The organism is Streptomyces sp. SCA2-17, assembly GCF_044336695.1.
The window spans coordinates 2,735,389-2,850,731 of record NZ_CP117521.1 but is presented as its reverse complement, the minus strand read 5'-3'; the positions used below and the strand labels follow the sequence as shown (position 1 = coordinate 2,850,731).

100 protein-coding genes and 5 rRNA genes (2 of these 105 only partly in view) are annotated in these 115,343 nt (G+C 70.2%); 70 read left to right on the top strand and 35 right to left on the bottom strand.

The genetic code is table 11. The features are described from left to right. From PS271_RS12700 to PS271_RS12685, 4 genes are all read left to right on the top strand, one after another. Positions 1–2,000, top strand: a 23S ribosomal RNA gene (locus tag PS271_RS12700); it begins 1,121 nt to the left of the window's first position. A gap of 75 nt (positions 2,001–2,075) precedes the next feature. Next, positions 2,076–2,192: ribosomal RNA gene (gene rrf / locus PS271_RS12695) — 5S ribosomal RNA — on the top strand. A 93-nt stretch (positions 2,193–2,285) separates the two neighbouring features. Then, positions 2,286–3,161: a sigma-70 family RNA polymerase sigma factor gene (locus PS271_RS12690; protein ID WP_398382027.1), complete on the top strand. Its 876-nt coding sequence runs from the start codon at positions 2,286–2,288 to the stop codon at positions 3,159–3,161. Positions 3,162–3,228: 67 nt separating this feature from the next. Next, complete coding sequence (locus PS271_RS12685; protein ID WP_398382026.1) at positions 3,229–4,302, top strand: NAD(P)/FAD-dependent oxidoreductase; 1,074 nt, start codon at positions 3,229–3,231, stop codon at positions 4,300–4,302. Here the strand turns inward: PS271_RS12685 and PS271_RS12680 are convergent. Then, positions 4,232–5,869 (bottom strand): SulP family inorganic anion transporter, encoded by a 1,638-nt coding sequence (locus PS271_RS12680; RefSeq protein ID WP_398382025.1) that lies wholly within the window; start codon positions 5,867–5,869, stop codon positions 4,232–4,234. The genes PS271_RS12685 and PS271_RS12680 overlap by 71 nt on opposite strands. A 480-nt stretch (positions 5,870–6,349) precedes the next feature. Here PS271_RS12680 and proC point away from each other — a divergent pair, with 480 nt between their 5' ends. Continuing rightward, the gene (gene proC, locus PS271_RS12675; protein WP_356290283.1) at positions 6,350–7,159 is read left to right on the top strand and encodes a pyrroline-5-carboxylate reductase; all 810 of its coding nucleotides are present in this window, start codon (positions 6,350–6,352) and stop codon (positions 7,157–7,159) included. A gap of 76 nt (positions 7,160–7,235) precedes the next feature. On the opposite strand, the gene PS271_RS12670 is transcribed toward proC, so the two are convergent. After that, complete coding sequence (locus PS271_RS12670; RefSeq protein WP_398382024.1) at positions 7,236–7,835, bottom strand: isochorismatase family protein; 600 nt, start codon at positions 7,833–7,835, stop codon at positions 7,236–7,238. 105 nt (positions 7,836–7,940) lie between these two features. On the opposite strand from PS271_RS12670, the gene PS271_RS12665 reads away from it, so the two are divergent. Continuing rightward, positions 7,941–8,963: a GlxA family transcriptional regulator gene (locus tag PS271_RS12665; RefSeq protein ID WP_398382023.1), complete on the top strand. Its 1,023-nt coding sequence runs from the start codon at positions 7,941–7,943 to the stop codon at positions 8,961–8,963. A gap of 39 nt (positions 8,964–9,002) precedes the next feature. Here the strand turns inward: PS271_RS12665 and trpS are convergent, their stop codons facing one another. Further along, positions 9,003–10,001, bottom strand: coding sequence for a tryptophan--tRNA ligase (gene trpS / locus PS271_RS12660; protein WP_398382022.1), 999 nt, complete (start codon positions 9,999–10,001; stop codon positions 9,003–9,005). Positions 10,002–10,757: 756 nt separating this feature from the next. On the opposite strand from trpS, the gene PS271_RS12655 reads away from it, so the two are divergent. From PS271_RS12655 to PS271_RS12615, 9 genes are all read left to right on the top strand, one after another. After that, positions 10,758–12,281 (top strand): 16S ribosomal RNA (locus tag PS271_RS12655). 277 nt (positions 12,282–12,558) lie between these two features. Further along, positions 12,559–15,679: ribosomal RNA gene (locus PS271_RS12650) — 23S ribosomal RNA — on the top strand. 86 nt (positions 15,680–15,765) lie between these two features. Beyond that, positions 15,766–15,882, top strand: a 5S ribosomal RNA gene (gene rrf / locus PS271_RS12645). The 16S, 23S and 5S rRNA genes sit together here, the layout of an rRNA operon. A gap of 85 nt (positions 15,883–15,967) precedes the next feature. Further along, complete coding sequence (locus tag PS271_RS12640; protein WP_398382021.1) at positions 15,968–17,146, top strand: acetoin utilization protein AcuC; 1,179 nt, start codon at positions 15,968–15,970, stop codon at positions 17,144–17,146. A 152-nt stretch (positions 17,147–17,298) separates the two neighbouring features. Continuing rightward, entirely contained in the window at positions 17,299–18,174 is an 876-nt protein-coding gene (locus PS271_RS12635) for a phosphatase (protein ID WP_398386824.1), read from the top strand. Positions 18,175–18,302: 128 nt separating this feature from the next. Next, positions 18,303–18,512 carry a helix-turn-helix domain-containing protein gene (locus tag PS271_RS12630; protein ID WP_123975194.1) on the top strand — a complete coding sequence of 70 codons (210 nt, stop codon included), beginning with the start codon at positions 18,303–18,305 and terminating at the stop codon, positions 18,510–18,512. Between the two features lie 110 nt (positions 18,513–18,622). After that, positions 18,623–18,721, top strand: a complete 99-nt coding sequence (locus PS271_RS12625; protein ID WP_003948845.1) for a 30S ribosomal protein bS22 — start codon at positions 18,623–18,625, stop codon at positions 18,719–18,721. A 273-nt stretch (positions 18,722–18,994) separates the two neighbouring features. Beyond that, positions 18,995–20,041 (top strand): NAD-dependent epimerase/dehydratase family protein, encoded by a 1,047-nt coding sequence (locus tag PS271_RS12620; protein ID WP_398382020.1) that lies wholly within the window; start codon positions 18,995–18,997, stop codon positions 20,039–20,041. A 14-nt stretch (positions 20,042–20,055) separates the two neighbouring features. Next, positions 20,056–21,117 (top strand): lysophospholipid acyltransferase family protein, encoded by a 1,062-nt coding sequence (locus PS271_RS12615; protein ID WP_398382019.1) that lies wholly within the window; start codon positions 20,056–20,058, stop codon positions 21,115–21,117. A gap of 66 nt (positions 21,118–21,183) precedes the next feature. On the opposite strand, the gene PS271_RS12610 is transcribed toward PS271_RS12615, so the two are convergent. The 4 genes from PS271_RS12610 to PS271_RS12595 form a co-directional block, all read right to left on the bottom strand. Then, on the bottom strand, positions 21,184–22,389 hold the full coding sequence (locus tag PS271_RS12610) for a DUF5667 domain-containing protein (protein WP_398382018.1): 1,206 nt from the start codon (positions 22,387–22,389) through the stop codon (positions 21,184–21,186). A 205-nt stretch (positions 22,390–22,594) separates the two neighbouring features. Continuing rightward, positions 22,595–23,431, bottom strand: a complete 837-nt coding sequence (locus PS271_RS12605; RefSeq protein ID WP_030368542.1) for an ECF subfamily RNA polymerase sigma factor, BldN family — start codon at positions 23,429–23,431, stop codon at positions 22,595–22,597. Positions 23,432–23,897: 466 nt separating this feature from the next. After that, positions 23,898–24,845 carry an HAD family hydrolase gene (locus PS271_RS12600; protein ID WP_398382017.1) on the bottom strand — a complete coding sequence of 316 codons (948 nt, stop codon included), beginning with the start codon at positions 24,843–24,845 and terminating at the stop codon, positions 23,898–23,900. 119 nt (positions 24,846–24,964) lie between these two features. Next, positions 24,965–25,252, bottom strand: a complete 288-nt coding sequence (locus PS271_RS12595) for a glutaredoxin family protein (RefSeq protein ID WP_398382016.1) — start codon at positions 25,250–25,252, stop codon at positions 24,965–24,967. Positions 25,253–25,686: 434 nt separating this feature from the next. Here PS271_RS12595 and PS271_RS12590 point away from each other — a divergent pair, with 434 nt between their 5' ends. The 6 genes from PS271_RS12590 to PS271_RS12565 all read left to right on the top strand — a co-directional run bounded on the left by PS271_RS12590 (position 25,687) and on the right by PS271_RS12565 (position 32,127). Beyond that, positions 25,687–26,481, top strand: a complete 795-nt coding sequence (locus tag PS271_RS12590) for a redox-sensing transcriptional repressor Rex (protein ID WP_398382015.1) — start codon at positions 25,687–25,689, stop codon at positions 26,479–26,481. Continuing rightward, on the top strand, positions 26,478–27,950 hold the full coding sequence (locus PS271_RS12585) for a glutamyl-tRNA reductase (RefSeq protein ID WP_398382014.1): 1,473 nt from the start codon (positions 26,478–26,480) through the stop codon (positions 27,948–27,950). Before PS271_RS12590 ends, PS271_RS12585 begins: the two co-directional genes overlap by 4 nt. Continuing rightward, positions 27,947–28,915 (top strand): hydroxymethylbilane synthase, encoded by a 969-nt coding sequence (gene hemC / locus PS271_RS12580; RefSeq protein WP_398382013.1) that lies wholly within the window; start codon positions 27,947–27,949, stop codon positions 28,913–28,915. The genes PS271_RS12585 and hemC overlap by 4 nt, the downstream gene beginning before the upstream one ends. Beyond that, entirely contained in the window at positions 28,912–30,561 is a 1,650-nt protein-coding gene (locus PS271_RS12575; RefSeq protein ID WP_398382012.1) for a bifunctional uroporphyrinogen-III C-methyltransferase/uroporphyrinogen-III synthase, read from the top strand. Before hemC ends, PS271_RS12575 begins: the two co-directional genes overlap by 4 nt. Next, positions 30,558–31,550, top strand: a complete 993-nt coding sequence (gene hemB / locus PS271_RS12570; RefSeq protein WP_398382011.1) for a porphobilinogen synthase — start codon at positions 30,558–30,560, stop codon at positions 31,548–31,550. The genes PS271_RS12575 and hemB overlap by 4 nt, the downstream gene beginning before the upstream one ends. A 112-nt stretch (positions 31,551–31,662) precedes the next feature. Then, positions 31,663–32,127 (top strand): ATP-binding protein, encoded by a 465-nt coding sequence (locus PS271_RS12565; protein ID WP_398382010.1) that lies wholly within the window; start codon positions 31,663–31,665, stop codon positions 32,125–32,127. Positions 32,128–32,149: 22 nt separating this feature from the next. Here the strand turns inward: PS271_RS12565 and argS are convergent, their stop codons facing one another. Next, positions 32,150–33,910 (bottom strand): arginine--tRNA ligase, encoded by a 1,761-nt coding sequence (gene argS / locus PS271_RS12560; protein WP_398382009.1) that lies wholly within the window; start codon positions 33,908–33,910, stop codon positions 32,150–32,152. Positions 33,911–34,071: 161 nt separating this feature from the next. On the opposite strand from argS, the gene lysS reads away from it, so the two are divergent. Next, positions 34,072–35,817 carry a lysine--tRNA ligase gene (gene lysS / locus PS271_RS12555; protein WP_398382008.1) on the top strand — a complete coding sequence of 582 codons (1,746 nt, stop codon included), beginning with the start codon at positions 34,072–34,074 and terminating at the stop codon, positions 35,815–35,817. A gap of 84 nt (positions 35,818–35,901) precedes the next feature. On the opposite strand, the gene PS271_RS12550 is transcribed toward lysS, so the two are convergent. Together PS271_RS12550 and PS271_RS12545 are read right to left on the bottom strand one after the other, a co-directional pair. After that, complete coding sequence (locus tag PS271_RS12550; protein ID WP_398382007.1) at positions 35,902–36,618, bottom strand: hypothetical protein; 717 nt, start codon at positions 36,616–36,618, stop codon at positions 35,902–35,904. A 175-nt stretch (positions 36,619–36,793) separates the two neighbouring features. After that, positions 36,794–37,666: a hypothetical protein gene (locus PS271_RS12545; RefSeq protein WP_398382006.1), complete on the bottom strand. Its 873-nt coding sequence runs from the start codon at positions 37,664–37,666 to the stop codon at positions 36,794–36,796. 187 nt (positions 37,667–37,853) lie between these two features. On the opposite strand from PS271_RS12545, the gene PS271_RS12540 reads away from it, so the two are divergent. Beyond that, the gene (locus tag PS271_RS12540; RefSeq protein WP_398382005.1) at positions 37,854–39,047 is read left to right on the top strand and encodes an RtcB family protein; all 1,194 of its coding nucleotides are present in this window, start codon (positions 37,854–37,856) and stop codon (positions 39,045–39,047) included. A 27-nt stretch (positions 39,048–39,074) separates the two neighbouring features. Here PS271_RS12540 and PS271_RS12535 read toward each other — a convergent pair whose 3' ends face one another. The 4 genes from PS271_RS12535 to PS271_RS12520 form a co-directional block, all read right to left on the bottom strand. Further along, entirely contained in the window at positions 39,075–39,470 is a 396-nt protein-coding gene (locus PS271_RS12535) for a VOC family protein (protein ID WP_398382004.1), read from the bottom strand. A gap of 144 nt (positions 39,471–39,614) precedes the next feature. Then, positions 39,615–40,358 (bottom strand): SDR family NAD(P)-dependent oxidoreductase, encoded by a 744-nt coding sequence (locus PS271_RS12530; protein WP_398382003.1) that lies wholly within the window; start codon positions 40,356–40,358, stop codon positions 39,615–39,617. A gap of 64 nt (positions 40,359–40,422) precedes the next feature. Next, positions 40,423–40,764 carry a YnfA family protein gene (locus PS271_RS12525; protein WP_398382002.1) on the bottom strand — a complete coding sequence of 114 codons (342 nt, stop codon included), beginning with the start codon at positions 40,762–40,764 and terminating at the stop codon, positions 40,423–40,425. A gap of 73 nt (positions 40,765–40,837) precedes the next feature. Next, positions 40,838–41,461 carry a hypothetical protein gene (locus tag PS271_RS12520; protein ID WP_398382001.1) on the bottom strand — a complete coding sequence of 208 codons (624 nt, stop codon included), beginning with the start codon at positions 41,459–41,461 and terminating at the stop codon, positions 40,838–40,840. Between the two features lie 199 nt (positions 41,462–41,660). Between PS271_RS12520 and PS271_RS12515 the strand changes: the two genes are divergently transcribed. Continuing rightward, positions 41,661–43,457, top strand: a complete 1,797-nt coding sequence (locus PS271_RS12515) for a recombinase family protein (RefSeq protein ID WP_398382000.1) — start codon at positions 41,661–41,663, stop codon at positions 43,455–43,457. A 44-nt stretch (positions 43,458–43,501) separates the two neighbouring features. On the opposite strand, the gene PS271_RS12510 is transcribed toward PS271_RS12515, so the two are convergent. The 5 genes from PS271_RS12510 to PS271_RS12490 all read right to left on the bottom strand — a co-directional run bounded on the left by PS271_RS12510 (position 43,502) and on the right by PS271_RS12490 (position 47,905). Then, complete coding sequence (locus tag PS271_RS12510) at positions 43,502–44,119, bottom strand: recombination directionality factor (RefSeq protein ID WP_398381999.1); 618 nt, start codon at positions 44,117–44,119, stop codon at positions 43,502–43,504. Beyond that, positions 44,116–45,486, bottom strand: coding sequence for a replication initiator (locus tag PS271_RS12505; protein WP_398386823.1), 1,371 nt, complete (start codon positions 45,484–45,486; stop codon positions 44,116–44,118). The genes PS271_RS12510 and PS271_RS12505 overlap by 4 nt, the downstream gene beginning before the upstream one ends. A gap of 556 nt (positions 45,487–46,042) precedes the next feature. Beyond that, positions 46,043–46,243 (bottom strand): hypothetical protein, encoded by a 201-nt coding sequence (locus tag PS271_RS12500; RefSeq protein WP_398381998.1) that lies wholly within the window; start codon positions 46,241–46,243, stop codon positions 46,043–46,045. Then, the gene (locus PS271_RS12495) at positions 46,230–47,540 is read right to left on the bottom strand and encodes an FtsK/SpoIIIE domain-containing protein (RefSeq protein ID WP_398381997.1); all 1,311 of its coding nucleotides are present in this window, start codon (positions 47,538–47,540) and stop codon (positions 46,230–46,232) included. The genes PS271_RS12500 and PS271_RS12495 overlap by 14 nt, the downstream gene beginning before the upstream one ends. Next, positions 47,540–47,905 (bottom strand): SCO3933 family regulatory protein, encoded by a 366-nt coding sequence (locus PS271_RS12490; protein WP_398381996.1) that lies wholly within the window; start codon positions 47,903–47,905, stop codon positions 47,540–47,542. Before PS271_RS12490 ends, PS271_RS12495 begins: the two co-directional genes overlap by 1 nt. A 173-nt stretch (positions 47,906–48,078) precedes the next feature. Here PS271_RS12490 and PS271_RS12485 point away from each other — a divergent pair, with 173 nt between their 5' ends. Beyond that, positions 48,079–48,855 carry a GntR family transcriptional regulator gene (locus tag PS271_RS12485; protein WP_398381995.1) on the top strand — a complete coding sequence of 259 codons (777 nt, stop codon included), beginning with the start codon at positions 48,079–48,081 and terminating at the stop codon, positions 48,853–48,855. A gap of 881 nt (positions 48,856–49,736) precedes the next feature. On the opposite strand, the gene PS271_RS12480 is transcribed toward PS271_RS12485, so the two are convergent. From PS271_RS12480 to PS271_RS12465, 4 genes are all read right to left on the bottom strand, one after another. Then, positions 49,737–50,006, bottom strand: coding sequence for a hypothetical protein (locus PS271_RS12480; RefSeq protein ID WP_367140511.1), 270 nt, complete (start codon positions 50,004–50,006; stop codon positions 49,737–49,739). 860 nt (positions 50,007–50,866) lie between these two features. Then, positions 50,867–51,061 carry a hypothetical protein gene (locus PS271_RS12475; RefSeq protein ID WP_398381994.1) on the bottom strand — a complete coding sequence of 65 codons (195 nt, stop codon included), beginning with the start codon at positions 51,059–51,061 and terminating at the stop codon, positions 50,867–50,869. A gap of 8 nt (positions 51,062–51,069) precedes the next feature. After that, positions 51,070–51,495, bottom strand: a complete 426-nt coding sequence (locus tag PS271_RS12470) for an ATP-binding protein (RefSeq protein ID WP_398381993.1) — start codon at positions 51,493–51,495, stop codon at positions 51,070–51,072. A gap of 255 nt (positions 51,496–51,750) precedes the next feature. After that, a complete protein-coding gene (locus PS271_RS12465) occupies positions 51,751–52,968 on the bottom strand; it encodes a helix-turn-helix domain-containing protein (protein ID WP_398381992.1) in 1,218 nt (405 codons plus the stop codon). A 115-nt stretch (positions 52,969–53,083) separates the two neighbouring features. On the opposite strand from PS271_RS12465, the gene PS271_RS12460 reads away from it, so the two are divergent. Continuing rightward, a complete protein-coding gene (locus tag PS271_RS12460) occupies positions 53,084–53,554 on the top strand; it encodes an NUDIX domain-containing protein (protein WP_398381991.1) in 471 nt (156 codons plus the stop codon). A gap of 22 nt (positions 53,555–53,576) precedes the next feature. On the opposite strand, the gene PS271_RS12455 is transcribed toward PS271_RS12460, so the two are convergent. Continuing rightward, complete coding sequence (locus PS271_RS12455; protein WP_398381990.1) at positions 53,577–54,140, bottom strand: hypothetical protein; 564 nt, start codon at positions 54,138–54,140, stop codon at positions 53,577–53,579. A gap of 377 nt (positions 54,141–54,517) precedes the next feature. Here PS271_RS12455 and hemL point away from each other — a divergent pair, with 377 nt between their 5' ends. The 8 genes from hemL (at position 54,518) to PS271_RS12415 (ending at position 63,037) form a co-directional block, all read left to right on the top strand. After that, on the top strand, positions 54,518–55,867 hold the full coding sequence (hemL, locus tag PS271_RS12450; RefSeq protein WP_398381989.1) for a glutamate-1-semialdehyde 2,1-aminomutase: 1,350 nt from the start codon (positions 54,518–54,520) through the stop codon (positions 55,865–55,867). A 53-nt stretch (positions 55,868–55,920) separates the two neighbouring features. Next, entirely contained in the window at positions 55,921–56,568 is a 648-nt protein-coding gene (locus PS271_RS12445) for a histidine phosphatase family protein (protein WP_398386821.1), read from the top strand. 179 nt (positions 56,569–56,747) lie between these two features. Next, positions 56,748–57,962 (top strand): polysaccharide deacetylase family protein, encoded by a 1,215-nt coding sequence (locus PS271_RS12440; protein WP_398381988.1) that lies wholly within the window; start codon positions 56,748–56,750, stop codon positions 57,960–57,962. Between the two features lie 97 nt (positions 57,963–58,059). Further along, on the top strand, positions 58,060–58,683 hold the full coding sequence (locus PS271_RS12435) for a TlpA family protein disulfide reductase (protein WP_398381987.1): 624 nt from the start codon (positions 58,060–58,062) through the stop codon (positions 58,681–58,683). A gap of 49 nt (positions 58,684–58,732) precedes the next feature. After that, entirely contained in the window at positions 58,733–59,470 is a 738-nt protein-coding gene (locus tag PS271_RS12430; RefSeq protein WP_398386820.1) for a cytochrome c biogenesis CcdA family protein, read from the top strand. A 5-nt stretch (positions 59,471–59,475) separates the two neighbouring features. Further along, the gene (gene resB / locus PS271_RS12425) at positions 59,476–61,251 is read left to right on the top strand and encodes a cytochrome c biogenesis protein ResB (protein ID WP_398381986.1); all 1,776 of its coding nucleotides are present in this window, start codon (positions 59,476–59,478) and stop codon (positions 61,249–61,251) included. Further along, on the top strand, positions 61,251–62,405 hold the full coding sequence (gene ccsB, locus PS271_RS12420; protein ID WP_398386819.1) for a c-type cytochrome biogenesis protein CcsB: 1,155 nt from the start codon (positions 61,251–61,253) through the stop codon (positions 62,403–62,405). Before resB ends, ccsB begins: the two co-directional genes overlap by 1 nt. An 80-nt stretch (positions 62,406–62,485) precedes the next feature. Then, positions 62,486–63,037 (top strand): SRPBCC domain-containing protein, encoded by a 552-nt coding sequence (locus PS271_RS12415; RefSeq protein ID WP_398381985.1) that lies wholly within the window; start codon positions 62,486–62,488, stop codon positions 63,035–63,037. Between the two features lie 6 nt (positions 63,038–63,043). Here PS271_RS12415 and PS271_RS12410 read toward each other — a convergent pair whose 3' ends face one another. Both PS271_RS12410 and PS271_RS12405 read right to left on the bottom strand, forming a co-directional pair. After that, a complete protein-coding gene (locus PS271_RS12410) occupies positions 63,044–64,471 on the bottom strand; it encodes a phosphocholine-specific phospholipase C (protein ID WP_398381984.1) in 1,428 nt (475 codons plus the stop codon). A 306-nt stretch (positions 64,472–64,777) separates the two neighbouring features. Then, positions 64,778–65,071: a PLD nuclease N-terminal domain-containing protein gene (locus PS271_RS12405; protein WP_398381983.1), complete on the bottom strand. Its 294-nt coding sequence runs from the start codon at positions 65,069–65,071 to the stop codon at positions 64,778–64,780. Between the two features lie 87 nt (positions 65,072–65,158). On the opposite strand from PS271_RS12405, the gene PS271_RS12400 reads away from it, so the two are divergent. From PS271_RS12400 to PS271_RS12390, 3 genes are read left to right on the top strand one after another with little or no spacing between them, the layout of a single operon-like run. Beyond that, entirely contained in the window at positions 65,159–66,610 is a 1,452-nt protein-coding gene (locus PS271_RS12400) for a menaquinone biosynthesis decarboxylase (protein WP_398381982.1), read from the top strand. Next, entirely contained in the window at positions 66,607–67,524 is a 918-nt protein-coding gene (gene mqnP / locus PS271_RS12395) for a menaquinone biosynthesis prenyltransferase MqnP (RefSeq protein WP_398381981.1), read from the top strand. Before PS271_RS12400 ends, mqnP begins: the two co-directional genes overlap by 4 nt. A 50-nt stretch (positions 67,525–67,574) precedes the next feature. Continuing rightward, on the top strand, positions 67,575–68,270 hold the full coding sequence (locus PS271_RS12390; RefSeq protein ID WP_398381980.1) for a UbiX family flavin prenyltransferase: 696 nt from the start codon (positions 67,575–67,577) through the stop codon (positions 68,268–68,270). Here the strand turns inward: PS271_RS12390 and PS271_RS12385 are convergent. Continuing rightward, a complete protein-coding gene (locus PS271_RS12385; protein WP_398387137.1) occupies positions 68,267–68,413 on the bottom strand; it encodes a hypothetical protein in 147 nt (48 codons plus the stop codon). The genes PS271_RS12390 and PS271_RS12385 overlap by 4 nt on opposite strands. A gap of 131 nt (positions 68,414–68,544) precedes the next feature. On the opposite strand from PS271_RS12385, the gene PS271_RS12380 reads away from it, so the two are divergent. The 6 genes from PS271_RS12380 (at position 68,545) to PS271_RS12355 (ending at position 75,218) form a co-directional block, all read left to right on the top strand. Then, positions 68,545–69,000 carry an Lrp/AsnC family transcriptional regulator gene (locus tag PS271_RS12380; RefSeq protein ID WP_120756482.1) on the top strand — a complete coding sequence of 152 codons (456 nt, stop codon included), beginning with the start codon at positions 68,545–68,547 and terminating at the stop codon, positions 68,998–69,000. Between the two features lie 51 nt (positions 69,001–69,051). Beyond that, the gene (gene mqnE, locus PS271_RS12375; RefSeq protein WP_398381979.1) at positions 69,052–70,215 is read left to right on the top strand and encodes an aminofutalosine synthase MqnE; all 1,164 of its coding nucleotides are present in this window, start codon (positions 69,052–69,054) and stop codon (positions 70,213–70,215) included. An 80-nt stretch (positions 70,216–70,295) separates the two neighbouring features. Beyond that, complete coding sequence (locus tag PS271_RS12370; RefSeq protein WP_120756805.1) at positions 70,296–70,583, top strand: DUF4229 domain-containing protein; 288 nt, start codon at positions 70,296–70,298, stop codon at positions 70,581–70,583. Positions 70,584–70,952: 369 nt separating this feature from the next. Next, the gene (locus tag PS271_RS12365; protein WP_398381978.1) at positions 70,953–72,284 is read left to right on the top strand and encodes a dicarboxylate/amino acid:cation symporter; all 1,332 of its coding nucleotides are present in this window, start codon (positions 70,953–70,955) and stop codon (positions 72,282–72,284) included. Between the two features lie 184 nt (positions 72,285–72,468). Beyond that, the gene (locus PS271_RS12360) at positions 72,469–73,134 is read left to right on the top strand and encodes a TetR/AcrR family transcriptional regulator (protein WP_398381977.1); all 666 of its coding nucleotides are present in this window, start codon (positions 72,469–72,471) and stop codon (positions 73,132–73,134) included. Between the two features lie 200 nt (positions 73,135–73,334). Beyond that, complete coding sequence (locus tag PS271_RS12355; RefSeq protein WP_398381976.1) at positions 73,335–75,218, top strand: AMP-dependent synthetase/ligase; 1,884 nt, start codon at positions 73,335–73,337, stop codon at positions 75,216–75,218. A gap of 55 nt (positions 75,219–75,273) precedes the next feature. Here the strand turns inward: PS271_RS12355 and PS271_RS12350 are convergent, their stop codons facing one another. Then, positions 75,274–76,491 carry a lipase family protein gene (locus PS271_RS12350; RefSeq protein ID WP_398381975.1) on the bottom strand — a complete coding sequence of 406 codons (1,218 nt, stop codon included), beginning with the start codon at positions 76,489–76,491 and terminating at the stop codon, positions 75,274–75,276. Between the two features lie 269 nt (positions 76,492–76,760). Beyond that, positions 76,761–76,964, bottom strand: a complete 204-nt coding sequence (locus tag PS271_RS12345; protein ID WP_030667277.1) for a cold-shock protein — start codon at positions 76,962–76,964, stop codon at positions 76,761–76,763. 284 nt (positions 76,965–77,248) lie between these two features. On the opposite strand from PS271_RS12345, the gene PS271_RS12340 reads away from it, so the two are divergent. Next, on the top strand, positions 77,249–78,139 hold the full coding sequence (locus PS271_RS12340; RefSeq protein WP_398381974.1) for a menaquinone biosynthetic enzyme MqnA/MqnD family protein: 891 nt from the start codon (positions 77,249–77,251) through the stop codon (positions 78,137–78,139). Positions 78,140–78,230: 91 nt separating this feature from the next. Here the strand turns inward: PS271_RS12340 and PS271_RS12335 are convergent, their stop codons facing one another. Further along, complete coding sequence (locus PS271_RS12335) at positions 78,231–79,262, bottom strand: alpha/beta hydrolase (protein ID WP_398386817.1); 1,032 nt, start codon at positions 79,260–79,262, stop codon at positions 78,231–78,233. Positions 79,263–79,511: 249 nt separating this feature from the next. Here PS271_RS12335 and PS271_RS12330 point away from each other — a divergent pair, with 249 nt between their 5' ends. From PS271_RS12330 to PS271_RS12305, 6 genes are all read left to right on the top strand, one after another. Next, positions 79,512–81,065, top strand: a complete 1,554-nt coding sequence (locus PS271_RS12330; protein ID WP_398381973.1) for a serine/threonine-protein kinase — start codon at positions 79,512–79,514, stop codon at positions 81,063–81,065. A 79-nt stretch (positions 81,066–81,144) separates the two neighbouring features. Beyond that, the gene (mqnC, locus tag PS271_RS12325; protein ID WP_194960101.1) at positions 81,145–82,329 is read left to right on the top strand and encodes a cyclic dehypoxanthinyl futalosine synthase; all 1,185 of its coding nucleotides are present in this window, start codon (positions 81,145–81,147) and stop codon (positions 82,327–82,329) included. 7 nt (positions 82,330–82,336) lie between these two features. Beyond that, positions 82,337–82,990 (top strand): amidohydrolase family protein, encoded by a 654-nt coding sequence (locus PS271_RS12320; protein ID WP_398381972.1) that lies wholly within the window; start codon positions 82,337–82,339, stop codon positions 82,988–82,990. 335 nt (positions 82,991–83,325) lie between these two features. Continuing rightward, on the top strand, positions 83,326–84,024 hold the full coding sequence (locus PS271_RS12315) for a demethylmenaquinone methyltransferase (protein WP_398381971.1): 699 nt from the start codon (positions 83,326–83,328) through the stop codon (positions 84,022–84,024). Between the two features lie 179 nt (positions 84,025–84,203). Continuing rightward, entirely contained in the window at positions 84,204–85,088 is an 885-nt protein-coding gene (locus PS271_RS12310) for a serine/threonine kinase C-terminal domain-containing protein (RefSeq protein ID WP_398381970.1), read from the top strand. Between the two features lie 95 nt (positions 85,089–85,183). After that, positions 85,184–86,461, top strand: coding sequence for a geranylgeranyl reductase family protein (locus PS271_RS12305; RefSeq protein ID WP_398381969.1), 1,278 nt, complete (start codon positions 85,184–85,186; stop codon positions 86,459–86,461). A gap of 55 nt (positions 86,462–86,516) precedes the next feature. Here PS271_RS12305 and PS271_RS12300 read toward each other — a convergent pair whose 3' ends face one another. Both PS271_RS12300 and PS271_RS12295 read right to left on the bottom strand, forming a co-directional pair. Next, positions 86,517–87,554 (bottom strand): winged helix-turn-helix domain-containing protein, encoded by a 1,038-nt coding sequence (locus tag PS271_RS12300; RefSeq protein WP_398381968.1) that lies wholly within the window; start codon positions 87,552–87,554, stop codon positions 86,517–86,519. A gap of 400 nt (positions 87,555–87,954) precedes the next feature. Then, complete coding sequence (locus tag PS271_RS12295; RefSeq protein ID WP_398381967.1) at positions 87,955–88,797, bottom strand: C40 family peptidase; 843 nt, start codon at positions 88,795–88,797, stop codon at positions 87,955–87,957. Between the two features lie 717 nt (positions 88,798–89,514). Here PS271_RS12295 and PS271_RS12290 point away from each other — a divergent pair. The 14 genes from PS271_RS12290 to nuoN all read left to right on the top strand — a co-directional run bounded on the left by PS271_RS12290 (position 89,515) and on the right by nuoN (position 105,643). Beyond that, positions 89,515–89,874: an NADH-quinone oxidoreductase subunit A gene (locus PS271_RS12290; protein ID WP_030368484.1), complete on the top strand. Its 360-nt coding sequence runs from the start codon at positions 89,515–89,517 to the stop codon at positions 89,872–89,874. A 10-nt stretch (positions 89,875–89,884) separates the two neighbouring features. Continuing rightward, the gene (locus PS271_RS12285) at positions 89,885–90,439 is read left to right on the top strand and encodes a NuoB/complex I 20 kDa subunit family protein (RefSeq protein ID WP_398381966.1); all 555 of its coding nucleotides are present in this window, start codon (positions 89,885–89,887) and stop codon (positions 90,437–90,439) included. After that, positions 90,436–91,197: an NADH-quinone oxidoreductase subunit C gene (locus PS271_RS12280; protein ID WP_398381965.1), complete on the top strand. Its 762-nt coding sequence runs from the start codon at positions 90,436–90,438 to the stop codon at positions 91,195–91,197. The genes PS271_RS12285 and PS271_RS12280 overlap by 4 nt, the downstream gene beginning before the upstream one ends. Then, the gene (locus PS271_RS12275) at positions 91,197–92,519 is read left to right on the top strand and encodes an NADH-quinone oxidoreductase subunit D (protein ID WP_398381964.1); all 1,323 of its coding nucleotides are present in this window, start codon (positions 91,197–91,199) and stop codon (positions 92,517–92,519) included. Before PS271_RS12280 ends, PS271_RS12275 begins: the two co-directional genes overlap by 1 nt. A gap of 112 nt (positions 92,520–92,631) precedes the next feature. Next, on the top strand, positions 92,632–93,453 hold the full coding sequence (nuoE, locus tag PS271_RS12270; protein ID WP_398386815.1) for an NADH-quinone oxidoreductase subunit NuoE: 822 nt from the start codon (positions 92,632–92,634) through the stop codon (positions 93,451–93,453). Then, complete coding sequence (nuoF, locus tag PS271_RS12265) at positions 93,450–94,811, top strand: NADH-quinone oxidoreductase subunit NuoF (protein ID WP_356281229.1); 1,362 nt, start codon at positions 93,450–93,452, stop codon at positions 94,809–94,811. The genes nuoE and nuoF overlap by 4 nt, the downstream gene beginning before the upstream one ends. Then, positions 94,808–97,318, top strand: a complete 2,511-nt coding sequence (locus PS271_RS12260; protein ID WP_398381963.1) for an NADH-quinone oxidoreductase subunit G — start codon at positions 94,808–94,810, stop codon at positions 97,316–97,318. Before nuoF ends, PS271_RS12260 begins: the two co-directional genes overlap by 4 nt. After that, positions 97,315–98,682: an NADH-quinone oxidoreductase subunit NuoH gene (gene nuoH / locus PS271_RS12255; RefSeq protein WP_398381962.1), complete on the top strand. Its 1,368-nt coding sequence runs from the start codon at positions 97,315–97,317 to the stop codon at positions 98,680–98,682. The genes PS271_RS12260 and nuoH overlap by 4 nt, the downstream gene beginning before the upstream one ends. A 5-nt stretch (positions 98,683–98,687) precedes the next feature. Next, positions 98,688–99,296, top strand: coding sequence for an NADH-quinone oxidoreductase subunit NuoI (gene nuoI, locus PS271_RS12250; protein ID WP_398381961.1), 609 nt, complete (start codon positions 98,688–98,690; stop codon positions 99,294–99,296). After that, a complete protein-coding gene (locus PS271_RS12245; protein ID WP_398381960.1) occupies positions 99,293–100,141 on the top strand; it encodes an NADH-quinone oxidoreductase subunit J in 849 nt (282 codons plus the stop codon). The genes nuoI and PS271_RS12245 overlap by 4 nt, the downstream gene beginning before the upstream one ends. Beyond that, positions 100,138–100,437, top strand: coding sequence for an NADH-quinone oxidoreductase subunit NuoK (gene nuoK / locus PS271_RS12240; RefSeq protein ID WP_030368474.1), 300 nt, complete (start codon positions 100,138–100,140; stop codon positions 100,435–100,437). The genes PS271_RS12245 and nuoK overlap by 4 nt, the downstream gene beginning before the upstream one ends. A 12-nt stretch (positions 100,438–100,449) precedes the next feature. After that, positions 100,450–102,390, top strand: a complete 1,941-nt coding sequence (gene nuoL / locus PS271_RS12235) for an NADH-quinone oxidoreductase subunit L (RefSeq protein WP_398381959.1) — start codon at positions 100,450–100,452, stop codon at positions 102,388–102,390. Between the two features lie 2 nt (positions 102,391–102,392). After that, positions 102,393–103,994 carry an NADH-quinone oxidoreductase subunit M gene (locus tag PS271_RS12230; protein WP_398381958.1) on the top strand — a complete coding sequence of 534 codons (1,602 nt, stop codon included), beginning with the start codon at positions 102,393–102,395 and terminating at the stop codon, positions 103,992–103,994. Beyond that, positions 103,991–105,643: an NADH-quinone oxidoreductase subunit NuoN gene (gene nuoN, locus PS271_RS12225; protein WP_398381957.1), complete on the top strand. Its 1,653-nt coding sequence runs from the start codon at positions 103,991–103,993 to the stop codon at positions 105,641–105,643. The genes PS271_RS12230 and nuoN overlap by 4 nt, the downstream gene beginning before the upstream one ends. A 51-nt stretch (positions 105,644–105,694) precedes the next feature. Here nuoN and PS271_RS12220 read toward each other — a convergent pair whose 3' ends face one another. From PS271_RS12220 to fahA, 3 genes are all read right to left on the bottom strand, one after another. Continuing rightward, a complete protein-coding gene (locus PS271_RS12220) occupies positions 105,695–106,213 on the bottom strand; it encodes a hypothetical protein (protein WP_398381956.1) in 519 nt (172 codons plus the stop codon). 66 nt (positions 106,214–106,279) lie between these two features. Continuing rightward, positions 106,280–106,948: a GOLPH3/VPS74 family protein gene (locus tag PS271_RS12215; RefSeq protein ID WP_398381955.1), complete on the bottom strand. Its 669-nt coding sequence runs from the start codon at positions 106,946–106,948 to the stop codon at positions 106,280–106,282. Then, positions 106,945–108,141, bottom strand: a complete 1,197-nt coding sequence (gene fahA, locus PS271_RS12210) for a fumarylacetoacetase (RefSeq protein WP_398381954.1) — start codon at positions 108,139–108,141, stop codon at positions 106,945–106,947. The genes PS271_RS12215 and fahA overlap by 4 nt, the downstream gene beginning before the upstream one ends. A gap of 358 nt (positions 108,142–108,499) precedes the next feature. Between fahA and PS271_RS12205 the strand changes: the two genes are divergently transcribed. From PS271_RS12205 to PS271_RS12180, 6 genes are all read left to right on the top strand, one after another. Then, complete coding sequence (locus PS271_RS12205; protein WP_120756517.1) at positions 108,500–109,762, top strand: carboxylate--amine ligase; 1,263 nt, start codon at positions 108,500–108,502, stop codon at positions 109,760–109,762. Between the two features lie 135 nt (positions 109,763–109,897). After that, the gene (locus PS271_RS12200) at positions 109,898–111,100 is read left to right on the top strand and encodes an FAD-dependent oxidoreductase (protein ID WP_398381953.1); all 1,203 of its coding nucleotides are present in this window, start codon (positions 109,898–109,900) and stop codon (positions 111,098–111,100) included. 466 nt (positions 111,101–111,566) lie between these two features. Continuing rightward, positions 111,567–112,577: a polyprenyl synthetase family protein gene (locus PS271_RS12195; protein WP_398381952.1), complete on the top strand. Its 1,011-nt coding sequence runs from the start codon at positions 111,567–111,569 to the stop codon at positions 112,575–112,577. A gap of 319 nt (positions 112,578–112,896) precedes the next feature. After that, entirely contained in the window at positions 112,897–114,153 is a 1,257-nt protein-coding gene (locus PS271_RS12190; protein ID WP_398381951.1) for a LolA family protein, read from the top strand. 49 nt (positions 114,154–114,202) lie between these two features. Continuing rightward, a complete protein-coding gene (locus tag PS271_RS12185; protein WP_398381950.1) occupies positions 114,203–115,162 on the top strand; it encodes an ABC transporter ATP-binding protein in 960 nt (319 codons plus the stop codon). Then, on the top strand, positions 115,149–115,343 hold the beginning of the coding sequence (locus PS271_RS12180) for an ABC transporter permease (protein ID WP_398381949.1). 690 nt of this gene lie beyond the right edge of the window; 195 of the gene's 885 nt are visible here — the first part of the coding sequence; its start codon is at positions 115,149–115,151; the stop codon falls past the right edge of the window. The genes PS271_RS12185 and PS271_RS12180 overlap by 14 nt, the downstream gene beginning before the upstream one ends.

Here is a 115,343-nt window from a genome sequence, read left to right as displayed (position 1 = left end):
AAGTGGGAAAGGATGTGGAGTCGCAGAGACAACCAGGAGGTTGGCTTAGAAGCAGCCACCCTTGAAAGAGTGCGTAATAGCTCACTGGTCAAGTGATTCCGCGCCGACAATGTAGCGGGGCTCAAGCGTACCGCCGAAGTCGTGTCATTGCAGCAATACTCCCAACGGAGGCTGTGATGGGTAGGGGAGCGTCGTGTGCCGGGTGAAGCAGCCGCGGAAGCGAGTTGTGGACGGTTCACGAGTGAGAATGCAGGCATGAGTAGCGATACACACGTGGGAAACGTGTGCGCCGATTGACTAAGGGTTCCTGGGTCAAGCTGATCTGCCCAGGGTAAGTCGGGACCTAAGGCGAGGCCGACAGGCGTAGTCGATGGACAACCGGTTGATATTCCGGTACCCGCTTTGAAACGCCCAATATCGAATCCATTAATGCTAAGGCCGTGAAGCCGCCCTGGACCCTTCGGGGAAAGGGGAGTGGTGGAGCCGCTGACCCAAGGTGGTAGTAGGTAAGCGATGGGGTGACGCAGGAAGGTAGTCCAGCCCGGGCGGTGGTAGTCCCGGGGTAAGGGTGTAGGGCGCTGTCCAGGCAAATCCGGACAGCATGAAGCCTGAGACCTGATGCCGAGCCGATTGTGGTGAAGTGGATGATCCTATGCTGTCGAGAAAAGCCTCTAGCGAGTTTCATGGCGGCCCGTACCCTAAACCGACTCAGGTGGTCAGGTAGAGAATACCGAGGCGTTCGGGTGAACTATGGTTAAGGAACTCGGCAAAATGCCCCCGTAACTTCGGGAGAAGGGGGGCCACAACCGGTGATGGAATTTACTTCCTGAGCTGGGGGTGGCCGCAGAGACCAGCGAGAAGCGACTGTTTACTAAAAACACAGGTCCGTGCGAAGCCGTAAGGCGATGTATACGGACTGACGCCTGCCCGGTGCTGGAACGTTAAGGGGACCGGTTAGCTTGGATTCGTTCAGGCGAAGCTGAGAACTTAAGCGCCAGTAAACGGCGGTGGTAACTATAACCATCCTAAGGTAGCGAAATTCCTTGTCGGGTAAGTTCCGACCTGCACGAATGGCGTAACGACTTCTCGACTGTCTCAACCATAGGCCCGGTGAAATTGCACTACGAGTAAAGATGCTCGTTTCGCGCAGCAGGACGGAAAGACCCCGGGACCTTTACTATAGCTTGATATTGGTGTTCGGTTCGGCTTGTGTAGGATAGGTGGGAGACTGTGAAGTCATGGCGCCAGCCATGGTGGAGTCGTCGTTGAAATACCACTCTGGTCGTGCTGGATGTCTAACCTGGGTCCGTGATCCGGATCAGGGACAGTGTCTGGTGGGTAGTTTAACTGGGGCGGTTGCCTCCTAAAGAGTAACGGAGGCGCCCAAAGGTTCCCTCAGCCTGGTTGGCAATCAGGTGTTGAGTGTAAGTGCACAAGGGAGCTTGACTGTGAGACCGACGGGTCGAGCAGGGACGAAAGTCGGGACTAGTGATCCGGCGGTGGCTTGTGGAAGCGCCGTCGCTCAACGGATAAAAGGTACCCCGGGGATAACAGGCTGATCTTCCCCAAGAGTCCATATCGACGGGATGGTTTGGCACCTCGATGTCGGCTCGTCGCATCCTGGGGCTGGAGTCGGTCCCAAGGGTTGGGCTGTTCGCCCATTAAAGCGGTACGCGAGCTGGGTTTAGAACGTCGTGAGACAGTTCGGTCCCTATCCGCTGTGCGCGTAGGAGTCTTGAGAAGGGCTGTCCCTAGTACGAGAGGACCGGGACGGACGAACCTCTGGTGTGCCAGTTGTCCTGCCAAGGGCATGGCTGGTTGGCTACGTTCGGGAGGGATAACCGCTGAAAGCATCTAAGCGGGAAGCCTGCTTCGAGATGAGGACTCCCACCCACTTGATGGGGTAAGGCTCCCAGTAGACGACTGGGTTGATAGGCCAGGTGTGGAAGACCGGTAACGGTTGGAGCTGACTGGTACTAATAGGCCGAGGGCTTGTCCTCAGTTGCTCGCGTCCACTGTGTTAGTTCTGAAGTAACGACCTGTGAAAACAGCCGGGTTGGTTAACTTCATAGTGTTTCGGTGGTCATAGCGTTAGGGAAACGCCCGGTTACATTCCGAACCCGGAAGCTAAGCCTTTCAGCGCCGATGGTACTGCATGGGGGACCGTGTGGGAGAGTAGGACGCCGCCGAACAATTTTTAGAGAAAGCCCTGGTGGGAACCTTAGAGTTCCTGCCAGGGCTTTTTCGCGTTTTCCAGCACCCTCACGAGAGGAGCCGGTGGTCCCATGGCACCCCTGGCTGATTTCGAGAAACACCGCCCGCAACTCTGGGCCGTCGCCTACCGCATCACCGGCTCGGTCGCCGATGCAGAAGACGCGGTGCAAGAGACCTGGCTGCGCTGGCAGCTCCTCCCCGATGACGAAGCCGGCAATCCCGCCGCCTATCTGACGACCGTCGTCAGCCGCATCTGCCTCGACCAGCTCGGCTCCGCCCGCTCCCGCCGCGAAACCTATGTCGGCCCCTGGCTGCCCGAACCGGTCGTCGGGGCGTTTCCCGGTCCCGAGGACCGGGTCACCCTGGACGAATCCGTCGGCATCGCGCTGCTGACCGTGCTGGAGAAGCTCGCGCCGGCCGAGCGGACGGCGTTCATCCTGCACGACGTGTTCTCTGTTCCGTTCACCGAAATCGCCGAAGTCGTCGGCCGCACCCCGACCTCCGTACGGCAGCTGGCGTCCCGCGCACGGAAGCGCGTGCGTGCCGAGTCCCCGCGCTGTTCCGTCGACCGCGCCGAGCACCGCCGCGCAGTCGACGCTTTTCTCGCCGCCGTGATGAACGGCGACTTCAAGAGTCTCCTGTCCGTCCTGGACCCCGATGTCGTCTGGCGCTCGGACGGTGGCGGGAAGGTCTCGGCCGCCCGTCGCCCCGTGTGCGGAAGCGAGAACGTCGCCCGTTTCGCCCAGGGAATCAGCCGTGGCTTCGACCCGCTGTCGATGCGTGTGGTGGTCCGGGACGTCAACGGCGCACCCGGCATCGTCTCCGTCGACCCGGGCCGGGGCCGGGTGCTGGTCATCGCGTTCACTGTGCACGAGGGCCGGATCACGGAGGTCTATGCCGTCGCCAACCCGGACAAGCTCCGCCACCTCGATCCGCACGACCTCTGACGCCGACCGCCCACCAGCCGTTCGCCGGCGGCTGTCACACTTCGGCCCGCTGTTTCGTCTGTTGGGTATGACGCACCGACCTGACATCGTCGTCCTAGGCGCCGGCTACGCCGGTCTCACCGCTGCCCTGCGGGTGGCGCGGAATCCCCGCCTCACCGTCACTCTCATCGACCCCAGCGACCGCTTCACCGAGCGTGTCCGCCTGCACCAACTCACCACGGGGCGGCCCGAAGTGAGCGTCACTCACCCCCTGTCCGCACTCCTCCGGGGCACACGGATCCGGCACATCGCCGCCCGCGCCGTCGACCTGGACCGCGCGGGCCGGCAGCTCCGCACGGACGACGGCCGGACCGTCTCCTACGACCGGCTCGTGTACGCACTCGGCAGCGTGACGGATACCCGCGCCGCGCACGACCCGGCGGAGCGGGCCTACACCGCCGAGTCGGCGGCCGAGCTGGGCAAGCAGCTGCTCGACGGGCCGGGCCGGCTCGCCGTCGTCGGCGGCGGGCTCACCGGAGTCGAACTCGCCGCCGAGATCGCCGAATCGCACCCCGAGTGGGAGGTCCGTCTCCTCACCGCCGGCGCGCTCGGCGCGGGCCTGTCCGGCAAGGGGCGCAGGCATGTCCGTACGACTCTCGGTGCGATGGGCGTGCAGGTGAGGGAAGGGAAGTGCGTCACCTCCGTCGGCGACGTCGACGCGGATGTCACCGTCTGGTCGGCGGCGCTGCGGCCGCGGACGGAGCTCGCGGCCGCAGCCGGCCTTGAGCTCGACGCCGCGGGCCGGATCCGGGTCGACCGTACGCTCCGGTCGGTCACGGACCCGGCCGTTTACGCAGCTGGTGACGCGGCGGCCACCTCCCTTCGTATGGCGTGCGCGACCGCGATGCCCACGGGCGCGCACGCCGCGGCGTCCGTCCTCGCCGACATTGAGTCCCGGCCGGCGCGGCCGCTCGCGTTCCGCTACGTCATGCAGTGCATCAGCCTCGGTCGCGGCGACGGGCTCATCCAGCCGGTGCACGGCGATGACTCACCGCGCAGCTCCGTGCTGACCGGGCGGCCGGCGGCCTTCGTCAAGGAGCAGGTTGTCCGCTCCACGGTCCGGAGCCTGCATGTGGCGGCGAGCCTGGCCCGTGTCCGGTAGCCACCGGGCCGCGGGAGTCGGCGTTGCGTTCCGCCCACGCGGTGAGTGCCGACCGGCACGCGTGGTCCATGTGCCGCAGACCGCTCAGGTCGAGCTCCACGCCGCGGCCCGAGCGCGGCAGCGTGGCCTCCAACTCGTCGAGGATCCTGGGCAGTCGGAGGAAGTTGGCATTGCCCAGGATCCGGACGTGCACCGTGCCGTCCTCGGCCGTCCGGGCCTCCACATGGACGTGCGAGGTCTCCCACGCGGCTTTGGCGACGGCCATCAGCAGGCCGATGACGACGCCCTCGAAGAGGTTCGTCGCCACGATGGCCCCCGTGGTCACCACGAGCACTACGGCTTCGCCGCGGTGCTCGCGCCAGAGCCGGGCGACGTCCTGGAAGGGCAGCAGTTTCCACCCCGCGTGCATCAGCACCCCCGCGAGTGCCGCCACCGGGATGACCTCCAGGGCCCAGGGGACGAGTGCGACGAAGACCAGCAGCCACACGCCGTGCAGGACGCGCGACGCCTTGGTCTTCGCCCCGGCCCGGACGTTGGCCGAGCTGCGGACGATGACCGCCGTCATGGGCAGGGCGCCGAGTGCCCCGCACACCGTGTTGCCGGCGCCCTGGGCGATGAGCTCCTTGTTGTAGTCCGTGCGCGGGCCCTCGTGCAGCCGGTCGACGGCGGCGGCGCTGAACAGCGTCTCGGCCGAGGCGATCAGGGCGAAGGCCAGGACCGTGCCCAGGACGCTCATTTCGCCGAGCCGCGCGAAGTCCGCGCTGCCCGGCGGCTGGACCGCGTCGAGCAGCCCGTTCACCTCGATGCGGGCCACCGGCAGGTTCAGGCCGGCGACCACGCTCGTCGCCAGCGCGACCGCCACCAGGGGCGCGGGGACGTACTGGGCCCCGCGCCGCCAGCGGGGCCACAGCACCAGTACGGCGATCGTGCCCGTGCCGACCGCCGCGGCGGTCAGGGCATCCGTCGAGATCAGCGTCTCGATGATCAGGTCGGGGATGCCCGCGAGCTTCTCCGGGCCGCTCCCGGGCGGGCGCATGTCGGCCATGGCATAGATCTGGCCCGCCATGAGGACCAGGCCGATGCCGGCCAGCATGCCCTGGACCACGGCGACGGAGATCGCCCGGAACCAGCGGCCCAGGCGCAGCAGCCCCATGGCGATCTGTAGCAGGCCGGCGGTGAGGACCAGCGCGCCGAGCGCGGTGAGCCCGAATTCGCGCACGGCCTCGTACACGAGGACGGTCAGGCCGGCGGCCGGGCCGCTGACCTGCAGGCTGCTGCCCGGCAGCAGCCCGGTGAGGAGGCCGCCGACCACGCCGGTGACCAGGCCCAGTTCGACCGGGACGCCCGAGGCGACGGCGATGCCGACGGAGAGCGGTACGGCGATCAGGAAGACGACGAGCGAGGCGGTGACGTCGGCTCGGAAGTCACGGTGCAGGCCGCCCCGGCCGGCGCCGCCGGGGCCCTTGTTGCCGGAGCCCCGGGCGTTGGGGCCGCTGTGGGGAGGGTTTGACCGGAGCTTGGTCCTGGAGAGCACTTTGCGGGCATGGCTGAGGGGTATTTTGTCCATGAGGATCTGCCTCCAGCGCGTGGCGTCGCGCAGCGATGTGATCGTTGATCGTTGCCTGTCGGGCCTCTTGTCGGAGCCGGCTTGTCAGAGCCGGTGGACCTTGCGGGGATGTGCTGGTCGGACCGTGCGGGATGTGGGGAAACGGACCGTACGGATGCGGACGTACGGTTGTAGAGGCGTACGGGCAGCGGGGACGTCGGGTGAGGGCCGGCCGGACGGTAGAGGGTGACGGAGCGTGCCGTGGACACCCGCGGTCATTCTGTCCAAGCGGCCAAGGCCCGGGGAGCGTCGGCGCGTTACCACGATGTAAACGCTGAGGCGGTCGGCCGGAATCCGCTCGTCCCCTCACTCCGGCGCAGGCCCCCGTGGGCTTACCGGCGGGCTGTGCCCGGCGCACGACGTGCGCGCGGGGTGCAAAGATGACCGGGCACGCCCCCGACCAGCTCAGACATGCTTCCGACCAGCGAAGAGGTGGAGTTCGTGACCCAGAAAGTCGCCGTCCTCGGTACCGGAAAGATCGGCGAGGCGCTCCTGAGCGGCATGATCCGCGCCGGCTGGTCGACCGGGGACCTCCTGGTCACCGCGCGCCGCCCCGAGCGGGCGGAGGCGCTCCGTGCCCGGTACGGCGTCGAGACGGTTACCAACGCCGAGGCCGCCAAGACCGCCGACACCCTCATCCTGGCCGTGAAGCCGCAGGACATGGCGGCGCTCCTCGGCGAGCTCGCCCCGCACCTGCCCGCCGACCGGCTGGTCATCAGCGCGGCGGCCGGCGTGCCCACGTCGTTCTTCGAGGAGCGGCTGCCGGGCGGCAACCCCGTGGTGCGCGTCATGCCGAACACCCCCGTCCTGGTGGACGAGGGCATGTCGGTGATCTCGGGCGGCACCCACGCCACGGAGGACCACCTCCTCCGCACGGAAGCGATCTTCAAGCCCGTCGGCAAGACGCTCCGGGTGCCCGAGTCCCAGCAGGACGCGGCCACGGCGCTGTCCGGCTCGGGACCGGCGTACTTCTACTTCCTCGTCGAGGCGATGACCGACGCCGGCATCCTCCTCGGCCTCCCGCGGGACAAGGCCCACGATCTGATCGTCCAGGCCGCCATCGGCGCGGCCGTCATGCTCCGCGACAGCGGCGAGCACCCGGTCAAGCTCCGCGAGGCGGTCACCTCACCGGCCGGGACCACGATCAACGCCATCCGCGAGCTGGAGAAGCACGGTGTGCGGCATGCGCTGATCGCCGCCCTGGAGGCCGCCCGCGACCGCAGCCGGGAGCTGGCCTCGGGCGAGGGCTGACAGTTCGCTGCCGGGTGGGGGCGTCAGTCCTGCTCCGCCGGAGCCGGGTGTCAGCCCTGCTCCACCGGGGCCGGGGTCAGTCCTGCTCCACCAGAGCCGCCGTCGGCGCGATCCTCGCGAAGCCGGCGGCGTGCAGGTTCGTCGCCGTCGCCCGGAACAGCTCGTCCGCCGTGAGCGACTCCCCGTCCGGCCCGACCGCGTCGAACGTGTACGTCGCGTCCACCGGCACGATCACGTCGTAGCCGAGGTTCCCGCCCATCCGGGCGGTCGTCTCCACGCACCAGTTCGTCATGATGCCGATGACCACCAGCTGCCGGATCCCGGCCTCGTCCAGCCAGCGCCCCAGATCCGGCGTGCCGAGGAACGCCGAGTTCACCGTCTTTGTGACGAGCAGCTCCGGACCGCTGCCCTTGCCGCGCCGCTCCTGGACGAAGTCCTGAAAGTCATTCCCCTGCTGCCCCGGGCGCAGCGGCGAATCCGGCTTGGGCGAGTCGTGCCGTACGAACACCACCGGCCGGCCCGCCGCCTGCCAGGTGTCGATCAGCCGCGCCATGTTGTCCTCGGCGGCGGGGTTGTTGCGGGGCGGGAAGGAGTCCTGGTCGTTCCACCCGTTCTGGACGTCGATGACGACGAGGGCGGCGTTGTCGCTGATTCGGATGTTCTCTGCGCTGTTCATGCTGACGATCCTGGTCGCCACCGCGCGGCCGGCCCAGTGGCAGAAGAGACCCTGTTCGATGAATTGCTGCCACACGTGGCCGGCGCGGGCGGCAGGATGGTGCGCATGCAGCCACAGCCAGCGCAGCGCATCGCCCTCGTGGCCTTCCCCGGCATCCGCACCTTCGACGTCGCCGTCATCTCCGAGGTCTGGGGCGTCGACCGCACCGACCGCGGCGCTCCCCGCTTCGCGCTGCGCCGCCACGGCGCCGGCCGGGCACCCGTGGCCATGGCCGGTGGCCTCACCCTCACACCGGACCAGGGCCTCGAGGCCCTGGACGGGTACGGCGCGAGCGACCTCGTGGTCGTCCCCGGGGTGGAGGAGCACCTGGCCCCGGTCCCGGAACCCGTCCTCGCCGCCCTGCGCAGTGCCCATGCCGCGGGCGTTCCGGTCGCCGCCCTCTGCGGCGGCGCCTTCGTCCTCGCTCAGGCCGGTCTGCTCGACGGCCGCCGCGCGGTCACCCACTGGAACCTCACCGGGCTCCTGGCCCGCAGCCATCCCGGCGTCCAGGTCGTCCCCGACGCCCTGTTCGTCGAGGACGGCGGCGTGTGGACCGCGGCGGGCGTCGCCGCCGGCATCGACCTCTGCCTCCACCTGGTCCGTACGGCCCACGGCGCGGAGGCGGCGGCGACCATCGCCCGCTCCATGGTCACCGCTCCCTTCCGTACGGGCACGCAGGCCCAGTTCGTCGAACAGCCCACGCCCTGCTCCGACCGCGCGGCCGACGCCCTGGCCGCCGTACGGGAACGGGCCCTGCGCCACCTGTCCGAACCGCTGACCGTCGCCGACCTGGCGGGCTGGGCCGGCATGTCGCCGCGCTCCTTCGCCCGCCACTTCACGGCCACGACGGGCACGACGCCCGTGCAGTGGCTGCTCGACCAGCGCGTCGCCGCCGCACAGAAGCTCCTGGAGCGGACGGGGCTGCCGATGCCGGAGGTGGCCCGGCGCTGCGGGTTCGGCAGTGAGGTCACCATGCGGCAGCACTTCGCGGCCCGCCTCGCCACGAGCCCGCGCGACTACCGGCGGGCTTTCCGGGCGGCGGCGGAGGAAGCAGTGACGGAAGCAGTGACGGAAACGGTGGCGGGTTAGGAAGGGGGAGACGGCGGGCGAGGGCCAGGCCGACGCGCTTCAGTACGCGGGCAGCAACCCGATGGCGCGGTACGCCGCGTCCACGGTCGGCCGGGCGAGACTCCGCGCCCGCTCTGCGCCTTCCCGCAGCACCGCGTCCACATAACCCGGGTCGCCGCACAGCGCCGTATGCCGCTCCTGTAGCGGTCGCAGCACCTCCAGCACGGCATCGGCGGTGTCCCGCTTCAGCGCCCCGTACGAGGAATAGCCGGCGGCAAGGTCCGCGGGCCGGCCACCGGTACAGGCGGCCAGGATCTCCAGCAGGTTCGTGACACCCGGACGGTTCTCGCGGTCGTGGACGACCTCGTTGCCGCTGTCGGTCACCGCGCGCATGATCTTCCGGCGTGCGGCGTCCGGTTCGTCCAGGAGATAGACGATGCCCGCCGTCTCCCCGTGGGACTTCCCCATCTTCACCGTCGGGGACTGGAGGTCCATGACCCGTGCGGCAACCGACGGCAGTACGGCCTTGGGCACGGTGAACGTGTGCCCGTACCGCTGGTTGAAGCGCACGGCAAGGTCCCGGGTGAGTTCGACGTGCTGGGCCTGGTCGTCACCCACGGGAACCTCGTCCGCCGCATACGCGAGGATGTCCGCTGCCATCAGCACGGGATACGTCAGCAACGACAGCCGTACGCTCCCGCCCGCCGCCTGCTCCCGGGCCGCCTTCTCCTTGTACTGGATCATCCGCCGCATCTCGCCGTCGGACGCCGTGCACTCCAGGAGATAGGAGAGCCGGGTGTGCTCGTCCACGTGGCTCTGCACGAAGAGCGTGCAGAGGGCCGGGTCCAGCCCGGCCGCCAGGAGGAGGGTGGCCGTCTGCCGACTGAGCCGCCGCACGCGGGCCGGGTCGTGGTCCACGGTCAGGGCGTGCAGGTCGACTACGGAGAACAGCGCGTCGGCCTTGTGCTGGTCGACCTCTACCCACTGGCGGACGGCGCCGAGGTAGTTGCCGAGGGTCAGATGGCCGGTGGGCTTGATGCCGCTGAAGATCCGGGTCATGGCTGGTGCGCTCCCTTGTCTGGAGAGGGACGCCGCCACGGACAGCAAAACGGCCGCCGAGGCGGCGGCCGTTGGGTGCATGCGTGAGCACGGAGTCGGTGGCCGCCGTCAGGCGGCCCACCACTGCTGCGTGTGTGCATGCCGGGTCATGAGCGGGAGGCTACGGGACGGAAATCGGCTTGCGCCACCGGTTTGATGAGCCCTACGGGGTCGTGTAGAGTTCTTCGAGTTGCCGCGAGGGCCGAGAAGGCCGGAGGGGCAGCGATCGAGCCGCACCGGCGGCACTCACCACTGCACGGCCCCTGAACGGGATGAATTTCGGCGTGCCGGAATTCGGATCGGGAAGGCCTCGGACTCCGATTAGGAGTCACCGGGGAAATCCGCTAAAGTAGTGATCACGCCGGAAGGCGCGAAACAAACCCCGCTCCAACAGGGGGCCGGAAAAGTGATTCGGACCGGAAACGGAACGGAAAATGGATCTGGTAAGGTTGGAAACAACGAAGGGAAGCGCCCGGAGGAAAGCCCGAGAGGGTGAGTACAAAGGAAGCGTCCGTTCCTTGAGAACTCAACAGCGTGCCAAAAGTCAACGCCAGACTATAAAATACCCCGTCTCCGGTCATCTTTGATCGGGACGCGGTTCCTTTGAAAGTCCTTCCTCTAGAGGAAGGCACACAGCGAGGACGCTGTGAACGACCGGGACTATTCCTCCTGGTTGTTCCGCTCAACGCGAGTGTCACACCGGATTACCGGTAAACATTCACGGAGAGTTTGATCCTGGCTCAGGACGAACGCTGGCGGCGTGCTTAACACATGCAAGTCGAACGATGAAGCCCTTCGGGGTGGATTAGTGGCGAACGGGTGAGTAACACGTGGGCAATCTGCCCTGCACTCTGGGACAAGCCCTGGAAACGGGGTCTAATACCGGATATGACCTTTGAAGGCATCTTTAAAGGTGGAAAGCTCCGGCGGTGCAGGATGAGCCCGCGGCCTATCAGCTTGTTGGTGGGGTGATGGCCTACCAAGGCGACGACGGGTAGCCGGCCTGAGAGGGCGACCGGCCACACTGGGACTGAGACACGGCCCAGACTCCTACGGGAGGCAGCAGTGGGGAATATTGCACAATGGGCGAAAGCCTGATGCAGCGACGCCGCGTGAGGGATGACGGCCTTCGGGTTGTAAACCTCTTTCAGCAGGGAAGAAGCGAAAGTGACGGTACCTGCAGAAGAAGCGCCGGCTAACTACGTGCCAGCAGCCGCGGTAATACGTAGGGCGCAAGCGTTGTCCGGAATTATTGGGCGTAAAGAGCTCGTAGGCGGCTTGTCACGTCGGATGTGAAAGCCCGGGGCTTAACCCCGGGTCTGCATTCGATACGGGCAGGCTAGAGTTCGGTAGGGGAGATCGGAATTCCTGGTGTAGCGGTGAAATGCGCAGATATCAGGAGGAACACCGGTGGCGAAGGCGGATCTCTGGGCCGATACTGACGCTGAGGAGCGAAAGCGTGGGGAGCGAACAGGATTAGATACCCTGGTAGTCCACGCCGTAAACGTTGGGAACTAGGTGTGGGCGACATTCCACGTCGTCCGTGCCGCAGCTAACGCATTAAGTTCCCCGCCTGGGGAGTACGGCCGCAAGGCTAAAACTCAAAGGAATTGACGGGGGCCCGCACAAGCAGCGGAGCATGTGGCTTAATTCGACGCAACGCGAAGAACCTTACCAAGGCTTGACATACACCGGAAACGGCCAGAGATGGTCGCCCCCTTGTGGTCGGTGTACAGGTGGTGCATGGCTGTCGTCAGCTCGTGTCGTGAGATGTTGGGTTAAGTCCCGCAACGAGCGCAACCCTTGTCCTGTGTTGCCAGCATGCCCTTCGGGGTGATGGGGACTCACAGGAGACTGCCGGGGTCAACTCGGAGGAAGGTGGGGACGACGTCAAGTCATCATGCCCCTTATGTCTTGGGCTGCACACGTGCTACAATGGCCGGTACAATGAGCTGCGATACCGTGAGGTGGAGCGAATCTCAAAAAGCCGGTCTCAGTTCGGATTGGGGTCTGCAACTCGACCCCATGAAGTTGGAGTTGCTAGTAATCGCAGATCAGCATTGCTGCGGTGAATACGTTCCCGGGCCTTGTACACACCGCCCGTCACGTCACGAAAGTCGGTAACACCCGAAGCCGGTGGCCCAACCCTTGTGGAGGGAGCCGTCGAAGGTGGGACTGGCGATTGGGACGAAGTCGTAACAAGGTAGCCGTACCGGAAGGTGCGGCTGGATCACCTCCTTTCTAAGGAGCATATAGCCGACTGCAAGCGAATGACTTGCACGGTTGCTCATGGGTGGAACGTTGACTATTCGGCATCATCGGGTGCTTCTTCCTAGTACTGCTTCGGCGTGGAACGGAATGAAGGGCTTGACGATGCCGGGCACGCTGTTGGGTGTCTGAGGGTACGAGCGTTGCTCGTCCTTCTTGACGCCGGCCCCAGTGAACTCCGGGTTTTGGTCCGGGGGTGATGGGTGGCTGGTCGTTGCTTGAGAACTGCACAGTGGACGCGAGCATCTGTGGCCAAGTTTTTAAGGGCGCACGGTGGATGCCTTGGCACCAGGAACCGATGAAGGACGTGGGAGGCCGCGATAGGCCCCGGGGAGCTGTCAACCGAGCTTTGATCCGGGGGTGTCCGAATGGGGAAACCCGGCAGTCGTCATGGGCTGTCACCCGCTGCTGAACACATAGGCAGTGTGGAGGGAACGCGGGGAAGTGAAACATCTCAGTACCCGCAGGAAGAGAAAACAACCGTGATTCCGGGAGTAGTGGCGAGCGAAACCGGATGAGGCCAAACCGTATGTGTGTGATACCCGGCAGGGGTTGCGCATGCGGGGTTGTGGGATCTCTTTTTCATAGTCTGCCGGCTGTGAGACGAGTCAGAAACCGTATGGATAGGCGAAGGACATGCGAAAGGTCCGGCGTAGAGGGTAAGACCCCCGTAGCTGAAATCTATGCGGCTCGTTTAAGAGACACCCAAGTAGCACGGGGCCCGAGAAATCCCGTGTGAATCTGGCGGGACCACCCGTTAAGCCTAAATATTCCCTGGTGACCGATAGCGGATAGTACCGTGAGGGAATGGTGAAAAGTACCGCGGGAGCGGAGTGAAATAGTACCTGAAACCGTGTGCCTACAAGCCGTGGGAGCGTCGCTTGCAAGCTTGCTTGCAAGTCGTGACTGCGTGCCTTTTGAAGAATGAGCCTGCGAGTTTGCGGTGTGTTGCGAGGTTAACCCGTGTGGGGAAGCCGTAGCGAAAGCGAGTCCGAATAGGGCGATTGAGTAGCGCGCCCAAGACCCGAAGCGGAGTGATCTAGCCATGGGCAGGTTGAAGCGGAGGTAAGACTTCGTGGAGGACCGAACCCACCAGGGTTGAAAACCTGGGGGATGACCTGTGGTTAGGGGTGAAAGGCCAATCAAACTCCGTGATAGCTGGTTCTCCCCGAAATGCATTTAGGTGCAGCGTCGTGTGTTTCTTGCCGGAGGTAGAGCACTGGATAGGCGATGGGCCCTACCGGGTTACTGACCTTAGCCAAACTCCGAATGCCGGTAAGTGAGAGCGCGGCAGTGAGACTGTGGGGGATAAGCTCCATGGTCGAGAGGGAAACAGCCCAGAGCATCGACTAAGGCCCCTAAGCGTACGCTAAGTGGGAAAGGATGTGGAGTCGCAGAGACAACCAGGAGGTTGGCTTAGAAGCAGCCACCCTTGAAAGAGTGCGTAATAGCTCACTGGTCAAGTGATTCCGCGCCGACAATGTAGCGGGGCTCAAGCGTACCGCCGAAGTCGTGTCATTGCAGCAATACTCCCAACGGAGGCTGTGATGGGTAGGGGAGCGTCGTGTGCCGGGTGAAGCAGCCGCGGAAGCGAGTTGTGGACGGTTCACGAGTGAGAATGCAGGCATGAGTAGCGATACACACGTGGGAAACGTGTGCGCCGATTGACTAAGGGTTCCTGGGTCAAGCTGATCTGCCCAGGGTAAGTCGGGACCTAAGGCGAGGCCGACAGGCGTAGTCGATGGACAACCGGTTGATATTCCGGTACCCGCTTTGAAACGCCCAATATCGAATCCATTAATGCTAAGGCCGTGAAGCCGCCCTGGACCCTTCGGGGAAAGGGGAGTGGTGGAGCCGCTGACCCAAGGTGGTAGTAGGTAAGCGATGGGGTGACGCAGGAAGGTAGTCCAGCCCGGGCGGTGGTAGTCCCGGGGTAAGGGTGTAGGGCGCTGTCCAGGCAAATCCGGACAGCATGAAGCCTGAGACCTGATGCCGAGCCGATTGTGGTGAAGTGGATGATCCTATGCTGTCGAGAAAAGCCTCTAGCGAGTTTCATGGCGGCCCGTACCCTAAACCGACTCAGGTGGTCAGGTAGAGAATACCGAGGCGTTCGGGTGAACTATGGTTAAGGAACTCGGCAAAATGCCCCCGTAACTTCGGGAGAAGGGGGGCCACAACCGGTGATGGAATTTACTTCCTGAGCTGGGGGTGGCCGCAGAGACCAGCGAGAAGCGACTGTTTACTAAAAACACAGGTCCGTGCGAAGCCGTAAGGCGATGTATACGGACTGACGCCTGCCCGGTGCTGGAACGTTAAGGGGACCGGTTAGCTTGGATTCGTTCAGGCGAAGCTGAGAACTTAAGCGCCAGTAAACGGCGGTGGTAACTATAACCATCCTAAGGTAGCGAAATTCCTTGTCGGGTAAGTTCCGACCTGCACGAATGGCGTAACGACTTCTCGACTGTCTCAACCATAGGCCCGGTGAAATTGCACTACGAGTAAAGATGCTCGTTTCGCGCAGCAGGACGGAAAGACCCCGGGACCTTTACTATAGCTTGATATTGGTGTTCGGTTCGGCTTGTGTAGGATAGGTGGGAGACTGTGAAGTCATGGCGCCAGCCATGGTGGAGTCGTCGTTGAAATACCACTCTGGTCGTGCTGGATGTCTAACCTGGGTCCGTGATCCGGATCAGGGACAGTGTCTGGTGGGTAGTTTAACTGGGGCGGTTGCCTCCTAAAGAGTAACGGAGGCGCCCAAAGGTTCCCTCAGCCTGGTTGGCAATCAGGTGTTGAGTGTAAGTGCACAAGGGAGCTTGACTGTGAGACCGACGGGTCGAGCAGGGACGAAAGTCGGGACTAGTGATCCGGCGGTGGCTTGTGGAAGCGCCGTCGCTCAACGGATAAAAGGTACCCCGGGGATAACAGGCTGATCTTCCCCAAGAGTCCATATCGACGGGATGGTTTGGCACCTCGATGTCGGCTCGTCGCATCCTGGGGCTGGAGTCGGTCCCAAGGGTTGGGCTGTTCGCCCATTAAAGCGGTACGCGAGCTGGGTTTAGAACGTCGTGAGACAGTTCGGTCCCTATCCGCTGTGCGCGTAGGAGTCTTGAGAAGGGCTGTCCCTAGTACGAGAGGACCGGGACGGACGAACCTCTGGTGTGCCAGTTGTCCTGCCAAGGGCATGGCTGGTTGGCTACGTTCGGGAGGGATAACCGCTGAAAGCATCTAAGCGGGAAGCCTGCTTCGAGATGAGGACTCCCACCCACTTGATGGGGTAAGGCTCCCAGTAGACGACTGGGTTGATAGGCCAGGTGTGGAAGACCGGTAACGGTTGGAGCTGACTGGTACTAATAGGCCGAGGGCTTGTCCTCAGTTGCTCGCGTCCACTGTGTTAGTTCTGAAGTAACGACCTGTGAAAACAGTGTGAAAACAGCCGGGTTGGTTAACTTCATAGTGTTTCGGTGGTCATAGCGTTAGGGAAACGCCCGGTTACATTCCGAACCCGGAAGCTAAGCCTTTCAGCGCCGATGGTACTGCATGGGGGACCGTGTGGGAGAGTAGGACGCCGCCGAACAATTTTTAGAGAAAGCCCTGGTGGGAACCTTAGAGTTCCTGCCAGGGCTTTTTCGCGTTTCCCGCCACCTAGTACCGTGACGCCCATGAGCGGCCGTGCGCAGTTGATGTGGGACGAGGCAGTAACGGGCTACGACTTCGGGCCCGGACACCCCATGGACCCGGTGCGGCTCGCCCTCACCATGCGGCTGGTCGAGGCGCTCGGCCTGGACCGCGGACTTCGCGTCACCGCCGCCCCGCCCGCCGGCGAATCCACCCTGCGGCTGGTGCACCGCGAGGACTACATCGCCGCCGTCCGCGCCGCCTCGGCCGATCCCGCCTCCGCCTCCGCCGACGGCTCGTACGGGATCGGGACGGCCGACGTCCCGGCCTTTTCCGGAATGCACGACGCGTCAGCCCTCATCGCCGGGCAGTCGGTCGCGGCCGCCGAAGCCGTATGGAGAGGTGAGGTCCAGCACGCCGTGAACTTCGCCGGCGGGCTGCACCACGCCATGCCCGGCGCGGCCTCCGGGTTCTGCGTCTACAACGACGCCGCCCTCGCCGTCGCCCGGCTCCTGGAGCTCGGTGCCGAGCGGGTCGTGTACGTCGACGTGGACGTGCACCACGGCGACGGCGTCCAGTCGGCGTTCTGGGAGGACCCGCGCGTCCTCACGATCTCCCTGCACGAACACCCCAGCACCCTCTTCCCGCAGACCGGTTGGCCCGAGGAGACCGGGGCGCCGTCCGCGGAGGGCGGCGCCGTCAACGTGGCCCTGCCGGCGGGGACGGGTGATGCGGGCTGGCTGCGGGCGTTCCACGCCGTGGTGCCCGAGCTGGTGGCGGCCTTCCGGCCGCAGGTGCTCGTGACCCAGCACGGCGCGGACACCCACTTCGAGGACCCGCTGGCTCACCTCGCCGTCTCGCTCGACGCCCAGCGCCTGATCGCCGACGCCTGTCACTCTCTTGCGCACGAGCACGCGGACGGGCGCTGGGTCGCCCTGGGTGGCGGCGGGTACGCCGTCGTGGACGTCGTGCCGCGGTCCTGGGCCCACCTGGTGGCGATCGCCGCGGGGACGCCCGTGCCTCCTGAGACGGCCGTGCCGGAGGAGTGGCGGGCTGAGGTGTACCGGCGCACCCGGCAGCCGGGGCCGCACCGGATGACGGACGGGGGCCGACCCGAGTGGAAGGACTTCGTGGATTCCGGCTATGACCCTGCGGACCGGCTGGATCAGGCGATCCTCGCCACCCGGCGGGCGGTCTTCCCGGCCCACGGCCTCCTGCCGTAACGCGAACCGCACCCCTCGTAGCCCTTCCGCAGACCGTCCATAGCCCTCCCCCGCCCCTCAGGGCGGCATTAGGCCGACCGTGGGATCCCTGCGCGAACCCGCCCCGTCCCACGCCGGCTTCCGTCAGCATCGGAAGCGTGCTGTCGACCCGGCTGTCCGCTCCGTGCGCCACCACCCCCGGCGCTCCCGCCGCCCCCACCGACACCCCAACTCCCGCCTCCCTCCCTGCCCTCCGCGTACATCTCCTCCGCTCCGGCCTCGCCGGCGTCGTATCCACCACCAGGGAACGGAGTCTGAGCCGGTATCGGATGTTCGTGGCCGGGGATCCCCGGGCGCTGCTCGGGCTGGAGCCCGAATGCCCCTGGCGGCTGGGGGACTTGTTGCGCCTGATGTCCCGCACCTGTGGGGTTTCGGCCGATCCCCGGCACACGTCGGGGCAGGATGTCATCGACCCCGACCGTACGATCGAGGCACTGGGTGCCTTTGCCGACCGGCTCGCGGCGGTGGCCGAAGCAGGGGCTCCGGTGCTCCTCGGGACCGGCCATCCGCACCGGCTCCTGGACTTCTACGCCTCCTTGGCCGCTGCCCTCTCGGCGGTGGGATGTCCTGTCCTCAGCCCGGCGCAGGGTCGAAGTGTCGACATAACGACCCGGTTCGGGGTACGCACCTACAACCTGGACTACGTTCGAGGCGTCGCGCTGGTGCGTGAACCCGGCGCGCGAGGGTGCGCAAGTGAGCCGGGCGTACATACGCATTCTCCGCTGCCGCTTCGGCTGGCCCTGGGGGCGTCGATCGACGGTGACGGACCGCTGCCGGCGATGGTCATCGGAGACCACGGATGGCTCTGCGGGGCAGGTCAGCTCGGTATTGAGGCCATCGGCCCGGCCGACGCCGACGACCCCGCGCCGTTCGTCGGGCAGGCGGAGGGGCGGGTGTCCGTCGTCGTTCCGCTTGATGACACTGTGCGGTCTGATTACTACCGACCGCTTACTCGCTATGTACTCAATCGAGCGTGTCTGTCACAGTAGGCGGCCGATGGCTGCTCCTCTTCCCCACTCGCATCACCCGCCCCTAACCTGGGGAGTGAGCGCGCAGCGACGAGGAGTCACCGGAGGGGAAGCCGGTGCGCGTCATGTGCGGAAGGTTCAGGTGTGTCATGGCTGCTGACCAGAGGCCTCTCAACGAGGTCGTGTTCCTGACCGTGGCGGAAGTCGCCGCGGTGATGCGAGTGTCCAAGATGACCGTGTACCGCCTGGTGCACAGCGGTCATCTGCCGGCGATCAGGGTGGGCAGGTCGTTCCGGGTCCCGGAGCAAGCGGTGCACGAGTACCTCCGAGAGTCCTACGTGGGGGTGGAAACAGCCTGACGGGGGCCCTGGATTACGCTGATCGCCCGGTGCCGGGTAGGCTGGCCCGATGTAGGTCGTGTGGGCTCGGACGCCCCGCACCGAGTGAATCGATGTAAGCGAGGGTAGTCGTGGGCTCTGTTATCAAGAAGCGGCGTAAGCGGATGGCCAAGAAGAAGCACCGCAAGCTGCTCAAGCGCACGCGCGTTCAGCGTCGCAACAAGAAGTAAGCGGCACGCCGCTGTGCTCGTCCCGCAGCCCTTCCACCGATCATGGTGGGAGGGCTGCGGTGCATTGTGGCCGTGTTGCGGTGAGTAAAGCTTCGGCTACGGCTTGAAATGTAGCTCCACGCAGCGGCTGGTCATCACAGCGCAACAACGACCCGCTACGGTGGCCGCGGCAGCACCACTCATGGGCTTGAGCACGGGCTTGAGCCCAGGCTGGATCATGGGCTGGGTCAGGCTCCGTCGTGGGCGGATCGTGGGCAGAGGAAGGCGCTGATCTTGGGCAAGGTCGTGCTCGTCACCGGAGTCGCACGGCAGCTGGGCGGCCGGTTCGTCCGCCGCGTCCAGCGTGAGCCCGATGTGGACCGGGTGATCGGGGTGGACGCGGTGCCACCCGGACACCATCTCGGCGGGGCCGATTTCATACGGGCGGACATTCGCCATCCCAGGATCGCGCGGGTTCTGGCCGAACACGGTGTGGACACGGTGGTCCACATGGATGTGAACGGCACCCCGCTGGGCAAGCGCGGCAGCCGGGCCACGGTCAAGGAGACCAACGTCATCGGCACGATGCAGCTGCTCGGCGCGTGCCAGAAGACGCCGTCGGTGCGGCGGCTGGTGGTCAAGTCCAGCACCAATGTCTACGGGTCCGCGCCACGCGATCCGGCGATCTTCACCGAGACCACCCCGCCCAAGTCGCTGCCCAGCGGCGGCTTCGCCAAGGACGTGGTGGAGGCCGAGGGGTACGTGCGCGGCTTCGCCCGCCGCCGGCCCGACGTGGCGGTGTGCGTGCTGCGCTTCGCCAACATCCTCGGGCCGTGCGCCGACTCGCCGCTCGCGGAGTACTTCGCGCTGCCCGTGCTGCCCACGGTCCTCGGCTTCGACCCGCGGCTGCAGTTCGTCCACGAGGACGATGTGATCGAGGTGCTGCGGATCGCCTCCGGGGAGCCGCGCAGGGGCACGCTCAACAGCGGCACCTTCAACGTCGCGGGCGACGGGGTGCTGCTGCTCTCCCAGGCGGCGCGCCGCCTCGGGCGCCCCACCCTCCCCTTCTTCCTGCCGACCGTCACCTGGGTCGGCTCCGCACTGCGTTCGGTCGGCGTGACGGACTTCTCGCCCGAGCAGATCCGGCTGCTCACCCACGGGCGGGTCGTCCGGACCACCCAGATGCGCGAGACCCTCGGCTTCGACCCCCGCTACACGACGGCGGGGGCCTTCGAGGACTACGCGCGCAGCCGGGGCCCCGGGCTGCTGCCGCCCGAGACCCTTGCCCGTACCGTCGACCGGATCGCCGCGGCACTGCCTGCCGGCCGCGGCCAGAAGTGAGGAGCGCACCCACCATGGCGGACGCGAAGGTCATCCCGTTCGGCGGCGAGGAGCCGCGCTCCAAGCGCGGCAAGGGCAAGCGGCCGGGCCGGGCCCGTACGAGCCGGATGTCGTCCTCCCTCGCGCCCGTGCCGCCGCAGCGGTACCTGGACCGGGCCGAGGACGCCCGGGCCGCGTCCGAGGAGCAGGCGGCCGCCGAGGGCGCCTGCGAGCAGGCCGCGGAGGCCGCGCAGTCCGGCGGCTGGGACCGGAAGCTGGCGCACGGGCTGAGCTTCCTGCGGCGGCGGATCACCGGCGAGTACGAGGTCGACGAGTTCGGCTACGACGAGGAGCTCACGGACCAGGTCCTGATGTCCGCGCTGCGGCCCTTCTACGAGAAGTACTTCCGGGTCGAGGTGAAGGGCATCGAGAACATCCCGGACAAGGGCGCGGCCCTGGTCGTCGCCAACCACTCCGGCACGCTCCCGGTGGACGGGCTGATGCTCCAGGTCGCGGTGCACGACCACCACCCGGCGGACCGGCACATCCGGATGCTCGCCGCGGACCTGGTCTTCATGCTGCCGGGCGTCAACGAGCTCTCCCGGAAGCTCGGGCACACGCTCGCCTGCGCGGAGGACGCCCAGCAGCTGCTGGAGCGGGGCGAGGTGGTCGGCGTGATGCCGGAGGGGTTCAAGGGGATCGGGAAGCCGTTCTCGGAGCGGTACAAGCTCCAGCGGTTCGGCCGGGGCGGCTTCGTGTCGACGGCACTGCGTGCCGGGGCGCCGATCGTGCCGTGCTCGATCGTGGGCGCCGAGGAGATCTTCCCGATGCTCGGCAATTCGCGGACGATGGCCCGGCTGCTGGGGATTCCGTATTTCCCGCTGACGCCCTCGTGGCCCTGGCTGGGTCCGCTGGGGCTGGTGCCGCTGCCGACGAAGTGGACGATCCAGTTCGGGGAGCCGATCCAGACGGACGGGTATCCGGCGGAGGCGGCGGACGACCCGATGCTGATGTTCAACCTCACCGACCAAGTACGAGAAACGATTCAGCACACGCTCTACAAGCTGCTCGTGCAGCGGCGGTCGGTCTTCTTCTGAGAAAAGCCTCGGAGGCTGGTTGTTTTCCCGATCCGGCCGGATCGGGAAAACAACCAGCCTCTTCGCTTACTTGGGGTCCTCGCCGCCCTGGATGCCCAGGCCGGGGATGATCTGCGGCAGCACCGGCGGGATGTCGATGCTCGGCTGCTTGGCCGGCTTGCTGTCCTTGCTGCGGGGCGTGCCGCCCGGGCTCGCGCTGCCGGGCGGCGACGGGGGCTTGAGCAGCCCCGTGCCGCCGAGGAGGCCCTCGTGCTCCTCACGGGCGCCCGGGGACGCCGGCTGCTGCTTGCTGCCCGCCGCGTGCCTGCCGCCGCCGGCCGAGGCGGACGGCTGCGGGGCGTGGCGGGTGGTGCGCCCGGACGGGCCGGGCCGGTCCGTCTCGGGCTGGGCCGGGGCGCCGTGCTTGCCGTGGTGCGCGGGAGGCAGCAGGGACTGCAGCGAGCCGACCTCATCGTCTATGGCCGAGAGGACCGAGCTCACTTCGGCGCCCACATCGGCCAGTTGGACCGGGAGCTTCTCGCGCAGCTGGCTCCAGCTCTCGCGGTGCGAGGCCGCGAAGCTGGAGAGCCGCTGGATGGGCCCGATCGAGCGGTCGTGCTTGTAGGCGGTGTGGAGCAGGCGGTGGCCCTCGGAGGCGTCCTGGCGCATGCCCGAGAGGGTCCTGCGGATCTCGCCGAGGACCTCGTGGTCCAGGTGGCCGCCCAGCTTGCCGCGCTCCATCAGGCGGCGGGCCTCCTGGAGCCGGGTCGAGGCCCGGTCGAGCAGCAGGCTGCCGCGGTCGGAGTCATCGCCGGCCATGCCGATCCGGAGATCCTCCATGCCGCGCTTGAGCGGGTAGAGCGAATCGCCGGGCAGGGCATTGGAGCTGGCGGCCGCCACGCCGCCGAACGCGCCCGCCGCCACGCCCACGGTCAGGCCGCCCGCCGCGAGCCCCTTCGACCAGCGGGAGCGCGGCCGGAGCCGGCCCAGGGCGCGGTGGGCGCCGCGGCCCGAGCGGCGGGTCTTCTGCTCGGGGATCGCCGCGGTGTCACCGCCGGCGAACTGGGTCTCCATGGCAGCGATGAGCTGCGCTCGCTGGACGACCCTGGTCTCGGGGTCGAGACCGGGCCGGGGCAGTTCTCCGAGCCGGCCGGTCAGGGCCAGCAGCCTGCCCTGCTCGGCGCCTTCGGCCGGCGGATCGGGCTCTGTGGCCGCCGTGCCCTGGACTTCCTGATGCTCCAGGGACTGGGCGAAGGCGTTCGCCCGCCGGTGCGCCGATACGTTCGCGATCACAGGCGGCACCTCCTCTCGTCATGACGGTCGACTCCTCTGAACACCTGGAGGGTTGCACGCCGTGATGAGCATCCACTCGATCGAGTGAGTGGCTGCGGGCATGGCGTGACCGCAGGGAGTCTGCATCCCGCACAACGACTGGTGCGTCGGGCGGGTTACGCGTCCTGGACGATGTGACCGCTGGTGAGTGAACGCTTGCAAATGGTTAACGCGCGTCGTCGGGCAGGAGGCGGGCCAGGGTGCGGACCGCCCGGTACTGGAGGGTCTTGATGGCGCCCTCGTTCTTGCCCATGACGCGGGCGGTCTCGGCGACGGAGAGCCCTTGCAGGAAGCGCAGGGTGACGCACTCCTGCTGCTGGGGATTGAGCTTGCGCACCGCCTCCAGCAGCGCGGCGTTGGACAGGGACTCGAGGACGGAGTCCTCCGGGCTGCGCTCGACCTCATTGGCGTCGAGCATCTCGCCGGTGGTCACTTCGAGCCGGAACCTCGACGACTTGAAGTGGTCGGCGACCAGATTGCGGGCGATCGTCACGAGCCAGGCGCCGAAGTCGCGCCCCTGCCAGGTGAAGGTGCCGATGCGGCGCAGGGCGCGCAGGAACGTCTCGCTGGTGAGGTCCTCCGCGGTGGCCCGGCCGCCGACCCGGTAGTAGATGTAGCGGTAGACCGTATCGGCGTACTGGTCGTAGAGGCGGCCGAAGGCTTCGGCCTCCCCGGCCTGGGCGCGCTCGACCAGGTCGAGCATGCGGGCGCTGTCGCTGTCCGCGCTGGGGCGGCGCGTTGACGTGGCGGAGCCGGAGGACGCGGCGGACGGCGCGGTGGCCGCACCGCCGCGGCGGGCGGCTCGTCTGCCCACCGCCGCGCTGCTTTCGGCGAGGGCGTAGCAAGGGCCGGCGTGACCGGCGCGGCCGCCTCCCGCGGCAGGGGCGAGCGTGGCGAGGGCGGGGACGGCGTACGCGGTGGGGACGAAGCCGCGCAGGCGGTCTAGGACCGTAGCGCGAAGCGTAGCCAGGCCCGAGGCGTCAACCCCGACGTGTGGGTACACGGGACTCCCAGAGGCAGAGCTTCCATCACGTGCAGTACGGAACCGTTCACTCGTCGTAGGGACAAGGGGGTACCGGTTTGCGTCTGAGGAGAATAACGCTTCGTACAGGCAGCACTACACCGAGTTGCTCAAATCATCGTTTCCGTTCGATCTCTTACCGGTTCGGGATCGATCAAATATCGAACTATGAAAGGAGGTTGAACAGATTTGGTCATGGTGTGGCCGAATGGGCGGCGTGTTGTGGCAATCCGGGCACGGAAGGACTGGGGGGAAGGATGTGAGGGTATGAAGACAGGATTGCCTGAGAGTGACGGTCGGCTACGCGCTGTTGCCGAACCCCGGTGGTGACCGCACGGGTGGTGGCGCGAAGTGGACGGCGTGCCGCCGTGACAGCGCCGCCCCGGAGCCGCTAGAGGGCGGCAGCCGGGGCGGGGAAGGCTGGAGAGGGCCTGAGAGAGGGAGGGGGTCAGCGCCTGCGCCGGTGCAGGGCGACCGCCGCGGCCGCGCCGCCCGCCAGGGCGCCCACGCCGGCCGCCGCCGGGATGCCGACCTTGGCCGCCTTGCGGCCCGTACGGTAATCGCGCAGCCGCCAGCCGTGCTCACGGGCGTGCTTGCTCAGCCGGCTGTCCGGGTTGACGGCGTAGGGGTGGCCCACGAGGGACAGCATCGGGATGTCGTTGGCGGAGTCGCTGTACGCCGCGCAGCGGTCCAGCTCCAGGCCCTCGGCCGCGGCCAGCGCGCGGACGGCCTCGGCCTTCGCCGGGCCGTGCAGCGGCTCGCCGACCAGCTTGCCGGTGTAGACGCCACCGATCGACTCGGCGACGGTGCCGAGCGCGCCGGTCAGCCCGAGGCGCCGGGCGATGATCGTCGCGGCCTCGACGGGCGCGGCGGTGACGAGCCAGACCTTCTGGCCCGCGTCGAGGTGGGCCTGGGCGAGCGCGCGGGTGCCGGGCCAGATCCGCTCGGCCATGTACTCGTCGTAGATCTCCTCGCCGATGGTCATCAGCTCGGAGACGCGGTGGCCCTTGACGATGGACAGGGCGCTGTCGCGGGCGTCCTGCATGTGCTCGGCGTCCTCGCCGGCCAGCCGGAACCACACCTGCTGCCAGGCGAAGCGGGCGAGCTCGCGCTTCTGGAAGAAGCGCCGCTTGTACAGGCCGCGCCCGAAGTGGAAGAGGGAGGCGCCCTGCATGACGGTGTTGTCGAGGTCGAAGAAGGCGGCGGCCTGCACGTCGCCGGCGACGGGGAAGTCCGGCTCGGCCGGCCCGGACGGCTCCTGCGCGCCTTCGAGGGCGCTCTCGGCGGCGCTCTCCTGAGCTGTCTTGCGGGCTGCCTCCGCCGCGGCCTCGCCTGCCAGCACGCTGCGTGCGGTGGCGGAGCGCCTGCGCGGAGTGATCCATCCCAGTGCGGCCATGGCCCGAGCATAGCCAGTTTGTTCGGGGTAACCGGAGCCGGGATGATTCCGGGGCGTGAACTTCCCTTGACGCTCCGGTTACCCCCCGCGGGGCGGCGTGCGCGAAGGCCCGGGGAGGGTCAGCCCGTCAGGGCCTTGCGCAGGCGGTCGGGGTCCACGCGCCAGAAGTCGTGCTGGGCGCCGTCGACGAGGATCACGGGGATCTGCTCCCAGTACTTACGGTGGAGCTCCTCGTCCTGGGTGATGTCCTTCTTCTCCCAGCGGGCGCCCAGTTCGCCGCAGACGCCGGCGATGACGGCCTCGGCGGCGTCGCACAGATGGCAGCCGGGCTTGCCGATCAGGGTGACCGTGCTGTCGGCGGGGTTCTTGCGGGGGCGGCGGCGCAGCAGGGACGTCATGTCCGCCATTGTGCCCGCTCCTCGTCCCCCTTCCCGTGCTCCCGGCGCGCGCCCGTACGCGCCCCCGAAGGCGACCCCGTATGCAATGAAGGTGCTCCCGCTCGCTCAAACGTGCTGGATGGGTGCCTGAGTCGACTACCATCATGTGGCGATTTGTTGGTGTCCGGGGGTATGTCGGTGAGGAGTGAGCGCCCGTGTCCCCGTCGGCGCTCCCCTGTGGCGTGCGTGGCAGGTGTGGCTGCTGTGGCAGTGTGGCCGGTCGTCCCCGGAAGGGGCCGAATGGTTCCCGCCCAGGGCCGAAAGGCCGCGTGACACCGGTCACTTTGACCGGGCAAAACGGACACCATCTTTGTGCACGCGTTCACAAAGGCATAGCCTGCGTTCGACGGGGCGGTCCTGGGACGAGGCGCCGCCCGCAGCCCCGCTCTACCCGCAGGAGCACCGTGGCAACTGGCCGAACTCACCGACCGGCGACCCGAAGCCGAGGGATTCCCGAGGCCACCGTCGCCCGGCTTCCGCTGTACCTGCGCGCGCTGACGGCGCTCTCCGAGCGCTCGGTGCCCACGGTCTCCTCCGAGGAGCTCGCGACCGCGGCGGGCGTCAATTCCGCCAAGCTCCGCAAGGACTTCAGCTACCTCGGCTCGTACGGCACCCGCGGGGTCGGCTACGACGTCGAGTACCTCGTCTACCAGATCTCCCGTGAGCTCGGCCTGACCCAGGACTGGCCGGTCGTCATCGTCGGCATCGGCAACCTCGGCGCGGCCCTCGCCAACTACGGCGGCTTCGCCTCCCGCGGCTTCCGCGTCGCGGCCCTGATCGACGCGGACCCCGCGATGGCCGGCAAGCCGGTCGCCGGGCTGCCCGTGCGCCACACCGACGAGCTCGAATCGATCATCACCGACAACGGCGTCTCCATCGGCGTCATCGCCACCCCGGCCGGTGCGGCCCAGCAGGTCTGCGACCGGCTCGTGGCCGCCGGTGTCACCTCGATCCTCAACTTCGCGCCGACCGTGCTCTCCGTGCCCGAGGGCGTGGACGTGCGCAAGGTCGACCTGTCGATCGAGCTCCAGATCCTCGCCTTCCACGAGCAGCGCAAGGCCGGCGAGGAGACCTCCTCCGCGCAGGAGCCCGCCGCCGCCGTGCAGCCCCGCTCCGCCGCGGCCGCGCGCACGCCCGCGGGCAGCCGGGCGGCCGGAAAGGGACCGGACGGGGACGTCCCCGCCGTGATGCCGGCATGAGCCTCCTCGTCGTCGGACTGAGCCACCGCAGCGCGCCGGTGAGCGTGCTGGAGCGCGCCGCCCTCGCCCGCGAGGCGCAGGCGAAGCTGTTGCAGGACACCCTCGCGGCCGAGCCCGCCACCGAAGCGGCCGTGCTCGCCACGTGCAACCGCATCGAGCTCTACGCCGACGTGGACAAGTTCCACGCCGGTGTGGCCGAGCTGTCCACGCTCCTCGCCCAGCACACGGGCGTCGGACTGGACGAGCTCACTCCGTACCTCTACGTGCACTACGAGGACCGGGCCGTCCACCACCTCTTCTCGGTGGCGTGCGGGCTGGACTCGATGGTCGTCGGCGAGGGCCAGATCCTCGGCCAGATCAAGGACGCCCTCGCCCTCGGCCAGGAGCTGCACACCGCCGGCCGGCTGCTGAACGACCTCTTCCAGCAGGCCCTGCGGGTCGGCAAGCGCGCCCACAGCGAGACCGGCATCGACCGGGCGGGCCAGTCCCTGGTCACCTTCGGCCTGGAGCGCCTCGCCGACGGCGTGCCGCTCGGCGACTGGGCCGGCGGCAAGCGGGCCCTGGTCATCGGTGCCGGCTCGATGTCCTCCCTCGCGGCGGCGACGCTCGCGCGGGCGGGCGTCTCCCACGTGGCCGTCGCCAACCGCACGCTGGCCCGCGCGGAGCGCCTGGCGGAGATCCTCCAGGAGCCGGGCGGCCGGTCCGCCGCCGGCTTCACGGCCTCGGCCGTGGAGATGGCCGCGGTGCCGCAGGAGCTCGCGCTCGCTGACGTCGTGGTCAGCTGCACCGGTGCCATGGGCGTCGTCCTGACGGCCGAGGCCATACGCGCCGCGCTGGCATCCCGTACGGACACGGGCGCGGCTGCGGACGCGGCCGCCGGCAGCGCGGGCCGGGACCGTACGGACAGCGGCTGCCCGCTCGACTCCGCCTGCGGCGACGCGGCCCGTGCGGACGTCCGCCTCGCCCTCCTCGACCTCGCCATGCCGCGCGACATCGACGCCGCCGTGCACCGTCTGGACGGCGCCCGGCTCGTCGACATCGAGTCGCTCGCCGAGGCCTCCGCCGACGCGCCCATGGCCGCCGACGTCGACCAGGTGCGCACCATCGTCTCCGACGAGGTCGCCGCCTTCGGCGCCGCCCAGCGCGCCGCCCACATCACCCCCACCGTGGTCGCCCTGCGCACCATGGCCGCGGACGTCGTCGCGAGCGAGATCGCCCGCCTCGACGGCCGCCTGCCCGACCTGGACGACAAGCAGCGCGCGGAGATCACCCAGACCGTGCGCCGCGTCGTCGACAAGCTCCTCCACGCGCCGACCGTGCGCGTCAAGGAGCTGGCCTCCACCCCCGGCGGCGCCGGTTATGCCGACGCGCTGCGAGAGCTCTTCGACCTCGACCCGCAGGCGGTCGCCGCCGTCAGCCGGGCCGACTCGCAGGCCGGTACGCACAACACGGCACGGGAGCCGGCATGAACGACACCTCTTCGCGGCCGCTGCGCCTCGGTACGCGCCGCAGCAAGCTCGCCATGGCCCAGTCCGGGCAGGTGGCGGAGGCCGTGCGGCAGCTGACCGGCCGCCCGGTGGAACTGGTGGAGATCACCACCTACGGCGACGTCTCGCGCGAGTCGCTCGCCCAGATCGGCGGGACCGGCGTCTTCGTCTCCGCGCTGCGCGACGCGCTGCTCGCGGGCGAGATCGACTTCGCCGTGCACTCCCTCAAGGACCTGCCGACCACGCAGCCCGACGACCTGGCCCTCGCGGCGGTCCCGCCGCGCGAGGACCCGCGCGACGTGCTGATCGCCCGCGACGGCCTGACCTTCGACGCCCTCCCCAAGGGTGCCCGCATCGGGACCGGCTCCCCGCGCCGCATGGCCCAGCTCAACGCCTGGGCCCGCGAGCTGGGCCTGGAGATCGAGACCGTGCCCATCCGCGGCAACATCGACACCCGGATCGGCTACGTCACCGACGGCGAGCTCGATGCCGTGGTGCTGGCCGCCGCGGGGCTGGCGCGCATCGGCCGCAGCGCCGAGGTCACGCAGTTCCTGGAGACCGACGCAGTTTTGCCCGCCCCCGGCCAGGGGGCCCTGGCGATCGAGTGCGCCATGACCAACGCACCCCTCGCCGCCGCGCTCGCCGAGCTCGACGACCCGTACACCCGGGCCGCCGTGACCGCCGAGCGTTCCCTGCTCGCCGCCCTGGAGGCCGGCTGCTCCGCACCCGTGGGTGCGTTGGCCGACCTGCTGGTTGATGAGCAGGTTGTCACCGAAATGCGCCTGCGGGGCGTCGTCGGCACGACCGACGGCAAGACGCTGGTGCAGCTGTCCACCACCGGCCCCGTGCCGTCGTCCCGCGAAGAAGCCGTGGCCATGGGCCGCGAGCTCGCCGCTGCGATGCTCGACAAGGGTGCGGCCGGTCTTATGGGGGAGCGAGCACTTTGAACCCCACCGCCCCGAACCACCCCGTGCACGGGCACGTCACCTTCCTGGGTGCCGGCCCCGGAGACCCGGGACTGCTGACGCTCCGCGCCGTGGAAGCGCTCGCGGCAGCGGACGTCCTGATCGCCGATCCGCAGGTGCTCGACGTGGTGCGCACGCATGCGCGCGCTCATGTGGACATGCCTGCCCAGACGGTTACTGACGAGGCATCAAAAACCGCGGACGTCCCCGTCCTTAGGGACACCGCCAATCTTGTCATGACGGCCGCGCGCAGCGGCAAGCGGGTCGTCCGTGCCGTCCTCGGCGACCCGGGCCTCGACGGCGACGCCGGCGGCGAGATGCTCGCCTGCGCCGCCGAGGGCATCACCTTCGAGGTGGTCCCGGGCGTCGCCACGGCCGTGGGCGTGCCCGCCTACGCCGGGGTGCCGCTGCGCGACGGCAAGGGCGCCGACGTGCGCTTCATCGACGCCCGCACCGCCTCGGCCACCTGCTGGTCCGAGGTCGGCGCCAGCGCCGTCACCGCGGTCGTCTCCACGACCCTCGACTCCGTCGTCTCCGCCGCCGGCGAACTGGTCTCCGCCGGCCGCGGCCCCGACACCCCGATGACCGTCACGGTCGCCGGCACCACCACCCGCCAGCGCACCTGGACCGCCACCCTCGGCAGCGTCGCCCAGGTGCTCAAGGCGGCCAAGGTGCTGCCGTCCGCCGACGGCGCCCAGCCCGTCATAGCCGTGGTCGGCGAGCGCAGCGCTGCCGAGCAGCGCGACCGGCTCTCCTGGTTCGAGTCCAAGCCGCTCTTCGGCTGGAACGTGCTCGTGCCGCGCACCAAGGAGCAGTCCGCCTCGCTCTCCGACCAGCTCCGGTCCTACGGCGCCGTGCCGAGCGAGGTCCCGACCATCGCCGTCGAGCCGCCGCGCACCCCGCAGCAGATGGAGCGCGCGGTCAAGGGCCTGGTCACCGGCCGCTACGAGTGGATCGCCTTCACGTCCGTGAACGCCGTCAAGGCGGTGCGCGAGAAGTTCGAGGAGTACGGGCTCGACGCGCGCGCCTTCGCCGGCATCAAGGTCGCGGCCGTGGGCGAGCAGACCGCCAAGTCGCTGATCGAGTTCGGCGTGAAGCCCGACCTCGTGCCGTCCGGCGAGCAGTCCGCCGCCGGCCTGCTGGAGGACTGGCCGCCCTACGACCCGGTCTTCGACCCGATCGACCGCGTCTTCCTGCCGCGCGCCGACATCGCCACCGAGACCCTGGTCGCCGGCCTGATCGACCTGGGCTGGGAGGTCGACGATGTCACCGCGTACCGCACCGTACGGGCCTCGCCGCCGCCGGCCGAGACCCGCGAGGCGATCAAGGGCGGCGGCTTCGACGCCGTGCTCTTCACCTCTTCGAGCACGGTCCGCAACCTCGTCGGCATCGCCGGCAAGCCCCACAATGTCACCGTCATCGCCTGCATCGGCCCGGCCACCGCGAAGACCGCGGAGGAGCACGGCCTGCGGGTGGACGTGCTGTCGCCCGAGCCCTCGGTGCTCAAGCTCGCCGAGGCGCTCGCGGAGTTCGGCGCGGCCCGCCGCGACGCCGCCCTGGAGGCCGGCGACCCGGTGACCCGCCCGAGCGAGCGACGTCCCGGATCGCGTAGAAGGGCACGGAGTTGAGCACCACGTACGGCACGTTCCCGGGGTCCCGGCCCCGGCGACTGCGCACCACCCCGGCCATGCGCCGCATGGTCGCCGAGACCCGGCTGCACCCGGCCGACCTGATCCTCCCCGCCTTCGTGCGGGAAGGCATCAGCACCCCGGTGCCGATCTCCGCCATGCCGGGGGTCGTCCAGCACACCCGCGACACCCTGCGGAAGGCGGCCGTCGAGGCGCTGGAGGCCGGCGTCTCGGGGATCATGCTCTTCGGCGTGCCCGAGGATGCCAAGAAGGACGCCGCCGGCACCGCCGGCACCGACCCGGACGGCATCCTCCAGGTCGCCATCCGCGACGTCCGCGCCGAGGTCGGCGACGAGCTCATCGTCATGTCGGACCTGTGCCTGGACGAGTTCACCGACCACGGCCACTGCGGCGTCCTCGACGCCTCCGGCCGCGTCGACAACGACGCCACCCTCGAGCGCTACGCCGAGATGGCCCAGGTGCAGGCCGACGCCGGCGCCCACGTCGTGGGCCCCAGCGGCATGATGGACGGCCAGGTCGGCGTCATCCGCGACGCCCTCGACCAGACCGGCCACGAGGACGTCTCCGTCCTCGCCTACACCGCCAAGTACGCGTCCGCGTTCTACGGCCCCTTCCGGGAGGCCGTCGGCTCCTCGCTGCAGGGCGACCGCAAGACCTACCAGCAGGACCCGGCCAACTCCCGCGAGTCGATGCGCGAGCTCGCCCTCGACCTCGCCGAAGGCGCCGACATGGTCATGGTCAAGCCGGCCATGCCCTGCCTGGACATCCTCGCCGAGATCGCCGGCGCCGTGGACGTGCCCGTCGCCGCGTACCAGATCAGCGGCGAGTACGCGATGATCGAGGCCGCCGCCGCCAACGGCTGGATCGACCGCGACCGCGCGATCATGGAGACCCTCACCGGCATCAAGCGCGCCGGGGCGCAGATGATCCTCACCTACTGGGCGACCGAGGTCGCACGGCAGCTCTGACGACGACCGCCGAAGGGCCGGTGCCCGGGGGAATTCCGCTGAAACAGTGGAAAGCCTCCGGGCACCGGCCCTAGCTTGTGGCGCACACCGACCCCTCCGCGGAGACGCGCCCATGAGCACCGACCCAGGGCTCCCCGAGAGCTGGGAATACACCCTCCAGGTCCCCTGCGACCCGCTCGCGCCCTGCATCGCCCGCCGCACGCTCCGCACGATCTTCGAGGAGCACGGCTTCGCGCGCGTCGCCGACACCGCCGAACTGCTCACCTCGGAGCTGGTCACCAACTCCTACCGGCACTCCGGCGGGCCCGCCTCCGTACGCGTCAGGCGCGAGGGCAGGGGCAGCGCGGTGCGCGTGACCGTATGGGACACCAACCCCGCCCTGCCCGGCCTGCGGGCCACCGCCCTGCCCCGCGCGGACGCCGAGGAGGGCCGCGGGCTCGCGCTCGTCATGCGCTGCGCCGACAGCTGGGGAGGGTTCGCGCTGCGCCGGCAGCCCCAGGGGCTCACCGGCAAGCTCGTCTGGTTCGAGCTGGGCGGGAACGGCGGCGGGGGCGGGGCCGGCGGACAAGCCGCCTGACCCCGCCCCCGCCCGCCGGCAGTTACAGGCGCTCGGGCGTGCGGATGCCCAGCAGCTCCATGCCCTTGCGCAGCGTGCGCGCCGTCAGGTCGCACAGGAAGAGGCGGTTCTCCACCTGGGCCGGCTCCCCGGCCTTCAGCACCGGGCACTGGTCGTAGAACGACGTGTAGAGCGAAGCCAGCTGGTAGAGGTAACCGGCCAGCTTGTGCGGCGCGTACTCCCCGGCGGCCTCCGCCACCGTCGCCGCGAACTGGTCCAGGTGCAGGCCCAGGGCCCGCTCGGCCGGGGCCAGCGCCAGCTCCGGGTGCGCGACCGGCCCGGTCTCGCCCGCCTTGCGCAGGATCGACTGGATACGGGCGTATGCGTACTGGAGGTAGACCGAGGTGTCGCCGTTGAGCGAGACCATCTGGTCCAGGTCGAACTTGTAGTCACGGGCCGCCGACGTCGACAGGTCCGCGTACTTCACCGCGCCGATGCCCACCTGGGCGCCGCGCTCGGCGATCTCCTCCTCCGTGAGGTCCTGCGCCTTCTCGCGCACGATCGCCGAGGCGCGCTCGATGGCCTCGTCCAGCAGGTCCACCAGGCGGACCGTCTCGCCCTCACGCGTCTTGAACGGCTTGCCGTCCTTGCCCAGGACCGTGCCGAAGCCCAGCTGCACGGCCTCGGTGCCCTCGGTCAGCCAGCCGGCCCGGCGGGCCGTCTCGAAGACCATCTTGAAGTGCAGCGACTGGCGGACGTCCACCACGTACAGCAGGGTGTCGGCCTTCAGGTTGAAGACGCGGTCGCGGATCGCCGACAGGTCGGTGGCCGCGTAGCCGAAGCCGCCGTCCGACTTCTGCACGATCAGCGGGACGGGATTGCCGTCCGGGCCCTTCACGTCGTCGAAGAACACGCACAGCGCGCCCTCCGAACGCACCGCGACACCGGACTCCTCCAGCAGCCGGCACGTCTCCGCCAGCATGTCGTTGTAGCCGGACTCGCCGACGATGTCCTCGTCGCGGATCTCGACGTCCAGCTTGTCGAAGACCGAGTAGAAGTAGATCTTCGACTCGTCGACGAAGCGCTGCCAGAGCGCGAGGGTCTCCGCATCGCCCGCCTGGAGGTCCACCACCCGGCGCCGGGCCCGCGCCTTGAACTCCTCGTCCGAGTCGAAGAGCGTGCGCGACGCCTTGTACAGGCGGTTGAGGTTCGACATGGCCTCCTCGCCGGAGACCTCCCCGTCCGCCTTGTGGTCCAGCTCGTGCGGGTGCTCCAGCAAGTACTGGATCAGCATGCCGAACTGGGTGCCCCAGTCGCCGATGTGGTGGCGGCTGATCACCTTCTCGCCCGTGAACTCCAGGATCCTGACGACGGCGTTGCCGATCACCGAGTTCCGCAGGTGGCCGACGTGCATCTCCTTGGCCACGTTCGGCTGGGCCCAGTCGATGACGGTCGTGCCCGGCCGCTCCACGAGCGGCACGCCGAGGCGGTCGTCCGCGGCGCGCGCGGCGAGGGTCTTCGCGATCGCCTCGTCCGTGATCGTGATGTTCAGGAAGCCGGGGCCCGAGACCTCGACCTGCTGGATCAGATCACCGGCCGGAAGGCCCTCGACGACCTTGCCCGCCAGCTCGCGGGGGTTGCCGCCCAGCTTCTTCGCCAGCGCCAGCATCCCGTTGGCCTGGAAGTCGGCCCGGTCGCTGCGTCGCAGCAGCGGATCGGCGGCACCGGCCTCCGGCAGGGCTGCCGAGAGGGCGTCCGCGATGCGCTGGTGGAGCGAGGAAGCGAGGGAGGGAACCGAAGCCATGAGGAGGGTGCCATTCCGGTAGGCGGCATGTGATGGTCCCGCCGATTATCCCATGCGCCTACCACGGCCCCCGCGGTAATTTCCCCGGAGCCGGGCAACCCCGGAGCCGGCCCTCCCGTCTGGGACAATGGTCATGCCAGGACCGTAAGGAAGGAAGTGCCGTGGCTCAGGCTCAGAGCACCGAGGCCGACTGGGTCTCCCGTTTCGCCGACGAGGTCATTGCCGAAGCGGAGCGCCGGGCCCCCGGCAAACCGATCGTCGTCGCCTCGGGCCTGTCGCCCTCCGGCCCGATCCACCTCGGCAATCTCCGCGAGGTCATGACGCCCCACCTCGTCGCCGACGAGATCCGCCGCCGCGGCCACCAGGTCCGGCACCTGATCTCCTGGGACGACTACGACCGCTACCGCAAGGTGCCGAACGGCGTCCCCGGCATCGACGAGTCGTGGGCCGAGCACATCGGCAAGCCGCTGACCTCCGTCCCGGCCCCCGCCAGCTCCGCCTACCCGAACTGGGCGGAGCACTTCAAGGCCGCCATGGTCGCCGCGCTCGCCGACCTCGGCATCGAGTACGACCCGATCAGCCAGACCGAGCAGTACACCTCGGGCGTCTACCGCGAGCAGATCCTGCACGCGATGAAGCACCGCGCCGACATCGACGCGATCCTCGACCAGTACCGGACGAAGGACAAGGCGACCGGCCAGCCCAAGAAGCAGGGCCAGAAGCAGCAGAAGCCCGTCGACGAGGCCGAGCTGGAGGCCGCCGAGGGCTCCGGCGCCGCCGCCGAGGACGACGGCAGCGGCTCCGGCGCGGGCTACTTCCCCTACAAGCCCTACTGCGGCGCCTGCGAGCGCGACCTGACGACCGTCACCGCGTACGACGACGAGACCACCGAGCTCGCCTACACCTGCGTGTGCGGCCACACCGAGACCGTCCTGCTCAGCGAGTTCAACCGCGGCAAGCTGGTCTGGAAGGTCGACTGGCCGATGCGCTGGGCCTACGAAGGCGTGATCTTCGAGCCCTCGGGTGTCGACCACTCCTCCCCGGGCTCCTCCTTCGTCGTCGGCGGCCAGATCGTCCGCAAGGTCTTCGGCGGCGAGCAGCCCATCGGCCCGATGTACGCCTTCGTCGGCATCAGCGGCATGGCCAAGATGTCCTCCTCCAAGGGCGGCGTGCCCACCCCCGGCGACGCCCTGAAGATCATGGAAGCGCCGCTGCTGCGCTGGCTCTACGCCCGCCGCAAGCCCAACCAGTCCTTCAAGATCGCCTTCGACCAGGAGATCCAGCGGCTCTACGACGAGTGGGACAAGCTGGAGGCCAAGGTCGCCGACGGCACCGCCCTGCCCGCCGACGCCGCCGCCCACAGCCGCGCCGCCCGCACGGCCGCCGGCGAGCTCCCCCGCACGCCGCGCCCGCTGCCCTACCGCACGCTCGCCTCCGTCGTCGACATCACCGCCGGCCACGACGAGCAGACGATCCGCATCCTCAGCGACCTCGACCCGGCCAACCCGGTCGCCGACCTCGACGAGGTCCGCCCGCGCCTGGACCGGGCCGAGCACTGGATCAACACCCAGGTCCCCGCCGAGTCCCGCACGATCGTCCGCTCCGAGCCCGACACCGAGCTGCTCGGCTCCCTCGACGAGCAGGGCCGCGAGTCGCTCCGGCTGCTCCTCGAAGGCCTCGACGAGCACTGGTCGCTCGACGGCCTCACCACACTCGTCTACGGCGTGCCCAAGGTCCAGGCCGGCCTCACGCCCGACGCCAAGCCGACCCCCGAGCTGAAGGTCGCCCAGCGGTCCTTCTTCGCGCTGCTCTACCACCTGCTGGTGAGCCGCGACACCGGCCCGCGCCTGCCCACGCTGCTCCTCGCGGTGGGGGCGGACCGGGTCCGCAAGCTGCTCGGTTCGTAACCTCCGCTCGCACGAAGACGCCGGCCGGGCTCGATGACCATCGAGCCCGGCCGGCGTCTTTCGTGTTTCGCCTTCGTCCGCGGCCTACTTGTTCGCGGCAGCCACCGCGGCCACGGCCTCCTTGGCCGCGTCCTTCGCGCCCTTGGCGATGTCGTCCGCGGCCGGGTTCTTCGCGCCCTGGAAACCGGCGCCGCTGTACTTCACGGTGACGACGACATTGCCCGTACGGGTCACGACCGTCGCGTTGCGGTAGTCGTCGTCGTCCTTCTTGGTGTCCGTGGCGACCAGGTTCGCGCCGTCGCCGATGCCCTCGGCCTTGTCCGTCTTCGCGTCCTTCGCGCCGTCGGCGGTGGTCGCCTTCGCCACCTGCTGCTCGGCGAACTTCTCGGCGCGCTTCTCACCCGAGCCGAGCGTCGGGTCGGAGGCCAGCCGCTTGAAGGAGACCGTCAGCGAACGGAACTGGAGGTCCTTGACGTCCTCGTCGTTCAGGCCGTTCCAGAAGCAGCTCGCCGAGTCGTTGGCGTCGCTGGTGGGGAGGGCCTCGCCCTCCTTCTTCTTCGCCTTCGGCACCAGCGAGTCGATCGTCTTCTCGCTGATGCTCTTGCAGACCTCCGGCGGCAGCTTGGCGAACGCGGCCGCCTTGACCGAGGGGGAGGCGCTGGGCGCGGACGCCGGGGCCGAGGGGGAGGGCGACTTCTTCTTGGCGCCGCCGTCGTCGTCCGAGCAGCCGGTGGCGACGAGCATCACCGGTACTGCGGCGCAGGCGAGGAGTCGGGCGAGTCGCGGGGCTGTTCGGTGCATGGGTCCTTCGCTCGTTCGGTGTCGAGAGGCGGGGCGCCGGGGGCTCCCGCCCTGTCTGGTCGGCCTGACTGGTCTGGTCCGGCCTTCTGCCCGGCACGGTACGCGGCCGATGCCGGGCGGTGGCCGTATTGGGCGTTACTCGCCGGGCCGGGTCGGGCTACCGGGCCGGGTCGGGCTAATTGCCGAAGTGCCCCGCTTCGAGCTCGCGGGCCAGGGACTGGGCCTTGCCCTGGAGGTCCTCACTGGCGGGAACGTGCAGCTTGTCGACCGACCACTGGTCGTAGGCGATGGTGACGATCACGTTCGCCGCCCGGAAGACGATGTTGATGTCGCGGTGCACGCCCGAGCCCGAATTGATCAGCTTGTCGTCGATAAAGGCGTCGTCGCCGAGATCGTCGAGCGCGCGGGGCGCGAGCGAGGCGCCGCCGGCCGGGGAGCCGGAGGCGGACGGCGCGCCCGTACGGGACGGGGACGGCGAGCCGCTCGCCGCGCCGCCCTGCGGGTGCGGGCCCGAGCTCGCGCCGTTCGAGGGGGTGGCGGAGGCCGGGCCGGACGCTGCCGACGCTCCGGACGTGGAGGGGGAGGCCGAGGAGACCGGGATGTGCGCGGCGGACGCCCGCCGGCCGTAGAGCTCCTCCGCGCGCTGCTCGTCGCTGACGCCGCCCTGGTACGACACGACGCGCTCGAAGTCGACGGCCAGGTGCCGGGTGCCCTGCGGGGTCTCCAGCTTCCAGCGGCAGCCGACGCGGCGGTCGGTGTCGTACGTGATCGCGGCCTGGCCCTTGTAGAGCTTCGCGGTGTCGCGGCCGTCCTCGTCGTCACCCGTGGTGGGCAGGAGCCGGCGCAGGGTGTCGCGGCTCACGTAGCCGCAGGGCTCGGGGAGGCTGTGGTACTTGCCCGGCTGCGCGGCGGGCGCGGTGGAGCCGGCGTGGCCGGGCTTGGAGTCGCCGCCGCCGTCGGCGCCGGCCCCGCCGCCGCATGCGGTGAGCACCGCGGCGAGCAGGGCGGCGGCCAGTGCGGCGGCCGGTGCGTGAGCCCTTCGCTGCACTGTCCGTGGCTCCTTCCACCGGCTGCGGGCCGCGTCCCGTGCCGGAAAACGTGTTGCCGCCGCGGAGGCGGCGGCTGGACAGTATGTCTACCGCACACGCCGCTGCGTCCGCCGGTTCGCTGTCGCGAATCGTGAGATATGTCCGGCTTTTGCGTTATCTTGCTTTTACTGGGTTATGAGGAAAACCATGTCCTACACCGAGGTGCCCGGCGCCCGGGTGCCGATCCGCATGTGGACCGATCCGGCCACGGTCGAAGACGTTGCCATGCAGCAGCTGCGCAACGTCTCCACCCTGCCATGGATCAAGGGACTCGCGGTCATGCCGGACGTCCACTTCGGCAAGGGCGCGACGGTCGGCTCGGTGATCGCCATGGAGGGCGCGGTGTGCCCGGCGGCGGTCGGCGTCGACATCGGCTGCGGGATGTCCGCGGTGAAGACCTCCCTCACGGCCAACGACCTCCCCGGTGATCTCTCGCGGCTGCGGTCGAAGATCGAGGAGGCCATTCCGGTGGGCTTCTCGATGCACGACTCCCCGGTCGACCCGCGCCGGCTGCACGGGCTGCCGACGGCGGGGTGGGACGACTTCTGGGGGCGGTTCGACGGGGTCGCCGAAGCGGTCAAATTCCGTCAGGATCGCGCACTGAAGCAGATGGGTTCGCTCGGCGGAGGAAACCATTTCGTCGAGTTCTGTCTCGACGAGTCGGGTTCGGTCTGGCTGATGCTCCACTCCGGCTCCCGCAACATCGGCAAGGAGCTCGCCGAGTACCACATCGGCGAGGCCCGGAAGCTGCCGCACAACCAGGGGCTGGTCGACCGCGACCTCGCGGTCTTCGTTGCGGACACCCCGCAGATGGCCGCCTACCGGCACGACCTGTTCTGGGCCCAGGAGTACGCGCGGCACAACCGCGAGATCATGATGGCGCTCTTCAAGGACGTGGTCCGCAAGGAGTTCAAGAAGGCCAAGCCCATGTTCGAGCAGACCATCTCCTGCCACCACAACTACGTGTCGGAGGAGCGGTACGAGGGCATGGACCTGCTGGTCACCCGCAAGGGCGCGATCCGCGCGGGCGGCGGCGAGTACGGCATCATCCCGGGCTCGATGGGCACCGGCTCGTACATCGTGCGGGGCCTGGGCAACGAGGCCTCCTTCAACTCCGCCTCGCACGGTGCCGGCCGCCGGATGAGCCGCAACCAGGCGAAGAAGCGGTTCTCCGAGCGGGACCTGGCGGAGCAGACGCGGGGTGTCGAGTGCCGCAAGGACCGCGGCGTGGTCGACGAGATCCCGGCCGCGTACAAGCCGATCGAGCAGGTCATGGACCAGCAGCGGGATCTCGTCGAGGTCGTGGCCAAGCTCAAGCAGATCGTCTGCGTGAAGGGCTGACGGCCCTGCCCGAGCGCCGCCGGGCCCTCAGGCGCGCACGTCCTGGGGGTACCAGCGGAGTTCGATGGTGTTGCCGTCCGGGTCGAGGACGTAGAGGGACTCGGCGTTGCCGCGGGCGCCGAAGCGCTGGCCGGGGCCGTCCACGACGGTGAAGGTGCCGGAGTCGACGACGGTCTGCCAGTCCAGGGGCTCGACCACGAGGCAGATGTGGTCGACGTTGGAGGCGGCCGTGTCGCCGCGCTCGCGCTCCACCAGGTCGATGATCGTGGTGGGGGAGACGCGCACGGACGGGAACGGCACCCGGCCCGCGCGCCACTCGTCGACGCGGACCGGGTCGAGGCCCAGCGGGCCGGTGTAGAAGGCGAGGGACCGCTCGACGTCGGAGACGTTGAGGACGAGGTGGTCGAAGGCGGTGACGCGCATGGCTTCCCTTTCGTGCCGGGCCGTCCCCCCGGACGGCCGCTCGATCAAGGTAGCGGCTGCGGGTCGTTCATGCGATCGGTCGCCGGTCCTGCTTCCGGGTGCGCGGGGCCCCGGTCCGCGGTCCCCGGTCCCGGGTCCGCGGTCTCAGGACTCTCGGTGGACCTTGTAGTTGCTGGCCTGCGCGCGGGGGCGGACCACGAGCAGGTCGATGTTCACGTGCGGGGGCCGCGTGACGGCCCAGCCGATCGTGTCGGCGACGTCCTCGGCGGTGAGCGGCTCGGCGACGCCCGCGTAGACGGCGTCGGCCTTGGCCCGGTCGCCGCGGAAGCGGGTGAGGGCGAACTCCTCGGTGCGCACCATGCCGGGCGCGATCTCGATGACGCGGACGGGCTGCCCGCACAGCTCCAGGCGGAGGGTCTCGGCGACGGCGTGGGCGCCGTGCTTGGCGGCGGCGTAACCGCTGCCGCCTTCGTAGGTGCCGAGGGCCGCGGTGGAGGAGAGGATCAGCACCGTGCCGTCGCCGCTCGCGGTCAGGGCGGGGAGCAGGGCCTGGGTCATGTGGAGCACGCCGAGGACGTTGACCTCGTACATGGTGCGCCAGTCGGCCGGGTCGGCGGTCGCGACGGGGTCGGCGCCGTGCGCGCCGCCGGCGTTGTTGATCAGGACGTCCACGCGGTCGAGGGTCGCGGCGAAGGCCTCGACGGCGGCGCGGTCGGTGACGTCGAGGGCGTGGGCCCGCGCGCCGGGGAGCTCCTTCGCGAGGGCCTCGATGAGGTCGGCGCGGCGGGCGGTGAGGACGACGCGGTAGCCCTCGGCGGCGAGCCGGCGGGCGGTGGCGGCGCCGATGCCGCTGCTCGCGCCGGTGATGACGGCGGTGCGGATGCTCATGGTGGTGCTGCCTCCTGGGGCGCGGCGCGGCCGATGTGACGTGGGTGGTCCCTGAGCAGGATATTCAGCGGGCGCGTGGCACGTACATGATGATCGCCACGCCGATGAGGCAGACGAGTGCGCCGAGGACGTCGTAGCGGTCGGGCCGGAAGCCGTCGGCGACCATGCCCCAGGCGAGCGAGCCGGCGACGAAGATCCCGCCGTAGGCGGCGAGGATGCGGCCGAAGTGGGCATCGGGCTGGAGGGTGGCGACGAAGCCGTACGCGCCGAGGGCGGCGATGCCGGCGCCGATCCAGGCCCAGCCGGGGGAGCGGTGCTCGCGCACGCCCTGCCAGACGAGCCAGGCTCCGCCGATCTCCAGGAGCGCGGCGAGGAGGAAGAGGGCGATGGAGCGGGCGATCAGCATGATCGCAGCGTACGGCGGGGCGGGCGGGAGGTTCCGGACGAGCCGGGCGGGGTCCCGCGGCCCGGGCGGGGACCTACGGCCAGACGAGGCAGTACGGCTGGTGGCCGTTCTCGTGGAGGCGGTGGGAGAAGTCCTGCCACTCGCGCAGGAGCTGGTAGACGCCGAAGGCGTCGCGGGGGCCGCCGCGGTCGGGGACGGTGGACCAGATGAAGGCGGCGGCTCCCACGGACTCCTCGCCGATGCCGCGCAGCGGGTCGACGACGGTCATGGGCAGTTTGACGACGGCGTAGTCGGGGTGGAGCACGACCAGTTCGAGCGGGGGGACCTTGTGCAGGGGTATGCCCTCGATGCCGGTGAGCACCATGGCGGCCACGGTCTCCGGCTTGATCCGGGTGAACATGCCGCCCATGCCGAGCTCGTCGCCGCCGAGCTCCTCGGGGCGCATGGAGATGGGGACGTTCGCCGCGGCCGCGCTGCTGGGTGCCCCGAAGTACTTGTAGGTCACCCCCACGCGGCCGCTCCTGTTTCCCGTGCTGTTCGTGTTGTTCGTATTGCTGCTGCCCGCGTTGTCCGCGCCGTCCGTGAGGTGTTCCTCGCGCCGGTCGCGCCGGCCCCTGTGGCGCCCCCTGCGGGACTGCCGGGCGCGCTCGGGGCCCAGGTCACCGGTGCCCTCACCCAGTCCGCCACCGCGCTGCATATCTCCACCTGACCGCTTTTTCCTACGCAGCACTGCCCCCGCCGCGCAACCCGATCATCGTCTCAGAGACCTCCCCCGTGGACGCCGTGCGAAACGCCCGGAACCGAGTCCGGGCGAGGCTCTGAGACTATGGCTAGCGTGAGCTACCCATTTGATGCCCCAGCTGCATAACAGAGGGGTAGTTCGCTAGCCTACTCGGGTGACAGCGACCTTGGAAGCTGCACCGGAGCACGGGCCTAGCGTGCTCCGGCTAGCAGTAGGGTATGCCCGCCAGTCAAAGAAGAAGGCCGACAAGTCGGAAGCCAGTCCGCAGACGCAGGACGAGGCGATCAGGCGGAAGGCGTCCGAGCGCGCGTGCCGTCTCCTCAAGATCTACCGGGACATCGGTGTCTCCGGCTACGACCCGACCGTAAAGCGCAAAGACTTCGAGCAGCTGCTGAATTACTGCCGCCAAAACGAAGTCCACGAGATCATCGTCTACAACATCACGCGTTTCTCGCGTAGGGAACCGAAGGACGCCATTCCCGTCGTCCTCGAACTGTTCGCGCTCGGCATCACGATCACGTCTGTTTGTGAGGGGTCGTTCTCGCCCGACAACACGATGGAACTCATCATGTTGATCATGCGGATCGACGCGGCGCATCAGGACAGTAAGAACAAGAGCGAAGCAATCTTTGACGCGAAGCGGCTCGCCAAGCAGTTCGGCGGCTGGACCGGCGGAGTGCCTCCGTACGGGATGGAGAGCTACGCGCAGTCGGTGACACGGGTGGTGGATGGCGAGCCGGTCACGGTGACGATTCGCCTGCTGCGTCCGGTTCCGAGGAACGAGGACGGAACGGATCAATCCAGCGTTGTTCTCCACATGGTGGATCGCATCTTCGAGTTCAAGGACAAGCCGTGGAGCGGGAAGAAGAATGGCCATCCCGCGTCGGTGAGTGCGGTTGTCGCGTGGATGAACTCTGCCGGGTGGGTGGGGCAGAACGGGGCGGCATGGCGTACACCCACCGCGAAGCGGCTTCTCTCTGACCCGCGATTGGCGGGTTTCGCGGCGGAGACCGTCTATCACAAGGACAGCGACGGAAATCCGACACGGACCATCAGCGGCTACAAGATGCTCCGGGACGAGGAGACGGGGGAGCCGATCACGATCGGGGAAGCGCTCATCCCTCCTCCCCGCTGGTTCGAGCTCCAGAAGTGGCTCCGTGTGCGGGAGTGGGGGCGCAGTGATACCCCGTGGAGCGAGAAGGTCCTGACGTCCATGGGTGTGCTCAAGTGTGAGTGCGGCCGGCCGATGACGGGATCGCCACGCCTCTACAAGTGTTCGCGGCCCGCCGGTGTGGTGGAGGAGGGCAAGCACGCCGGAGGGAACACCATCAATCTGGCGGACGTGGATGACTACGTGGCCCGCCACATCATGGCTGTTCTCATGACGGCGGATCGGGACGAAGAGACCCTCGACACGCTGGCCGAAGCGACGCGGCGACTGGCGAAGCTCCGGGAGAACCCCGCGGCGCGTGGTGAGCGCGCCTCGCTCGTGGGGGAGCGGAGAGAGATCACCAACGACATCAACCGGTTGTACGACGACCTCAAGGCCGGCATCTACGAGGGCAAGATCGGTCGTGCGCGCTTCCTCCAGGAGAAGGAGACGCTGGAGAAGCGGCAGGCCGTCATCGAGCACCGGATTGCGGAGGTGGGCGGCCCGGAACTGCCCGCTCTGCCCATCGCGGAGTGGACGTACACCGAAGACCCCAACGGTGACCCGCTGGGGGAGGGGTCGTGGTGGCAGAAGGCGGATACGGCGGATCGGCGCATGCTGGTCAGCCTCTTCGTGGACGAGGTGCGGGTGCGTAAGGCGGCGGGGAGGGGCGGGCGCAACCGTGTCTGCCGCGTCGAGGAGCGCGTGAGCGTCTTCATGGCGAAGCCGAAGCATGAAGAGCATGAGGCGCAGGAGAGCGAAGGGCAGGTAGCTCTCTTGGAATCCGTATCAGCGGTATAGGACCCAGCAGTGACCCCGGTGAGGCGCAAGCCCACCGGGGTCCATTACTTGGGTTTCTGTATCTCAATTGCTGGTTTGTGGTAGAAAACGGCGATGCCGCGCCGGGTCCTCAGGTCTACGCGTTCCAGCCGTAAAGCAGCATTCGCCGGGCTGTTGCTCTCCATGAGAGTCTGTTTCGTCTGCTGAATTCCTTCGGCCAACTCCCAGCTCATTGAGTGGAAAAGGAATGGCCCAAGGTGCGGAGCGCCCGTTAAGGAGAAGGTGAGGGCTATGTGTGGTTGCGGCCCCTGAAACGCTTTTGCGGCCGCCTTACGTTCCGTCATGGATTGTGGGCAACCGCAAGGCTTTCCCCGAGCGCTCTCGGGTGTTAGATGCGCTGCGCCGTCGCAGTGATGCACGAGCCCACGGCGGTGCCAGAGCCTCATGTCGACAGTCAGGGCAGACGGGCCACTGATGACAATCTCCACCTCGTTCACCTTGGTTTCAATCTCCAGGTGATTCCTACTGCCGATCTGGCGCCCTTCCGGCTGTCCGCCCAGGAGCTGTGTCACCTCAGCGGCAACGTCCGAATTGCTGGTGGAGATGAGCCAGTTGGGCAGTGACTCCGGCCGGTTTCCTTCGACACGGCCGCTCCGGAACCGGCCTACGAACCGCTCGGTCACGTGGCCACCGGAGCTTCGGCACGAGCGATGTCACGGTTACGAGCGACGTCTTCGGCGATGCCTGCGGCGAGGAGGGCGGCGCCGGGGGTGTGGCCGGAGCCGACATAGCGCCACTGGGCTTCGGTGCCGTCCGGGTTGTCGGGGAGCGGTCCGCGTTGGTGGTGGGCGCGTTCGGTGCGGAGGGCTGTGTAGGTGGTGGAGTAGGCGCGGGATTTGGTGAGGGTGTGGCCGCGGTAGCCGAGGGTGTGGGTCCAGGCGCGGAGGCGGAGGGGTGCGAGTTCGGGGAGGCTGCCGAGGCGCCAGCAGGTGTGCATGAGGGTGCGGACGTGCGGCGTGGCCGGTATGGCGTCGATGTCGTCGGGGGTGCGGAGGCGGTGGTCCGCGCCGGCTGAGGTGTCGGTGGCGCTCTTGGTGACGTACTTGGCGACGTAGGCGGCAACGGCATCGTCGGCCAGGCCGTCGCCGTCATCGACGGTGGTGCGGAGAGGGCGGGCGTCGAGCTGGGCGCCCCACTGGAGGGTGAGTTCGCCGAGGGCGGGGCTGTAGGGGGTGTGGACGGCGGCGGAGCGGGCCGCGGTCTGCACGGCGGTCGTGAGTGCGTCGGCGGTGCCCCAGGGCGGGGGCGGGGTGTGGGGGCCGTCGGGTCCGTCGAGGCGTACGACGGCGTGGACGTGGACGGCGGCGCGGCGCTGGTACTCGGCGACTTTGGCGAAGGAGAGCCGGGCGTGGTCGGGGAAGCGGGACTGCGGGATGCCGACCGTGGTGGAGAGATGTCGGCGGGTGGCGCGGGTGAAGCGGTCCCAGAGCTGTCCGGCGTGGGCGTGCCAGAGCACGTGTCCGGTGTAGTCATAGCAGGCCGGGCAGAGCGGTTGCCCGACGTGCGGGTCGGTCTCGGTGTGGTGGGCGGTGCAGCTCAGGGGCACGCCGTGGGGGCAGGAACCGGCGTCGCGGCGGGGGTGGCAGCGCTCGGGGTGGGTGGTGGTGCGGTGGACGGGGCCGAAGCTGGGGGCGGTGAGGGTGACGAACAGCCGTGGGCGTTCCCGTATCTCTGCGGGGATGGTTTTGCCGCCGGTGAGGCCTGCGCGGACGAGGTGGAAGGTGTCGCCGGCGTGGAGGCGGGAGCAGGGCGGGCAGACGGAGGCGCGGCGGTTGCGGCAGCGGACCAGGAGGCGTTCGCCGGGTTCTGTGCGGGTGTCGTAGTGGTGGAGGATCTCGCCGGTCGTGGCGTTGCGGGTGGTGGTGTGGCCGGTGAGGTGGACGGGGTGGGCGCAGCCGCCGGTTGAGGTGATCTGCTCCAGGAGCCGGGGGAAGAGCGGGTCTGCGGCGAGGCGGATGATGTCGCGGTCTGCTTCGGGGAGGGTGCGCAGGCGCGCCGCGGTGTCGAGTGCGGCGCGCCGTGCGGCGGGGTTGGTGTCGGCGGGGATGGTGGTGATCTCCCGGGGTGAGCCGCCGGAGCGGCGGGGCGGATGGGTGGTGGGCCGATGTCGTCCATGGCGTTGGCCTTTCGTGGTGGCGGCGGATGCCGGGGCGTCCTTGCGGACGATGGCTGCGGAGTGGCGGTGGCCGGTCGCGGGTAGCTTCTGCCTAGGGCGCAGCGCGTCAGGCTGGGCCTTGCCGGAGCACGCGTGGAGGGCGGTGGACCTCGTGGTCCTTCTCGACTTGCAGAGCCTTGAGATTCTCCGTGGAACCGACGACCCCATGGGCTTCAGGAGCACTGAGAACAGCGACATCAGCATCCTGCTGTGCCATGACGAAGAGGGGAGCTGAAGCGGGCTGCTGGGCCTGCGGAGTTAGCGGATGGTGCCGGTGCCGCGGCAGCAGCGGCACCGGCGCCGGCGGCCGTTCCGGGTCCTGATGTGGCGCTCGCCCTTGCAGACCGGGCAGCGCACGGGGCGCATGGGCATGGGTGGGGTTCTCCTGGGGCTAGGTGCGGGTGAAGCCGGAGAGGAACCAGTTCAGAAGGCCGTTGATGGTGAAGATCACCGGAGTCTGTCCGATGTAGATGCCGAAGATCGCGATCAGCAGGGCCTGCCACCAGCGCACGTCGCGGGAGCGGACAAGCAGGACGGTGATGCCGCCGAAGATCAGGGCGAGGAAGAGCGCGGATCCTTCACTGACCTGCATCGCGCTTCACCCCCAGGTCGTAGAGGGCCTTGTGGACATCGAGGAGTTCGGGCGTGAGGTGCGCGTGGGCGATTGCGGCCTTGTGAGCCTCTTCGACCGTGGTCAGGTGCGAGCGCGCACGATCCCAGCCGCCATCCGGCCCGGTGCACACGGCCACGCCCTTCTCGTCCGGAGTGATGGACTGGGCGACGGCGACGGCGTCCTTGTTGAGGTCGCCGAGGGTCATTTCGGCGGTGCCTGGGTCGTTGACCCGGTGGCAGATACGGCCCGACAGTTGGGCGCGCAGGGCGGTGACGCCGGGGCCGAGGTCAGAGCCCATCCGTTGCCCGGCGACGACCAGGTGAAGGCCGAGGGCTGCACCGAGCTGGGCGATCCGCAGCAACAGCACCGAGCACCGCTCCGCCTCCGCCTTCCCCTCCCTCGTACCGTCCGACAGGTACAACTCCGCGAGCTCATCGACCAGGATCACGATGGGCACCGGCCGGACCTTCTCCGGGAGGTCCCAGATCGATCGGACGCCGTGATCACGGCAGGCCTTCATGCGGAGCTTCATCCGCGCCACCAAGGCGTCCAGTACTGCGACGGCCTCTTTGCGGTTGGTGGCGAGGGCGGAGAGGCGGACGTCGAACAGGCCGAGCTCCATGCCGCCCTTGCAGTCGATCCCGACCAGGGCGACGGGTTGTGGGGCGAGTTGCGTCACGATCCGGGCCAGCAGTGTCGACTTCCCGGACTGCGTGGCGCCCACGATCAGCCAGTGCGGCACCGTGCACAGGTTCATCACCCACGCGCCGCCGGATTCGCAGATGCCCAGCAGCGCCGACAGCAGCGGCACCCGGGCCGAGGCGAGACCAGGTTTCTGCAACGGGTCGCCAGCCGTGGCCAGGAGGTGGACCAGGCCGCGCTCCGGTGAGGTGACCCGGACCGCGTGGACCCGCCAGGCGTGGGCCAGGGCGTCCGCGGCTTGGATGAACGGTGTTGGCGTCTGCCCCGGATGGAGCCGGACGATCAGACTCAGGCCGGTACGGGTGGCTTTGGGGAAGGAGATCCGCGGCGCCACCAGCCGCAAGGCTTCGCCCTTGACGATCAGGTCACCGATCAGACCGCGGGCCGGGCGGGGTGAGACGGCCAGGTCGTTGAGGACAGCGACCTTCCGCCAGGTCCGCACGACCCGTAATGCGGTGATCGGGTAGCCGGTCAGGTACCAGAACCACGCTGGGTACCGCTCCCGCACGTACGCCCCGATGACCACGGCCCAGGCGAGGGCGGCGAGGAGGAACGCGAGGGTGATCGGCCCCATCACGCACCCCCGGTCTTACCCGCGGGAGCGGACGCCGCAGCAGTGGTGGTGGGGGCGGGGGTGATGGCGGCGGCGCGGAAGCTGATCCCGTGCCGGTCGCCCATCGCCCACGCGAACGCTTCCAGTCCGGTCAGGCGCACTTCGATGCCTTCCACGACGCCCTTCGGTTCGCCGGCCACGGCGACTTCGATCACCGAGACGCGGCGCCCGTCCTGCCGGACCATGACACCAACGGTGTAGACCGTGTTGCCCTCGCGGTCCCGCTTGATCTCCCTCTTCTCCTCCAGGCCGGTCATCTTCGGTTCCGGGGCTACGGCGCACCGCAGTACGCCGAGCCGGGTGGTGTCCACAGGGATGGACTGCATGAGGTTGGGCCTCCCAGGCCACTCAGGGCACCCTCTCGCGATCACGAGAGGACGTCACTCGTCCTTACGAGTTATGAGTGTGAGGCCCTATCGGTCCGCAGCGCAAGTACTTATGCTGACGAGTGATGACGCTCGTATGACGTGACGTTCAAGTTGAGACGAAGGGTCCGCATATGTCGGAGATCCAGCGCCCCGGGGCGCTCTACCAGCAGGTCGCAGCAGCCATCCGTGACGCGATCCTCGCGGGCGAGTTCCCGCCCGGAGCCCCGCTCCCCTCCGAAGCCCAGCTCATCGAGCGCTACAAGGTCTCCCGCCCCACCGTCCGCAACGCCGTCGCCGCCCTCCGCGCCGAGGGCCTGATCGACGTCCAGCACGGCAAGGGCAGCTTCGTCCGCGCCACCGCCCAGCCCGCTCTCACCGTCGAACGCCGCATCACCCGCACCAGCGCCGGGCACTTCGCCACCCACGACGGAGTGGAGTGGAAGCAGGCCGAGGAGCCGAGCGTTCACCGCACCGAGACGACCGCCGCCACCGGCCGTGCGCTGGGGTTGGGGGAGGGGGAGGAGATGTTCGGATGCGACCGGACCCTGACCGACCCCACCACCGGAGCCCGCGCACTGCACCGGATGCTGATCCCGCTCGCGACCGCCGAAGGCACTCCCCTGGCTCAGGCCCCGGACACCGAGCCGGCCGCAGCCTACGAGCTCCTCACCGCGGCCGGGCACAAGCTGACGTGGACCGAAACCGTCCACGCACGGATGCCCCTGCCGGATGAGCGCGTAGCGCTTCAGATCCCCGACGCCACCCCGATCCTCCACACCACCCGTATCACCCAGGGCGCCGACGACCAGCCCCTGCTCCTGGAGGAGCTGCGCATCAGCGCCGACCGCGCCCAGGTCGCCTACCGCATCACTGCCGAGAAGGCCCCCGCGCGCCGCGCCCACGCATGACCGCCGAGAGGTGATCGGTCGAAATCTTCTTCACTTCCTCAAGGGCGCGCCGTTGGCGCGCCGGGCGGCGTCGGGCGCCCCGGCGGGCTGCGGCCTGACGGCCGGTCCCGCCGGACGCCCACGCCGCCCGCACGACCACGAGCCCACCCGCGGCGTGAAGACGCGACGAGCACCCGGCCCGAGCGCGATACGACGCCCGGTCTTCGACCTTCCGTCAGCGCCGGCCGCGGTCGGCAGGGCGTACCGGGAACCGGATGGCCCTCGACTGCGGACCGGCCGGTGCGGAGGGTCTGTGGCTTGGCTCGCTTCGCGTGCGGCACCGTCGCTGCCTGCGGGAGGGGGACAGCAGCATCGCCGCGGAGTCTCGGGCGGTACCGGCCGTGACGTGGGAAAAGACATCGATAGCTTGGCTGAGACCGGAATATGGCGCAGGTGCACACGTGACGGGTGATCGTCCGGCCGCCCCGCCATCGTGGCTGACTGTCGGTGGCACAGGCCGACAAGGGCCACGGCCAAGCCAATCACCACCACCCCGACCCCGCCGACTGCAACCTGCTGGGTGGCACGGCTACGCACAGCGGCACACATGGCGGGTGATCCGCCAACCGTCGGCATCGTCGTTGCGCGCGTCAAGAAGGCTGGCAGCGGGGGGACAGGTGGGGGGCGCAGCTCCGGTGGTCGAACTGTGCGGCCGGTGGGAGGCCGGGCGCCGTACTCGCGCCGTCACGGATGCGGGCGCGTGAGGAGACCGCACCCTCCGGCCGTGGGCTGAGGGGGAGCGGGCAGCTGCCGCGATGTGGCTGAGCCCGTCATGGGCGCATCCGCTCAGCCGATCACCATCATGGCCGGGCGTCCGCCTGCACCTAGTCAGTGGCTGAGGCTCACGCCGCCAGCGGCTCCGGACCGTCCCTGCGCACCAGCTCTGCCACGGCCCGTACGGTCTCCGCCGACCACATCAACCGCACCACACCCGACCCATCCGCCGCCGAACGTGCCGTAGCCCGCGCACCGTCCAGCGGCACCCCAGCCACGGTCAGCGCCGCCACTAAGTCCGCCGCCGCATCCGTCGCCTCACGCCAGCCGGCCACATAGTCCACCCCGCGCACCCACGTCACGTCATCCGGGTCGAACTCCTCGACGTCGAACCCCATCTGACCCACACCCTCCTTGAGAACTGGACTGATACCAAGTGGGGTTCATGGCGCTGACACACGGCGACCACCCCGGTACCATCGGCACCGGGGATCTTGAACGGTCTCCTGCCGGACCACCTCTCTTGCTTCCAGGCGCGGGGGTGGTCCGGCTTTTCTGTTTGGTTGTTGTGCGCGGTCCTGCTCCCGTTCGTGAACGGGAGCAGGACCGCAGGCGGTGGTAGACCCGAAGACCACCGCCCTCCCCTCAGGGTGTCGGGGGAGCCGCAGTACCCACAGCGGCCGAAGGAACGGCGACCGCTATGAGCCCTGACCCTGAGGAGACCGGAGGGCGAAGGCTGCCGGACCCTCCCAAGGGGGGCAGCCCCCGCCCCGCCCATGGGGGCACCTGCCCTCCCCGCTCGCCCCGGCCCTTCACGGAGCATCCCGGTACATGGCATCAGCCAGGCCGGGATCAACATGGAACTTGATCAAGGCCCATTGGTAAAACCAGTACCAGCTCTCATCCACCCGCCCCAGGACGTGCAGCGCGACCCTTCGAGCTGTCGACGTCAGTGCCATTACCGCCTTCTCCATGTGTAGCCCGTCGCGTGCGGTCCGGCCCCTGGCTGCGTACGTCGCTCAAAGGCCGGACCGCTGGCAGCGGCTGAAGCAGGCAACCGCTGCCGGACCCTCCCCGACGGACAGCCCTCGCCCCGTCTATGAGGGCGCTTGCCCTTCCTGTCGTCGCCGAGCTACGCGATCAAGGATCCGCCGCAACGCGGCTTCGCTCTCCTCACGCGTCACCGGCCGCAGGCGCAGACGGAGGCCTTTCAGCACCTCATCCAGCCGCTGCTCCGAGAGGCGCGTCCGGGCCGCCGTCATCGCCTCAGCTGACGCCAGTGCAACGACGTCTGGACTTCATCCGTCGGCCGCAGACGCAAGGCGGATCCGGTCTTGAAGACCAGCACCAACTCCGTACCGCGCGACGTCTCCAAGCTGCGGATGTCCTTGATCTCGCGGATGTCGCCGCTGAAGCTCACCATGTCACCGCGCCGCAGCTCTGTAGCCTTCAAGCGCGCCATCATTCGCCCCCTTCGTGGGTGCCGTTGCCGAGGCGGTCAGAGCCGAGGTCGAATCGGCAGACCACGGTCTTCCCGCCCTGCTCCCCGGGCGCCCACCACAGGGCGTCAACCAGGCTCTGAACCATCAGCAGGCCTCGCCCCGAATCGGGAAGCACAGCCTCAGGGAGATCTCCCACCAGCGCAGGCGAGAAGACCTCTCCCATGGGGAGCATCGGGGGGCTGGAGTCCTCATCGCTCACTTCGATGAAGGTCCATTTGGGCCAGCCCCGGAAGGCGACGTCGATACGCCTCGGGGCACCGGGCCTGGCGAGGCACTCGTCCGGGGTGGTGTGCTGGACGACGTTGGCGATGAGCTCCGAGACGACCGACCGGGCGTCATCCGCCCGGCTGTGCAGCCCCCAGTCCCGGAAGGTGGCTCGTGCCATGTCGCGTGCTGCCTTCGCCGCGTCGCGAGACTCAGCGAAGAGCGTCAAGGCCCGGAAGCGCTGCGCGAGTGCGACTGATCTTGCCTCGTTCGAATCGAGTACCGGGAGGGCCCTCGTCGAACGGGACAACCGTGTTGGGTCCATCACTGGCCTCCGAAGTCACGGAAGTTCGACTGGTGTGACCGTAGGCCTGGAACGCTGAGCAAACCCTGAAAAAAATTCAGGGTTAATCGTTTAACTTGGCTTGTCCGGCCTCTACTTAACGGCGCCCAACCGCACGGCCAGCTCTTGCATGTCTCGTCGCTGGCTGCGCTTGCGCAGCCTCTTGGCCAGGTCGCGAGCGAACTCGTGTGCGCGGATCTGCTCCGGTGCCTTCTGGAACGCTCGTTTCAGGTTGTCCACGGCGTCATCTGTCCGTCCGGCTTCACCGAAGGCTCTGGCGATGTCGAGTCGCAGCCGTGCTTGGCGCTCTACGGGCAGACCAGGCCCGACGCCCCTCATGTCTGCCGCTATGGCAACGGCCGCCCCGATGTCCTCGAACTCCAGGGCCGTTGCCAGCCGGTGGATCTTCACGTTGGCGGGCCCGAAGGAGGTCCACATCTCGTTGCGGTCGCTACCCAGTCGGTCCGCGGCGTCCTGCGCTTTGGCCAGCATCTCGTTCGTCAACGACTGATCCGCCTGATCTTCGATGCGGGCTGCTGCCACGGCGCCGTTGAGGAACAGCGTCCCGTACACGGACAGCGCCAAGGGGGACGACGTCCACCAGCCCGGGGGCACTTCACCCGGCGCCGTCAGGGTGACGCGCACGGCATCCTCAGGCAAGCCGGCGCCCAACTGGACGTGTGCAACGCCGCGGCGCAGCGTCATCACGACGGCTGGATCGCCCAATTCATCGGCCGCGACGTCTCCCTCGTCGACAGCCTTCCACGCCAGGTTGGTCTCCCCGAGCTTACGAAGGTAGACCGCAGCGAGGTGCAAGGTCAGCGCGAATCCGCGGAGTGCCTCGTCCTTCTGCGGCCCGGCCGGGAAGGTGTGCACTGCGAGACGTGAGTCCGCCAGCAGATCGGGGAGCTTGGAGCCGAGGTTGGCGTACTCCGACGCTTGATAGAGCCCCCAGGCTTGGCTGACCTGGGCCGACATCCGTTCGAGGCGAGGAACTTCCCGGTTGTCGAACAAGGACCCGGACAGCCGGCGTGACTGCATCAGCGCAGCTCGGATGACGGGCACGCTCGCCCGATGCCCGTCTTGGTCCTCCAAGAGCGTCGGCGAACCCTGGAGGTCTTCCACGTGGACTCGCAAGGCCTCAGCGATGCTCGTCAGTTGCTTGACGCTGTTGACCGAGAGACGGTCGGTTTCGACCCTGTACACCCAGTTCTCGGAGCGGTTCAGCAGTTGCCCGAGTTCCGACTGGGTCAGCTTCCGCCGCTTGCGGTAGAACCTCACGCGTTCGCCGAACGTGAGGTGATCACTCATGCCCCGCATCGTTGCCCTCCCCGGCTACGTCGGATCGAGTGTCACACGCAGCGTCGCGCCGCGACAGGAGATGCCAGCTCTCCGGGGTGAGAGGTTGACTCATTAGGCTCGCCGCATGACGGAGACAGTGCAGGAATCGCGCCCCGCCCGCCCGCGCATGGCAGCGGGTGCGCTGTTCTTCAACGACAAGGGGCACGTGCTCTTGGTCCGCCCCTCGTACAAGCCCAAGTGGGAGATCCCCGGCGGATACATCGAGGAGGGGGAGTCCCCTCTGGCCGCCTGCCGCCGCGAAGTGGAGGAGGAGCTGGGGATCACGCCGGCTATCGGCTCACTCCTGGTCGTGGACTGGGCCCCGAACGAGGCCGAGGGCGACAAGGTCCTGTACGTCTTCGACGGCGGTGAGCTACAGCCGGAAGATTTGAACGCGATCAAGCCCGACGGCGATGAGGTACTCGCCGCCGAGTTCCACCCGGCGGACGCTGTCGATCAGCTACTCATTCCAAGGCTCGCTCGTCGCGTGAAGCGTGCGATTGTGGCACGGGGCGAGGCGCACCCTCAGTACCTCGAACACGGGGAGCTTGTATGAGTCAGGCATAAGCCCGAGGGGGCTATAAGTGACCTCCATGCTCCCTGACAGACCTAGACGCGGCTGCCACGTTGGACGCACGCAATGCTCGAATTACATCAGTTGCCGTCCATAGATAACTCACCATGAAGCCCAGCCCTAGGAAAAGCGCCATCAGGCTGGCAGCCAGCACCTTCGCCGCTTCGTCATCGCCGCCGAGGCCTTTACTGGCAGCTCCGATGAGGCGCCCGGCCCCCTGTCCAACACTTCCTATCTGTACCAGTCCGACACCAACGAGTATCTTCGTCAGCCAGTCCGAAATCTGCTCTAGGTTGGTATTGGGTACATAATCGCCTCCCCGGTTGGTTTGGCGATCATGCGTGCTCCGGGGGATTCCAAATAGGAACCCGACCAGGCCTCCGGCGATGGCTGATGCACCCTCAATCGCAACCCCTACGCCGAAGGTGATCCCTGTCTGTTTTATGTCGGGGAGCAGGCATAGTGCGTAGATCAGCAGGCCGCCCAATCCGACTGATGCGCCAGCAATGCCCAACCACTGATAAAGCTTTTGTTCTCGTGGGTTCAGGCCGATTTCGATCGTGGTCATTGCGCATCACTCCCTCAGGTTCTCGGGGAGCTGGCATACCTATCCTTCCTCTCCATCGTGAGCCTGCTGAGGGCGCTATGCCACTCGTTCGCGCGCCCATCCGCACACAGCAGCACCCTCAACCTCGTGTGAAGCCGAGGGTGCTACGTCCTCGCCCCTCTAAACGCTGCCGCCCTTACTGGCGCGAGCCTCGCGCCATATCCCGCCCCGTAGGCTGTCCACATGGCAGATGAGTACGTGGAAGGGGTTCCGGGCCGCCCTCGTGGCGCCGGGTCACCGGTGCTGTTGGCGCTGGTGTCCACCCCGGTGACTGCGTGCGGCCGGCGGGTCCCTGAGGACCCGAGTCAGAGCATGTCGTGGGCGAACGGAGCGCACCAGTGAACGAGAAGCCGCAGGTCAGGGCCGAACTACCTTTTTCGTATGAAGCTCCAGTCTCGCAGGTCCTGTTCGATCGCGCCGCTGTCGTGACGCCCGGCGGCGTGAACTCCCCGGTCCGGGCCTTCCGGGCCGTGGGTGGTACGCCCCGGTTCATGGTGTCCGGCACCGGTCCGTACCTCACCGATGCCGACGGCCGGGAGTACGTCGACCTCGTGTGTTCGTGGGGGCCGATGATCCTCGGGCACGCGCACCCCGAGGTGATCGCGGCCGTCCAGGAGGCGGTGGCCCGGGGCACGTCCTTCGGTACGCCGGGTGAGGGCGAGGTCGCGCTGGCCGAGGAGATCGTGGCGCGCGTCGAGCCCGTGGAGCAGGTGCGCCTGGTCTCCTCGGGGACCGAGGCGACGATGTCGGCGATCCGGCTGGCGCGCGGGTTCACCGGCCGCGCCAAGGTGATCAAGTTCGCGGGCTGCTACCACGGGCACGTGGACGCGCTGCTGGCCGCGGCGGGCTCGGGCGTGGCGACGTTCGGGCTGCCGGACACGCCGGGTGTCACGGGCGCGCAGGCCGGGGACACGATCGTGCTGCCGTACAACGACCTGGAGGCGGTGCACGAGGCGTTCCACGCGTTCCCGGGCGAGATCGCCTGTGTGATCACGGAGGCGTCGCCGGGCAACATGGGCGTGGTGCCGCCGCTGCCGGGCTTCAACCAGGGGCTGAAGGACGCGTGCGCCAAGAACGGCGCGCTGTTCATCTCCGACGAGGTGATGACCGGCTTCCGTACGTCGAAGGCGGGCTGGTTCGGCGTCGACGGTGTGAAGCCGGACCTGATGACGTTCGGCAAGGTCATGGGCGGCGGCTTCCCGGCCGCGGCGTTCGGCGGGCGGGCCGATGTGATGGCGCACCTGGCGCCGGCGGGCCCGGTCTACCAGGCGGGCACCCTGTCGGGTAACCCGGTGGCGACGGCGGCGGGTCTGGCGCAGCTGCGGCTGCTGGACGACGCGGCGTACGAGAAGGTCGACGCGGTGTCCGCGGAGATCAGCGGTCTGGTGAGCGAGGCGCTGAGCAAGGAGGGCGTGGCGCACCGCCTGCAGACGGCGAGCAACATGTTCTCGGTGTTCTTCACCGGGCGCGAGGTGCGGAACTACGACGACGCGCGGGCGCAGGAGTCGTTCCGTTTCAACGCGTTCTTCCACTCGATGCTGTCGCAGGGCGTGTACCTGCCGCCGTCGGCGTTCGAGTCGTGGTTCGTGTCGACGGCGCACGACGCGGCGGCGGTGGAGCGGATCGCGGCGGCGCTGCCGGCGGCGGCGCGCGCGGCGGCCGAGGCGACCGAGGAGGGGGCGAAGTGAGCTCGGAGAAGGACGCGGTGAAGAAGCAGGACGACATCACCGTCGTGCACCTGATGCGCCACGGCGAGGTGCACAACCCGGAGGGCGTGCTCTACGGGCGCCGGGCGGGCTATCACCTGTCGGACCTGGGCCGCCGGATGGCGGACCGGGTGGCGGAGCACCTGGCGGGGCGGGACGTCACCCATGTGGTGGCCTCGCCGCTGGAGCGGGCGCAGGAGACGGCCGCGCCGATCGCCAAGACGCACGGGCTGGACCTGGCGACGGACGAGCGGCTGATCGAGGCGGGCAACGTCTTCGAGGGCAAGACGTTCGGGGTCGGTGACGGCGCGCTGAAGAAGCCGGCGAACTGGAAGTACCTGACGAATCCTTTCCGTCCGTCGTGGGGCGAGCCGTACGTCGAGCAGGTCGTGCGGATGATGGGCGCGCTGGACGCGGCGAAGGACGCGGCGCGCGGTCACGAGGCGGTGTGCGTGAGCCACCAGCTGCCGATCTGGATCGTGCGGAGCTTCGTGGAGCGGCGGCGGCTGTGGCACGACCCGCGGCGGCGGGAGTGCACCCTGGCGAGCCTGACGACGTTCACCTATAGGGGGGACAAAATCGTATCGGTGGGGTACAGCGAACCGGCCCGCGATCTGGTGCCGGTGCATCTCCTCGCGGGGGCCAAGCCGGTGAAGGGCGGGTCCAAGGCGTTCGGCGCCTGACACCCTTTCGGCGGAGCCCGGGTTGCTCCGTAAGACGTCTCCGGCTGCGTAAATGCGGGGCAACTCCGTAAAGACGGGGGAAACTGCGCAACCGCCGTACTCGGCGCGCCCTCTCACGCAATGTCGTCTTATATGGACGACATACGGCGTGGGGCACGGCGAGTACGGACGGAGTCGACATGCGCGACATCAGCCGACGGGGTCTCCTCGGGTGGGGTGTGGGAGCGGCCGCGGCGCTGGGCGGCGTCGCCGGCTGCTCCTCGACGGCGGCTCCCGAACAACGACGCAGCGGTCCGGCGGCGAAGGCCGTGGAGCGGGCCAAGGCCAGGCCGATCGGCGACGGTTCGACGGCGGACGCGGGGCCGCAGCCCAACCAGCCGCCGGAGCCCGAGCGGCTGGAGCCGGGGCAGAAGCCGCCGCAGTTCGTGATCTTCTCGTGGGACGGGGCGGGCGAGGTCGGCAACGGGCTCTTCCCGCGCTTCCGGAAGCTGGCGCAGGACCACAACGCGCGCATGACGTTCTTCCTGTCCGGGCTGTACCTGCTGCCGGAGTCGAAGCGGCACCACTACAAGCCGCCGAACAACCCGGTCGGCGCCTCCGACATCGGCTACCTCACGGACGAGCACGTGCGGGCGACGCTGGTGAACGTGCGGGAGGCGTGGCTGGAGGGGCACGAGATCGGCACCCACTTCAACGGCCACTTCTGTTCCGGCGAGGGGTCGGTCGGCCGGTGGGAGGGGGAGGACTGGGAGTCGGAGATCGACCAGGCGGTCTCCTTCGTCACCGAGTGGCGGACGAACACCGGGTTCGGCGATCTGGAGCCGCTGCCGTTCGACTACCGCAAGGAGCTCGTGGGCGCCCGGACGCCGTGCCTCCTGGGGCAGGACAATCTGCTGCCGACGGCGGCGAAGCTCGGCTGGCGCTATGACGCGAGTTCCCCGGGCGGTACGCAGGTGTGGCCGTCGAAGAAGCACGGCCTGTGGGATTTCCCGCTCCAGCAGATTCCCTTTCCCGGGCATTCGTTCGAGGTCCTGTCGATGGACTACAACATCCTCGCCAATCAGTCGAAGAACACCACGCGCGGTCCGTCGGTCCACTATCCGGAGTGGCGGCAGCAGGCCACCGACGCGTATATGGCCGGCTTCGAGCGGGCGTACGAGACGAACCGGGCGCCGTTCTTCATCGGCAACCACTTCGAGGAATGGAACGGGGGGATTTATATGGATGCGGTGGAGGAAGCTCTGAAACGCATCGCCGACGATCAGTACAAGGACGTGCGGCTGGTGTCCTTCCGGCAGTTCGCGGACTGGATGGACGCCCAGGATCCGGCGGTGCTGCGGGGCCTGCGCCGGCTGGAGGTCGGCGAGAAGTGGCACGCCGGGGTGGCCGCCTGACCGCTCCCGCGGCCGTCCCGCGAGGCCCCGCCGGGCGGCGGCTCGCGTCACAGGGGGGCGCGGAAGATCCCTAAACGGACCATGCGAAACTTTTCACATGAGTGCCTGCCGCGCCTTTCGACGCCCCGGACCACGCCGGCGTATCACCCTGCCGGCCATCCTCGCCGCCGCCGCGGCCCTGTCCCTGACCGCCTGCGGCTCGGGCGACAACCCCAAGAGCGGCGGCCAGACCCAGTTCGTGCAGGGTACGGGCGGTGTGAGCGTCGTCAGCGACAAGGGCGGGCGGCAGGACGCGCCCGACCTCTCCGGCAAGACGCTGGAAGGCAAGGAACTCGACGTCGCCAAGGACTACAAGGGCAAGATCGTCGTCCTTAACGTGTGGGGCTCGTGGTGCTCCCCGTGCCGCGCCGAGGCCAAGAACCTCGTCAACGTCGCCAACGACTACAAGGGCAAGGGCGTCCAGTTCGTCGGGCTCAACACCCGCGACTCCGACCCCGCCCCGGCGATCAAGTTCGAGAAGGAGTTCGAGGTCCCGTACCCGAGCCTCTACGACTCGGCCGGCAAGCTCCTGCTGCGCTTCCCCGCGGGCAGCCTCAACCCCCAGTCCATCCCCTCCACCGTCTTCATCGACCGCGACGGCAAGATCGCCGCGCGGGCGATCAAGGCGCTGACCGAGGAAGAGCTGCGCAAGACGCTCGACCCGCTGGTCGCGGAGAAGTGACCCGGTGACCCCCGCCACCTCCGCCGCCGTCACGGTCGCCGTCGGCGAGATGAACCAGACGGTGCTCTCCGGGGCGCTGCTGCTGGCCCTGCCCGTCGCCCTGCTCGGCGGGCTGGTCTCGTTCTTCTCGCCGTGCGTGCTCCCGCTCGTCCCCGGCTACCTCTCCTACGTGACGGGGGTCGGCGGAGCGGATCTGGCCGAGTCCCGCAAGGGCCGGATGCTCGTCGGGTCCACCCTCTTCGTCCTCGGCTTCACCTTCGTCTTCGTCTCCATGGGCACGCTCTTCGGCTGGGTCGGCCACGCGCTGCTGGTCCACCAGGAGACGATCACGAGGGTGATGGGGGTCCTCACCATCGTGATGGGCCTGGCCTTCATGGGCCTGCTGAACAGGTTCGGGCAGCGCGAGTTCCGCTTCCACACCCGGCCCACCATGGGCCTGGTGGGGGCGCCGCTGCTGGGCGCGCTCTTCGGGCTCGGCTGGGCGCCGTGCGTCGGCCCGACGCTCGCCTCCGTCCTCTCCCTCTCCTCCACCCAGGCCAGCGCCGGGCGCGGCGCCCTGCTGACCGTCGCCTACTGCCTGGGCCTGGGCCTGCCGTTCATCCTCACCGCGGTGGCCTTCCGGCGCGCGCTGGGTGCGTTCGGCTGGGTCAAGCGGCACTATGCATGGGTCATGCGCGCCGGCGGGCTGATGATGGTCGCGGTCGGCGTGCTCCTCGTCACGGGGGTGTGGGACAGCATGATCCGCGAACTGCAGACGTGGTCCAGCTCTTTCTCCCCCGAGGTCTGATGTACATGGGCACGACAGAGACAACCCCCGCCACCGACGGCGCGGCCGAGGACAGGGACGCGGCCGCCGGCTCGCAGCTGTCCACGGCGCCCGAGGAGGAGCGCGGCCAGGCCGTGCCCGGCTCCTTCGGCGGCGTCCGCAAGCCCGGCGTGCTCGGCGGAGCGGCCTGGGCCGCCCGCGAGACGCTCGGCTGGGCCCGCTGGTTCTGGCGGCAGCTGACCTCCATGCGGGTCGCCCTGATCCTGCTGTTCCTGCTCTCGCTGGCGACCATCCCCGGCTCGCTCGTCCCGCAGACCAGCGTGGACGCGGTCAAGGCCGAGGGCTGGCGCAAGGCGCACGAGACGCTCGGGCCGCTCTACGACAAGCTCGGCCTCTTCCACGTCTACAGCTCGGTGTGGTTCTCCGCGATCTACATCCTGCTGTTCACGTCCCTCGTCGGCTGCATCATCCCGCGCACCTGGCAGTTCGTCGGCCAGCTCCGCGGCCGCCCGCCGGCCGCCCCCCGCAACCTCAAGCGGCTGCCCGCCCACACCACGTGGCGCACCGACGCCGACCCCGAGCAGGTCCTGGCCGCGGCCCGCACGCTGCTGAAGAAGCGCCGCTTCCGCACCGAGCCCGGCAGCGACTCCGTCGCCTCCGAGAAGGGCTACCTGCGCGAGGCCGGCAACCTCGTCTTCCACATCGCGCTCATCGTGCTGCTCCTGGCCTTCGCCTCCGGGCAGCTGTGGAAGTCCGAGGGCCAGAAGCTGATCGTCGAGGGCGACGGCTTCGCCAACACGCTCGTCCAGTACGACGACTTCAAGTCCGGCTCGCTCTTCACGGCCGACGACCTGAAGCCCTTCAGCTTCTACATGGACGACTTCCGGGCCACGTACGAGCGCACCGGCCCCCAGCGCGGCACCCCGCGCACCTACGAGGCCCACGTCACCTACCACGAGGGCGCCGACGGGCCCGGCCGCAAGGCCACGATCAAGGTCAACGAGCCGCTGGAGACCTCCGGCTCGAAGGTCTACCTGATCGGCCACGGCTACGCGCCCGTCGTCACCGTCCGCGACGGTCAGGGCGACGTCTCCTTCCGCGGCGGCATCCCCTCCCTGCCGATCGACAACAACATCACCGAGTCGACCGTCCTGAAGGTCGGTGACTACCGCACCAAGGACGGCGAGAAGGACCAGATCGGCTTCAAGGGCAACTTCGTGCCCACCATGGACCTGACGACCGGCAGCATGCTGTCCCAGTTCCCCGACCTGGACAACCCGCGCCTCGTCCTCACCGCGTACCACGGCAGCCTCGGCACCGACAGCGGCACGCCGCAGAACGTCTACCAGCTCGACGTGTCCAAGATGGAGCAGTTCAAGGCCAAGGACGGCAAGCCCTTCGCGCAGGCCCTCAAGGTCGGCGACACCATGACGCTGCCCGACGGCGGCACCCTGAAGTTCGAGGGCATCAAGCCCTGGGCCACCTTCCAGATCTCCCAGCAGCCCGGCAACGCCACCGCCCTCGCCGGCGCGGTCGCGGCCCTCGCCGGCGTCGCCGGCTCCCTGTTCATCCAGCGCCGCCGCGTCTGGGTGCGGGCCGTGCGCGGCACGGACGGGCACACCGTCGTCGAGCTGGCCGGCCTCGGCCGCAGCGAGTCCGCCAGGCTCCCCGAGGAGCTCGCCGACCTCGCCGCCGCCCTGCAAGCCGACGCCCCGCCCGTGACCGCCACGGACGCCCCCGACCCCGCGGAGTCCGCCGAGTCCGCGGATTCCTCCGCAGCATCCGAAGGAGCGCGCGCGTGATCCCCCTCGCTGCCGCAGCCAACGAGAACCTGGCCCACATCAGCAACGTGCTGATCTATTCGGCCATGGCCGTCTACACCCTGGCCTTCCTCGCCCACATCGCCGAGTGGGTGTTCGGCAGCCGGAGCGCCGTCGGCCGCACCGCCGCGGCGATCACCACCGAGGCGGGCAAGGCCGCCACCGGCACCGCGGCCGCCGCGAGCGCACAGGGCGGCGGCACCGCCGTCCTGGAGCGCCCCAAGGTCGTCACCCGCGCCGCCGCCGGCCGCCGCGACGTCCCCGACGGCCCCGGCGCCGCCGGCACCAGCGAGAAGGGCGACGTCTACGGCCGCATCGCCGTCTCCCTGACCGTGCTGTCCTTCCTGCTGCACGCCGGCTCGGTGCTCACCCGGGCGCTGTCCGTGGAGCGCGCCCCCTGGGGCAACATGTACGAGTTCTCCACGACCTTCGGCATGACGGTCGTCGGTGTCTACCTCGGCCTGCTGGCCGCCAAGAAGAACGTGCGCTGGCTCGGCCTGCCGCTGACCACCACGATCCTCCTCGACCTCGGCCTCGCCGTCTCCGTGCTCTACACCGAGAGCGACCAGCTCGTCCCGGCCCTCCACTCGTACTGGCTGTGGATCCACGTCTCCACCGCCATCCTGTGCGGTGCCGCGTTCTGGGTCGGCGCCTGCTCCACCCTGCTCTTCCTCTTCCGCGACGGCTACGAGGCCCGCCTCGTCGAGGGCCGCACCGGCGCCGGCCTGCGCCGCTACCTGAACGAGCTGCCGCAGGACCGCAAGTACGCCCGCTTCAAGGCCAAGCTCGCGCTGCGCACCGACAACCCCATGTCGCGCCTGCCCTCCGCCGCCACCCTCGACAAGCTGGGCTACCGCATCAACGCGACGGTCTTCCCGCTGTGGACCTTCACGATCATCGCGGGCGCCATCTGGGCCGAGGCCGCCTGGGGCCGCTACTGGGGCTGGGACCCCAAGGAGGTCTGGTCCTTCATCACCTGGGTCGCCTACGCCTGCTTCCTGCACGCCCGCGCGACCGCCGGCTGGAAGGGCCGCAAGGCCGCCTACATCGCCCTCGCCGCCTTCGGCTGCTACATCTTCAACTACTACGGCGTGAACATCTTCGTCACCGGCAAGCACTCGTACGCCGGAGTCTGACCCGCGCCCACCCCTCGTACGGCCCGCCCCGCGCGCTCCCCGGAGCGCGCGGGGCGGGCCGCGGTGGTAGAGCTGGGGGTATGGAGATCCCCTCCCTCTACGGGAAGTCCGAGCCGCGGGGTGAGGACAGCCACCTCCTGCGCTACGAGCTGTCGCTGCCCTACCCCGTGCCCGAGGTGTGGGCGGCCGTCGCCACCCCCGAAGGCCTGCCCACCTGGCTGGCCGCGGCCGAGCCGTTCGAGCAGCGCGAGGGCGGGGCCATCACCCTGCGCTGGCTGAACACCGACGCCGCCGGGAAGTCCACGGTCGCCCCCGGCCGCGTCACCGCCTGGCAGCCGCAGCGGCTGGCCGAGTACACCGTCGAGATCCACGGCCGGATCCGCTTCGAGCTGGAGCCGGCCCCGGCCGGCGTCGGCGGCACGCTGCTGCACTTCACCAACGAGTTCACCGGCCCCGACACCGTCCGCCTGGACTGCCTCGCGGGCTGGCACCACCACTTCGAGTACCTGCTGGAGGCCCTCGCCGGCCGGCCCGCGGACTGGACGGGGTGGACCCTCGAACGGTGGCGCAAGCTCCGCGCCGAGTACGAGCTGCGCGGCTCCGGCGACCCCGGCGCGCCCCCGAAGGGCTGAGGCCCGTCAGCGCCGGCGCCGCGTGCCCTTCTCCTGCTCGGGCGGGCTCTGCCGGGCGCCGGGGAACGCGGGCTTGGGCAGGTGCGTCACGTCCCACTTGGCCTGCTCCAGCTGCCGCGCGGTGTCCGCGGGCAGCCGCGGCGGCCGCTTGGCCCGGTCCGTGAAGCCGAACGCCGAGGTCAGGTCGCCGAAGGCGCGGCGCCGCCAGGCGCTGATGTTCGGCTCCCGCACCCCCGTCCATACCTCCAGGAAGCGCAGCACCGAGGTGTGGTCGAAGGCGTCGCCCGCGGCCCAGCCGCCCACCGTCCACGGCGACACGATCAGGCACGGCACCCGGAAGCCGCCGCCGATCGGCAGCTTCCCCACGAACTCGTCCGCCGTGCCCGCGGGCGGCACCGGCGGCGGCACGTGGTCGAAGAGGCCGTCGTTCTCGTCGTAGTTCAGGATGAAGACCGTCTTCGCCCACACGTCGGGGTTGTCGGCGATGGCCTCGATCTTGCGGGCCACGTAGTCCGCGCCCGCGGCCGGCAGGTAGCGCGGGTGCTCCGACTGGGCCGCGGTCGGGATGATCCAGGAGACGGCCGGCAGCTTGCCGTTGCGTGCGTCCTCCTCGAAGGCCCCGGCGGGCAGCCGCCGCATCCCCCGCTCGTACAGCGGATCCCCCGGCTTCGCGTCCTTGAACTGCTGGAACTGCTCCAGCAGGTTGCAGCCGTAGTTGTCCTCCTCCTGGTAGACGCGCCAGCTGATCCCCGCCGCCTGGAGCCGCTCCGCGTACGTCGTCCAGCGGTACGGCTCGGGGGCGGTGTTGTCGATGACGGGGCCGCCGCGGGCGCCGGCCGGGTCGATGGTGCCCGTCATCCAGTACAGCCGGTTGGGCCAGGTGGGTCCCATGACCGAGCAGAAGTAGTTGTCGCAGAGGGTGAAGGCCTCGGCCAGGGCGAACTGGAAGGGGATGTCCTCGCGCGTGTGGTAGCCCATCACGTACGGGCCGTTCGCGCCGTCCGCCTTGCGGTGCGCCGGCATCCAGCGGTCCATCTTCCCGCCGTTCCACGCCTCGTGCTGCACGGACCAGGAGTGGCTGGTGGTCGGGATGGCCTGGGCGCTCGACTTGTGCGTGTCGAGGCGGAACGGCAGCAGGTGGCCGGCGGGGTTCTTCTCGTCGGGCTGGTGGAAGACGTCCTTGCCGTTCGGCAGCTTGATGGCGTCCGGGTCCCCGAAGCCCCGCACACCCTTGAGGGTGCCGAAGTAATGGTCGAAGGACCGGTTCTCCTGCATGAGCATGACCACGTGCTCGATGTCGCGCAGCGAGCCGCGGCGGGCCGGGCCGGTGGCGACGGCCCGCTGCACGCTCGGCGGCAGCAGCGACAGTGCGGCGGCGCCGCCGACGGCACCCGCGGCGGAGCCGAGGAGTCTGCGTCGGGTCATCTCGGGCATGGCGTGTGCCCCTCTCCCTGGAGTCGCGTGAGGCCTCAGTGTGGCTTCTCGGACTCTCCCGGCACGGGTGCGTCACGGGCAGGAGAGGGTGTGTGAACGGGGCGCCAAATGGCTGTGAAGAGGAGCGAGTTGATCCGGAAGGCCGGGCGCGGGGCTCGAAATCCGCTTTTCTTATGACCCGATCGAGGGATCGTCTGCTACGCCGTACGGCGGGTGACGTGCACGAGGCCGGGTGACGGCCGGCCGGGCGAATCGCCTGGCGGGGCGTCAGGGCCTCGGGTAGGTGCCGGCGCGGTGGGCGGGCGGTCAGCTCGCGGGCGGCGGATCGCCCTGGTCGCGCCGGAGCGACTTCAGGAACTCGGGGTTGTCGTCGGGCGCGACCCACGTCCGCTCGCCGCCGCGCGCCGCGGCCGCGGCCCGCGGGCGCCCCGCGATCAGCCAGGCGACCGGCCCGATGAGCACCTCGCCGAAGAGCAGGATGACGATCACCCAGGCGAGCTTCGGCAGGCCGCGGACCTCGTTCTCCGGGGTGTTGAGGCAGTCGACGAAGGCGTAGATCCACAGCGCCAGGATCAGCAGGAACGGCAGATACCTGAGCATGTCGGACGGCTCCCCGGAGACGGTGGTACGGGCCGCGCGGCGGCCCCGATACATAGCCAGCGTAGTGCGTGCTTGATACTGGAACGCATGGCTTACGACGACCTTCGCTCGTTCCTCCGGGCGCTGGAGCGCGACGGCGACCTCAAGCGCATCACGGCGGAAGTCGATCCGTACCTGGAAGTCGGCGAGATCACGGACCGGGTGAACAAGGCGGGCGGCCCCGCCCTCCTCTTCGAGAACGTCAAGGGCGCGGCCATGCCGCTGGCCATGAACGTCTTCGGCACCGACCGCCGGCTGCTCAAGGCGCTCGGCCTGAGCTCCTACGACGAGATCAGCGAGAAGATCGGCGGCCTGCTCAAGCCGGAGCTCCCGCAGGGCTTCGTCGGCATGCGCGAGGCCTTCGGCAAGCTCGGCGCGATGGCGCACGTCCCGCCGCGGAAGATCAAGGACGCGCCCGTCCAGGAGGTCGTCCTCACCGGCGACGACGTCGACCTCGACCGGCTGCCCGCGCTCTTCACCTGGCCCGAGGACGGCGGCTCCTTCTTCAACCTGGGCCTCACCCACACCAAGCACCCCGAGACGGGCGTGCGGAACCTGGGCCTCTACCGCCTCCAGCGCCACGACAAGCGCACCATCGGCATGCACTGGCAGATCCACAAGGACAGCCGCAACCACTACCAGGTCGCCGCCAAGCGCGGCGAGCGGCTGCCGGTCGCGATCGCCTTCGGCTGCCCGCCGGCCGTCACGTACGCCTCCACGGCGCCGCTGCCCGGCGACATCGACGAGTACCTCTTCGCGGGCTTCGTCTCCGGCAAGCGCGTGGAGATGGTCGACTGCAAGACCGTCCCGCTCCAGGTCCCGGCGAACGCCGAGGTCGTCCTGGAGGGCTGGCTGGAGCCGGGCGAGATGCTCCCGGAGGGCCCCTTCGGCGACCACACCGGCTTCTACACGCCGCAGGAGCCGTTCCCGGCGCTGACGATCGACTGCGTGACGATGCGGAAGCGGCCGCTGCTCCAGTCCATCGTCGTCGGCCGCCCGCCGACGGAGGACGGCCCGCTGGGCCGGGCCACGGAGCGGTTCTTCCTGCCCCTGCTGAAGATCATCATTCCGGACATCGTGGACTACCACCTGCCGGAGTCCGGCGGCTTCCACAACTGCGCGATCGTCTCGATCGACAAGAAGTACCCCAAGCACGCGCAGAAGGTCATGCACGCCGTCTGGGGCGCGCACATGATGTCGCTGACCAAGCTGATCATCGTGGTGGACGCGGACTGCGACGTGCACGACCTGCACGAGGTGGCGTGGCGGGCGCTGGGCAACACCGACTACGCGCGCGACCTGACGGTCGTCGAGGGCCCGGTGGACCACCTCGACCACGCCTCGTACCAGCAGTTCTGGGGCGGCAAGGCGGGCATCGACGCGACGGCGAAGTGGCCCGAGGAGGGCTACACGCGCGACGGGGGCTGGCCGGAGATGGTCGAGTCGGATCCGGAGACGGCGGCGAAGGTCGACCGCAGGTGGAAGGAGTACGGGCTGTGACGTCCGCGGAAGGGGTCCTCACCCCGGGCCCGGCGCCGTCGAGCGGCAAGGTCAAGGCGTTCCTGCGGCTCGTCATGATCGAGCACTCGGTCTTCGCGCTGCCCTTCGCCTACATCGCCACCCTCACCGCGATGTTCCGGACCTACGGCAACATCCACTGGACGCGGCTGCTGCTGGTCACCGTGGCGATGGTCGGCCTGCGCACGTTCGCGATGGCCTGCAACCGCATCATCGACCGCGAGATCGACGCGCGGAACCCGCGCACGGCGGGCCGCGAGCTGGTCACCGGCGCGGTGTCCGTGCGCTCGGCGTGGACCGGGGCCGGCATCGCCGTCTTCTTCTTCCTGGGCGCGGCCGCGCTGCTGAACCCGCTGTGCCTGGCGCTGGCCCCGATCGCGGTCGTGCCGATGGTGGTCTATCCGTACGGGAAGCGGTTCACCGACTTCCCGCACGCGATCCTGGGCCTGGCGCAGGCGATGGGCCCGGTGGGCGCCTGGCTCGCGGTGACGGGGGAGTGGTCGTGGGAGGCGGTGATCCTGGGCCTCGCGGTGGGCGTGTGGATCGGCGGCTTCGACCTGATCTTCGCCTGCCAGGACGTGATGGCGGACCGGGCGCACGGCGTGAAGTCGACCCCGGCGCGCTTCGGCGTCCCGGCGGCGCTGCACGGCGCCCGCGTGTGCCACGTGATCACGACGGGCCTGCTGGCCTGGTACGGGGCGGCGACGCATGCGGGGGCGTTCTTCTGGGTGGGCCTGGCCGTGGTGGCCGCCGCCTTCCTCTATGAGCACACGATCGTCAAGCCGCACGACCTGTCCCGCCTGAACAGGGCATTCTTCACCGTCAACGGATTCATCGGCATTGCGCTTTTCGTGTGTGCACTGCTCGATCTTGTGGCGCGAGGGCTCGGCGTCTAGCCGTACCGCCTCGCGCGGGGGCTCCCGGGCCTGCGGCTAGGCTCAAGGGCGTGGAGCCGTACGAACGTGTAACGCAGCGCCGGGAGCGCCGGCCGTGGGTGGTCGGCGTGTCCGGGGCGTCCGGCACGCCGTATGCCGCCGCCGTGGTGCGGGGGCTGCTGGCGGCCGGTGAAGCCGTCGACCTGGTCGTCAGCCGCGCGTCGCGGCTGACGCTGCTGGACGAGACCGGGATCAAGTTCCGCGACGCCCACTGGCAGGAGGACCTGCGCGAGTGGCTGGCGCTGGGCGCCGACGGCAAGCCGCACTTCCCGGGCGCCCCTCTGGACGACGTCCGGTACTGGCCGGCGGGCGACCTCGCCGCGGGGCCGTCGTCCGGTTCGTACCCGGCGAAGGGGATGCTGATCGTCCCGGCGAGCACGGCCTGTGTGGCCGGGGTGGCGCTGGGGCTGTCGAAGGACCTGTTGCAGCGCGTGGCGAGCGTGACGCTCAAGGAGCGGCGGCCGCTGGTGGTCGCGGTGCGGGAGACGCCGCTGAGCGGGCAGTCGCTGAAGCAGCTGGTGGCGCTGGACGAGGCGGGCGCAGTGGTGCTGCCCGCCTCTCCGGCGTTCTACGCGGGCGCGACGCACATCCAGGATCTGGTGGACTTCGTCGCGGGGCGGGTGCTGGATGCGGCGGGTGTGCCGCACCGGCTCTACCGCCGGTGGAAGGGAGAGCTGGGTGAGGCGCGCTCCCGGGAGGGGGACTAGCGCTTCTTCGCGCGAACGCCCCGGCTCGTGGCGCGCGCGGCCTTGGCCTCGGCGCGGCGCTCGGCGGTCTGGTGGGCACGCGAGCGGTTGGCCAGGTCCTGCATCTCACGCATGCGGGCGTAGGCCATCTCGATCGTGTACACGGTGTGTCACTCCTGAAGGATCGTCGTTGATCTAGCGAGTTGAGCGAAGATTTGCAGGACTTCGAGCCCTGCATGCCTTAGATTCTACATGAAAAGCGGCGAGTTCGCCGATTATTGAAAGGTGCCAGGTTATGGACGCGGTGGACAGGCAGCTCATCCAGGCCCTCCGGGAGAACGGCCGGGCCTCGTACGCGGAGCTGGGCCGGCTGGTGGGCCTCTCCGGGCCGAGCGTCACCGACCGGATCAACCGCCTGGAGGCGGCCGGCGTCATCACGGGCTACCGCGCGACCGTGAACGCCGCGTCGCTCGGCCTGGGCGTCACCGCCCTGATCGGCCTTCAGCTCTCGGACTCCGCCGACCACGAGGACGTCGCCCGCCGGCTGCGCGACCTGGAGGAGATCGAGGACTGCTGGTTCATCGCCGGCGACGACTCGTACATGCTCAAGGTCCGCGTCGGCGACGTGGACGGCCTGGAGCGCACCATCCGCCGGCTGTCCGGCACCAAGGGCGTCAGCCGCACGCGCACCACGATCGTGCTGTCCACGAAGTGGGAGAACCGGGTCGGCGAACTGCCCGACGAGGCGTAGGGATACGCTCGGGAGGGTTCGTAAAGCGGAAGTATCGGAGAGGCGGACGTCATGGACGCGGGGCTCAAGCGCGAGCTGGAGGAGAAGGTCCTCGCCGGGGAGCGGCTGACCCGTGAGGACGGCATCGCCCTCTACGAGTCCGACGACCTGGCCTGGCTGGGCGGGCTCGCCCACCACGTGCGCACGCAGAAGAACGGCGACGTCGTCCACTTCAACGTCAACCGTCACCTGAACATGACGAACGTGTGCACGGCGTCGTGCGCGTACTGCTCGTTCCAGCGCAAGCCGGGCGAGAAGGACGCGTACACGATGCGCATCGAGGAGGCCGTCCGCCTCGCCAAGGCGATGGAGAGCGACAAGCTCACCGAGCTGCACATCGTCAACGGCCTGCACCCGACGCTGCCCTGGCGCTACTACCCGCGCTCGCTGAAGGCCCTCAAGGAGGCGCTGCCGAACGTCTCGCTGAAGGCCTTCACCGCCACCGAGATCCAGCACTTCGAGAAGATCTCCGGCCTGCCGGCCGACGAGATCCTCGACGAGCTGATCGACGCCGGCCTGGAGTCGCTGACCGGCGGCGGCGCGGAGATCTTCGACTGGGAGGTCCGGCAGCACATCGTCGACCACGACACCCACTGGGAGGACTGGTCGCGCATCCACCGCCTGGCGCACTCCAAGGGCCTCAAGGGCCCGTGCACGATGCTCTACGGCCACATCGAGGAGCCGCGGCACCGCGTCGACCACGTCCTGCGGCTGCGCGAGCTCCAGGACGAGACCGGCGGCTTCCACGTCTTCATCCCGCTGCGCTACCAGCACGACTTCGTGGACATGAAGGACGGCAAGATCCGCAACCGCCTCCAGGCCCGGACGACGATGGCGTCGGGCGCCGAGGCGCTGAAGACCTTCGCGGTCTCGCGGCTGCTGTTCGACAACGTCCCGCACGTCAAGGTGTTCTGGGTGATGCACGGCGTGCAGACCGCGCAGCTCGCGCTCCAGCACGGTGCGGACGACATGGACGGCTCGGTCGTCGAGTACAAGATCACGCACGACGCGGACAACTACGGCACGCCGAACAAGCTCACCCGCGATGACCTGCTGGAGCTGATCCGCGAGGCCGGCTTCCGCCCGGTGGAGCGCAACACCCGTTACGAGATCATCCGCGAGTACCCGGGCCCCGACGCCTCGCTGCGGGAATCGCCGCAGGCGATGCGCCTCTGAGATCCACTTCGGGGCGTGCTGTACTGGTTTGACTGAAGAACGTGCCCCCTCCGGTCGTCGTCGAGAAGAAGGTCCCGCCCGTGAGTAGCCAGAAGTACGCGTCGCTCCGCTACACCGCCCTGCGATTCGGCCTGCTCATCGGCTGCTTCGCCGTCGTCTACGTGCTCTGCTACGCGCACGTCATCCCGCTGGGCGTGGGCAGCTCGAACCTCATGTGGATGGTCCTGCTCTCGCTCGTGCTCTCCGCGCCGCTCAGCTGGGTGCTGCTGCGCAAGCAGCGCGACGCGATGTCCGTGCAGATCGTCGAGCGCGTGGACCGGGCGAAGGCGGCGATCAACGCCAACGCAGGCCAGGAGGACGGGGTGTAAGCCTCGTCACGTTTGCCCGATTTCGCGCCGGTGCCCCGGTGCGGAGCGACCCGCTCCGCGCCGGGGCACCGGCGTTTTCCGCGTGATTCCGGGGCGCTTCCGGCCGGCCCCGGCGCCCCACGAACCCAAAGAAGAGCTTTGGGTTCCCCAAAGTCCAAGTGTTAACGTATTGGACATGAAGACAGCAGCAGCGCACCAGTTCCCCACGGGCCCCGTGCTCGTGGCGCGCCTGCACGTCGATCTTTGCCGCCGTGTCAACGCGGCCTGTTGCCGCCGCTGACGCATGTCCCCCGCGGCCGGAGATCCTGCGCAAACGGATTTCCTCGGCGCTCCACGCCCTTTTTCTTCCGTCTGTAACCGGAGTTTCCGTTGTCATCGACACCCCCGCCCTCCACGGCGTCCCTGCGCGGGCGCATACCCAAGGTCCCCTTCTGGGCCCAGATCCTGCTCGGCCTCGTCGTCGGCGCGCTGCTCGGCTGGGTCGCCAAGAGCGGTGACGTCGCCTGGCTGTCCACCACGCTCGGCAAGATCGGCGACCTCTTCGTCCAGCTGCTGATGCTGGTCATCGCGCCGCTGGTGTTCTTCGCGATCCTGGTCTCGATCACCAACCTGCGGAACGTCTCCAACGCCGCCCGGCTGGCCGGCCGCACCCTGATGTGGTTCATGATCACGTCGCTGATCGCGGTCCTCATCGGCCTGGGCATCGGCCTGCTCACGGACCCGGGCGCGGGCACCGGCCTCACCGCCGCCGACGGCGCCGAGCCCAAGAAGCACGGCTCCTGGCTGGACTTCCTCACCGGCATCATCCCGACCGACATCGTCACGCCGTTCACCCAGCTCAAGGTCATGCAGATCGTCTTCATGGCCGTGGTCGTGGGCGTCGCGATCCTGAAGACCGGCGAGAAGGCGAAGCCGGTCCTCACCCTCAGCCACTCCGTGCTGGAGCTGCTCCAGAAGGCCCTGTGGTGGGTCATCAAGCTCGCCCCGCTGGGCACGCTCGGCCTCGTCGGCACGGCCATCTCCACGTACGGCTGGAACCTGCTCAGCAAGTACGCGACCTTCACCGCGGACATCTACGTCGGCTGCGCCCTCGTCCTCTTCGTGGTCTACCCGCTGCTGCTGGCCGGCGTCGGCAAGGTCAACCCGCTGCAGTTCTTCCGGGGCGCCTGGCCCGCCATCCAGCTGGCCTTCGTCTCCCGCTCCTCCGTGGGCACGATGCCGCTGACGCAGAAGGTCACCGAGCGCCTCGGCGTGCCCAAGGAGTACGCGTCCTTCGCCGTGCCCTTCGGCTCGACGACCAAGATGGACGGCTGCGCCTCGATCTACCCGGCCATCGCCGCGATCTTCGTCGCGCAGGTCTTCGACGTGCCGCTGGAGGTCAAGGACTACATCCTGATCGCCTTCGTCTCGGTGATCGGCTCGGCCGCGACCGCCGGCCTGACCGGCGCGACGGTCATGCTGACCCTGACGCTGTCGACGCTGGGCCTGCCGATGGCGGGTGTGGGCCTGCTCCTGGCGATAGACCCGATCGTGGACATGATGCGTACGGCGACCAATGTCGCTGGGCAGTCGGTCGTCCCGATCCTGGTCGCCTCCCGCGAGGGCATCCTGGACCGCGCGGCCTACGACACGGCCGACGGCTCCCGGCTCGAAGACACCACCCCGGAGCCGGAAGGCCGGCCGGCGCCGGTCGCGGCGTAACGCTCCTTGCGGTGACAGTGCCCTCGGCCTCCGGTGAGGCCGGGGGCGCCGTCATGAGGGGCCCGCTGACGGGCCCGCTGACGGGATCTTGACTGACTAGTCCGTAGGGAAGGCCCGAACGGCCCTACCCCGGGCGCTTCCACCCCGTAACATTACCTGCCGGTAACGTGACGGGGGCGGAGGGATGTTTGTCGTGGACGCTACACAGACCAGGCCCAAGCGCATGCCGCGGGAGGTGCGCGAGCGTCAGATGCTCGACGCCGCCGTCGCCGTCTTCGCGCGGCGCGGGTACCGGGCCGCATCGATGGACGAGATAGCCGAGCTCGCCGGGGCCTCGAAGCCCCTGGTCTATCTCTACCTGCACTCGAAGGAAGACCTCTTCAGCGCCTGCATCCGGCGCGAGGCCGAGGCGCTCATCTCGGCCGTCCGGGGCGCGGTGGACCGGGGGGCGCCGGCCGACCGGCGGCTGTGGGACGGGCTGCGCGGGTTCTTCGCCCACACCGCCGCGCACCCCGACGGCTGGGCGGTCCTGCACTGCCAGGCCCGCACGCACGGCGAGCCGTTCGCCCTGGAGGTGGCCGCCCTGCGGCAGCAGCTCGTCGACGTCGTCACCCGGCTGATCACCGAGACGGCCGAGGACGGCGGCTGCACCGCGCCGCTGCCCGAGACCGAGGTCTCGGGCCTCGCCCACGCCCTGGTGGGCGCGGCCGAGTCGCTCGCCGGCTGGTCCAACGAGCGCGACGGCGCCGCCCCCTCCGAGCAGGAGACGGCGGCGACGCTGATGAACTTCGCGTGGTCCGGGCTGGAGAACCTGGCGAACGGGCGGCGCTGGGCCCCGGTCGGCGCGTAGCGCCGCGGGCGGCGGTGGCGTGGTGCGGTGCCTTCGGTAAGCCGTCGCGGCGGGGAGCTCCTCGCCGCAACGGCGGGGCGCCGCGAGGGGCCGGCACGGCTGATACCGGCCGTGCCGGCCCCTCGCGGTCTGGAGCGTGTGGCTCCTGAGGCGTAGATTGCCGCCACTTACCGACTGGTAGCCCCCGTAGGGAGCCGCACGTGTCCATTCCGCACACCGCAGCCCCACCCCGCATCACCTTCGTCGACGGCGTCGTCCGCGAAGCGTCCCTCCCCCCGCTCGTCCCGCCCGTGGCGCGCGGCTCGCTCGGCGACCTGCCGTTCGACAACGCCGCCGAGGCCCCCGCCGACCCCGTCCTCAGCCGCAAGCAGCCCGACGGCACCTGGCGCGACGTCAGCGCCGCCACCTTCGCGGCCGAGGTGCTGGCCACGGCCAAGGGCCTGATCGCCCACGGGCTGCGGCCCGGCGACCGGCTCGCCATCATGGCCCGCACCCGCTACGAGTGGACGCTGCTGGACTTCGCCGCCTGGGCCGCCGGGCTCGTCACCGTCCCCGTCTACCCCACCTCCTCCGCCGCCCAGGTCCGCTGGATCCTGGCGGACTCCGGGGCCGCCGCCTGCGTCGTCGAGGACGCGGACCAGACACGCCTGGTGGAGGGCGAGCGCGCCGTGCTCCCGGGCCTCGCCCACCTGTGGGAGTTCGACGCCGGCGCCGTACCCGCCCTGGTCGCGGCCGGGCGCGGCCTGCCCGACGCCGCCGTCGCCGAGGCCCGCGCCACCCGCGGCCCCGCAGACGTCGCCACCCTCATCTACACCTCGGGCACCACCGGTCGCCCCAAGGGCTGCGTTCTCACCCACGCCAACTTCTTCGCCGAGACCGACAACTCCACCGAGCTGCTGCACCCCGTCTTCAAGGCGGTCAGCAAGGAGCCCGCCGCCACCCTCCTCTTCCTGCCCCTCTCGCACGTCTTCGGCCGGACCGTCGCCGTCGGCTGCATGCGCGCCCGCGTCCGCGTGGGCCACGCCGCGTCCCTGCGCACCGAGGACCTGCTGGCGGACCTCGCCGGCTTCCGGCCCACGTTCCTGCTCGTCATCCCCTACGTGCTGGAGAAGGTCTACAACACCGGCCGCGCGAACGCCGAGAAGCTGGGCCGCGCCGCCTCCTTCGACCGCGCCGCCCGCATCGCCCGGCGCTACGGCGAGGCGGAGCTCGCCCGCCGGCACGGCAGCGGCCCCGGGCCCGGCCCCGGCCTGCGGCTCGCCCGGGCGCTGTACGACCCGCTGGTCTACCGCCGGATCCGGGCCGCGCTCGGCGGCGAGGTCCGCTACGTGATCAGCGGCGGCTCCCCGCTCGGCGAGCGCCTCGCGGCCTTCTGCGTGGGCGCCGGCATCGACGTCTTCGAGGGCTACGGCCTCACCGAGACCACGGCGGCGGCCACCCTCACCCCGCCGCACCGCCCCCGCCTGGGCACCGTCGGCTGGCCGCTGCCGGGCGGCGCCGTGCGGATCGCGGAGGACGGCGAGGTGCTGCTGCGCGGCGGGCACGTCTTCGCCGGCTACTGGGACGGCGAGCGCGGCGAGGCCGTGCCCGCGGCGCCGGGGGAGTGGTTCCCCACCGGGGACCTGGGCGCGCTCGACGCGGACGGCTACCTCACCATCACCGGCCGCAAGAAGGAGCTGCTCGTCACCTCCGGCGGCAAGAACGTCGCCCCCGCACCGCTGGAGGACCGGCTGCGCGCGCACCCGCTCGTCGGCCAGTGCATGGTCGTCGGCGACGACCGCCCGTACATCACGGCCCTGCTCACCCTGGAGCCCGACGGGATCGCGCACTGGGCCCGCATGCACCGCAAGGAGGGGCTGCCGCCGGAGGAGCTGGTGCGGGACGGGAAGCTGCTCGCGGAGCTCCAGACGGCGGTGGACGACGCGAACGCGACGGTCTCGCGGGCGGAGTCGATACGCCGCTTCGCCGTCCTGACCGCCGACTTCACGGAGGAAGCCGGGCACCTCACGCCGTCGCTGAAGCTCAAACGCGCGGTGATCGCCCGGGACTTCGCGGCCGAGGTGGAGCGGCTGTACGAGCGCTGAACCGGATGCCGGGCCCGGCGCTCGTACGCCCTGATCCGCGGGAAGGGCCCCGGCCTCAGCAGTTGTTCGGTGCCGGTTTGCCGGCGAACCGGCCCGCGAGCCAGTTCACCGCCGGCACCGATCCGGCGAGCAGGCTGGAGCCGTGTCCGCCCTGCGGCACCGGATCCCAGTCCACCGTGGCGCCCTTGGCGCACCAGGCGGCGCGCATCAGCGCGGCGCTCTCGTACGGGACGATCTCGTCCTGCGTCCCGTGGTAGACGCGAAGGGGCCGGTCGGGGGCGTGCGTGCCGAGGTCGGAGGAGTGCAGGGCGCGCTGCCAGTCCGGCTCCTTCAGCGGGTTGCGGACGGTCACGTCGGAGATCCGCTTGAACAGGCCCACGGCGGTGTCGGTGGTCACGCAGTGCTGCTTGAAGAAGGCGACCGCGGTCCGGCCCTTGCCGTTGAGGTACGAGGCGAGGTTCAGCTCGGGGAAGGCGGCGTCCTGCCCGATGGCGCCCATGAGGACCAGGCCCGCGCCGATGCGGCCGTCGTTGAATTCGGTCGCCTTGACGAGGTCGGCGGGGACGCCGCCGGCCGCCGTCCCCTTGAGGTTCAGCTCGGGCGCGTAGCTGTCGTGCAGTTCGGCGGCCCAGCCGGCGGCCTGGCCGCCCTGCGAGTAGCCCATGACGCCGACGGGGCTGTCCGGGGCCAGCCCCGCCCCGGGCAGCCGCAGCGCCGCACGGGCCGCGTCGAGGACGGCGTGGCCCTCGGACCGGCCGACGATGTACGTGTGGGTGCCGGGCGTCCCGAGGCCCTCGTAGTCGGTGACGGCCACGGCCCAGCCGCGCTGCGTGAGCAGCTGGATCAGATTGCCTTCCACGGTCGTCCCGCGCGGGAAGCCGGCGGAGGGGGCGCACTGGTCGGCGAGGCCCACGGTGCCGACGGCGTACGTGACGAGGGGGCGCGGCCCGGTTCTGCCGTCCTGGGGGACGATCACGGTGCCGGAGACGACGTCCGGGGCGCCGGTGGCGGTGGTGGAGCGGTAGGTGATGTGCCACGCCTTGGTGCCGGTGGGCTGGCCCGGCAGCGGGTGGAAGGAGGTGGGGGCGGCGGTGACGACGTCGCCCGGGGCGGCGGCGGAGGAGGCGGAGGAGGCGGGGACGGCGGCGCCCGCGGTGCCCGCGAGACCCGCGAGGCCGAGCAAGAGGGCGAGGGCGCCGGCGGCGGCCCGGGTTTTCGTACGGAGCTGCCAACGCTGTCGACGCTGCCGGCGTGGGTGCGTGCGCACGTGCATGCGGCTCTCCTGACTGTTCAGTTGTGTCCGGTCACTCATGTCTCGTCGCGAAACCCCCGGACGAAACTCCGGAACACCCGTACCCCGGTGACCACACGCACGATGATCGAAATCCCCGCACAAGCGAAAGGAAACGGAAAAAACTGATCGCTAAGAACTCGCTAAGAGGTCATGAACGATCAGAAAAAGGCAGGAGCCCAGCTCCTCCGCCGAAACGGAAGGCCGGGCTCCTTAGGTACTGCAAGGTGTCGGGCCGGAGGGCCCTGAGATCACGCCGGGGTGACGTTCTCCGCCTGCGGGCCCTTCGGGCCCTGCGTGACGTCGAAGGTCACCTGCTGGTTCTCCTCGAGGGAGCGGAAGCCGGAGGCGTTGATCGCGGAGTAGTGGACGAAGACGTCGGGGCCCCCGCCGTCCTGGGCGATGAAGCCAAAGCCCTTTTCAGCGTTGAACCACTTCACGGTTCCGGTAGCCATAAAGCCCTCCTTGGGCCCAAAGGGTTGCCCTGCTCCAGAACCTGCGAGAAGTCTGAAAACTACAAAAGCCTGCGGGTCACATGCTCCGCAGGCTCTGTACTGCAAGGGAAACCAAACTGCAACTTGCGGCGAGCCTAGCACGCGAGGTTCTCCCGCGGAAGGAGTTGAAGATCACGCTGTCGGATGGTTTTCCCGGTGTTCCTGACGGAAAAGATCCCCGGTCAGGCACCCGGCCGGAGCACCCCGCCCCCACCGGCCCGCCGCCCCGGGACTAGCCTCCGGATGTGGACATTTCAGCCTCGGCCGTAACGACCGACCCCGATGCCGGTACCCGTCAGCGCAGCCGTCCGCGCGTGGGTCACATCCAGTTCCTGAACTGCCTGCCCCTGTACTGGGGCCTCGCCCGCACGGGCAGCCTGCTGGACCTGGACCTGACCAAGGACACCCCGGAGAAGCTCAGCCGGCAACTGATCGAGGGCGAGCTGGACATCGCCCCGGTCACCCTCGTCGAGTACCTGCGCAACGCCGATGACCTCGTGGCCCTCAAGGACATCGCCGTGGGCTGCGACGGCCCGGTGATGTCCTGCGTGATCGTCTCGCAGGTGCCGCTGAGCGAGCTGGACGGCGCCCGCGTCGCGCTCGGGTCGACCTCCCGCACCTCCGTGCGCCTGGCGCAGCTCCTGCTGGCCGAGCAGTACGGCGTGCGCCCGGACTACTACACCTGCCCGCCGGACCTGGGGCTGATGATGCGCGAGGCGGACGCCGCCGTGCTGATCGGGGACGCCGCGCTGCGGGCCTCCCTGCACGACGCCCCGCGGCTGGGCCTCCAGGTCCACGACCTGGGGCAGATGTGGAAGGACTGGACGGGCCTGCCGTTCGTCTTCGCGGTGTGGGCCGTCCGCAAGGACTACCTGGCCCGTGAGCCGCAGATCGTCGCGAAGGTCCACGAGGCCTTCCTCGCCTCCCGGGACGTGTCCCTGGAGGAGGTCGCCAAGGTGGCCGAGCAGGCGGCGCGCTGGGAGTCCTTCGACGCCGGGCTGCTGGAGCGCTACTTCACGACGCTGGACTTCCGCTTCGGGCCGGAGCAGCTCGCGGGCGTGACCGAGTTCGCCCGCCGCACGGGCCCCACGACGGGCTTCCCGGCCGACGTGCGGGTGGAACTGCTGGAGCCCTGACCCCCGGGGGAGGGGGTCAGGGCTCCGGGCAGGAACGAAACCGGCGGCAGCGGGCAGCGGGCAGCGGGCAGCGGGGCCGCGGGGTTACGGGCTAGGGGGCGACGGGGCCCACCATCTGCTCGCTGATCCACTGCATGCTGCCCATGTCCATGCCCTGGATGTAGGTCACGGCGTTGTGCTTGCCGCCCTCGATCTTCTGCAGGCGGGTGTGGACGGGGCCCTTGTTGCCGTAGGTCGCGATGAACTTGTCCACGTGCGGGATGACGCTCGACTCCTTCGTTCCGTACTGGAACGCGAGGTAGACGTCGCTCCCGGGCTTGTTCGCGGCGATCAGCTGCTTGGCCAGCACCTCGGGGTTGTTCTCGGCCTTCTCCTTCTCGTGGCCGTTCCACAGCCGCGAGTCCGGGACGATGTCCGGGCCGGACGCGATCACGGCCTTGAACTTGTCCGGGTGCTTCAGGACGGCCTTCAGGCCCGCGAAGGCGCCGGAGGAGGAGCCCATGAACGCCCAGCCGTCGCGCGACTTCACCGTGCGGAAGTTGGCCTTGATCAGGTCCGGGACGTCCTCGGTCAGCCAGGTGCCCATCTTCGGCTGGCCCGGGATGTCACTGCCGTCCCAGTAGAGGCCGCCGGTGTCCGGCTGGGGGTTGAGGACCGGCATCGCCAGGATGAACGGCTTGCCCTTGCCCTCGTTGTACCACTTGGTGATGGACGACTCGAGGTGCAGGCCTCCGTCGTCCATCCAGTAGTTGTTCGGGAAGCCGGGGCCGCCCGGGAGCGCGATCATGACCGGGAAGCCGTGGTCCTTGAACTTCGGGTCCTTGTACGCCTTGGGCGCCCAGACCCACACCTTGCCCTTGAAGCCCGACTTCTTGCCGTCCAGGGTGGTCACGGCCACCTGGGTGCCGTCGGAGAGGGTGCTGGTGTTCTTGAACTCGGCCGCCGGGCCCGTCGGCATCAGGACCTTGGAGTCCGCCTTCTGCGCGCCGGACGAGCCGCCGGCCTGGCCGCCGCCGTTGCCCGCCTGCTCCTGGCCGAAGCTGACCGGCTTGCCCTTGTCGGAGAACGGGCCGATCTTGAAGTAGTTCAGGACGCCGGCGGTTATGAGGCCCACCACGGCTATGGACGCCACGATGATCGTCCATTTTTTGCCACGGGATCCGCGGCGGTGGCCGCAGGTGGGGCAGGCCCCTGGTTGCTGGTACGTCATCGCGTCGCTCCGGACGTTGCTGCTGCCCCGAAGGACATGACGGTTTGTTCCGTCCAGGTGGATGGGGAAACCGCCCTGGGGGGTTCCTGAGGCACCCCGTGAATTGAGTCATAGGCCGATTTCGGGGTCCGCAGGCCCCCGCCGGGGGAGGCGAAAGGCCCGATGGAGCCCTTGCAGGCGGAAGATCCGCAGGTCATCGGCGCGTACCGGCTGCTCGGGCGGCTGGGCGCGGGCGGTATGGGAAGGGTGTACCTGGGGCGCAGCGCCGGCGGCCGTACCGTGGCCGTCAAAGTGGTGCATCCCCATTTTGCCCTGGATGACCAGTTTCGCGCGCGTTTTCGACGCGAGGTGGCCGCGGCCCGCCGCGTGGGCGGGGCGTGGACGGCTCCCGTCCTGGACGCCGGCCCGGACGCGCCGGTGCCCTGGGTGGCCACGGGCTACGTGGCCGGCCCGTCCCTCACCGAGGCCGTCCGCGCCACCGGCCCCCAGCCCGAGCGGACCGTACGGGCCCTCGGAGCGGGGCTCGCGCAGGCCCTGGCGGCCGTCCACGCGCTCGGCCTGGTCCACCGCGACGTCAAGCCGTCCAACGTGCTGCTCGCCGTCGACGGGCCCCGCCTGATCGACTTCGGCATCGCCCGGGCCACGGACGGCACGGCGTCACTGACCGCGACCGGCGTCTCCGTGGGCTCGCCCGGCTACATGGCCCCGGAGCAGATCCTCGGTCGGCCGGTGACCGGGGCGGCGGACGTCTTCTCCCTCGGGGCGGTGCTCGCCTACGCGGCGACGGGCGAGCCGCCGTTCCCCGGCGACAGCGCGGCGGTCCTGCTGTACAAGGTCGTCCACGAGCCGCCCGCCCTCGGGCCGGTGCTGGCGGGCGGCCTGCGCTCCCTGGTGGAGTCCTGCCTGGCCAAGGACCCGGCGGCGCGGCCCGCTCCGCGGGAGGTCGCCGCCGCCCTGGCCCCGGACGGCGTGGACGCCCTCGTCGAGGCGGGCTGGCTGCCGCGCGTGCTGGTGGAGCGGGTGAGCAGACGGGCGGTGGAGCTCCTGGACCTGGAGGCGGGGGTGCCGACGGTGGCGGACGGGACGCCTCCGGCGGGGTCCGGGGACGTCCCGGCGCTCGCCGCGTCCGGCCGCGGGCCGGGCCCGCAAGCCGTCATGACGGCGGGCCCCGCGGACCGTGCGGGCGTGAGCCTCGCGAAGGACCGGTCCGCACCGGCGGTATCCCGGCGGCGTGCGCGGACGAAAGCCCTGGCCGCCGTCACCGTCGTGGTCGTCGCCGCCGCGCTTGCACTCGTACTGATTCTGCTGCCCGGCAAGGGCGGCAGCCACGGAGCGGACGTCCGGAGCAGCCGCGTACCGGGGGCGGTCCCCGCGAAGTTCCTCGGCACGTGGACCGGTCAGATCATCCAGAGCGACGGCACCCCCAACGGCACGATGACGGCGACCATCGGGGACGGCGCCGTCGGCTCGTACGTCGCCCACGCCACCTACTCCGCCCTCAACGTCCTGGAGTGCCACAGCAAGGGCAAGCTCCTCACCGCCGCTCCCACCCGGCTCACCCTGGAGGAGGCCACCGACGGGGAGCCGTCGCTGGGCTGCACCGGCGAGACCGCGCGGATCACGTTCACCCTGGGCCCCGACGGCAAGCTCGCGTACACCTCCGAGGACGCCAAGGGCGGCAAGCCGCACGCGACCCTCACCCGCCGGGGAGAGTGAGGGCTGGCGTAGGCTGACGGTCGTGTCAAACCCCCTCCGAAGGGACGCCCCGGTGAGCGAGAAGGCCGAACTCACGCCCATGGATGTGACAGCCGTCCTCGACCGTGCCGCCGCCGGTGGCCGCATCACTCCGGAGGAGGCGCTCGACCTGTACCGGCACGCTCCGCTGCACGCCCTGGGCGCCGCCGCGGACGCCGCCCGGCGCCGCCGCTACGCGGGCATCGAGCACATCGCGACGTACATCATCGAGCGCAACATCAACTACACGAACTCGTGCGTCACCGCGTGCAAGTTCTGCGCCTTCTACGCCCCGCCGAAGAGCGACAAGGTCTGGACGCGCCCCCTCGACGACATCCTGCGCCGCTGCGCGGAGACCGTGGAGCTCGGCGGCACGCAGATCATGTTCCAGGGCGGCCACCACCCGGACTACGGCGTGGAGTACTACGAGGAGCACTTCTCGGCCATCAAGAAGGAGTTCCCGCAGCTGGTGATCCACTCCCTCGGCGCGTCCGAGGTGGAGCACATGTCGCGGATCTCCGGCGTGAGCGCGGAGGAGGCCATCCGCCGCATCCACGCCGCCGGCCTGGACTCCTTCGCGGGCGCGGGCGCCGAACTCCTGCCGGCCCGGCCGCGCAAGGCCATCGCGCCGCTGAAGGAGTCGGGCGAGCGCTGGCTGGAGATCATGGAGCTGGCGCACACCCTGGGCGTCGAGTCGACCTCCACCATGCTCATGGGCACCGGCGAGACGAACGCCGAGCGCATCGAGCACCTGCGCATGATCCGTGACGTGCAGGACCGCACGGGCGGCTTCCGCGCGTTCATCCCGTACACCTACCAGCCGCAGAACAACGTGCTGAAGGGCCGTACGCAGGCGACCGTCTTCGAGTACCTGCGGATGATCGCCGTCGCGCGGCTGTTCCTCGACAACGTCGCCCACATCCAGGGCTCCTGGCTGACCGTCGGCAAGGAGGCGGGCCAGCTGTCGCTGCACTACGGCGCGGACGACCTGGGCTCGGTGATGCTGGAGGAGAACGTCGTCTCCTCGGCGGGCGCGAAGCACCGCTCCAACCGCATGGAGCTCATCGACCTCATCCGCAAGGCGGGCCGGGTGCCGGCGCAGCGCGCGACGACGTACGAGCACCTGGTCGTGCACGAGGACCCGGCGAACGACCCGGTCGACGACCGCGTCGTCTCGCACCTGTCGTCGACGGCGATCGAGGGCGGCACGGCGCATCCCGAGCTGAAGCTCATCGACGCGGGCTGACGCCGTTGTGCTGACGCTGCACACGGCCGGCCTGCTGCTGACCGCCCCGGGCGCGGTTCCCGTGCCCGGCGGCGCCGTGGCCGTGGACGGCGACACGGTCGCGGCGACCGGCCCGTACGAGGACGTGGCCGCGGCCTTTCCGCAGGCGCGCGTGCGCCGCTGGCCGGGCGTGCTCACGCCGGGGCTGCGGCAGTGGTACGCGAAATGGCTGCTCGAACGCTGCTACCACCCGGATCCGCGGGAGTACGACGAGCTGGGCGAGCTGCCACTGACGGGCGAGCGCCTGGCGGCCCTGGAGATGAGCGAGACCCGGTGGGCGGGCAGCGTCCGCCGGGGGATCCAGCAGATGCTCCGGCACGGCACCACGGCCGTGGCGCGCAGCTGCTTCGACGACCCCGTGACGACCACCGCCCTCGCCCGCTCGGGGCTGAGGTTCGTCTCGGCGGCGTGGATGCCGGGGGTCCCGGTGGACGAGCCCGGTCTCGACCCCTTGCGGAACGTCTCCGATCCGGCGGTCGCCTTCGCGGAGCCCCTTGCCGTCGGCGGGCGCGCCGACTTCGCCGTCTTCGACGTGCCCGGCGAGGCCGCCCTGATGGAGGCGGGCGCGGGGACGTGCGTGGCCACGGTGCTCGCGGGGCGGCTGGTGTACCGGCGGCGCTGAGCCGGCGGCGTCAACGAGTCGTATGGAGGGCATCCGCGCACGTCAGGAGCCCGTCAATGCGGAGGGCCGCGGTCCGTTCCGCGGGGCAGGATGGGCAGCGCGGGGACGGCCGCTACGGACGTCCCGCGGTGCCACTGTGGAGGGCCCTGGCAACGGTTTCGTACGCCGGGCCGCAAGGGCGCGCAACGCCGGGCGGGGGGTCCGGCGGTCCCGGGGAGCGGGGGCTCCCGGGACGGGCGCAGTCGGCACCGCAGGACGGCCGGTCCTTCCCGGGCGCTGCCGTCCCCGTCCAACCCTCTGCGTCCCCGCCCGCCCCGGGGGTGAACAATGGGGGCGTGACCCGAGCATCCCTGGACAAGCAGCCGCACGAAGTCGCCGCGATGTTCGACGACGTGGCGGCCAAATACGACCTCACCAACGACGTGCTGTCGCTCGGCCAGGCCCGTCTGTGGCGCAAGGCCGTCGCCCGGTCCGTCGGCGCCCGCCCGGGGGAGAAGGTGCTGGACCTCGCGGCCGGCACGGGCACGTCCTCCCTGCCGTTCGTCGTCGACGGGGCGTACGTCGTCCCCTGCGACTTCTCCGTCGGCATGCTGCGCGAGGGCAAGAAGCGCAACCCCTGGATGCCGCTGACCGCGGGCGACGCGACGCGCCTGCCCTTCGCGGACGGCGTGTTCGACGCCGTCACGATCTCCTTCGGGCTGCGCAACGTGCAGGACACCGGCGCCGCGCTGCGCGAGATGCTGCGGGTCACCCGCCCCGGCGGCCGCGTGGTGATCTGCGAGTTCTCCACGCCCACGTGGGCGCCCTTCCGCACGGTCTACAGCGAGTACCTGATGCGCGCCCTGCCGCCGGTCGCGCGGGCCGTCAGCAGCAGCCCCGACGCGTACGTGTACCTCGCCGAGTCGATCCGCTCCTGGCCGGACCAGCCGGCGCTCGCCGGGCTGCTCCAGGAGGCGGGCTGGTCGAAGGTCGCGTGGCGCAACCTGACGGGCGGCGTCGTCGCCCTGCACCGGGGAACCAAGCCGGAGGCCTGAGCCGTCCCCTTCCGGGGTGAACGCGGGCCGGGCCGTCCGGGGCCCGGCCCGCGTTCGACGGTTTGTCATGGGCAGGGCGCCCACGGTGGATACGATCAAGATCCGCCCGATCGCGATCCGCTCTGATCGCGATCCGCCCGCCCTCCGTACGACCGTCCGTCCCAGCCCCGGAGCGCCTCATGTCCGTCTGTCCCCACTGCGGTACCCAGTTCCGCGCGGAAGCGTTCTACTGCTTGAGGTGCGGGCGGCCGCGGTCGCAGGCGGGAGCCACGCCCCAGTCCTACGTGTTCCCCACCCCCGGCCGCCGTCCCGGCCTGCTCAAGTGGGCAGGGGTCGGGCTGGCCGTCTGCGTGCTCGGCGGGGCCGTGGTGGGCGGCGTGCTGCTGTCGCAGAACAAGAAGGGCGGCGGCGAGCACCACGCCGTGGCCGTCGACGACGAGTCGCCCGCCGCACCGGCCCCGCTCCCGGCGGCGCCGAACAGCCCGTCGCCCTCGGCGTCCGCCTCGCCGTCCGGGTCTCCGTCCGCGTCGGCCTCGGCGTCCCCGTCCCCTTCGGACTCCGCCTCCGCATCCGCCTCCCCGTCGGCGTCCGCCCCGGCGTCCGGGGAGCCCGTCCCCAGCGGCTACGAGAAGGTGACCGCTCCCGAGGGCTTCGCGCTCGCCGTGCCCGCCGGGTGGCGCCGGGAGGACAAGGGCAGCGGCCAGATCGACTACACGGGCAGCACGGGCCCCGAGCACCTGCGGATCGGCATCGTGCACGGCACCAAGCAGGACCCGTACGAGCACTTCCAGGAGCTGGAGAAGGGCGGGGCGGGGCAGAACGGCTACCGGCGGCTGTCGATGGAGCGGAACACCTTCCAGGGCCGCCCGGGCGCCCTGTGGGAGTGGACCTGGACCGAGAAGGGCACCGGCCGCACCATGCACGCCTTCAACCAGGCGTACGTGGACGCTTCGGGCACCGAGTACGCCATCATGTTCGCCGGCCGGGACGAAGGGGACGGCACCCGCAAGCCGTTCGACACCGCGCTCGGCTCCTGGCAGGCCGGCCCGCGGGCGTCCGGCTGACGCTGCGCCCGGGGGCGGGTGGCCCCCGGCCGGAGCCCGGCGGGCGGCTCATAGACTCGGGTGACCAGTCCTCAGCCGAACCGGGAGAGCCGACCGTGACCGATACCGAACACTCCGCGGATGTGATCGTCGTCGGGGCCGGCCCGGCCGGGTCGACCACCGCGTACTACCTCGCCAAGGCCGGACTGGACGTCCTCCTGCTGGAGAAGACGGCGTTCCCGCGCGAGAAGGTGTGCGGCGACGGCCTGACCCCGCGCGCCACCAAGCAGCTCGTGTCGATGGGCATCGACATCTCCGAGGAGGCGGGCTGGCTGCGCAACAAGGGCCTGCGCATCATCGGCGGCGGCGTCCGGCTCCAGCTCGACTGGCCGGACCTCGCCTCCTTCCCGGACTACGGGCTGGTCCGCAAGCGCGACGACTTCGACGAGCAGCTGGCCCGCAACGCCGTGAAGGCCGGCGCCCGGATGTACGAGCGCTGCAACGTGGGCGCGCCGGTCATCGACGACCGCACCGGCCGGATCGTGGGCGTCGAGGCGAAGCTCGGCGAGGAGAAGACGCCGGTCACCTTCCGTGCCCCGCTCGTCGTCGCCGCGGACGGCAACTCCTCCCGGCTGTCGCTGGGCATGGGCCTGCACCGCCGCGAGGACCGCCCCATGGGCGTCGCCGTGCGGACGTACTTCACCTCCCCGCGCCACGAGGACGACTACCTGGAGTCCTGGCTGGAGCTGTGGGACAAGCGCGGCCCGAAGGACCGGCTGCTGCCCGGCTACGGCTGGATCTTCGGCATGGGCGACGGCACGAGCAACGTCGGCCTGGGCGTCCTGAACACCTCCGAGTCCTTCAAGGAGCTGGACTGGCGCGAGGTCCTCAAGGCGTGGTGCGCCTCCATGCCCGAGGACTGGGGCTACACCCCGGAGAACATGACCGGCCCGATCCGCGGCGCCGCCCTCCCCATGGCCTTCAACCGCCAGCCGCACTACACGCGCGGCCTGCTGCTGGTCGGCGACGCGGGCGGGCTCGTGAACCCGTTCAACGGCGAGGGCATCGCGTACGCCATGGAGTCCGGGCAGATCGCCGCGGACGTCATCGTGCAGGCGCACGCGCGCGCCTCGTACGCGCAGCGCGAGCTGGCCCTCCAGCGCTACCCGAAGGTCCTCAAGGACACCTACGGCGGCTACTACACGCTCGGCCGGGCGTTCGTGAAGCTCATCGGCAACCCGAAGATCATGAAGATCGGCGCCCAGCACGGGCTGACGCACCCGCTGCTGATGAAGTTCACGCTGAAGATGCTGGCGAACCTCACGGACCCGACGGGCGGGGACGCGATGGACCGCATCATCAACGGGCTGAGCAGGGTGGCGCCGAAGGCGTGACGGGGGGTCCGCCCTTCGGGTGACTTCCCGGGGGCGGGCCACGCCCTGGGGATAACTACGTCACTCCGTTCAGCAGCGCCTGCCCGAGCTGCGTGAGCGTGTGGTGAACGGACGGCCCCGTGCGGCGGGTCGTCAGGAGGCCCGCCTCCCGCAGGACGGTCGCGTGCTCGCTCGCCGAGGCCGGGGAGATCCCGGCGCGGCGGGCGAGCTGCGCGGTGCTGCCGCCGTCCGCGGCCGCGTCCAGCACGCGGGCACGGGTGCGGCCGAGCAGGGCGGTCAGCCGCGCGAGGCCGCCGGCGCCGCGCCCGGCCGCGCCCGTGGGGCCGGCGAGCACCGTCTGGTAGGCGGTGAGGTCGAGGGCGACGGGATAGCAGAGGTCGATGGGCGCCTCGTCGTCCGCGCTGTGGGCGCGCGCCGTGGGGTGCGGCCAGAAGAACGAGGGCGTGAGGGTGAGGCCCCGGCCCGCCAGGTGCACGTCGTGGAAGTCCCGGTGGAAGCCCGTGTTGTGCATGCAGGGCACGTGCAGCACGGGCGGCTCCCAGCGCACCGTGGGGTGCAGGGTCGCCAGGAGGTGCTCCACGCCCTGCTCCGCGGCGGTGCGGGTGCGGCGCGTGCGGTCGGCCTGCACGCAGGCGGTCACCTGCGACCAGTAGGGCGCGAGGGCCGTGTCGTAGTACGAGCGGAAGGCCTGGTCGACGGTGCGGGCGGCCGACCGGTCGGCGGTGTGCAGGTCGCCGAACCACTGCGGGACGGGGCGGTGGTCCAGCGCGCACTCCAGCTCGGCCGTCCAGACCTTCTGCGGCAGGGCCCACACGGACTCCAGGCTCTCCGTGAGCGTGGTGGCCCCGTACTCGGCGTGCAGGAACGCCTCCGGGAGGTACTCGCCCATGTCCGCCGGGGCGAGCTCCAGCAGGGGCCGCATGACGGGGCTCAGGCTGCGCCGGGTGCGCCGGCGCCAGCCGTCCAGGGCGATCCCGCCCATCCAGCGGTTCTGGAGCACGGGCAGGCTCAGGGCCGCCTCCGCCAGGGGGTCCGGGCCGGGCGTGAGGCGCACCCTGCCGAGGTCGTCCGGGCCGAAGTGGATGCGGAGCACGACGCCTGACGCTAGCGCGGAGGCGACCGCGCGGGGAACCTCTGTGCAGGGCTTTGCCCGCAGACTCCGCGTTTTGCGGGCAGATCCCGCGCTGTGCCCGGATTCGGCTCCTGCCGAAGGGCTTTGTCCCGCCGGTGAGGGTGCTTGCAGACTTCACCTACCGGGACGGGCGCTTCTCCAGCGGCTCGGAGGGGCCCGTCCCGGCACGGGGGAGGCCGGGTCCGCCCTGGGGGTTACGGGGGCCGCAGGGCGTCCGGCCGGCAGCCGCGCCGCGGGCCGTGCGGGGGACACGGCCGCCGGCGGGCATGCCGAAGGGCCGCCGTCCCGAGCGGTGGGACGGCGGCCCTTCGTACGTTCTCGCGTTCTCGGTGTCCTCGGTCCCTCAGCGGACCTCCGGTCCTTAGAGGACGCGCACCGCGCCGGTGGGCGGGGAGTAGCTCATGTCGCGCTCGACGATGCCCGTGCTCGGGTTCTGCGCGCCGATGAACTTGCCGCCGCCGACGTACACGGCCACGTGGTAGGCGCTGCCCGCCGGGCCCCAGTACAGGATGTCGCCGACCTGGAGGTTGCTCAGCGAGACGGCGGTGCCGGCCGTCGACTGGTCCTGCGAGACGCGCGGCAGGCTGATGCCGATCTGGTTGTAGGCCGCCATGACCAGGCCGGAGCAGTCGTAGGAGGAGGGGCCGGTGGAGCCCATCACGTACGCCTTGCCGAGCTGGGCCTCCAGGAAGGAGACCAGGGTGGCGGAGGAGCCGGTGGCGCCCTTCGACGAGGACGAGGCGGCCGTGGCCGCGTCCTCGGAGGTCTGGGCGGCGGACTTGGTGCTGAGGCTCTTGCGCTCGGTGGCGCGGGAGGCGCGGTCCGCCTCCTCCTGCTCGCGCTTCTCCTTGGCGGCGGCGGCCTTGCGCTCCGCCTCGGCCTTGCGCTCGGCCTCGTCCGCGGCCTTCTTGGCGGCGGCGGCGACCTTGCTGCTCGCCTCGTCCTGCTGCGCGCGGTCCTGGTAGTCGAAAGCGGTCTGCTGGGTGGCCGCCGCGCTCTGCGCGATGGACGTGGCCAGGGCCGCGTTGACCGTGGGCATCTCGACGGTCGACTCGACGGGCTTCTCGGCGGCGGTGGCGGAACCGGCGCCGGCCACGGCCAGGGTGCTGAGGACGCCACCGGCAACACCAGTGCGGACGACCCACGACTGGGTGGCCGTACGACGGGGCTTCCGGTGGCTGGTTATGTGCGCGTTGGGGGACATGGGACAAGGGACTATCAGTCCGCGCAGGTTGAGTTCAATAAAGGTGGCGTGCGTCACAATTGACGTGCACGCGCCCAGAATTCGGGCATTTGATCACGGGAACATCACGGCGGCCGATCATCCGCGAACCCCTACCAGCCGCCTCAGCATGGGGTTTTGGCCACCGGTCATGATCGGCGATGGTCATATCACCATCACAGTTCGCGTGTCGAGGCTACCCACGAAATCCAGCCCCCGAACCTCCCGGCGCGTGGCGCAGCTCACGTCACGGCAACCCCGTGCGGGGCCTCGTGAACGAAGGCGCCGACGGCGCACCGCGGGCGACGCCGGGTCAGTGGAGCGGCGACCCTTATCAGTTGACAGTCGCACATGCCAATTTGCATGCATCGCGCACCTCTTGATAGTGCGCCACCCCTCCGACCAGGCAACGAGCGTCCGAATGTCACCCCTGGTGATCACTTGTGCGCTTCGTGTACGAAGATCGCCGCTCATCCGACTTGATGATCGTTCGTCAGGTGGTGGAGATCACAAACTCGGCTGCGCACCCCGTGTCGCAGATCACAGACCGGCGGGCATAGGATGCAATCGACCCGGGCTTGTGAACTGCCTCACATATCGGCGATCTTCGCGGTGATCTCCGGTGGCCCGCAGGGGCGGTCCGCCCGGCCGGGTCCGGTTAAGCCGGCAGTCAGCGTCGACTGGAAGGAGCGAGGAGCGGTGAACGCCTACGCGCCCATCCTCGTACTGGGAGCCCTCGGGGCAGGCTTCGCGATCTTCTCCGTGGTCATGGCCTCGATCGTCGGGCCCAAGAGGTACAACCGCGCCAAGCTCGAGGCCTACGAGTGCGGCATCGAGCCCACTCCGCAGCCCGCGGGCGGCGGGCGCTTCCCGATCAAGTACTACCTGACGGCGATGCTCTTCATCGTCTTCGACATCGAGATCGTCTTCCTCTACCCCTGGGCCGTCACCTTCGACGCCCTGGGTCTGTTCGGGCTCGTGGAGATGCTGCTCTTCGTGCTCACCGTCTTCGTCGCCTACGCCTACGTCTGGCGCCGCGGCGGCCTGGAATGGGACTAGGGGGCACCACATGGGACTCGAGGAGAAGCTGCCCAGCGGCTTCGCGCTGACCACCGTCGAACAGGCCGCCGGCTGGGTCCGCAAGTCGTCCGTCTTCCCGGCGACCTTCGGCCTGGCCTGCTGCGCCATCGAGATGATGACCACCGGCGCCGGCCGCTACGACCTGGCCCGCTTCGGCATGGAGGTCTTCCGCGGCTCGCCCCGCCAGGCCGATCTGATGATCGTCGCCGGCCGGGTCAGCCAGAAGATGGCCCCCGTCCTGCGCCAGGTCTACGACCAGATGCCCAACCCCAAGTGGGTGATCTCCATGGGGGTCTGCGCCTCCAGCGGAGGCATGTTCAACAACTACGCGATCGTCCAGGGCGTCGACCACATCGTGCCGGTCGACATCTACCTGCCCGGCTGCCCGCCGCGCCCCGAGATGCTGATGGACGCGATCTTGAAGCTCCACCGGAAGATCCAGGGCGAGAAGCTCGGGCCGCACCGCGAGAAGGCCGACCGCGAGGCGGAGGAGGCGGCCCTGAAGGCCCTGCCCCTGATCGAGATGAAGGGGCTGCTGCGATGAGCGCACCGAAGCCCGGCGGCGGCGAGCCCGGCGCCAACGGCGTGAACCCCGACAAGGACGTGAACGCCCAGAACCTCCCCGGCCAGCGCGGCGATCACGGCGAGGCCGTCCGGGTCCAGCGCGGCATGTTCGGCGCCCGCAACGGCGGCGACACCTCCGGCTACGGCGGCCTGGTCCGCACCGTCCGGCTGCCGGGCGAGGCCACCCGCCCCTACGGGGGCTACTTCGACGAGGTGGCGGACGAGCTCGCGGGAGCCCTCGAAGAACAGGGCCTCCTCCCGGAGAACGCGATCGAGAAGACCGTCGTCGACCGCGGCGAGCTCACCTTCCACATCGCCCGCGAGCACCTCCCGCGCGTCGCCCGCACCCTGCGCGACGACCCCGCGCTCCGCTTCGAGCTGTGCACGGGCGTGAGCGGAGTGCACTTCCCCGAAGACAGGGGCCGCGAGCTGCACGCGGTCTACCACCTGCGCTCGATCACCCACAACAGGCTGATCCGGCTGGAGGTGAGCGCCCCCGACGCCGACCCGCACGTTCCCTCGGTCGTCGACGTCTACCCCACCAACGACTGGCACGAGCGCGAGGCCTACGACTTCTTCGGCCTCGTCTTCGACGGCCACCCTGCGCTCACGCGGATCATGATGCCGGACGACTGGCAGGGCTTCCCGCAGCGCAAGGACTACCCCCTCGGCGGCATCCCCGTCGAGTACAAGGGCGCCCGGATCCCGGCTCCGGACGAGCGGAGGTCGTACAGCTGATGAGCGCATCACAGGCAAGCCCGCGCGAGACCACGGAAGGCACCGTCTACACCGTCACCGGCGGCGACTGGGACGAGCTGGCGACGGCGGCGAAAGCGGCCGACGACGAGCGCATCATCGTCAACATGGGGCCGCAGCACCCGTCCACCCACGGAGTGCTCCGGCTGATCCTGGAGATCGACGGCGAGACCGTCACCGAGGCCCGCTGCGGCATCGGCTACCTCCACACCGGCATCGAGAAGAACCTCGAATACCGGACGTGGACGCAGGGCACCACCTTCGTCACGCGCATGGACTACCTGACGCCGTTCTTCAACGAGACGGCGTACTGCCTGGGCGTGGAGAAGCTGCTGGGCATCGAGGAGCAGATCCCCGACCGCGCCTCGGTCATCCGCGTCCTGCTGATGGAGCTGAACCGAATCTCCTCCCACTTGGTGGCCATCGCCACCGGCGGCATGGAGCTCGGCGCCACCACGATCATGATCTACGGCTTCCGGGACCGCGAGCTCGTCCTCGACATCTACGAGCTGATCACCGGCCTGCGCATGAACCACGCCTACGTCCGCCCCGGCGGCCTCGCGCAGGACCTGCCGCCCGGCGCCGTGGACCAGGTGCGCGCGTTCGTGAAGAAGATGCGCAAGAACCTGCCGGAGTACGACAAGCTCGCCACCGGCAACCCCATCTTCAAGGGCCGCCTCCAGGACATCGGCTACCTCGACCTGGCCGGCTGCATGGCCCTCGGCGCGACGGGCCCCATCCTGCGCGCCACCGGCCTCCCGCACGACCTGCGCAAGTCCCAGCCGTACTGCGGCTACGACACCTACGACTTCGAGGTGCCGACCGCCGGCACCTGCGACGCGTACGGGCGCTTCCTCATCCGCATCGAGGAGATGCACCAGTCCCTGCGGATCATCGAGCAGTGCCTGGACCGGCTGGCGCCCGGCCCGGTCATGGTCGCGGACAAGAAGATCGCCTGGCCCGCGCAGCTGGCCCTCGGCCCCGACGGCCTCGGCAACTCCCTCGACCACATCAAGAAGATCATGGGCACCTCCATGGAGGCCCTGATCCACCACTTCAAGCTGGTCACGGAGGGCTTCCGGGTGCCGCCCGGGCAGGTCTACGCCGCGGTCGAGTCGCCCAAGGGCGAGCTGGGCGTGCACGTCGTCAGCGACGGCGGCACCCGCCCGTACCGCGTCCACTTCCGCGACCCGTCCTTCACCAACCTGCAGTCCATGGCGGCGATGTGCGAGGGCGGCCAGGTGGCCGACGTGATCGTCGCGGTGGCGTCCATCGATCCCGTGATGGGAGGCGTCGACCGGTGAGCGTCGCACGCGCGGCCGCCGGGCCGCAGACAAACACGAAACCCGCACCTCTGCGCCGCGCGGGCGGAGAAGCGAACGGGGAGGCGCTGTGAGCCGTGACGTACAGCTGGGGATGCCTTCGCTCCCCGCGCCGGACTATCCCGCGGAGGTGCGGGAGCGGCTGGCGGCCGACGCCAAGGAGGTGATCGACCGCTACCCCGACAGCCGGAGCGCCCTGCTGCCGCTGCTCCACCTCGTCCAGGCCGAGGAGGGCCACGTCACCCGGACCGGCATGCGCTTCTGCGCCGAGACGCTCGGCCTGACCATCGCCGAGGTCACGGCGGTCGCCACCTTCTACACCATGTACCGGCGCGAGCCGGGCGGCGAGTACCAGGTGGGGGTGTGCACCAACACCCTGTGCGCGGTCATGGGCGGCGACGCGATCTTCGAGGGCCTGCGCCGGCACCTCGGCGTGGACAACGGCGGCACCACGCCCGACGGCAAGGTCACCCTTGAGCACGTCGAGTGCAACGCCGCCTGCGACTTCGCGCCCGTCGTGATGGTCAACTGGGAGTTCTTCGACAACCAGACCGTCGAGAGCGCCAAGGCCCTCGTCGACGGCCTGCGCGCGGGCCGCGCAGCCGAGCCGACCCGCGGCGCCCCGCTGTGCACCTTCCGGGAGACCTCCCGGATCCTCGCCGGCTTCCCCGACCCCCGCCCGGGCGCGGTCGAGGCGGGCGGCGGTGCCGGGCCGGCCTCCCTGGCGGGGCTGCGGCTGGCCAAGGGCGAGCACGCCGGCCCGGCCCGGGTCGGCCCGCCGCGCAGCGCGCCCCCGGCCGGCGGCGGCCCCGGGCACCCCGGCGAGCACCTGAGCTCCCACGACGCCCCGCAGGACACGTCCGCCTCGGACCCCGGCCACCCCGCGGGGCCCGTCACCGAGGAGGGGGAGGGATGACCATGGCACCAGCGATGGGGGAGACGAGCCCGGAGAAGCTGCTCGCCCCCGTGCTGTCCGCGTTCTGGGACGAGCCGCGCTCCTGGACGCTGGAGACCTATCTGCGCCACGACGGCTACCAGGGCGCGCGCAAGGCGCTCGCGATGGCCCCCGACGACGTGATCGCCTACGTGAAGGACTCGGGCCTGCGCGGCCGCGGCGGCGCCGGCTTCCCGACGGGCATGAAGTGGCAGTTCATCCCGCAGGGCGACGGCAAGCCGCACTACCTCGTGGTCAACGCGGACGAGTCCGAGCCGGGCGCCTGCAAGGACATCCCGCTGCTCTACGCCGCGCCGCACACCCTCATCGAGGGCATCGTGATCGCCTGCCACGCGATCCGCTCCCACCGGGCCTTCATCTACCTGCGCGGCGAGGTCGTCCCCGTGCTGCGCCGGCTGCACGAGGCCGTGCGCGAGGCCTACGCCGCGGGCTACCTCGGCACGAACGTCCTCGGCTCCGGGCTGGACCTGGAGCTGACCGTGCACGCGGGCGCCGGCGCGTACATCTGCGGCGAGGAGACCGCCCTCCTCGACTCGCTCGAAGGCCGCCGCGGCCAGCCCCGGCTCCGGCCCCCCTTCCCCGCGGTCGCCGGCCTCTACGCCTGCCCCACTGTCGTGAACAACGTGGAGTCCATCGCGTCGGTTCCCGCGATCCTCCACCGGGGCAAGGAGTGGTTCCGCTCGATGGGCACCGACAAGTGCCCCGGCTTCACGCTGTATTCGCTCTCCGGGCACGTCGCCAACCCCGGCCAGTACGAGGGCCCCATGGGCATCACGCTGCGCCAGCTGCTCGACATGAGCGGCGGCATGCGGCCCGGCCACCGGCTGAAGTTCTGGACGCCGGGCGGCTCCTCCAGCCCCATGTTCACCGCCGAACACCTCGACGTGCCGCTGGACTTCGACAGCGTGGGCGCGGCCGGCTCGCTGCTGGGCACCAAGTCGCTGCAGTGCTTCGACGAGACGACGTGCGTGGTGCGCGCGGTCACCCGCTGGACGGAGTTCTACGCGCACGAGTCGTGCGGCAAGTGCACGCCCTGCCGCGAGGGCACGTACTGGCTCGTCCAGCTGCTGCGCGACATCGAGGCGGGCAAGGGCCGCAAGGCCGACCTCGACAAGCTCGCCGACATCTCCGACAACATCAACGGCAAGTCGTTCTGCGCCCTGGGCGACGGCGCCGCGGCGCCCATCCTCTCCTCGCTCCAGCACTTCCGCGCGGAGTACGAGCAGCACATCACGGGCAAGGGCTGCCCCTTCGACCCGTCGAAGTCGACCCTGTGGGCCGACGGCCCGCAGAACTTCCCCCTGGAGGTGAACGCGTGACGGTCACGACGTCTGCCCCCTCCGGAGGAGGGGGCGCCGAGCCGCCGCCGGAGGACCTCGTCTCCCTCACCATCGACGGTGCGGCGATCTCCGTCCCCAAGGGGACGCTGGTCATCCGCGCCGCGGAGCTGCTGGGCATCGAGATCCCCCGCTTCTGCGACCACCCGCTGCTCGATCCGGCGGGCGCCTGCCGGCAGTGCATCGTGGAGGTGGAGGGCCAGCGCAAGCCGATGGCGTCCTGCACCATCACCTGCACCGACGGCATGGTCGTCCGGACGCAGCTGACCTCGCCCGTCGCGGAGAAGGCGCAGCGCGGCGTGATGGAGCTGCTGCTGATCAACCACCCGCTGGACTGCCCGGTCTGCGACAAGGGCGGCGAGTGCCCCTTGCAGAACCAGGCGATGTCGGCGGGGCAGGCGGACAGCCGCTTCGAGGGCCGCAAGCGGACCTTCGAGAAGCCGGTGCCCATCTCCCCGCAGGTGCTGCTGGACCGCGAGCGGTGCGTGCTGTGCGCGCGCTGCACCCGCTTCTCCCAGCAGATCGCGGGCGACCCGATGATCGAGCTGCTGGAGCGCGGCGCGCTCCAGCAGGTCGGCACGGGCGAGGGCGTGCCCTTCGAGTCGTACTTCTCGGGCAACACCATCCAGATCTGCCCGGTGGGGGCGCTGACCTCGGCGGCGTACCGCTTCCGCTCGCGCCCCTTCGACCTGGTGTCGTCGCCGTCGGTGTGCGAGCACTGCGCGGGCGGCTGCGCGGTGCGCACGGACCACCGGCGCGGCAAGGTGATGCGCCGCCTGGCCGCCGACGACCCGGAGGTCAACGAGGAGTGGGTGTGCGACAAGGGCCGCTTCGCGTTCCGCTACGCACAGCGGCCGGAGCGCTTCACGCACCCGCTGGTGCGCAGCGCCGAGGGCGTCCTGGAGCCGGCGAGCTGGCCGGAGGCGCTGGAGGCGGCGGGGCGCGGGCTGGCGGCGGCGCGCGGCAGGGCGGGCGTCCTGACGGGCGGCCGGCTGACGGTCGAGGACGCGTACGCGTACGCCAAGTTCGCGCGCGTGGCGCTCGATACGCACGACGTGGACTTCCGGGCCCGGGTGCACAGCGGTGAGGAGGCCGACTTCCTGGCCGCCCGCGTCGCCGGCAGAGGCCGGGACTTGGACGGCAGCGGGCTGACGTACGCGGCGCTGGAGAAGGCCCCGGCGGTGCTGCTGGTGGGCTTCGAGGCCGAGGAGGAGGCGCCCGGCGTCTTCCTGCGGCTGCGCAAGGCCTGGCGCAAGCACGGGCAGCGCGTCTTCGCACTGGCCACGCACGCCAGCCGCGGCCTGGAGAAGGCGGGCGGCACGCTGCTGCCGGCCGCGCCCGGCACCGAGACCGCGTGGCTGCGGGCGCTGGCGGGCGGCACGGGCCTGGACGCCGGGGGGCAGGCCGCGGCCGGCGCCCTGCGCGCCGGCGGCTCCGTGATCGTCGTCGGCGAGCGGCTCGCGGGCGTGCCCGGCGCGCTGTCGGCCGCCGTCGCCGCGGCCGGGGCGACCGGTGCGCAGCTGGTGTGGATCCCGCGCCGGGCCGGAGAGCGCGGCGCGATCGAGGCGGGGGCCCTGCCGGGGCTGCTGCCCGGCGGCCGCCCGGCCACCGACCCGCGGGCGCGCGAGGAGACCGCGGCCGCCTGGGGCGTGTCCGGCCTGCCGCGCAGCCCGGGCCGGGACACCGGCCAGATCGTGGAGGCGGCCGCGCGGGGCGAGCTGGGTGCCCTGCTGGTGGGCGGCGTCGAGGTCGCGGACCTGCCCGACCCGGCCCGCGCCCGGGAGGCCCTGGACGCCGTCGGCTTCCTGGTCAGCCTGGAGCAGCGGCCGAGCGAGGTGTCGGACCGGGCGGACGTCGTCCTGCCGGTGGCGGCCGTCGCGGAGAAGGCGGGCACGTTCCTCAACTGGGAGGGCCGGGCCCGGCCGTTCGAGGTCGCGATCAAGCCGGACCAGCTGCCGCGCCGCCACGTGCCCGCGGACGCCCGCGTGCTGCACATGCTGGCCGACGCCATGGGCATCGGCCTCGGCCTGCCGGACGTCGGCGCCGTGCGCGCGGAGCTGCGCCGCCTCGGCCCCTGGGACGGCGAGCACGCCGCGGACCCGGCGGAGGCCGGCCGCCCGCTGCCGCAGCCGGGCGCGGGCGAAGCGGTCCTCGCGGGCCACCGGCTGCTGCTGGACCAGGGCCGCCTCCAGGACGGCGACGAGGCCCTGGCCGGCACGCGGCACGCGGCGCTCGCCCGCCTGTCGCCCGCGACCGCCGCCGAGGCGGGTGTGCGCGACGGCGAGCTGCTGGCGGTGACAGGCCCGGCCGGGACGGTGCGGCTGCCGCTGTGCGTGACGGCCATGCCGGACCGCGTGGTGTGGCTGCCGCTGAACTCGGCGGGCGGCGGCGTCGCCGGGGACACCGGGGCGCGCCCCGGCGAGCTCGTACGGATCGGGGCGGATCCCGGTGAGGGCACCGGGACCGGGACACCGGAGGCGCGGCGGTGAAGGCTGTGGAGGCTTACGGACTGGGCGAGCTGGCCGCCGGGGACCTGTCGGTGTTCGGGCGGGACCCGTGGTGGCTGGTCGTCGTCAAGGCGGTCTTCTGCTTCGCGTTCGTCATGCTGACCGTGCTGTTCTCGATCGTCTGGGAGCGCAAGGTCGTGGCGTGGATGCAGCTGCGGATCGGCCCCAACCGGCACGGCCCGTGGGGGATGCTGCAGTCCCTCGCGGACGGCATCAAGCTGATGCTGAAAGAGGACGTGATCGTCAAGCGGGCGGACAAGGCGGTCTATCTGCTGGCCCCCGTGGTGGCGGCCGTCCCCGCGTTCATGGCGATCGCCGTGATCCCCTTCGGGCCCGCCGGCAACGAGATCTCCGTCTTCGGGCACCGCACGACGATGCAGCTCACGGACCTGCCGATCGGCGTGCTCTACATCCTCGCCACGGCCTCGGTCGGCATCTACGGCATCGTGCTCGCGGGCTGGTCCTCCGGCTCGACGTACCCGCTGCTGGGCGGCCTGCGCTCGTGCGCGCAGATGATCTCGTACGAGATCGCGATGGGCGTCTCCTTCGCCGCCGTCTTCCTCTACTCGGGGTCGATGTCGACGTCGGCGATCGTGGAGGCCCAGCACGACCGCTGGTACGTGCTGCTGCTGCCGGTGTCCTTCCTCGTCTACATCGTGGCGATGGTGGGGGAGACCAACCGGGCGCCGTTCGACCTGCCGGAGTCCGAGGGCGACTTGGTCGGCGGCTTCAACACCGAGTACTCCTCCATCAAGTTCGCGATGTTCATGCTGGCCGAGTACGTCAACATGGTCACCGTCTCGGCGGTGGCCGTGACGCTGTTCCTGGGCGGCTGGCGGGCTCCGTACCCGGTCTCGGCGTTCTGGGAGGGCGCGAACCACGGCTGGTGGCCGCTCCTGTGGTTCGTGATCAAGCTCCAGCTGCTGCTGTTCTTCTTCATCTGGCTGCGCGGCACGCTGCCGCGGCTGCGCTACGACCAGTTCATGAAGCTCGGGTGGAAGGTCCTCATCCCGGTCTCGATGGTGTGGCTGATGCTCGTCGCCTCGGTGCGGGCGCTGCGGAACGAGAACTACGACTTCCAGCAGATCGTGCTGTACGTGGGCGGCGCCGTCGTCGCGGTCCTGCTGCTCTCCTTCGTGGCGGACATCTTCCGCAAGGGCGAGCGCGGCCAGGGGGACGGGGAGGCCGCGCCGGAGCGGGAGTTCGACCCGACGGGCGGCGGTTTCCCCGTACCGCCACTGCCCGGGCAGACGCCGCCGCCGGTGCCGCGCCGCAGGCCGCGCCGTGACGGAGAGCTCATTGTCAGTGGTGGGCCCGATACTGTGCGTGACGGAAAGGAGGGCTGACGGCAGTGGCTACCGACCCCGCGGGCGACGCGTCCCGCGATACCCCCCGCAATCCCGTGGCCGGCTTCGGCGTGACCTTCAAGGCCATGTTCAAGAAGCGGCTGACCGAGCAGTACCCGGAGTACAAGAAGCCGACGGCCCCCCGCTTCCACGGCCGCCACCAGCTCAACCGGCACCCGGACGGCCTGGAGAAGTGCATCGGCTGCGAGCTGTGCGCCTGGGCCTGCCCCGCCGACGCCATCTACGTGGAAGGCGCGGACAACAGGGACGAGGGGCGCTATTCGCCGGGCGAGCGCTACGGCCGCGTCTACCAGATCAACTACCTCCGCTGCATCCTGTGCGGCCTGTGCGTCGAGGCGTGCCCCACCCGCGCCCTCACCATGACCAATGAGTACGAGCTGGCCGACAGCAGCCGCGAGTCGCTCATCTACACCAAGGAGGAGCTGCTCGCGGGCCTGGAGGAGGGCATGGTCGACTCCCCGCACGCGATCTTCCCCGGCATGACCGAACAGGACTACTACCGCGGCCTGGTGACCGAGGCCGCGCCCGGCACGGTCCGCCAGGTCGCCGTGTCCAAGGGCGAAAAGCCCCACGAGGAAGGGGCGGACGCGTGAGCCTCGCCGCTTCCCTCGCCGCCTCGCCCGCCTCCACGACCTCGACCGGCGAGGCCGTCCAGTTCTGGATCCTGGCCGTCGTCGCCGTCCTGGGGGCGCTCGGCGCCGTCCTGATGAAGAGGGCCGTGCACAGCGCCCTCTCACTGGCCGGGACCATGATCGTCCTGGCGGTGTTCTACCTCGCCAACGGCGCCTACTTCCTGGGCGTCGTCCAGATCGTCGTCTACACCGGCGCGATCATGATGCTGTTCCTCTTCGTCGTCATGCTCGTGGGCGTCACCGCCGCCGACTCCCTCAAGGAGACCATCAAGGGCCAGCGGTGGCTCGCCGGGCTGTGCGTGCTCGGCTTCGGCATCCTGCTCCTGGCCGGCATCTCCAACGCCTCCCTGAAGGAGTGGAACGGCACCGGCCGGGCCAACGCGGGCGGCAATGTGGAGGGCCTCGCCGCCCTCGTCTTCACCAAGTACGTCTTCGCGTTCGAGATCACCGGCGCCCTGCTGATCACCGCGGCCGTCGGCGCCATGGTGCTCACCCACCGCGAGCGCACCGAGCGCGCCGCCACCCAGCGCGAGCGCGCCGAACAGCGCGTCCGCGAGGGCAAGCAGGTCCCGCCGCTGCCGGCCCCGGGCGTCTACGCCCGGCACAACGCCGTCGACATCCCGGGCCTCCTCCCCGACGGCACCGCCTCCGACCTGACCGTCAGCCCCACCCTGCGCGCCCGGGGCCAGGTCCGCGACGTCTCGGGTGAGGCCCTGGAGGACCTCAAGGCCCTGGAGCAGCGCTCCAGCGACTGGCAGGAGCGGGGCCGCAGCGAGGACGCCGACGCGAAGGGGGCGAGCAAGTGAACCCGGTCAACTACCTCTATCTGGCGGCCCTGTTGTTCACCATCGGGGCGGCCGGCGTGCTCATCCGGCGGAACGCGATCGTCATCTTCATGTGCGTCGAGCTCATGCTGAACGCCTGCAACCTCGCGTTCGTCACCTTCGCCCGGCTGCACGGCAACCTCGACGGCCAGATCATCGCCTTCTTCACGATGGTCGTGGCCGCGGCCGAAGTCGTGGTGGGCCTCGCCATCATCGTGACGATCTTCCGCTCCCGGCACTCGGCCTCGGTGGACGACGCCGGCCTGCTGAAGCTGTAAGGGGACGCTGACGTGGAGAACCTCATCGGATTGCTCGTCCTCGCGCCCCTGCTGGGAGCGGGCGTGCTGCTGTGCGGCGGGCGCAGGCTCGACCGGAGCGGCCCCTGGCTGGGGACCCTGCTCGCGGCCGTGTCCTTCGCGCTCGGCGTGGTGCTCTTCGCCGACATGCTCGGCAAGGGCGGCGAGGAGCGCGCCCTGGACGTCACGGTCTTCCAGTGGGTGCCCGTCGGCGGCTTCCGCGCGGACGTCGGCTTCCACCTCGACCAGCTGTCGATGACCTTCGTCCTGCTGATCACGGGCGTGGGCTCGCTCATCCACCTCTACTCCGTGGGCTACATGGCCCACGACGAGCGCAAGCGGCGCTTCTTCGGATACCTCAACCTCTTCCTCGCCGCGATGCTGCTGCTCGTCCTCGCCGACAACTACCTGCTCCTGTACGTGGGCTGGGAAGGCGTCGGCCTCGCCTCGTACCTGCTGATCGGCTTCTGGCAGCACAAGCCGAGCGCGGCCACCGCCGCCAAGAAGGCGTTCCTGGTCAACCGCGTCGGCGACATGGGCCTGTCGATCGCGATCATGCTGCTGTTCACCACGTTCGGCACCTTCGCCTTCGACCCCGTCCTCGCGCGGGCTGGCGACGCGGGGGAGGGCAAGCTGACGGCGATCGCGCTGATGCTGCTGCTCGCCGCGTGCGGCAAGTCCGCCCAGGTGCCGCTCCAGTCCTGGCTCGGGGACGCGATGGAGGGCCCGACGCCGGTCTCGGCCCTCATCCACGCCGCGACGATGGTGACCGCCGGCGTCTATCTGATCACCCGCTCCGGCGCGGTCTTCGACGCGGCGCCGGACGCACAGACGGCCGTGGTCACGGTCGGCGCGGTCACGCTCCTCTTCGGTGCGATCGTCGGTTGCGCCAAGGACGACATCAAGAAGGCCCTGGCCGGCTCCACCATGTCCCAGATCGGGTACATGATCCTCGCCGCCGGACTGGGCCCCGTCGGCTACGTCTTCGCGATCATGCACCTGGTGACCCACGGCTTCTTCAAGGCCGGGCTCTTCCTCGGCGCCGGCTCCGTCATGCACGGCATGAACGACGAGGTCGACATGCGCCGCTACGGCGGCCTGCGGAAGTACATGCCGGTCACCTTCATCACCTTCGGCCTCGGCTACCTCGCCATCATCGGCTTCCCGGGGCTGTCCGGCTTCTTCTCCAAGGACAAGATCATCGAGGCCGCCTTCGCCAAGGGCGGCACCGAGGGCTGGATCCTCGGCGGCGCGGCCCTGCTGGGCGCGGCCATCACCGCGTACTACATGACGCGGGTGATGCTCCTGACCTTCTTCGGCGAGGAGCGGTGGCGGCCGGCGCCCTCGCCGGACGAGCCGAGCGCCGAACCGGCCGCGGAGATCCGGGGCGGGGGCGAGCTGCCCCATCCGCACGAGTCGCCCCGCACCATGACGATCCCGATGGTCGTCCTGGCCTTCGGATCGGTCTTCGCCGGCGGCCTGTTCAGCATCAACGACACCTTCCTGAAGTGGCTGGAGCCGGTCACCGGGCACGAGGAGGGCCACTCGCCCGTCAGCGCCCTCACCGTCACCGCCGCCACCATGGTCGTGCTCGTGATCGGCGTCGCGATCGCCTGGGCGCAGTACGGGCGCCGGCCCGTCCCCGTCACGGCCCCCCGCGGCAGCCTCCTGACCCGGGCCGCCCGGCGGGACCTGCTCCAGGACGACTTCAACCACGTCGTGCTGGTCCGCGGCGGCGAGCACCTCACCCGCAGCCTGGTCTACGTCGACCACACCCTGGTCGACGGCGTCGTCAACGGCACCGCCGCCTCGGTGGGCGGCCTGTCGGGCCGGATGCGCAAGCTGCAGAACGGCTACGCCCGTTCGTACGCGGTCTCGATGTTCGGCGGTGCGGCGGTGCTCATCGCCGCCACCCTGCTGATGAGGGCGGTTTGATCATGGCCTTTCCCCTGCTCACGCTCACGGCCGCGGTCCCCGCGGTCGGCGCGGTCGTCACCGCGGCCGTGCCGGCCGGGCGGCGCACCGCCGCCAAGTGGCTCGCGTTCGTCTTCTCGCTCGCGACGCTCGCCCTGGCGGCCGTCCAGCTCGTGCGCTTCGACCCCGACGCCAAGGGGCCCTTCCAGCTCACGGAGTCGCACGCCTGGATCGCGGACTTCGGGGTCCGCTACGAACTGGGCGTGGACGGCATCGCGGTGGTCCTCATCGCGCTGGCCGCCCTGCTGATCCCCTTCATCATGCTGGCCGGCTGGCACGACGCCGACCCCCAGGAGAGTGGGTCCTCGCGCTGGCGTCCCACCCAGGGCTTCTTCGCGCTGATCCTCATGGTCGAGGCGATGGTGGTGATCTCCTTCGAGGCCACCGACGTCTTCCTCTTCTACATCTTCTTCGAAGCCATGCTCATCCCGATGTACTTCCTCATCGGCGGCTTCGGGGACGGGGCGGCCGGGAACGGCGACGCGGGCGCGGCGGCCCAGCGCTCGTACGCCGCCGTGAAGTTCCTCCTCTACAACCTCGTCGGCGGGCTGATCATGCTGGCCGCCGTCATCGGGCTGTACGCGGTCACCGCCGACCAGCTCGGCAGCGGCACCTTCTCCCTCCAGGAGATCGTCCAGGCCCGCGCCGCCGGCAAGCTCGACATCGCGACCACCACCGAACGCGCCCTGTTCCTCGGCTTCTTCTTCGCCTTCGCCGTGAAGGCGCCGCTGTGGCCGCTGCACACCTGGCTGCCCAACGCCATGGGCGAGGCCACCGCCCCCGTCGCCGTGCTGATCACCGCCGTGGTCGACAAGGTCGGCACGTTCGCGATGCTCCGCTTCTGCCTCCAGCTCTTCCCGGAGGCCTCGAAGTGGGCCACCCCCGTCATCGTCGCCCTGGCGCTGATCAGCATCCTGTACGGGGCGCTGCTCGCGGTCGGGCAGCGGGACATCAAGCGGCTGGTCGCGTACGCCTCGATCTCGCACTTCGGCTTCATCGTGCTCGGCATCTTCGCGATGACCAGCCAGGGCCAGAGCGGCGCGACGCTCTACATGGTCAACCACGGCATCTCCACGGCCGCCCTGATGCTGGTGGCGGGTTTCCTGATCTCCCGCCGCGGCTCGCGGCTCATCGCGGACTACGGCGGCGTGCAGAAGGTCGCCCCGGTGCTCGCCGGCACGTTCCTCGTCGGCGGCCTCGCGACGCTGTCGCTGCCCGGCCTCGCGCCCTTCGTCTCCGAATTCCTCGTCCTCGTCGGCACGTTCAGCCGCTATCCGGCCGCCGGCATCGTGGCCACGCTCGGCATCGTGCTGGCCGCGCTGTACGTCCTCGTGCTCTACCAGCGCACCATGACCGGGCCGGTGAAGGAGGAGGTGCGGGGCATGCCCGACCTCAGGGCGCGCGAGCTGGCCGTCGTCGCCCCGCTGATCGCCCTCCTGCTCGTCCTCGGCGTCTACCCCAAGCCGGTGACGGAGATCCTCGACCCGGCGGTGCGGCACACGATGTCGCAGGTGCACCAGGCCGACCCCAAGCCCGACGTGAACGATGTGGAGGCCGCGAAGTGAGCCACGCAGCATCCGTCCACAGCCTGTGGACGATGTCGGCGGACGCGCCGCAGAAGATCCCGGCGCCGCACATCGAGTACGCCCAGCTGTCCCCGACGCTGATCGTGCTCGGCGCCGCGGTGCTCGGCATCCTCGTGGAGGCGTTCCTCCCGCGGCGCGCCCGCTACGCCGCACAGACGCTGCTGACCTGCGTCGCGCTGGCCGCGGCCTTCGCCGCCGTCGTCGCCCTCGCAGCCGGCGGCTACGCCACGGGCAAGGCGCACGCCGCCGCGATGGGCGCCGTCGCCGTGGACGGCCCGGCGCTGTTCCTCCAGGGCACCATTCTCCTGGTCTCCCTGGTCGCCGTGTTCACCTTCGCCGAGCGGCGCCTGGACCCGGCGGCGCACGGCCGGCCCGTCGACTCCTTCGCGGCCCAGGGCGCCGCCGTGCCCGGCGGCCGGGCCGAGCAGGACGCGGTCAGGGCGGGCTTCACCACCACCGAGGTGTTCCCGCTCGTGCTCTTCGCGGTGGGCGGCATGCTCGTCTTCCCCGCCGCGGACGACCTGCTGACGCTCTTCGTCGCCCTGGAGGTCTTCTCCCTCCCGCTGTACGTCCTGTGCGCGCTGGCCCGCCGCAAGCGGCTCCTGTCGCAGGAGTCGGCCGTCAAGTACTTCCTGCTCGGCGCCTTCTCCTCGGCCTTCCTGCTCTTCGGCGTGGCCCTGCTCTACGGCTACGCGGGCACGGTCACGTACTCCGGCATCGCCGACGTCGTGAACGGCAGCGTCCGGACGCTCGACCCGGCCCTCGCCGCCACCACCGGCAACGACGCCCTGCTGCTGATCGGCGGCGCGCTCGTCCTGATGGGCCTGCTCTTCAAGGTCGGCGCGGTGCCCTTCCACATGTGGACCCCGGACGTCTACCAGGGCGCCCCCACGCCCGTCACGGGCTTCATGGCCGCGGCGACCAAGGTCGCCGGCTTCGGCGCGCTGCTGCGCCTGCTGTACGTGGTCCTGCCGGGGCTGCGCTGGGACTGGCGGCCGGTGATGTGGGGCGTCGCGATCGTCACCATGCTGGTGGGCGCGATCGTGGCCGTCACCCAGACCGACGTGAAGCGGCTGCTGGCCTACTCCTCCATCGCCCACGCCGGGTTCATCCTCGCCGGTGTCGTCGCGACGACGCCCGACGGCGTGTCGTCCGTGCTGTTCTACCTGGGGGCGTACGCGTTCGTCACGCTCGGCGCGTTCTCGGTCGTGACGCTGGTGCGCGACGCGGGCGGCGAGGCCACGCACCTGTCCAAGTGGGCGGGGCTGGGCCGCCGTTCGCCGCTCACGGCGGCGACGTTCGCGGTGTTCCTGCTGGCCTTCGCGGGCATTCCGCTGACGAGCGGGTTCGCGGGGAAGTTCGCGGTGTTCAAGGCGGCGGCGCAGGGCGGGGCGGGTCCGCTGGTCATCGTCGGTGTGGTGTCCTCGGCGATCGCCGCGTTCTTCTACGTCCGGGTGATCGTGCTGATGTTCTTCAGCGAGCCGAAGGAGGACGGGCCGACGGTCGCCGTCCCGAGTCCGCTGACGTCCTCGGCGATCGCGATCGGCGTTGCCGTCACCCTGGTGCTGGGCGTGGCGCCGCAGTACTTCCTCGATCTGGCCGGCCAGGCGGGGGTGTTCGTCCGCTGACGGCGGGTCTTCGCCCCGGCCCCCTCCCCGGGGCCGGGGCGAAGTGCTGTGTCAGCCCGCGGGCTTCGGCGGGATCTGGATGCCGCCCGGCAGACCGGTCGGCTTGCCGTCGCCGCCGACCGTCTTGCTCATCTTGTCCTGCTTGCCGGAGGCCCAGGCCACGGTGAAGGACTTGCCGTCGAAGTCCTTGATGGTGCCCGTGGTGTAGTCCGTGCCGCCGCCCTGGCAGTGCTTGATGCTGATCGTCGCCGGCTGGGCGTTGTCGACGAGCGTGCCCGAGCAGGCGGTCTTCCCGCTGAGCATCACCGTGTTCTGGGCGAACGACAGGATGACGATGCTCTGGTCGGCGAGCTTGCCGCCGTTGGACCAGCCGCCCGCGAGCTCGGCCGCGGTGACGCGCTTGCCGCCGGCCGCGGGCGCCGACGGCTGCTCCGCCGGGGCCTGGGAGGCCGGCGTGGCGCCTCCGGCCGGCTTGTCGTCCTTCTTGCCGCCGTCGCTCCCGCTGCTGCAACCGGTCATCAGCACAGCGGCGCAGAGCGCCGCCCCCGTGATCTGTACTGCCTTGCGCACGTCTCTCCTTAGGGCTGGTTCAGGGCATGACAAGTTAGCAGCCCCGGTCCGCCGCTCGGGGAGGACTCAGCCCGCGCCCCCGGCCCCGGCCCCGCTCGAATCCGCGCTGTCGCGCATCCGGTTCTTGTGCACGGCCCGCGCCGCCCAGTCCGCACGCATGAGCCGGTGCATCGCCTGCCGCTGGTGCCGGCGGCCCCAGCCGGGGCAGAGCGCCCCCGATATGCCGACGGCGGACGCCAGCGCGGCGAGCGCGCGGTCGCGCGGATCGGCGAAGCCTCCGCGCCGGGCCAGTTCGAAGCGTTCCCGTGCCGCCGTCGTCAGGTCCACCGGGCCCATGGAGTCGCGGCGGTACGGGACGACGCCGAGGAAGCGGCGCGTTTCGAGGCGCAGCGCGCCCTTCTCCGCGAGCCGGGCCAGCCACGGCTCTTCGAGGTGCCGCGAGGCGCTCCGTACCCAGGCGGCCGTGCGCGGCCCGCCGCGGCCCTTGCCGGGCTGCGGCAGGCTCGCCATCGCCATGGCCAGCAGCGGGTCCTCCGGCGGCAGCGGGTTCGTCACCAGCACCCGGCCGCGCTCCTCCACGACCCGTCCGGCCAGCCGCAGTTCGGCCAGCACCGCCCCGGCCGCGCCGTACCCCGAGGAGTGGCCGGCGCGCATCAGCTTGCGCCCGCTGACCGGGTCGAAGCAGAGCAGCAGCAGTTCCTCGGGGAGCAGCAGGGCCGGGGCGCCGCCGGTCATGGCGTCACGGTGCCGGTGGCCGGAACGCCCTCGCGGACCGGGAGGATGCGGCCGGTGACCTCGCCGAGGCCGATCCGCGCGCCGCCGGGGCCGGGCGCCCACGCCGTGAGCGTGACCTCGTCGCCGTCCTCCAGCCACGGGCCCTTGCCCGCGGTCAGTTCGAGGAGGCAGCCCAGCTGGTCCGGCTCGGGGCCGCTGACCGTGCCGGAGGCGTAGAGGTCGCCGGTGCGCAGGGTGGCGCCGTTGACCGTCATGTGCGCCAGCTGCTGCGCCGCGGTCCAGTACATGGCGGAGAACGGCGGCCGGGAGACCGTCTCGCCGTTGATGCTCACCTCGATGTGCAGGTCGAGGCCGCCGGGCTCGGCCGCGGCGTCGTCGAGGTAGGGCAGGAGCGGGTGGGTGCGCTCCGGCGGCGCCGTGCGGGCCTCGTCGAAGGCGTCGAGCGGGGTGATCCAGGCGGAGGCCGAGGTGGCGAAGGACTTGCCGAGGAACGGGCCGAGGGGCACGTACTCCCAGGCCTGGAGGTCGCGGGCCGACCAGTCGTTGACGAGGCAGACGCCGAAGACGTGCTCGCGGAAGTCCGCGAGGCCGACCGGGGCGTTCGCGGGCGTGCCGACGACGAAGCCGACCTCGGCCTCGATGTCGAGGCGGCGCGAGGGCCCGAAGGAGGGAAGGGCGTCTGCGGGCGCCTTGCGCTGTCCCTGGGGGCGCACGATGTCGGTGCCGCTGACGACGACGGTGCCGGCGCGGCCGTGGTAACCGATCGGCAGGTGCTTCCAGTTCGGCGTGAGGGCGTCGCCGTCGGGGCGGAAGATGCGGCCGACGTTGGTGGCGTGGTGCTCGCTGGAGTAGAAGTCGACGTAGTCGGCGACCTCGAACGGCAGGTGCAGCGTCACCTCGGAGAGCGGGTGGAAGGTCCCGTCGGCCAGCCAGGAGCGGACCTCGGCGCGCACGGCCTGCCAGACGGGCCGGCCGGCGGCCAGGAGGGGGTTGAGCGTCGGGGCCGCCAGCAGCCCGGCGTGCGCGGAGCCGTGCGCGTCGGCCGCGGCCGCCGCGTCGAGGACGGAGTCGCCGTAGCGGACGCCGATGCGGGGCCGGTCCGGGGCGTCCGCGGTGGTGAAGACGCCGTACGGGAGGGTGTCCGCGCCGAAGGGGTCGCCTTCGGGCAGCTCGCGGGGGCTGTGCTGGGGCATGGAACGCTGCCTCGCTCTCTCCTGGACGCTCCGGGAAGCCGGTGGGGCCCGGGTGGGGGCCCGCGGCCCACATTACGTGCTGGTGGCCACCAGGCAAGGGGTGTCAGGAGGGTGCTTGTGCGGGGTGCCGGGAGGGCCCCTGCGGGCGGCGTGGGGAGGGTCCCGCGCGGCGCCCCGAACGGCTGCCCGCAGCCCACGCGGACCGGCCTCCGAACCGCTGTCCGAACCACCGTCCGGCCTTAGGCTAAAGAGCGTTGCAATATCCGGTAATTCCTTGCTGGAAGCGGCGATTCCGAAGTAGCGTCCTTAATCGGGCCAGGCACAGTGGGGGGCCGCTGCGGCTGAGGGGCCGAGGGGGATGCTGGTGGCGAGCAGGAGCACGCCCATCGCGGCGGACCGGTCCGTTCCGGGACTGATCGTGAAGATCGGCGACTATCCCCTGCACCACGGCGGGGTGGGCGCGATCCGCAGCCTCGGCAGACTCGGCGTCCCCATGTACGCGATCACGGAGGACCGCTGGACCCCGGCGGCCGTCTCCCGCTATCTCCGCGGCGGCTTCGTCTGGCGGACGACGGGCACGGAGCAGCCCGCCGAGCTGGTCGAGGGCCTGCTGCGGATCGGCCGCGAGATCGGCCGGCCGGCCGTGCTGATCCCCACCGACGAAGAGGCCGCGGTGCTCATCGCGGAGCACTCCGCGGAGCTGTCCGGGAGCTTCCTCTTCCCTCGGGTGGAGCCGGAGTTGCCGCGGCGGCTGGCGAGCAAGCAGGGGCTGCACGAGCTCTGCGTGGAGCACGGGGTGCCGTCGCCGGAGGCGCTGTTCCCGGCGTCGTTCGAGGAGATCGAGGAGTTCGCGGAGCGCGTCCGCTTCCCCCTCGTCGCCAAGAACCGGGAGGCGTTCGAGCGCCGCCGCAAGCCCGCCGTGCACGGCACCACCCGGATCCACGGGCCGCGCGAGCTGCTGCGGCTGGCGCAGGACTGGGGCCCGTCGCCCGGCGTGATCCTCCAGGAGTACCTGCCCCGCGAGCAGGCGGAGGACTGGATCGTCCACGCGTACTTCGACGCCGAGAGCACGCCGCTGGCGATGTTCACGGGCGTGAAGGTGCGCTCCTGGCCGCCGCACGCGGGCATGACCGCCAACGCGTACGTCGTGGACAATCCCGAACTGGCCGATATGACGGCCCAGTTCATCAAGCAGATCGGCTTCAGCGGCATCATCGACCTGGACTGGCGGTTCGACCGCCGCGACGGGCGGTACAAGCTGCTGGACTTCAACCCCCGGATGGGCGCGCAGTTCCGGCTCTTCGAGAGCGAGTCGGGCGTGGACGTCGTCCGGGCCCAGCACCTCGACCTGACCGGGCGCAGGGTCCCGGAGGGCGAGCAGCCGGCCGGGCGGCGGTTCGTCGTGGAGAACATCGACCTGCCCGCCCTCGCCGCGTACCGCCGCAGCGGCTACACCACCCCGCACGCGCCCGCCCGTCCCAGCAGCACGGAGCTGGCCTGGGTCGCGCGGGACGACATGAAGCCGTTCTTCACGATGCTCGCCCGGTTCGTCCGGCCGGGCGTGCGGCATCTGTGGCAGATGTGGCGCTCCAGGCGGGCGGCGGCGTCCGTCGCCGAATGACCGGCGCATCCGTCGACGAGTAACCGGCCTTTTCCACCGGTGAGTAGCTGAGCAGCGCGCAACGACCAACGAGCACCGAGCGTAACGATCACCGAGCAATGAGCAGCCAGTGAGGAACGCCCTGGGAGGGGACTCGTGACACTTCCCGTAGCAGTCATCGGGGCCGGCCCGTACGGTCTGTCGACCGCCGCCCATCTGCGGGCCCGCGGGATAGGGATCCGCGTCTTCGGCTCGCCGATGGTGAGCTGGCGCGAGAACATGCCCGCCGGGATGATTCTCAAATCCACCCCTTCGGCCTCGAGCATCGACGCCCCGCAGCCGGGGCACACCCTGCTCGACTTCTGCCGGGAGACCGGCGAGCGGCGCTTCGAGTCGGACTGGGACACCATTCCGGTCGAAGCCTTCTCGCGCTACGGCCTGTGGTTCCAGGAGCGCCTCGTGCCGGAGCTGGAGCAGGTGCGCGTGGTGTCCGTGGACCGGCGGGCCGCGGACTTCGAGCTGAAGCTCGACTCCGGGGAGCAGTTCGCCGCCCGCGCGGTGGTGATCGCCAGCGGCCTCAGCGGGCTGGCCCAGCTCCCGCCCGAGCTGGCCGCGGCCGTCCCGGACGGCCCCTCCGTCGTGGGCCCGGTCTCGCACAGCTCCCAGCACCGGGACCTGACGCGGTTCGCGGGGCGCGAGGTGGTGGTCGTCGGCGCCGGGCAGTCGGCGCTGGAGACGGCCGTGCTGCTCGCCGACGCCGGGGCGGCGTCGGTCCGGGTGGTCGCCCGCCGGAAGGGTGCGGTCCGTTTCGGGGCGGCGCCGGACGGGCAGCCGCGGCTGAAGCCGGACACGCCGTTCGGCCGGGCCTGGTCGCTGTACGCGTTCTCGTACCACGCCGACGGATTCCGCCATCTTCCGGCGCCGGCCCGCCGGTTCCTGGTGGGGCGCGTGCTCGGCCCCCTCGGCGCGTGGTGGCTGCGGGACCGCTTCATCGGGCGGGTGCACGTCTCGGAGGGCACGCGGATCGGCTCGGCCCGGGTCGAGGAGGGCCGCCCCGTCCTGGACCTCATCGGCCCGGACGGCACGAGTGCGGGCGAGCTCGCCGCCGACCACGTCATCGCGGCGACCGGCTACCGCGTCGACCTCGCGGCCATGGACTTCCTCGGCCACGGCCTGCGCACCAGGCTCGCCGTCGGCGCGGGCGGCCCCCGGCTCGGCCCCGGCTACCGCGCGTCGGTGCCGGGCCTGTTCTTCACGGGCCTGCCGGCCGCGGCGAGCTACGGCCCGGTCATGCGCTTCGTCTGCGGCACGGAGTACGCCTCTCCGCGGCTGGCGAGGGCGGTGGGGGCCTTGCCGTAACCCCGGGCCGAGCCCGGCCGCGGGAACACCGCCGCAGCGGTGCGTGACCACCGACAAGGCGCCCGGCACCGCCGGGCGCCTTGTCGGTGGTTGTTCGCCGTTGCGGCGGGGATTTCGGCTCCTCCGCCGCCTCGGACCCCGGTCGGCGGTGCCGGGCCCGGCGGTGCCGGCCCCCGGCCCGGCCGGGGGTGGCTGAAACCCGTGGGGCGGAAACCGCCCGTTGGGGCGGTCCGTGGGGTGACCAAGGGCGTTGCGGGGCACAGGACAGATCGCACTCGCCGAATCGCGCAACGGGCCCCGGAAGCCCCTGTGCACCGGCTGCTGCGGAGGCCCGGGCAGAGCCCTCCGTAGCGCAACCCGGACGGGTGGCCACGGTGATCCAGAGCCGACCGGATACGCTGACTTTCGGTGGAGACAGCGACACATCGACAAACCCCGTGTTCGCAGGCAGACAGGAGTACCCCTCGTGACCGTCGTCGGGCCTTTCGGGCTGAGCGTGCGGGACCAGGCTCTTGAAGCCGATGTCCAGGCGGGACTGGCCGCTACCGAGGAGGGCCTCCTGGAGGCCACCAAGAGCGGCGTGCCCTTCATCACCGAGGCCGCACAGCACCTCGTGCGCGCCGGGGGGAAGCGTTTCCGGCCACTGCTGGTGATGCTCGCCGCCCAGTTCGGTGATCCCTACGCCCCCGGCGTGGTGCCGTCCGCGGTCGTCGTCGAGCTCACCCACCTGGCCACGCTCTACCACGACGACGTCATGGACGAGGCCGAGAAGCGGCGCGGCGTCGAGAGCGCCAACGCCCGCTGGGGCAACTCCCTGGCGGTCCTGACCGGCGACTTCCTCTTCGCCCGCGCCTCGCACATCCTGGCCGACCTCGGCCCCGAGGCCGTCCGCATCCAGGCCGAGGCCTTCGAGCGGCTGGTCACCGGCCAGATCCTGGAGACCGCCGGCCCGCGCGACGGCCGCGACCCCATCGAGCACTACCTGGACGTCCTCGCCGGCAAGACCGGCTCGCTGGTCGCCGTCTCCGGGCGGTACGGCGCGATGATGTCCGGCGCCGACGAGCGCACCGTCGACATCCTGACCCACTACGGCGAGCGCCTCGGCATCGCCTTCCAGCTCGCCGACGACGTCCTCGACATCGCCAGCGACTCCCACGAGTCCGGCAAGACCCCCGGCACCGACCTGCGCGAGGGCATCGCCACCCTGCCGGTCCTGCACCTGCGCGCCCAGGCCGCCGCCACCGGCTCCGCCGCCGACCTCGAACTGTGCGAGATGCTCGACGGCGACCTCACCGACGACGCCCTCCACGCCGAGGTGCTGCGCCGCCTGCGCGTCCACCCCGCCCTTGAGCAGGCCCGCCGCGACACCGTGCGGTACGCGGAGGAGGCGCGGGCCGTGCTGGCCCCGCTGCCCGAGTGCTACGCCAAGGCCGCCCTGGAGAACCTGTGCGACGCGGTGGTGCACCGCGCGGGCTAGCGCCGCCCCTGCCGCCCGCGCTGCGGGAGGCATACGCCGATCGGCGTGCTGTTCCACCCGAAAGTTGGCGTGCCCGTAGGGGATGTCCTACCCAAGAGGTACACGGACTTGATCCTGTCGACTGATGACCCGGCAGGCGCCGTCTGGTGGAATCGAAGTGTCTCGAGGCAGAGGGAATGACGGAAAGACGCCGGGGAGAAAACCCCGGATTCCTCCGGATTCCCCGCTCCACCACCGAGCGGCCGGGCTCACAATGAGCCGTGGGGGGTGGCGAGTGCACGACAGGTCGAGACCGCCGCCGACGACGGAGGTAGAGGACATGGCACGCATCGAACCGACCCACGGATCCGACGGGACGGCCAGCACCGGGGAAGGCACCCGGCGGCCGCACGGCCGCCGCAGGGCCGTCCGCTACGCCGTCCCGGTCGCGGTGGCGGGCGTCGCTGCGGCGTCGATCGGCATCGGCACCGCGCTCGCGAGCAGCGGCGACCCGGATCTGCCGAAGATCAGCGCGCAGGACCTGATAGCCAAGATGGCGAAGTCGGACGCGCAGCAGCTGTCCGGCACCGTCAAGGTCACCACCGACCTGGGCCTGCCCTCGCTGCCTTCCGGCCTCTCGCTGGGCGACGGCCCGGGCGGCGGCAAGGCGGGCCACGGCTCCGCCGGCAAGGACGCCGGGGCGGACACCTCCCCGCAGGCCAAGCTCACCGAGCTCGCCTCCGGCACGCACACGCTGCGGGTTGCCGCCGACGGCCCGGACAAGCAGCGCCTGTCGATCGTGGAGCGCGCCGCGGAGTACAGCCTGATCCGCAACGGCGACCAGGTCTGGGCGTACGACAGCAAGAGCAACACCGTCCACCACTCCACCGCCCCCAAGGACGCGCACGGCGGCAAGGAGGCCCCGCAGGAGCTGCGCGGCGCCTCGCCGCAGGAGCTCGCCAAGAAGACGCTCGCCGCGGTCGACGACTCCACGTCGGTGACGGTCGACGGCACGGCCAAGGTCGCCGGCCGCGACGCCTATCAGCTCGTCATCAAGCCCAAGGCGGCCGAGACGACGGTCGGCGCGGTGCGGATCGCGGTGGACGCCGAGAACGGCGTGCCGCTGAAGTTCACCCTCAGCCCGAAGGGCGGCGGCAAGGCCGTCGTGGACGCGGCGTTCACCAAGGTCGGCTTCGGCAAGCCCGCCGCGGACACCTTCGACTTCAAGCCGCCGAAGGGCGCGAAGGTCACCGAGGACAAGGCGGACGGCAAGGCCGGCAAGGGAGCCGAGGGCGGCCACGGCCGGGATGCGGGCGCGCCCGACCTCTCCGGCATGAACGTGCTGGGCAAGAGCTGGACGTCGATAGCCGAGCTCAAGGCCCCCGGCGGCGTGGGCTCCGGCGCGGGCGCGAAGGGCACCAAGGACGCCGGCCCGGCCGGCGCCCTGCTCGACAGCCTCGGCAGCAAGGTCTCGGGCTCCTTCGGCTCGGGCCACGTCTTCAGCACCCGCCTGGTCAACGCCCTGGTCACCGACGACGGCAAGGTCTACGTGGGCGCTGTCACCAAGGACGCGCTGATCAAGGCCGCGTCGAAGTAGCCGCAGCAGGCCGCAGCGGCACGCGAGCACACCGCAAGGGGGAGGCCCGATGGAGGAGCTGTCCGCCGCCGGGGAACCGGCGATAGCCACCCACGCGCTCACCAAGCGCTACAGGGGCGGGCAGCTCGCCGTCGACCGGCTCGACCTCGTCGTGCCGCGCGGCAGCGTCTTCGGCTTCCTCGGCCCCAACGGCTCCGGCAAGACCACGACCATCCGCATGCTCATGGGGCTGATCGAGCCGACGTCCGGCACCGCGCGCGTCCTGGGCGAGGAGATGCCGCGGGCCGGGCGGCGCGTGCTGCCCCGGGTGGGCGCGCTGATCGAGGGGCCCGCCCTCTACGGCTTCCTCACCGGCCGCGACAACCTCCTGCGGTTCGACGCGGCCGACCCCACGGCCGACCCGCGCACCCGGCGGGCCCGGGTGGACGCCGCCCTGGACCGGGTGGGGCTGGTCGCCGCGGCGGGCAAGAAGGCCCGCGCGTACTCCCTCGGCATGAAGCAGCGGCTGGGCCTGGCCGCGGCCCTCCTCCAGCCCCGCGAGCTGCTCGTGCTCGACGAGCCCACCAACGGCCTCGACCCGCAGGGCATGCGCGAGATCCGCACCCTGGTGCGCGGCCTCGCCTCCGAGGGCACCACGGTCTTCCTCTCCTCCCACCTGCTGGACGAGATCGAGCAGGTCTGCACGCACGCCGCCGTGATGGCCCAGGGCCGCCTCCTGACCCAGGGCACGGTGGCCGCCCTGGCCTCCTCCGCGCGGGGCAGGCTGGCCGTCACCACGCCCGACACGGCGGAGGCCGTCCGCGTGCTCAAGGAGCACGGCGTGAACGACCTCACCGTCGACGACGACCGCGTCACCGGCGAACTGCCCGCCGCGGCCCGGGAGCTCGCCGACCTCAACGCCGCCCTCGTGCGGGCCGGGGTCCGCGTCCGCTCCTTCGGCACCGCCCGGGCCTCCCTCGAGGACGCCTTCGTCGCACTCACCGGAGAGGGATTCGATGTCGCAGGCTGAGCTCACGACAGCAGCCGCGGTGCGGGCCGCCCCCCGCCCGCTGTGGGCGCTGTCGCTCTTCCGCAGCGAAGTGGGCACGGTGTTCCGGCGGTGGCGCACGATCGCGCTGCTGGGCGTCCTGGCGGCCGTCCCCGTCCTGGTCGGCATCGCCGTGAAGATGGAGACGGACGACGGCGGCGCG

Coding starts and splice junctions, on each gene's coding strand:
- PS271_RS12690 (WP_398382027.1), top strand. CDS start 2,286: ATGGCACCCCTGGCTGATTTCGAGAAACACCGCCCGCAACTCTGGGCC.
- PS271_RS12685 (WP_398382026.1), top strand. CDS start 3,229: ATGACGCACCGACCTGACATCGTCGTCCTAGGCGCCGGCTACGCCGGT.
- PS271_RS12680 (WP_398382025.1), bottom strand. CDS start 5,869: ATGGACAAAATACCCCTCAGCCATGCCCGCAAAGTGCTCTCCAGGACC.
- PS271_RS12670 (WP_398382024.1), bottom strand. CDS start 7,835: ATGAACAGCGCAGAGAACATCCGAATCAGCGACAACGCCGCCCTCGTC.
- PS271_RS12665 (WP_398382023.1), top strand. CDS start 7,941: ATGCAGCCACAGCCAGCGCAGCGCATCGCCCTCGTGGCCTTCCCCGGC.
- trpS (WP_398382022.1), bottom strand. CDS start 10,001: ATGACCCGGATCTTCAGCGGCATCAAGCCCACCGGCCATCTGACCCTC.
- PS271_RS12640 (WP_398382021.1), top strand. CDS start 15,968: ATGAGCGGCCGTGCGCAGTTGATGTGGGACGAGGCAGTAACGGGCTAC.
- PS271_RS12630 (WP_123975194.1), top strand. CDS start 18,303: ATGGCTGCTGACCAGAGGCCTCTCAACGAGGTCGTGTTCCTGACCGTG.
- PS271_RS12615 (WP_398382019.1), top strand. CDS start 20,056: ATGGCGGACGCGAAGGTCATCCCGTTCGGCGGCGAGGAGCCGCGCTCC.
- PS271_RS12600 (WP_398382017.1), bottom strand. CDS start 24,845: ATGGCCGCACTGGGATGGATCACTCCGCGCAGGCGCTCCGCCACCGCA.
- PS271_RS12595 (WP_398382016.1), bottom strand. CDS start 25,252: ATGGCGGACATGACGTCCCTGCTGCGCCGCCGCCCCCGCAAGAACCCC.
- PS271_RS12585 (WP_398382014.1), top strand. CDS start 26,478: ATGAGCCTCCTCGTCGTCGGACTGAGCCACCGCAGCGCGCCGGTGAGC.
- hemC (WP_398382013.1), top strand. CDS start 27,947: ATGAACGACACCTCTTCGCGGCCGCTGCGCCTCGGTACGCGCCGCAGC.
- PS271_RS12565 (WP_398382010.1), top strand. CDS start 31,663: ATGAGCACCGACCCAGGGCTCCCCGAGAGCTGGGAATACACCCTCCAG.
- argS (WP_398382009.1), bottom strand. CDS start 33,910: ATGGCTTCGGTTCCCTCCCTCGCTTCCTCGCTCCACCAGCGCATCGCG.
- PS271_RS12550 (WP_398382007.1), bottom strand. CDS start 36,618: ATGCACCGAACAGCCCCGCGACTCGCCCGACTCCTCGCCTGCGCCGCA.
- PS271_RS12540 (WP_398382005.1), top strand. CDS start 37,854: ATGTCCTACACCGAGGTGCCCGGCGCCCGGGTGCCGATCCGCATGTGG.
- PS271_RS12535 (WP_398382004.1), bottom strand. CDS start 39,470: ATGCGCGTCACCGCCTTCGACCACCTCGTCCTCAACGTCTCCGACGTC.
- PS271_RS12530 (WP_398382003.1), bottom strand. CDS start 40,358: ATGAGCATCCGCACCGCCGTCATCACCGGCGCGAGCAGCGGCATCGGC.
- PS271_RS12525 (WP_398382002.1), bottom strand. CDS start 40,764: ATGCTGATCGCCCGCTCCATCGCCCTCTTCCTCCTCGCCGCGCTCCTG.
- PS271_RS12520 (WP_398382001.1), bottom strand. CDS start 41,461: ATGCAGCGCGGTGGCGGACTGGGTGAGGGCACCGGTGACCTGGGCCCC.
- PS271_RS12500 (WP_398381998.1), bottom strand. CDS start 46,243: ATGCAGGTCAGTGAAGGATCCGCGCTCTTCCTCGCCCTGATCTTCGGC.
- PS271_RS12495 (WP_398381997.1), bottom strand. CDS start 47,540: ATGGGGCCGATCACCCTCGCGTTCCTCCTCGCCGCCCTCGCCTGGGCC.
- PS271_RS12490 (WP_398381996.1), bottom strand. CDS start 47,905: ATGCAGTCCATCCCTGTGGACACCACCCGGCTCGGCGTACTGCGGTGC.
- PS271_RS12485 (WP_398381995.1), top strand. CDS start 48,079: ATGTCGGAGATCCAGCGCCCCGGGGCGCTCTACCAGCAGGTCGCAGCA.
- PS271_RS12480 (WP_367140511.1), bottom strand. CDS start 50,006: ATGGGGTTCGACGTCGAGGAGTTCGACCCGGATGACGTGACGTGGGTG.
- PS271_RS12470 (WP_398381993.1), bottom strand. CDS start 51,495: ATGGCACGAGCCACCTTCCGGGACTGGGGGCTGCACAGCCGGGCGGAT.
- PS271_RS12465 (WP_398381992.1), bottom strand. CDS start 52,968: ATGAGTGATCACCTCACGTTCGGCGAACGCGTGAGGTTCTACCGCAAG.
- PS271_RS12460 (WP_398381991.1), top strand. CDS start 53,084: ATGACGGAGACAGTGCAGGAATCGCGCCCCGCCCGCCCGCGCATGGCA.
- PS271_RS12455 (WP_398381990.1), bottom strand. CDS start 54,140: ATGACCACGATCGAAATCGGCCTGAACCCACGAGAACAAAAGCTTTAT.
- PS271_RS12445 (WP_398386821.1), top strand. CDS start 55,921: ATGCGCCACGGCGAGGTGCACAACCCGGAGGGCGTGCTCTACGGGCGC.
- PS271_RS12440 (WP_398381988.1), top strand. CDS start 56,748: ATGCGCGACATCAGCCGACGGGGTCTCCTCGGGTGGGGTGTGGGAGCG.
- PS271_RS12435 (WP_398381987.1), top strand. CDS start 58,060: ATGAGTGCCTGCCGCGCCTTTCGACGCCCCGGACCACGCCGGCGTATC.
- PS271_RS12430 (WP_398386820.1), top strand. CDS start 58,733: ATGAACCAGACGGTGCTCTCCGGGGCGCTGCTGCTGGCCCTGCCCGTC.
- resB (WP_398381986.1), top strand. CDS start 59,476: ATGGGCACGACAGAGACAACCCCCGCCACCGACGGCGCGGCCGAGGAC.
- PS271_RS12415 (WP_398381985.1), top strand. CDS start 62,486: ATGGAGATCCCCTCCCTCTACGGGAAGTCCGAGCCGCGGGGTGAGGAC.
- PS271_RS12410 (WP_398381984.1), bottom strand. CDS start 64,471: ATGCCCGAGATGACCCGACGCAGACTCCTCGGCTCCGCCGCGGGTGCC.
- PS271_RS12405 (WP_398381983.1), bottom strand. CDS start 65,071: ATGCTCAGGTATCTGCCGTTCCTGCTGATCCTGGCGCTGTGGATCTAC.
- PS271_RS12400 (WP_398381982.1), top strand. CDS start 65,159: ATGGCTTACGACGACCTTCGCTCGTTCCTCCGGGCGCTGGAGCGCGAC.
- PS271_RS12380 (WP_120756482.1), top strand. CDS start 68,545: ATGGACGCGGTGGACAGGCAGCTCATCCAGGCCCTCCGGGAGAACGGC.
- mqnE (WP_398381979.1), top strand. CDS start 69,052: ATGGACGCGGGGCTCAAGCGCGAGCTGGAGGAGAAGGTCCTCGCCGGG.
- PS271_RS12360 (WP_398381977.1), top strand. CDS start 72,469: ATGTTTGTCGTGGACGCTACACAGACCAGGCCCAAGCGCATGCCGCGG.
- PS271_RS12350 (WP_398381975.1), bottom strand. CDS start 76,491: ATGCACGTGCGCACGCACCCACGCCGGCAGCGTCGACAGCGTTGGCAG.
- PS271_RS12345 (WP_030667277.1), bottom strand. CDS start 76,964: ATGGCTACCGGAACCGTGAAGTGGTTCAACGCTGAAAAGGGCTTTGGC.
- PS271_RS12330 (WP_398381973.1), top strand. CDS start 79,512: ATGGAGCCCTTGCAGGCGGAAGATCCGCAGGTCATCGGCGCGTACCGG.
- mqnC (WP_194960101.1), top strand. CDS start 81,145: ATGGATGTGACAGCCGTCCTCGACCGTGCCGCCGCCGGTGGCCGCATC.
- PS271_RS12310 (WP_398381970.1), top strand. CDS start 84,204: ATGTCCGTCTGTCCCCACTGCGGTACCCAGTTCCGCGCGGAAGCGTTC.
- PS271_RS12295 (WP_398381967.1), bottom strand. CDS start 88,797: ATGTCCCCCAACGCGCACATAACCAGCCACCGGAAGCCCCGTCGTACG.
- PS271_RS12285 (WP_398381966.1), top strand. CDS start 89,885: ATGGGACTCGAGGAGAAGCTGCCCAGCGGCTTCGCGCTGACCACCGTC.
- PS271_RS12280 (WP_398381965.1), top strand. CDS start 90,436: ATGAGCGCACCGAAGCCCGGCGGCGGCGAGCCCGGCGCCAACGGCGTG.
- PS271_RS12275 (WP_398381964.1), top strand. CDS start 91,197: ATGAGCGCATCACAGGCAAGCCCGCGCGAGACCACGGAAGGCACCGTC.
- nuoE (WP_398386815.1), top strand. CDS start 92,632: ATGCCTTCGCTCCCCGCGCCGGACTATCCCGCGGAGGTGCGGGAGCGG.
- nuoF (WP_356281229.1), top strand. CDS start 93,450: ATGACCATGGCACCAGCGATGGGGGAGACGAGCCCGGAGAAGCTGCTC.
- PS271_RS12230 (WP_398381958.1), top strand. CDS start 102,393: ATGGCCTTTCCCCTGCTCACGCTCACGGCCGCGGTCCCCGCGGTCGGC.
- PS271_RS12215 (WP_398381955.1), bottom strand. CDS start 106,948: ATGACCGGCGGCGCCCCGGCCCTGCTGCTCCCCGAGGAACTGCTGCTG.
- fahA (WP_398381954.1), bottom strand. CDS start 108,141: ATGCCCCAGCACAGCCCCCGCGAGCTGCCCGAAGGCGACCCCTTCGGC.
- PS271_RS12205 (WP_120756517.1), top strand. CDS start 108,500: ATGCTGGTGGCGAGCAGGAGCACGCCCATCGCGGCGGACCGGTCCGTT.
- PS271_RS12190 (WP_398381951.1), top strand. CDS start 112,897: ATGGCACGCATCGAACCGACCCACGGATCCGACGGGACGGCCAGCACC.
- PS271_RS12185 (WP_398381950.1), top strand. CDS start 114,203: ATGGAGGAGCTGTCCGCCGCCGGGGAACCGGCGATAGCCACCCACGCG.